The following is a 113,551-nucleotide window of genomic DNA, read 5'->3' on the forward strand; positions in this document are numbered from 1 at the left end:
GTTGCGCAGCGTGCGGATCTTGATGCCGAGTGTGTTGGCGGCATGGGTCCGGTTGCCGAGCGTGTGGCCGAGCGTGTCGAGGATCAGATCGCGCTCGACATCGGCGACGGTGCGGCCGACGAGGCCGCGCGTCACTGCCTCGGCCGCAATGGCCGCCTGCGCCGCCACCTGATCGGGCCCGCGGCGCTCGTCGAGGCGCGCACCATCCGGCGTGCGGATGGCGTCGGTGCCGATCTCCGGACCCGATGAGAGCAGCACCGCCCGGTGCAGCGTGTTCTCCAGTTCCCGCACATTGCCCGGCCAGCGGGCAACGGTCAGCTGGCGCCGCGCTTCGGCGGAAAGCGGCTTCACCGCCACGCCGTTGGCCTCGGCATATTTCCTGGCGAAATGGCCCGCCAGTTCCAGAATGTCGGCCGGGCGCTCGCGCAGCGGCGGCAGCTTCAGGTTCACAACGTTCAGGCGATAGAGCAGGTCCTCTCGGAACGTGCCCTTGCGCACCTCATCCGCCAGCGCGCGGTTGGAGGTCGCAAGGATGCGGATATCGACGGGCACGGGGCGCGTGCCGCCGACCCGGTCGATGACCCGCTCCTGGATGGCGCGCAAGAGCTTGGACTGCAGACGGATGTCCATCTCGGAAATCTCGTCGAGCAGCAGCGTGCCGCCATTGGCCTCCTCGAACTTGCCGATGCGCCGGGCCACCGCGCCGGTGAAGGCGCCCTTCTCGTGGCCGAACAGCTCGCTTTCCAGCAGGTTGTCGGGGATGGCCGCGCAGTTCACGGCCACGAACGGCGCCTTCGCGCGGTTCGACTTGGCATGCACATAGCGCGCGAGAACCTCCTTGCCGGTGCCGCTCTCGCCGGTGATCAGGATCGAGGCATCAGAGCCGGCGACCTGGTTGGCCAGCTGGACGACACGCGCCATGGCCTCGTCGCGGTAGATGAGCTGCCGGGCATCGTTGGCGACGGCCGCGAGCACCGCCGCGATCAGTTCCGGATCCGGCGGCAGCGGGATGTATTCCTTGGCACCCGCGTGGATCGCCGCAACGGCGGCGCGGGCATCGTTCGAGGTGCCGCAAGCGACCACCGGCACCGCGATCATCTCGTCGGAGAAGGCCTTGACGAGCGCCCGCACGTCGAGCGCCACGTCGATCATGACGAGGTCGGCGCCCTTGGCGCGCATGACGCGCAGGGCGGTCTCGATGTCCTCGGCGCTGGTGACGGCAGCCCCCTTGTCCACAGCCATCTTGGTGGCGATGGAGAGCTGGCCTTTGAGGGTTCCGACGATCAGGAGGCGCATGGTTGTCGGTCCTTCACCGGTCGGCCTTGATGATTTCAGTCATGGTCACGCCGAGCTTGTCCTCGACGAGCACCACCTCGCCGCGCGCGACGAGGCGGTTGTTCACATAGATGTCGATGGCCTCGCCCACCTTGCGATCGAGTTCGAGCACGGCGCCCGGCCCGAGCTTCAGCAGGTCGCCGACATCCATGTGCGTGCGGCCAAGCACGGCCGAGACGTTCACCGGCACGTCGAAGACGGCCTCGAGCTCGGCGGCGCCATGCGGCCCCCCGCTCTCGTCGGCGGCCATGGAGGGGAAGCCGGCACCCTGTCCGGGCACCAGGTCGGCCTCGGGCACGGAGTCCAGGTCCGGCAGCGGCATGCCGTTTTCGGGCGTGTCGATCATGACGTCCTCTCAGACGCGGAGGAGTGGGAGGCAAGGTAGCGGTCCACGGCCTCGGCAATGCGCGCCGTGATCTCGTCGCGGTCGAGCATGATGCCGCCCGTGGACCATTCGATGCGGCAGTCGCCGGGCGCGATGACCGGTTCGGCGAGGATGACCAGCCGGCCCTCGAAGCCGCGTTCCGCGGCAAGACGGGTCAGTTCCTCGCGGGCGCGTTCCAGCAGGTCGTCATGGACGCGGATCACCAGATGCGGCACGCCGCGCAGATTGGCGAAGCACTCTCCGACGAGCCGGCGGATCTCCTCCAGCGGCTGGCGCGCGATGAGGCCCGCGGCAAGCTTGCCGGCCACGGCAACGGCGATGTCGATGGCCTCCTGCTCCAGCCGGCCTTCCAGGGCATCCAGCGCCGCGGCGGCGGCGGCCAGCCGCTGGCCGACCGCATCGAAGGCGATGGCCTGCTGCCGCTGGATGGACCGCTGCGCCTCGCCCTCGCCATCGACGAAGCCGCTCGCATAGCCCTCCTGCCTGGCCAGCGCCAGAAGCTGCTGGTGCTCGGCAAGCGTCACCTTGGGCTCGGCCGCCTTGCGCGCCTCTGCCACGAATTCGGTGTCGAACAGGAACTTGACCGGTCTTGTCATGGGGGCGCCCTCAGAAGACCAGTTCATCGTCGGCACGGTTCTTGGAGATCATGATCTCGCCCTTGGCCGCGAGGTCCTTGGCGAGATTGACGAGGATCGCCTGGGCCTCGTCGACATCCTTCAGGCGCATGGGGCCGAGTGCCTGCATGTCGTCCTGCATCATCTTGGCCGCGCGCGTGGACATCTGGCCGAGGAAGAAGTCGCGCATGGTCTGGTTGGCGCCCTTCAGGGCAATCGCCAGCTTGTCCTTGTTGATGTTGCGGACGAGCGTCTGGGCGGAGCCCGCATCGAGCTTGGCGAGATCGTCGAAGGTGAACATCAGGTTCTTGATCCGCTCGGCCGAGTCGCGGCTCTGCTCCTCGAGGGCGGTCAGGAAGCGTGTTTCGGTCTGGCGGTCGAAGGAGTTGAAGATCTCCGCCATCGCCTCGTGGGAATCGCGGCGCTGGGTCTGCGACAGGTTGGACATGAACTCGGTCCGCAGCGTCTGCTCGATACGCTCGAGAACGTCCTTCTGCACGGCCTCCATCTTGAGCATGCGGCCGACCACGTCGAGCGCGAACTCCTCGGGCAGGATGGCCAGAACGCGGCCGGCATGTTCCGGCTTGATCTTGGACAGCACCACCGCGACCGTCTGCGGATATTCGTTCTTCAGATAGTTGGCGAGCACCTGCTCCTGAACGTTGGAGAGCTTCTCCCACATGTTCCGGCCGGCCGGCCCGCGGATTTCCTCCATCAGCATGGCGACCCGCTCGGTCGGCATGAACTGCGACAGCAGCCGTTCGGTGGCGTCGAAATTGCCCATCAGCCCGCCCGATGCCGACAGCCGCCCGACAAACTCCAGGAGCAGGCTCTCGACAATCTCCGGCCCGACGGTGCCCAGCTGCGACATGGCGACCGACAGGATGCGGATCTCGTCATCGTCGAGCAGCTTCCAGATGCGGGCCGAGACCTTGTCGCCGAGCGTCAGCATGAGGATCGCCGCCCGCTGCTGGCCGTTCAGGCCCCTGGCCGCCTCGGTGTCGATGCGCCCGGCATCGGCAAGCGCCGCCAGGGCCTGGCCAAACTCGGCATCGCGCTGGATCTGGGCGATCGTCACTTCGCATCCCCGTCATTCAGCCACTGGCGGATGATGGACACGGTCTCGTGCGGGTTCTTGTCAACCAGTTCGCCCACCTTGGCGAGCGAGGCCTGATGCACCTCGCCCTGCAGCTTGGCGATCTCGATCATCTTCAGCGTTGCGTTCTCCATGCCCGGTGCGATCGATGGCGAGGTGATCGTCGAACGCTCCGCCTCCTCGCTTCTGCCGGCGTCGCCGCCGAGCGAGCCGCCTCCGGGCAGTGCCAGCGGTGCCGGGGGCTCCGGCGTGAGGATGCGGCGCATCAGCGGGCGAACCACGAACAACAGAACCAGCAGCGAGACGACCAGCAGCACCAGCAGTTCGATGGCATAGCGGATGTCCTCCTTGGTCAGGTCGTAGACCATCCACCAGGGCCTCGGCGCCTCGGTCGGGGCAAGCTGCGGCGCTTCGGCAAAGCGCAGGTTGACGATCTCGACCTGGTCGCCGCGGCGCTGGTCGAAGCCGATCGCCGAGCGCACGAGCGCACCGATCCGCTCCAGTTCCTCCTGCGGACGGGGCTGGTAGTTGACGTTGCCCTCGCCGTCGCGGGCATAGATGCCGTCGACCAGCACGGCGACCGAGACGCGCTTGACGCGGCCGCCCTCGATCACCTCGGTGCGCTGGGTGCGCGCGATCTCGTAATTGACCGTCTCCTCTGACTTCCGGCTGGCCTCGCGATTGGCCTGCTGCTGCGCACCGCCCTGGTTCGCACCCGGCAGTTCGTTACCGACCGTTACCTGTCCGTCGCCGCCGCCATTGGAGTTCGACTGCTCCTCGCGCGTCTGGGTCGAGCGCACCACGCGCCGCTCGGGATCGAAATCATCGGTCGTCTGGGTGATGCGGTTGAAGTCCATGTCGGCGGCGATCTGGACACGGGTCCGTCCGGGGCCGACGACGGAGGCGATGATGCTCTCGACCTGCTCGCGCAGCCGCCGCTCGTAGCCGATGCGGCGCTCGTCGGTGGTCGCGCCCATCATGCCATTGGCGTCGCCCGCACCATCGGCCAGAAGCCGGCCGCCTTCATCGACGATGGAGACGCGCTGCGGCGACAGGCCCCGGACCGCCGAGGCGACGAGATGGCGGACGGCCCGGATCTGCTGGGGCTCGAGCCCGCCGCGCACCCTCAGCACGATGGAGGCGGTGGGCTCGACCCGCTCGCGCGAGAACAGGGGGCGGTCGGGCAGGACGAGATGGACGCGGGCGGACTGGACGCGCTCGATGCCCCGGATCGTGCGGGCGAGTTCGCCCTCCATGGCCCTGAGGTGATTGATGTTCTGGACGAAGGAGGTCGATGACAGGGCATCGCCCTTGTCGAACAGCTCGTAGCCGACGCCGCCGCCGCGCGGCAGGCCGCCTTCGGCCAACTGCATGCGCACGCGGGCCACCTGGTCCTGGGTGACGAAGATCTGCCCGCCGTCGCCGCGCAACTGGAACCGCACCTGCCGCCGTTCAAGCTCCTTCACCACCTGCGCCGAATCCTCGAGCGTCAGGTCGGAGAACAGCAGCGCCATCTGCGGCTGGCTCATGCGCAGGATGATGTAGACGAAGAATCCGACGAGCCCGAGCGCGACGGCGCCCATGGCCGCGACCCGGGGCGCGCCGAGATTCTTCAGAAACTCCAGGATGCCGTTCAAGACGCCACCAGCCCTCTGCCCGAAGCAGCGCAGCCCTGGGCCGCGTCCGCTGGGCAAGATTTGCCGGGTGGGTGGTTACCGACTGGTTAACGCGCCGGTGCGATCCGGATCAGGTGTCGCTTTTTCATCGCAGAGAGCGCAGCACGAGCCCGATTCCGCCAGCCGTCAGCCCCAGCATCATCAGCGTGTTGAACAGGCTCGTCGGCACGAAATAGATGGTCAGGTTGGTCAGGATGCCCGCCGCGATGATCACCACTCCTGCGAAAAGCAGCAGGAAACCGAGGCGCGAGCGCCCGTCGAAGAACAGCATGCCGATGCCGAACAGGATCGGCACCAGCGACAGGCCGAAGGCCGAATAGCCGCCCAGCGTCCAGGACCCGCCATGGACCGACACCTGGTTGGTGACCAGCCAGGCTCCGGCAATGGTCATGCCCAGCCCGACGAAGAAGGCGATCAGCCCTCCCGGCGTGCCGCCGGCGCCATAGGAACGGAAATCGGTCATGGTCGGATCCTGTATCGGCAAGATGGCCATCGGAGATGTGGCATCCGCCGCCGCCGCCGACAAGCGGTCGTGCTTCTGCCCGGCTGTAACCTCCCGTTAACCATCCGCCCGGCATTTCTTGCCCACTATCGTTCACGATTGGCCGGACGCGCGACCGGCCGGGGAAGCGCATGACCGACGTCACGGTTGCACCCGCCCGGACCGGGGCCTCGCCGGCCAGTTCCTTCCTCGGGGAGGTTGGCGGCTGGTGGCGCCGGCCGGACCTGTGGATGGCGACCGGCGTCATCGGGATCCTCGTGATCCTGATCTTCCCGATGCCGCCGATCCTGCTGGACCTGATCCTGGCGGTGTCGATCATCTCCTCGGTCATGATCCTGATGACCGCGCTGTTCATCCACCGTCCGCTGGAGTTCTCCTCCTTCCCGACGGTGCTGCTGATCGCGACGATGCTGCGCCTGTCGCTCAATCTCGCCTCCACCCGCCTCATTCTGTCGAACGGACACGAGGGCACGGCAGCAGCCGGCTATGTCATCGAGGCCTTCGGCAATTTCGTGATGGGCGGCTCGTTCATCATCGGCATCATCGTCTTCGCGATCCTGGTGATCGTGAATTTCATCGTCATCACCAAGGGCTCCGGCCGCATCGCGGAGGTGGCGGCCCGCTTCTCCCTCGACGCCATGCCGGGCAAGCAGATGGCGATCGACGCGGACCTCTCCGCCGGCCTCATCGACGAGCAGACCGCCAAGCGGCGGCGCAAGGACCTGGAGGACGAAAGCGCCTTCTACGGCGCCATGGACGGTGCCTCGAAATTCGTGAAGGGCGATGCCATTGCCGGCCTGCTCATCACCTTCATCAACGTCATCGCCGGCCTGATCATCGGTGTCGCCCAGCAGGGCATGCCGTTCGGCGAGGCCGCGCGCACCTACACGATCCTGACAGTGGGCGATGGCCTGGTGAGCCAAGTGCCGGCGCTGATCATCTCGACTGCGGCCGGCCTCCTGGTCTCCAAGGCCGGCGTGACCGGCTCGGCCGACCAGGCTGTCATCCGCCAGCTCACCGGCTATCCCAAGGCGCTGGGCCTCTCGGCGGCGGTCATGGGCGCCATGGCCCTGCTGCCCGGCATCCCCTTCCTGCCGTTCGCCGGCCTGGCGGCGCTTGCCGGCTATGCCGCACACACCCTCAGCCGCGAGGCGCGCCGCGTGGCCGATACGGCCGCCATCCAGCAGGCCGCGGAACAGGCCGCCGCCGCCGCGCCGCCGGCGGAGGAACCGATCGGCTCCATCCTCAAGATCGACGACCTGAAGATCGAGCTGGGCTACGGGCTGCTGCCGCTGGTCCAGTCCGAGGGCGGCTCGGACCGGCTGACCGACCAGATCAAGGCCCTGAGGCGCCAGTTTGCCTCCGACATGGGCTTCATCATGCCGTCGGTCCGCATCCTCGACAATGTCCAGCTCTCGCCCAACCAGTACATCATCCGCGTCAAGGAGGTGGAGGCAGGTCAGGGCCAGATCTGGCCGCAGCATTTCATGGTCATGGATCCGGCCGGCGGGCAGGTCGACCTGCCAGGCGTTCACACGACCGAGCCGACCTTCGGCCTCCCCGCATCCTGGGTGGATGCCGCACTGAAGGAGGAGGCGAGCGTGCGCGGCTATACCGTGGTGGACGCCGCCACCGTGCTGTCCACCCACCTGACCGAGATCATCAAGGCCAATGTGGCCGATCTCCTGAGCTATTCCGAGGTGCAGAAGCTTCTGAAGGAGGTGCCGAAGGAGCAGGCCGAGCTGATGAAGGACCTGGTGCCGAACCAGATCACGGTGTCCGGCATCCAGCGTGTGCTGCAACTCCTGCTTGCCGAGCGCGTGTCGATCCGCGACCTGCCGACCATCCTGGAGGGGATCGCCGAGGCGGTGGCGTTCACGCGCTCGCCCTCCCAGATCGCCGAGCATGTCCGTGCCCGGCTCGCCCGCCAGATCTGCGCGCAATATGCCGGGTTCGATGGCGCGCTCGCCCTCGTTGCCCTGTCGCCGGCATGGGAGCAGGCCTTCGCCGACTCGATCATCGGCCAGGGCGACGACCGCCAGCTGGCCATGCAGCCGTCCAAGCTATCCGAGTTCATCATGCTGGTCCGCGATGCCTTCGAGGATGCCGCGCGCATGGGCGAGGCGCCGGTCCTGCTGACCTCGCCCGGCATCCGGCCCTTCGTGCGCTCCATCGTCGAGCGCTTCCGCGCACAGACGCCGGTGCTCAGCCAGGCCGAGATCCACCCGCGCGTGCGCCTGAAGACGGTGGCGGGCGTCTGACCGCTCCGGAGCGGGACGGCGCGTTAACCTTCGATTCAACTTCTGGTCGACCCGGGCATGCGCCTCGGCGAAGCTTCTCACGGGGATGGGTGCTCCTGACAGGAGGCCCGAGACCATGAGGTTCCGCATGTCGCCGGCTCAGGCCGTGGCTGTCACCGTCACGGCCAATTTCATCGTCTGGTCGCTCATCATCGCGGCAGGCGTCCACTATCTGATCTGACAGGACCGGACACCACCGGTGTTTCCAGGGCCCCGCGGTCGCCGCGGGGCCTTTTTCCTGTCGCCGCGACCGGCTCAGCCGTCCTGCCGGCGGGCGGCTTTGATGCGCCGCGAATGCTCGGTCTCCCCGCCTCCGGCCAGGATCCGCGCCTCGCCGGACCAGTTGTCGCGAACTGCGCGCCCGGGAGCCCCGACATAGGCCGAGATATAGCCGAGTTCGGCCTCGCTGAGTGCCGCGATCTGGTCGAAGTGCCACAGGCCGAGACCATAGAGCTTGCCCTCGATCTCCTTGCCGACACCGCGAATCAGTTCGAGATCGTCGGCGACACCCCCGCGCGGTCCGACAAGGCCCTGCGGCCGCGCCCGGTCGTCGGCATGACCGAGATCGCCCACTCCCGTTCGAGAGGTCGCAACCTCGCCGCGGCCGGCGCGTTCCGAGAACGCAGTGGTTCCACCAGCGGCCAGGGTCGCCGCCTGCCCGACCCAGTCCTCGCGCTCGATCCGTCCGGGGAAGGCCAGATAGCCGCCGACCCACATGGTTTCCTTGGCCGTCCAGGCCGCGATCTGGTCGAAGTGCCAGATGCCGAGGGCGTTGAGGCGCGCTTCGTTCTGCGGGCCGATGCCGCGGACGAGTTTCAGGTCGTCGGGCCGGGATTCGCGCGGCGCATCGATGCCCTGCGGCTTGTCCCCCTGTGCCATCGCCTCGGCCGCGGCGGCGGCACCCGACAACTGCACCGGCGGGAGAGGCTCGGCCATCGCCGCGGCAGGACCCGCGCCCGCGCCCGCGACCGCCAGGTCGCTCGGCCGGCCGCCCAGCCCATGGGCAAGGCCCCCCACGACGCATCCGATCAGATAGGCACCGGAGAACAGCACGAAGGTATCGAGCCACAGGCCCGGCCGGCCCGGCAGCCACTTGAGCGCCGAGGCCACCACCATGGCCGCGAACAGGGTGATCGCCAGCGCCGCCCAGCCGCTGCGGCCACGGTCTTCCTTGACCGCCGCCACCCAGCCGAAGACGAGCCCGAGCACCAGCGTGGCGATGAGCGGAACAGCGAAGGTCTGAACCAGATACACCATTGACCCGCTCCTCAGCGCCGCGGCTGCACGTGGAACTCCACGCGCCGGTTCAGCGCGCGGTTGTCCTCGGTGTCGTTGGGGACGACGGGCCGGGTCTCGGCATAGCCCACCACCACCAGCATGTCGGCCGGCACGCCGCGACGGACCAGTTCGTCGCGCATCAGCCCCGCCCGCTCCTCCGAGAGCTTCTGGTTCTGGTTGGTCCGGTTGTGGATATCGGCATGGCCGGCCACCTCGATCCGCTCCTGCGGCTCGCAGCGACGGATGCCGGCGGCAAGCCGGTCGAGCACGGCCTCATGCTCCGCGCGCTTCTCCGCCTTCCAGTAGTCGAACAGGATGCGGTCGCCCTCCAGCGCCGTCTGGATGATCACCGAACAATCGGGACCAGGCAGCATGACCGGCGCAGGAGCCGGCGGCGGGGGGATCTCGCCGGGAGGACGGGCGGGCGCGGCAGCAGCCGGCGGTGCGGCAGCCGGCGGCGCAGGCGGCGCAGGCGGCTGAAGCTCGCTGGCCGACAACTCGACCGTGGGCGGCATGTCCGGAAGCGGCAGGATGACGAGAGGCTGCGGCGGCGCGGGCGGCTGAAGCTCGCTGGCCGGCAGTTCGACCGCTGGAGGCATGGCCGGCAGCGGCAGGATCACGAGAGGTGGCGCCGGGGCGGCGGCTTGCGGCGCGGGCGCCAGCTCGCGGGCCGACAGCTCCACCGCAGGGGGCATGTCCGGCGGCGGCAGGATCACCAGCGGCGGCGGGGAGGCAGGGGCAGGCGGAGTCAGCGGCGATGGCGCCTGCGCTGCAGGTGCGACACTCGCTGCCGCTCGCTGCGCTGGGAGTGCCGTTGAAGGGGGCGTCGTTGTAGCGGGCGCCGTTGCAGGCGTCGGCGATGCAGGTGTTGGCGTTGCAGGGGCTGGCGGTGTCGGCGGCGGGAGCGGCGCCACCAGATCGGGCGAGAGGTCGGGAACCGCAGGCGGCGGCGGAATCTCGGCCGGCGGAAGCGTGATGTCGACCGTGGCGGTCACCGGCGCTCCGAGAGCCGCCATGGCCTGGCGGATGCCCAGGGCCGTCGGGAAGTCGGGCACGCGGCCGGTCAGCGTCAGCCGGGCGTTGGAGAGCTGCACGGCCCCTTCCGCGAGGCGGCCGAGCTGGGCGAGGGCCGCGCGGGTGACCACGGTGAAGTCGACCCCCTGCGGCAGTCCGCTGGCCAGGCGCATCTCGTCGACGACCGGCGCCCCTCCGGCAATCGCGCGCGCGGCCTCGACGACGGCGCTGCGCTCTGCCTCGGAGGGCACGTTGCCGGACAGCGTCAGCGCATTGCCGGCCCGACGCGCGCGCCAGGTGAACGGATCGGCCAGCGGCGGCGCGATCGCCAGTTCGCCGGCCGTCAGCCCACCCTCGCCCCGCCCGGCAAGCGCCGAGAGCGCCTGCAGCGCTTCGGCATTCTCGGCCGTGCCCCGCACCGACAGGGCCGAGCCCGAGATGGCAACCGTACCGGATGCCAGCCGGCGCAGGTGGCCGAGCGCCGAAAGGGCCTGGGCCTCGACGGCCTCGGGCAGGCCCTCCACCAGTGTCATGGCATCGACCACCGGCCCGGTGGTGGCCGCCATGGCCGCCTCGAGCAGGCGCGCGCGAATGGCCTCGGAGCCGACCATGCCCGACAAGGTCAGGATGCCGTCCGTGCCGCGGCTGGCGGACCACTGAACCACATCGGGCGGTGGCGGCACGGGCAGGGCGGCGCTGAACGGGCCGGGATCGCTCATGGCGGGCGATTCACCGTCTGGCCGGGCGATCGCGAGATTGATGCCGCGCCGCTCGATCCCCTGTGGCAGCGTCGACAGCGCATGGGCGATCGCAGCGCGCGTGGCTGCGTCGGCTGCGGTGCCGGTAAAGGTGAAGGCCGAGCCTGTCAGGGTGGCAGAACCGCTGGTCACGCGGGCGAGTTGCTGAAGGCCCAGAAGGCCCGCGCCAAGAGCCGTCGATGGCCCGCCGCGCACGACCTCCATCAGGTCGGTCACCTCGACATCCGGCATGAGGCGGCGTGCGGCCTCCAGAAGCTGGGCACGCGAGCCGTCGGGCGCCACATGGCCCGAAAGGGTCAGCGCATTGCCCTCGCGCCGCGCCGACCAGCCGAATGTCTCCACCTGCCGCAGCAGCGCTGCCGGCCGGGCATCCGCGCGCCGGACACCCGACTGCGCCTCGGCGGTGTCCTCGGCCGCCCCGAGGGCCTCCCCGGACGGACCGGTGCCGGCGATCACGACATCGCGGCCGCGCACCACGATCTCGGCCCAGGGCTTGCCATCGACTGTCGAGGAACGGGAGATCGCCTGCTGCGCGCGGCTGGCGAGATCGGCCTCGATATCCGCCTGCTTCCACCAGAGCGAGCCGCCGGCGGCCAGCGCCATCGGCAGCAGCCCCCAGAGCCATCGACGCGGCTGCAACAACATGGACGAGCCCCTCACACGCAATACCGGGCCGGCACGACCCTTGCCCCGCGTCGATCGCGCGAGCAGACACCACATTCGTGAACCGGCTCAACGGGAGTCAAGATCGGCTTAAGCGAATCGGTCATCATCCTGAAGACACACTCCCACCAAACCAGGGGAGATGCCCACGTGAGCATGGAACGCGTCCTGCCCGTGCTGGCAAGTCAGGTCAACGACGAAGGACGCATGCGCGCGTTCGTGACCGAACTCGGCCTGAAGCCGGGGCAAACGGTCGAAGCCAAAGTGGTCGCCATGCTGTCCGACGGGCTGGCGCGCCTGCTCATTGCCGATCGCCCTCTCGAGGTGCGTACGCCCCAGCCCCTGCCCGTCGGCCAGACCCTGACGCTGACCGTCGAGCGTCAGGGGCAGGCGGTCCGGCTGATTCTCGGTGCCCTGCCGCCCGGCGAGGCGGCACGGCCGGCCGCGACCCTACCTGCCGCAATGGCAAATGCTCGCGGCAGCCTGCCCTCTGCGGCCGCCGCATCAACGACGGCGTTGCAGGTGCTGATGGCGCAGGCCGGCCCCGCCCCGGCCTCAACGGGGATGGCGGCGGTCCCGCCGGACGCACCGCAGGGCCAGGGTGCCACGGCTGCGTCCATGGTGCAGGGCCCGGCTGCTGCACCATCCGCCGCGTCGGCCGCCGCGCCGAAAGGTCCAGCGGCTCCGGTTCCCACAGCTCAGGTGCCCATAGGTCAGGGTTCCGCCACGGCTGCGCCCGCGCCCCCGGTGCTGGCAGGAACGGCGGCCATACCGGCGGCAGGCATCTTGCCCCAGGCGATGTCTGCGGCAGGGGCAGCAACCGTCCTCGCAACGCCAGCATTGCCCGCTCAGGCAGCGCCGGCAGTCATCGCCGCATCAACGCGGGAGCTGGCGGCAGGCGCGTCAGGGCCGGCCCATCCGGCAGGCGCCACCGCGGCAAGCAGGGGGCCTGGCCAGACCCTGCCGGGCACCGCTCCCCTCGTCCCACCGGCAACGGTTGCAGGACCGGCAGGGGCCGTCGCGGCGCTGGTGGCCATGGCCGCCCGCGATGCCGGCAACCTCCGCGCCGGCATGGACGGCGCACAGATCGCCACCGCCGCCCGCGGCGCGCCTGATGCCGGCCGCCTCGCCGGCGCTCGCGATGGCCCCGGCGAAGCAGCCGGCCGGCCGGAGGCCGGGCCGCGCGCCACCCTGACAGCCGCCGTCCGGCAGGCTGCGGGCCGGCAGGAAAGCCTTGCACCGCTGTTCGCCGATCTCGCAGCCATTGCCGGCGGCAAGGCACCGGAGGCCCTGCGGGCCATGCCGGAGCCGGTGATGCGCGCCATGGCGGCCGTACTCGGCTTCCGGATGCCGGTCGAGGCGGCCGCCTCGCCTCAGGCGCTGGCACGGGCCGTGGCCGGGTCCGGCACCTTCCTGGAGGCGCGCCTCGCCGCCCTGCCGCCCGGAATGGTGCCTCCGCCCGACCTCAAGGCGGCACTTGCGGGCCTGCGCGATGCGCTGGCGGACTGGCGGACGACCCTCCCTGGTTTGCCTGACGGCGACGCGCCCGATGCCGGCCAGGACCTTCGTCAGGCCGCGCACGCGCGCCCGCCCCTGCGCGGCGGACTGCCGGAGGGCCAGATGCCGGTCGCTCCCTCCATCGGCGCCTTCGCGACGCCCTCGGAGGTCGCCCTGATCCTGGCCGACCGCACCGAATCGGCGCTCGCCCGCATCCTGCTCCTGCAGGCCGCCTCGCTTCCCGATGGTCGGGACGCGGCACGCGCCGATGCGCCGGTCCAGACCAGCGTCGAGGTGCCGCTGCGTCTCGGCGCCGAGACCGCCATGATGCAGATGCTCATCGTCCGCGACGACGGCGAAGGCAATGCGGAAGGACGGGAAGTCGCCGGGCGCAGCTGGACCTTGCGCTTCTCCATGGACGCCGAGCCGCTCGGCCCGATCCACGCCTGCGTGAGGTGGCAGGCGGGCCATGTCGGCGTCCAGCTCTGGGCCGAGCGCGACGGCACCGCGGACAGGCTTGCCGCCGCCCGGAGCGCCCTGTCGGAGGCTCTGGAGGCCTCGGCATTCGCCATTGACGACCTGACGATCGCCGCTGGCCGCCCGACCGAGTCCGCCCGGCGCGCCACGGACCGCCGTTCCCTGCCCGCGCGCCTGGACCGCCTGTCATGACCGGCGATCCGGACACGCCGCCGCCGGGACTTGCCGTCGCTCTCGAATATGAGCACGGCCGCGATCATGCCCCGCGGGTGACGGCCAGCGGACGCGGCGCTGTCGCCGAGAAGATCGTCGAGGTTGCCCGCGAGCATGGCATCGCCATCGAGGGCAATCCGGCGCTGGCCGAGGCGCTGGCCGGTGTCGCGGTGGATGAGGAGGTACCCGAGGAGCTGTATCGCGCCGTGGCCGAAGTCATCGGTTTCGTGCTGCGCGCGGCTGGAAAGCTGCGTTAAGACCACTCATGGAACCGGTTCGGGGGCGTGGCGCTTGCCGTGGCCGTCCATTTCGGGCTGGATAGACAAAACATTTCCCGGGAGGACCGCATGACCGAAGTTGCCGATACCCCCACCAGGCCCTGGACGCAGTTCTACCCCGTCGGCGTTCGCCACACGATCGATGAGGCGCCCCATCCGAACCTGGCCGCCATGGTCCGGTCCATCGCCCGCACCTATGCGGACAACACCGCCTTCTCGCTATGCCTGCCCAACGGCATGGGCGGCAGCCTGACCTATGCCGAGGTCGACCGCTGGTCGGACGCCTTCGCCACCTATCTGCGCGAGGACCTGAAGCTCAAGCCGGGCTCGCGCGTCGCGCTGCAGATGCCCAATGCGCTGGCCTTCCCGATCGTCGCCTATGGCGTGTTCAAGGCCGGCTGCGTCCTCATCAACATCAATCCGCTCTACACCGCCGAGGAGATGGGCAAGGTCTTCGCCGATGGCGAGCCGGACCTGCTGGTCGTCATCGACATGTTCGCGGACAAGCTGCCGGCCGCCTTCGCCATCCACAAGGTGCCGAACGTCTGTGTCCTCCGCATCACCGAGTTCATGCCCTGGCTCCAGGGCACGCTGGTCGGCCTCGTGCAGAAATACAAGGACAAGTCGGTCAAGCCGGTGACGGTGGCGCACACCACCTTCCAGGCGGCCCTTGCCTCGGGCGAGGGGCGCAAGGAATCCTCGAAGATCGCGGCCTACACGGACGGCGTCGGCCTCGATACGCTGGCCGTGCTGCAATATACCGGCGGAACGACGGGCGTCTCGAAGGGCGCCATGCTGACGCATGGCAACCTGATCATGAACATGGCCCAGGCGCTGGAGATGGTCGCCTCCAACCTCGAGAAGGGCAAGGAGACGATCCTCACGGCGCTGCCGCTCTACCATATCTTCGCCTTCACGGTGAACATGCTGGGGTTCTGGTATCTGGGCGCCCACAACGTGCTGACCCCCAATCCGCGGCCGCTGACCAACCTTCAGAAAGCCTTCGAGAAATATCCGATCACCACGCTGACCGGCGTGAACACCCTGTTCAACGGCCTGAACAACGACCCCTGGTTCCGCGACAACCCGCCCAAGACGCTGAAGACCGCCTCGGCCGGCGGCATGGCGCTTCAGGACGCCGTGGCGAAGCGCTGGCAGGAGGTGACCGGCACGCCGGTCATCGAGGGCTACGGGCTGACCGAGTCCTCGCCGGTTCTGTCGTTCAACCCCTTCGGCAATGTCCGCGAGGGCACGATCGGCATTCCGGTGCCCTCCACCGACATCAAATGCGTCGACGACGAGGGCAAGGAGGTGCCGCTCGGCCAGCCGGGCGAACTGATCGCGCGCGGCCCGCAGATCATGGCCGGCTACTGGAGGAAGCCCGAGGAGACGGCAAAAACCATCCGCGACGGCTGGCTCTATACCGGCGACATCGCCACGCAGGACGCGGACGGGTTCTTCCGCATCGTCGATCGCAAGAAGGACATGGTGCTGGTCTCCGGCTTCAACGTCTTCCCCAACGAGGTGGAGGACACGCTGGCCAAGCATCCCGCCGTGCTCGAGGTGGCCGTCATCGGTGTTCCGGACGGCGCGGCGGGCGAAGCGGTGAAGGCCTTCATCGTCACCAAGCCCGACACGCAGGCCTCGGTCGATCAGCTCCGCGACTTCTGCCGCGAGCACCTGACCGCCTACAAGGTGCCGAAATTCATCGAGTTCCGCACCGATCTGCCCAAGACCAATGTCGGCAAGATCCTGCGCAAGGATCTGAGGGCCGAGGAACTGGCCAGGCTCGCCAAGAGCTGAAGACCGGCCCGCCAGCATTCATCCCCTCGCGGGGGTGTCAGGGGTCGCTCCTTCCGGGAGCGGCCCTTTGCCGTTTCAGGTCCCCTCCATCATCCGCAACCGGCTGCAACCCGCTGCAATTCAGCCGCGCAAGGGTCCGGCCTACTCATGGTGCCCAAGGAAGCCGGACGGGCCGGCCTCCAGTGAAACAGGAGCAGGACCATGACCAAGTTCGCCACCATCGCTTTCGCCGCGGCCATGGCCGCTGTCACCCTCGGCGCGACCGGCGCCAAGGCCTCCCCCTACGAGCAGGACCACCTGATCCAGGGCATCGCCAACAACCAGATCGAGCAGGCCTTCGGCCACCAGGACCAGGCCGTTCTCGACCGCCGCGTCGCCTATCTCGCCGGCTTCACCCAGTGGTACGACGCGCGCTGCGACTTTCTGGCCATGCCCATCTTCGAGGGTGTCCGCAACGCCGTGACCAACCTGAACAATGCCGGCCACGGCGAGATCACCCAGATCGGCATGCGCGATGCCCGCACCTTCCTCGGCGAGGAGGGCTGCGCCACCCGCACCGCCCAGGCCGCCCGTGCCTCTCTGACGGCCTTCTGGGAAGGAGCGATCCGCCAGCACCAGCGGCCGCAGAACCCCGGCCAGGGCGCTGGCCAGCCGGGTGGCCGCCAGCCGGGCGCTGTCCAGCCGGGCCGCGGCCCGCAGGGCCTGGAGCGTCAGGCCCGCTACTGAGACCTGAGGTCACCATCATGCGAGGGGCGCGGGAGGACCACTCCCGTGCCCTTTCGCTGCTGCCATGCGGGCCACGGCTTTTCTCGGCACGGCGAGCGGGCTAGCGTTCCGCACCCGCCGGGAGTGCAGCGATGGCCGACCCTCACGATCACGACGACCACCACGACCACGACCATCATCACCACGACCATTCCGAACTCGCCGAAATGGACGCGCGCGTGCGCGCGCTCGAGACGATCCTGACCGAAAAGGGCTATGTCGATCCGGCCGCCCTCGACCAGGTGATCGAGACCTACGAGACGCGGGTCGGCCCGCACAATGGCGCCCGCGTCGTGGCAAGGGCCTGGGCCGACCCCGCCTATCGCGAGCGGCTGCAGAAGGATGCTACCGCCGCCATCGCCGAACTCGGCTTCACCGGTCGTCAGGGCGAGCACATGGTGGCGGTGGAGAACACCGCCGACACCCACAACATGGTCGTCTGCACCCTGTGTTCCTGCTATCCGTGGCCGGTGCTCGGCCTGCCGCCGGTCTGGTACAAGTCTGCGCCCTACCGGGCCAAGGCGGTGCGCGACCCGCGCGGCGTGCTGGCCGATTTCGGCGTGACCCTGCCCTCAGACAAGCAGATCAAGGTCTGGGATTCGACCGCCGAGGTCCGCTACCTCGTGCTGCCCGAACGCCCGGCCGGAACCGAGACCTGGGACGAGGAGCGGCTCGCCCGGCTTGTCACCCGGGATTCCATGATCGGCACGGGGCTCGCCCTGCCGGCGGAGGACGCCGCATGAGCCCGAACGGCCAGACCTATGTGACCCATGCCGATCTTGGCGGTCGCACCGGCTTCGGCCCGGTGGTCCCGGAGCAGGACGAGCCGTGGTTCCACGCCGACTGGGAAAAGCGGGCGCTGGCCCTCACCCTCGCCATGGGCGCGACCGGGTCGTGGACCATCGACCAGTCGCGCGCCGCCCGCGAACAGCAGCCGGGCTATCTCGGCATGAGCTACTACAAGGTCTGGACCGGCGGTCTGGAGCGCCTTCTCGTCGAGCGGAGCCTGGTGACGGAGGCCGAGCTTGCCGCCGGCCGCGCCCTCGATGCGCCCCTGCCGGTGAAGCGCCGGCTGGCCGCGGCGGACGTTGCGGCAACGCTTGCCCGCGGCGGACCAACGGAGCGCCACAGCGACGTGCCCGCCCGCTTCGCGGTCGGCGACCGCGTGACGACGCGGGATGTCCCGCATCCGGTCGGCCATACCCGCCTGCCGCGCTACGTCCAGGGCCGGACCGGCACCGTGACCCACCTTCACGGCATCCACGTCTTTGCCGATGCCAGCGCCGCAGGCGCCGGCGAGGCGCCCGAATGGCTCTACACGGTGCGCTTTGCCAGCACCGACCTGTTCCGCCCGGACGCCGACCCGACCGCTTCGGTCTCGGTCGATGCCTGGGACAGCTATCTGGAGCCGGCCGCATGACGGCTTCCCCTGGGCCCGATCTCGCGGCCCTGCCCCACATTCCCTGCGATGCCGGCGGCCCCGTGTTTCGCGAGCCCTGGGAGGCGCATGCCTTCGCTCTGGCCGTGACACTGCACGGCAAGGGCCTGTTCATCTGGCCGGAATGGGCCGAGACGCTGTCCGCCGAGATCCGGTCGGCGCAGGCAGCCGGCGACCCCGATGCGGGCGACACCTATTACCAGCACTGGCTGAAGGCGCTTGAACGGCTGGTGGTGGCCAAGGGGGTCACCGATGCCGCCGCCATCGAGGCGGCGACCGCGGCCTGGCACGCCGCCGCCGAGGCAACCCCGCACGGCGAGCCGATCGTGCTCGGCCGCATGGACTAGGCCACCGGCGCGCGCCCGCGGCGGATTGACGCAGGCTCGGGGCTGTGGCGAATCTGCCAGCGGCACCGACCCGATTCAACCTGATCCGCCCCTCATGACCCGGCGCCTGCGGATCGATCACGAGACATGCACCGCCATGCGCGCGCTTCTCTTCGCGGCCTTCGCCGCGCTCTCCCTCATGACCGCTGCCGAAGCCCAGGCCCAGTCCCAGCAGGACTTCCAGTTGGTCAACCGAACCGGCTACACGATCGAGGAGGTCTATGTCAGCGCGGCCTCGCAGGACTCATGGGGCGACGACCTCATGGGCGACAACAGCCTCGAGGAGGGCCAGGTCCTCAATGTCCGCTTTCCCGGCGGATCCAATGAATGCGCGTTCGACATCAAGGTCGTCTATGACGACCGGGAGACCGCAGAGTTCCGCGGCGTGAACCTGTGCCAGGTGTCGCGCGTGACGATCTTCTACAACCGTTCGGCCGGCACGACGCGCTTCACCACCGAGTGAGGTGCGGGGGCGGGTCTCAGGCCCGCCCCCTCCCGGCCTATTTCACCGAGGAGAAGGCCGTCGGGGCCAGGAACGAACTCGCCACATTGGCGATGATCGGCCCGTCCTTCTCGCTGTCGTTGCGGGCGGCGATCCAGTCCGGGTCGGCCATGAAGGTTGCCCATTTCTTCTCGCGCTCGGCCATGCTCTCCCATGCCAGCATGTAGGTCAGGTCGTTGTTGGACGGGCCGATGGCCGTGGTCCAGAAGCCGGCCTGCCGGATGCCGTGGCGCTCCCACAGCGCCAGCGTGTGGTCGTTGAAGCGCGTCAGCAGCTTCGGCAGGCGGCCGGGCAGGCAATTGTAGATGCGCAGTTCGTAGATCATCAGCCGACGGTCTCCTTGCCGAGTTCCTCGCAGACCATGCGGGCCCCGGCCGAGAGCGCCGCGAGCTTCGCATAGGCAATGTCACGCCCCATCGGGGCCATGCCGCAATTGGTGCAGGGATAGAGCTTCTCCGGCGCGACGAATTTCAGCGCCTCGCGGATGGTGGCGGCCACCTGCTCGGGGCTTTCCACCGAGTCGGACGCCACATCGATGCAGCCGACCAGCACGTCCTTGCCGTCGAGCAGGCGGATCAGGTCGATCGGCACCTTCGAATTGGCACATTCGAGGCTGACCTGGTCGATCTTCGAGGCGGCGATCACCGGGAAGGTCTCCTCGTACTGCCGCCACTGGCCGCCGAGCGTCGCCTTCCAGTCGATATTGGCCTTGATGCCGTAGCCGTAGCAGATGTGGACGGCGGTGGTGCATGTCAGGCCCTCGGCGGCGCGCTCCAGCGTCGCCATGCCCCATTCGCGCACCTGCGGCATGTAGACGTTGAAGGCCGGCTCGTCGAACTGCACGACATCGACGCCGACGGCCTCCAGTTCGCGCGCCTCCTCGTTCAGCACCGCCGCGAAGGCCATGGCAAGGTCCTCACGCCGGCCGTAATGCTCGTCGGCGATCGTGTCGACAATGGTCATCGGCCCCGGCAGGGTGAATTTCAGCTTGCGGCCGGTATGGGCGCGCGCCGCCCTCGCCTCCCGGTCGTGGACCGGCCCCTTGCGACGGATCGGCCCGGTGACGGTCGGCACCTCCGCGTCATAGCGGTTGTTGCGGATGCCCATGATCGTCTTCTTGTCGAAGTCGATGCCGTCGAGATTGGCGAGGAAGCCGTGGACGAAATGGACGCGCGCCTGCTCGCCGTCGCCGACAATGTCGATGCCAGCATCCTCCTGAAGCTTGACCGCAAGAACCGTCGCATCGAGCTTGGCCTCGTCGAGACGTGCGCCCTCGATCTGCCAGGGCGCCCAGAGCCGCCCCGGCTCGGCCAGCCATGACGGCTTCGGCAGCGAACCGGCAATCGTGGTCTTCAGCATAAAGTCTCTCCCGGAGGCCGTTGCAATGGCAGCCACCGCCTCGTGGCGGGCGATTGGCCGGGATCATGGCGCGCCCGGGCGGGAAAGGCGAGTGGCCACAGGCGAGGCCAGCCCTGCCCGGCCTTCAGCAACGAACGAAGCGCCCGTTATCCTCCACGGCGACCTGTCCCGCAGCGATGAGCTCGTCGAGATGCCGGCGGATCGTCAGCGCCTCGACATCGTCGACCCAGGGCTCGGCATGGTCCGGCGGATAGAGCAGGCGGGTGGCGACCAGATCGCCGAGCGAGCGGGGGCCCTCGCCCAGCATGGCAAGCAGCCGGTCCGATCGCTCGTCAAGCTTCGCCGCATAGGCGGCAAGGTCGGCGAGCAGCTTCGTCCGGTCGGTATAGACCCCGCGATGGTGGAAGGTGACCCAGACGCTGGCGGGAATGTCGGCCACCCGCGCCAGCGTGCGGCGGAAGTCGGCAAGGCTCGACGAGGCATCGCCGTAATAGGGCCCGAAGCCGCCCAGATCGATGTCGCCGAGGCAGGCAATGCCCTCCGGCTCGATCAGCAGCACCGAATGTCCCGCGGTGTGCCCGGGCATGTGGATGGCCGTGACACGCGTGCCGCCGAGGTCCCAGACGGCTCCGTCGGCATAGGGGATGGCGTCCGGGCGCGGGGCATAGAAGAAATCGCGGCGGAACTTGTCCAGCATGGCCGGCAGGCGATCCTCGCGCGTGCCATAGGCGGCGGCGAGGCCCTCCCAGCTGCGCGCTGCGGCCAGATCGGCCTCCGGTACATGGACCGCTGCGCCGGGCAGGCGGTGCAGGCCGGCCATATGGTCCTCATGGACATGGCCGAGAATGGCCAGGTCCGCCGTGTCGAAGTCCGCGCCGATGCGGTTGGCGGAAATCGGCGTGTCGAACACCGCCCGCGTGTCGGCGCCCGTGACAATCACCTGATTGCCGTCGGGATATTTGCCGTTCTTGTCGCCAAGGAAGACCGAGACACGGCCGAAATCGAGGCGCGAGGCCGAAGAACTGGTCATGTCGCGCCTTCCACTTCTGCGATCACTGCTCCCGAGTCGATACCGGCCGGTCCAGGGGCGGACAAGCCGGACCAATGGCCGGCAGCCGTCATGCCTGCCCTGCGGGCTCATCGCCCATGGGCGGTTTGCCCTGCCCGATCCGGAAGGCCCGTCCCGTCAGGCGTCCACCGTCGCGCTCAGCGCATTCTCCTGGATGAACTCGCGCCGCGGCTCCACCACGTCGCCCATCAGCTTGACGAAGATGTCGTCGGCCTCGTCGACCTCCTTGATCTTCACCTGCAGCAGCGAGCGGGCATTGCGGTCGAGGGTCGTCTCCCAGAGCTGCTCGGCATTCATCTCGCCGAGGCCCTTGTAGCGCTGCAGCTTGATGCCGCTGGCGCCCGCTTCCTTGACCGTCTCGAACAGCGCGACCGGGCCGGGGACCGGGGTCTCGCCGCTCTTGCGCCGGAAGATGGCCGGCTTGTCATAGACCACCCCGAGGCGGGCGGAATGCTCGTCCAGCTTGCGCGCCTCCAGCGAGGCAAGCAGCGCCCCATCCAGCACCGAGACTTCCTTCACGCCGCGCACGGTGCGCGAGAACAGGTAGCGCTCGCCATCGAACGTGCCCTCCCAGCCGCGCTCGATCTCGTCGGAAATGGCATCCAGACGGCGCGCGATAAGGACCGCCAGTTCCTGCGCCCGCTCCGGATCCTTCGCAAGCTCGGCATTCAGCGCGCCGGCAATGGCCGCCTGCTCGACCACAACCCGGTTGTAACGGGAATGGACGGCATTGATCAGGTTCTTCACCTGCCGCGCCTCCTCGACGATGGCCGCCAGATCCTGGCCGGCACAGATCTCGCCCGTGCCGAGCACGAGCAGGCTGTCGTCCAGCCCGCCACTGATCAGGTAATCGTCCAGCGCGCGGTCGTTCTTGATGTAGGTCTCGCTCTTGCCGCGGCTCACCTTGTAGAGCGGCGGCTGGGCGATGAAGATATGGCCGCGCTCGATGATCTCCGGCATCTGCCGGAAGAAGAAGGTCAGCAGCAGCGTCCGGATGTGCGAGCCGTCGACGTCGGCATCGGTCATCAGGATGATCTTGTGATAGCGCAGCTTGTCGATGTTGAACTCGTCGCGGCCGATGCCGGTGCCGAGCGCCATGATCAGCGTGCCGATCATCTCGGACGACAGCATCTTGTCGAAGCGGGCGCGCTCGACGTTGAGGATCTTGCCCCGAAGCGGCAGCACGGCCTGGAAGGCGCGGTCGCGGCCCTGCTTGGCCGAGCCGCCGGCCGAGTCACCCTCGACGATGAACAGTTCGGACTTGGCCGGGTCGCGCTCCTGGCAGTCGGCAAGCTTGCCGGGCAGCGAGGCGACATCCAGCGCGGTCTTGCGGCGGGTCAGTTCGCGCGCCTTGCGGGCCGCCTCGCGGGCGGCGGCGGCTTCCGCCACCTTCTGCACGATGGCCTTCGCCTCGGCCGGATGCTCCTCGAACCAGGTGCCGAGGCCCTCGTTGATGATGCTCTCGACCACGGGCCGGACCTCCGAGGAGACCAGCTTGTCCTTGGTCTGGGAGGAGAATTTCGGGTCCGGCACCTTGACCGAGACGACCGCGGTGAGGCCTTCCCGGCAATCGTCGCCGGTCAGGTCGACCTTTTCCTTCTTCGTCACGCCGGACTTGTCCGCATAGCCGGTGACCTGCCGGGTCAGCGCGCCGCGGAAACCGGCCAGATGCGTGCCGCCGTCGCGCTGCGGGATGTTGTTGGTGAAGCAGAGCACGTTCTCGTGGTAGCTGTCGTTCCACCACAGGGCGACTTCCACGGTGATGCCGTCCCGCTCCGCCTTGAGCATGATCGGCGAGGGCACGAGCGCTGTCTTGTTGCGGTCGAGATAGCGCACGAAGGCCTCGACACCGCCCTCATAATACAGCTCGACGCGCTTTTCCTCGGCGTGACGCGCATCGGTCAGCAGGATGCGCACGCCGGAATTGAGGAAGGCGAGTTCGCGCAGCCGGTGCTCCAGCGTCGGGAAATCGAACTCCACCATGGTGAAGGTCTCGGTCGCGGGCAGGAACGAGACCTCCGTGCCGCGACGCCCCCCGGCATCGCCGACGACCGCAAGCGGCGCCACCGGGTCGCCATGGCGGAACTCCATCGCATGGTGCTTGCCGCCGCGCCAGATCGACAGCTTCAGCCAGGATGACAGGGCATTGACCACCGATACGCCGACACCGTGCAGGCCGCCCGAAACCTTGTAGGAGTTCTGGTCGAACTTACCCCCGGCATGCAGCTGGGTCATGATGACCTCGGCCGCCGAAACACCCTCGCTCGGGTGCAGGTCGGTGGGGATGCCACGGCCATTGTCGGTCACCGTCACCGAGCCGTCGGCATTGAGCGTCGCGGTCACCTCGGTCGCATGACCTGCCAGCGCCTCGTCGATGGCATTGTCCACAACCTCGTAGACCATGTGGTGCAGGCCGGACCCGTCGTCGGTGTCGCCGATATACATGCCGGGGCGCTTGCGGACGGCGTCGAGGCCCTTGAGGACCTTGATGCTGTCGGCGCCATATTCAGCCTCGGGGGCATCCTTGCGGGCGGGTTCGGCCATGAGCCTGCGTCTCTCCATCGGGCAAAGCCCTGCCGGCCGGGCGACCCGGCACAGCGTGCGATTCGATCCGGCAGCATAGCTGGAACGGGGCTGGGTGTCTCACGCGCGCACGTACGCGGACGCGCGGCGAACCCGTCTCCAGATAGTCACGAACGCGTCGGAAGGGAAGTGGCCTGCCTGTCGCGGCGGCGCTGGCAGCGGTTGTCCGGCACCATCGGCGAGGCCTGCAGGCGGCAAGGCATCCCGCATGGCGCAGGACTTGCCTAGCGATGGGCGCGGCCTTCGGCCTGTCCCGCTATCGAACACCGACGAGGAGGATGCGATCATCGCGAACCGGCCTGACCATCCAGCGGCAACGCACCAGACCGGCAAGGCGTCATCCCATGGGCCGCCCCTGCAGCGGCTCGCCTCGATCCAGTCCCTCCGTGCCGCCGCGGCCCTGTCCGTCGTCGCCTATCACGTGGCGGGAGAGCCGCTTGTCATCGGCGCGGCAGGCGTGGACGTGTTCTTCGTCATCAGCGGCTTCGTCATCGGCCTCATCACCGTCGCCAAGCCTCCCGCACCGGTTGCCTTCGCCTATGACCGGGCGACGCGGGTCCTGCCGCTCTACTGGTTCTTCACGGCCCTGCTGGTGGCCACCAAGCTGCTGGCACCCGATCTCCTGCCCAATATCCCCCGCGACGCCGGCTGGTTCGCGCAGTCGTTCCTGCTCATTCCAGCTGCCATTCCGGGGTCGACGACCGCTTTTCCCGTCCTCCATCAGGGATGGACGCTGTGGTACGAGGCGCTCTTCTACGCTCTTGCGGTGGCTGCCATCGTCCTCGCCCCGCGCAGGCAGGCGATGGCGCTGACGGCCATGATCCTCGCGCTGGTCGCGGCCGGCATGGCCCTGAGCCCCGAGGGCGCGATTGCCGCAACCTACACCAGCCCGCTTCTCGTCGAGTTCCTCGCCGGCTACTGGTTCGCCATCTGGCGCGCCAGGGGCGGACGCCCCGGCACGGGGCTGGCCGTCAACCTGATCGCGGGTGCCGTGATGGGACTGACGCTCGCGGCCGTCCATGCCGGGTCACCCGAGGGCTGGCTGCGGCTGATGGTCTGGGGCGTGCCGGCCATCGCGCTGGTCATCGGCGCCGTCGCCCTTGAGGACAGCGGGCAGTTCGCCGAGCGGCGCCTGCTGAACCATCTTGGCGATGCGTCCTATGCCATTTACCTGAGCCACGGCATTGCCATCTCCGTCCTAACGCTGGTCTTGAGGCGGCTGGACACCCCCCTGGAGAGTGCCATCGACCAGCCGATGCTCGGGATTCTGGTCGTGGTTCTCTCCGTGCTGGCCGGTCTTGCCGTCCACGCCCTGATCGAGCGCCCGATGATGGACGGCTTCAGGCGCCTGCGCTCGCGGCTGTTTGTCCCTCCCGTGCGGGCGCGGGCGGCTGTGCCGTACCGACGGCCCGTGCGGCAGACCTGACCCGGTCGTCCGCGCCGGACGGCTGGCGGTTTGGGACACCCGGCTGACCCATCGCAGGCCAATGGCCCGCCGCCATATCTTCGCTATGTGCCCCTGTGGGCGAAAGAGGCTGCAGCCGGGCCGAATGTCCACACATTGACGGTCCCTTCGTGGTGGACCATCAGGGCAAACGCCCGCGTCCGGCTGACAATGATCGCGTCATCGAAGCCGCCCTCGGCATTCGCTCGCAGATGCGGGACCGCTGCGGCGATTGCTGCCGCGTCGACCGAGACCGCAACATCGTGCTGGCCAAGGCCGCTCATCATGTCGACCCAGCCGGACAGTTCATGCAGCGCGACCATATTGGCGAGCACCGCAGCAAGATCGCTGTCCGGGCCGTCGCGAAAGGCTCGCTGGTCGGCATAGGGACCATGCAGCGGCAGGTTCGCATGGATCCACGACCTCAGTTCCGTCTCGACGTCGTCGTTCCAGTGAATGGCAAACCGGTCTGCGACGCCCGCGACCAACGGACCGAGCGAAGCGATTTGGTGGGCTGTGGCGGCCCGCTTCCGCCGCTGTGCGTTCGCGGCGAGCCGCGCCTGGAGCTTCAAGCCATCACCCATCGGGGTCTCCCCTGGCGCTGATCCTTTCGCGCAACGTCGCGAAGATCAACCGAGGCGCCATCTTTGGACCTATAATTCAAACCAGATTCACGAGATTCGCTGGCTGCCAGCCCAATGGAGAAAGCCATCATGACGCTGTTGACGCGCCGCACCGCTCTTGTCGGTGCCGCCACCCTTGCCGCCCCCGGCCTGCTCATCGGGGAAGCAGAGGCCCAGTCGACCTTCGCCGGCTTCGTCGCAACCCTCTGGCCGGCGGCCTCCTCGGCCGGCGTGTCGCGGGCCGTGTTCGACAGGGCCTTTGCGGGCATCTCGCCCAATCCGCGGGTCATCGAACTGTCGCTGCGCCAGCCCGAGTTCCGGCGCACGCTTGGGGATTATGTCGATGTGCGCGCCTCCAACAAGCGCGTCACCAACGGCCGGGCAAGCTTCGCCCAGCACAGGGCAATCTTCGCCGCCGCCGAGCGCCGTTTCGGCGTACCCGGCCAGGTGATCTGCTCGATCTGGGGCAACGAGACCTCCTACGGCACGTCACGCGGCGACCACTACGTGATCCAGGCCATGGCCACGCTCGCCCATGCCGGCCGGCGCGCCGACTTCTTCCGGCGCGAACTGATCGCCGCCCTGCGCATCCTGCAGTCCGGCGACACGACGCCGCAGAACATGATCGGGTCCTGGGCCGGCGCCATGGGCCACGTCCAGTTCATGCCGACCAGCTTCCACGCCTTTGCGGTCGACTTCACCGGCGACGGCAAGCGGGATATCTGGACCTCCATTCCGGACGCCATGGGCTCGGCCGCCAATTACCTGCGCCGCAACGGCTGGGGGCCGGGCCTGCCCTGGGGCTTCGAGGTCCATGCCCCCCGCCTGCCCGGCAACCGCGCCCAGCGGCGCTCGTTCGACGCATGGTCCGCTGCCGGCGTGCGCCGGATCGGCGCGGGCAGCCTTGCCGGAACCGGCCAGGCCAGCCTGTGGAAACCAGCGGGCGAGACCGGCCCACACCTGCTGGTCACCAACAATTTCAACGTCATCAAGCGCTACAACAATGCTGATTCCTATGCCCTGGCGGTCGGCCACCTGTCGGACCGGATCGCCGGCGCGGAACGGTTCTCGAAGCCCTGGCCGCCCGGCGAGGGCGGGCTCACCCATGCCGACCGCGAGGAAATCCAGCGGCGGCTGAACGCGCTCGGCTTCGATCTCGGCGACGTCGACGGCATTCTGGGCGAAAAGTCGCGGGCCGCCATCAGCACCATGCAGGGCCGCTTCGGAATGCCGGCCAACGGCAATGCCGACCAGGCGTTCCTCGCGCGGCTGCGGCGCGGCTGATCAGCGCGCCTGCGCCGGGTTGAGCCTCTTTAAGTCTTCGTTCACCATGGCCGGTGTTCCACTTGGCATTCGACGAGCCCGCAAGGACCGGAGGCCCGGCATGGATCGAAGCGGACAGGGTCGCGCGGCGCTGGCGACCACCCTCGCAGGGGCGCTCGCGCTGGCCGGATCATGGCTGGTGGCGGCTCCCGCACAGGCCCAGGACGGCTTTGCCGCCTGCATTGGCGGCCTGACGGGCGAAGCCGTGCAGCGCGGCGTGCGCGCGGACATCGTCCGGCAGGCTACCGCCGGGCTGACGCCCAATACCGGCCTCCTGCGCCTGCTCGACCAGCAGCCCGAATTTTCCCGCCAGCCGTGGGAGTACATCAACAGCGCGGTGACCGCCTCGCGCGTCGCCGAGGGGCGGCGCATGTTGCAGACCCACCGCGCCGCCTTCGATCGTGCCGAACGGGAAACCGGGGTCGACCGCCACGTCATCGCGGCCATCTGGGGCATGGAGACCAGCTATGGCCGGGCCAAGGGCACGTCCAGCGTCATCCGCTCCACTGCGACGCTCGCCTGCTACGGCCGGCGGCAGGACTTTTTCCGTGGCGAGTTCATCGCCGCACTGCAGGTCGTCGGGGCAGGCCATGTGGCGCCCGACCGCTTCGTCGGTTCCTGGGCCGGCGCCTTCGGCCACACCCAGTTCATGCCCTCCACCTTCCTGCGCGCCGCGCGTTCGGGGTCGGGCGGCCCGCGCATCGACCTGATGAACTCGGCCGCCGATGCCATCATGTCGACCGGCAACCTGCTGCGCCTCGAGGGCTGGCGGGCCGGCGAGGGCTGGGGCTACGAGGTGACGACACCGCAGGGCTTCGACTTCCGGCTGGCCGGCCGCGACCGGCCGCTGACGATCGCCGACTGGCAGCGCCGCGGCATCGCAAGGATCGGTGGCAGGCCGTTCCCTCGCACCAGCGACCAGGCCTTCCTGCACCTGCCTGCGGGAGCCCGCGGGCCAGCCTTCCTGATGCTTCCGAACTTCCGGACCATCATGAAGTACAACAACTCCGAAAACTACGCGATGGCAGTCGGCCATCTCGCCGACCGGCTGCGCGGCTTCGGCGCCTTCACCCGGCCCTGGCCGACATCGGAGCGCGCCCTGTCGAGGGACGAGCGGTTCGAACTGCAGCGCCGGCTCCAGCAGGTCGGTTTCTATTCGGGAACGGTGGACGGCAAGCTCGGCGCGGGCACGCGCGAGGCGCTCCAGCGGTTCCAGGCCAGCGCCGGCCTTGCCGCCGACGGCTTCGCCACCTCCGCGGTTCTGAGGCGGCTGCGCGGCGGCGGCTGACGCGGACGGTGATCCATCGGGCAGGCCGTGCTAGAAGCGTCGGGGCGTCCCGGGGGCCGGGAGCGCGCGGGGCCTGATCCGGATCGATGCGACTGAAGCCGTTCCTGTCCATGTCATGTCTGCTGCTGGCCGTGCTCATCCTGGCCGGGATGGTCGGCACGGGCGGCGAGAGCCGCGCGCAGGGCGCCTATACGGACGACCGCTTTCCGCATCTGTTCGCGCCCCGCGACCAGCGGCCGCGCATCATCTCCATCCCCCAGCGCACCCGCCCGGCAGCTCGCGCTCCGGCGGCCGCCGAACCCGTTCGCCCGACCCGCAGAGAGCCACCGGCGGCCACGAGTGCGACCGCCGACGCCGAGGTGCCGCGCCCCCCGCCCACCACCTTCGTCCTTGTCCTCGGCGACAATCTCGCAGAATGGCTGGCCCACGGCATCGAGGAGGCCTTCGAGGACGTCCCGGAACTCGGCGTGAAGGACCGCACCCGGCTCGGCTCGGGCCTCGCCCGGCCCGACACCTATGACTGGCCGGCCGAGATCCGGCGAATCCTGTCCGAAGACCGGCAGGTGAGCTTCATCGTGATGATGGTCGGTGCCCATGACCGGCATCCCATCCGCAATGGCGAGGAGGTGGCCGAGTTCGGCTCGGATCGCTGGCGCGAGCTCTACGGGCAGCGCGTCGAGGCCGCCATGCAGGCCATGAAGGCGCGCGGCGTCCCGGTCTATTGGGTCGGCAGCCCGCCCCTGCGTGGCCAGCGCATCTCGGCGGACATGGTCCGTCTCAACGAGATCTACAAGGAACGCGCGCAGAAGCTCTCCATCCCCTTCATCGATGTGTGGAACGGCTTCGTCGACGAGCGCGGCAATTACACGCAGTTCGGCCCCGACTTTGCCGGCCAGACGCGGCGGTTGCGGACCTCCGACGGGGTTCACTTCACGGCACCCGGCGCGCGCAAGCTGGCGCTGTTCCTCGAACAGGAATTGCGCCGCGACCTCGTCGGCCGGATCGAGCCCGCCTCCCCCGCCGATCCGGCCCCGGGCCTGCCGGTGCCCGAGGCCGCCGTGCCCGGCCTGCTTCCCCAAGGCATCGCGCCGGTGGCGCCGCGCCCGCTCGCAGGACCGGTCCTGCCGCTCGCCGGCAATCCCTCGATCCCCCGCCCGGAGGACCGGGCCGTCCCCGACGGAGCCCAGGCTCCGCCGCCGGGCCGGCTCGCGGGCGACTCGGCCGCGCCGGTCCGCTCGGGCCTTGCCGAAACGGTGCTGGTCCGTGGCGCCCCGCCGCCGGTGGTCCCCGGCCGGGCCGACGATTTCCGCTGGCCGCGCGCTTCCGCCACAGCGACGCCCGCCGGTTCCACCGGGGAGACGGCGCGAAATCCGCCCTGACCGGCACGAGCGGGCCGGGACCGCCCGCCGCAACTTCGTTTCGTTTCGCGCGCCGGTCCTTTAGGATTGCGGCTGGCTGATCGGGCCGGCGGCAATAAACTTCGCCTGCGATTGAAACCGCGGCCGATTGGCGCTTGTGTCGCTGTTTGAAATCTGTCAAATAACGGCTTCAGAAAGGTCAGCATAGCTGCCCTATCAAGCAAGACCTCCGGGAGGAGGCGTCGGAGGGCCGACAGGCCCTGAACTTGCATGCCGGCCGGTATCGGGCTTAACCCCATGCCGCAGCCGGCTTGATGCGTCACGAAAGGTGGCACCCAACCGCAACCGCAAGGTTGCAGAAGCGAGGTCGAGATGAGCACGCAGCGGATTGATGCGGCGACGGCAAAGGGGTTCGGGGCGCAGGCGAACAGCGCCACGAAAGCCAATCTGCCCGCCCGCGTCAAAAACCGCACGCGCGCCGTGATCGACCCTGGTCTGCCTGCCGCGCAGGGCCTCTACGACCCGCGGTTCGAGAAGGATTCCTGCGGCGTCGGCTTCATCGCCGACATGAAGGGCCGCAAATCCCACAAGATCGTCCAGGACGCGATCCAGATCCTCCTGAACCTCGAGCATCGCGGCGCGGTCGGCGCGGACCCGCGGGCCGGTGACGGCGCCGGCATGCTCGTCCAGATGCCAGATGCCTTCTTCCGCAAGGAGGCCGCGGCGCTTGGCTTCGAACTGCCCGAGCCTGGCCATTACGCGGTCGGCTATTTCTTCTTCCCGCCCGACCCGGAAGGTCAGGCCATCGTTCGCGAGACCATCGAGAAGGTGGTGGCCGACGAGGGCCAGTCCCTGCTCGGCTGGCGCGACGTGCCGACGGACAACGCGTCCCTCGGCGAGAGCGTCAAGCCGACCGAGCCGCTGCACCGGCAGATCTTCGTCGCCCGCGGCCCCGATGTCGCTTCCGAGGACGAGTTCGAGCGGCGCCTGTTCGTGCTCCGCAAGGTGATCTCCAACCTTGTCTATGACCGCAACGACCCGCGCACCCGGGGCTATTACCCCGTCTCGCTGTCGTGCCGGACCATCGTCTACAAGGGCATGTTCCTCGCCGACCAGCTCGGCGCCTACTATCCGGACCTCCACGACCCGACCTTCGAGAGCGCGCTGGCCCTCGTTCACCAGCGCTTCTCGACCAACACCTTTCCCGCCTGGTCGCTGGCCCATCCCTACCGGATGGTGGCTCATAACGGCGAGATCAACACGCTGCGCGGCAACGTCAACTGGATGGCCGCGCGCCAGGCGAGCGTCGACAGCGAGTTGTTCGGCAACGACATCTCCAAGCTCTGGCCGATCTCCTACGAGGGCCAGTCGGACACGGCCTGCTTCGACAACGCGCTCGAGTTCCTCGTCCAGGGCGGCTATTCGCTGGCCCATGCGGTGATGATGCTCGTGCCCGAAGCCTGGGCCGGCAACAAGCTGATGGATGAGCAGCGCCGCGCCTTCTACGAGTATCACGCCGCCATCATGGAGCCGTGGGACGGCCCGGCCTCCATCGCCTTCACCGACGGCCGGCAGATCGGCGCCACCCTCGACCGCAACGGCCTGAGGCCGGCGCGCTGGTTCGTCACCAAGGACGACCGCATCATCATGGCCTCGGAAATGGGCGTCCTGCCGGTTCCCGAGGACCAGATCGTCAAGAAGTGGCGCCTGCAGCCCGGCAAGATGCTGCTGGTCGACCTCGCCGAGGGCCGCATCATCTCGGACAGCGAGATCAAGGCTCAGCTGTCCGCCTCGCAGCCCTATCGCGAATGGCTGGACCGTTCGCAGCTGATCCTGGAAGACCTGCCGCCGGTCGAGCCGCGCGCCTCCCGCACCGATGTGCCTCTGCTCGATAAGCAGCAGGCCTTCGGCTACACGCAGGAGGACACCAAGATCCTGATGTCCCCCATGGCCATGACCGGCCAGGAGGCGGTCGGCTCCATGGGCACCGACACGCCGATCTCGGCGCTCTCGTCGAAGTCCAAGCTGCTCTACACCTACTTCAAGCAGAACTTCGCCCAGGTGACGAACCCGCCGATCGATCCGATCCGCGAGGAACTCGTCATGAGCCTCGTCTCGTTCATCGGGCCCCGGCCGAACCTGTTCGACATCGACGGCAATGCCCGGCGCAAGCGGCTGGAGGTGCGCCAGCCGATCCTCACGAACGAGGATCTGGAGAAGATCCGCTGCATCGGCCATCGCGAGGATTCGTTCGACACCAAGACCCTCGACATCACCTATCCCGCCTCCAAGGGCGCGGCCGGCATGGCCGAGGCGCTGCAGCTTCTCTGCGACCGTGCGGAAGCCGCCGTCCATGGCCGCTACAACATCATCATCCTGTCCGACCGCATGGTCGGTCCGGACCGCATCCCGATCCCCGCCCTGCTCGCGGTGGCGGCCGTCCACCATCACCTCATCCGCAAGGGCCTGAGGACGGCGGCCGGCCTGGTCATCGAGACCGGCGAGGCCCGCGAGGTCCATCACTTCTGCTGCCTGGCCGGCTACGGCGCCGAGGCGATCAACCCCTACCTCGCCTTCGAGACCATGGAGGAGATCCACGACAAGGGCGAACTGCCGCCCGAGGTGGATGCCGACGAAGTGGTCAAGCGCTACATCAAGTCCGTCGGCAAGGGCATCCTCAAGGTGATGTCCAAGATGGGCATCTCCACCTACCAGTCCTATTGCGGCGCCCAGATCTTCGACGCGGTCGGCCTGTGTGACGATTTCGTCGCCAAATACTTCACCGGCACCGCCACGCGCATCGGCGGCGTCGGCCTCGCCGAGGTCGCCGAGGAGACGGTGCAGCGTCACACGCTGGCCTTCTCGGACGACCCGACGCTGCGCACCAACCTGGACGTGGGCGGGGAATATGCCTACCGCATCCGCGGCGAGGACCATGTCTGGTCGCCCGACACGGTGGCGGCGCTCCAGCATGCGGTGCGCGGCAACAGCCTGGACCGCTACCGCGAGTTCTCGCGGCTGATCAACGACCAGGCCAGCCGCCTGCAGACCATCCGCGGCCTGTTCCGCATCAGGACCGCCGAAGAGACCGGCCGCATGCCGGTCCCGCTCGACGAGGTGGAACCGGCAGCCTCCATCGTGAAGCGCTTCGCGACCGGCGCGATGAGCTATGGCTCGATCTCGCGCGAGGCGCATACCAACCTGGCGCTCGCCATGAACGCCATCGGCGGCAAGTCCAACACCGGCGAGGGTGGCGAGGAGCCGGAGCGCTTCCAGCCGCTTCCCGATGGCCGCTCCATGCGCTCGGCCATCAAGCAGGTGGCGTCCGGCCGGTTCGGCGTGACGACCGAGTATCTGGTCAATTCCGACATGATCCAGATCAAGATGGCGCAGGGTGCCAAGCCCGGCGAGGGCGGCCAGCTGCCTGGCCACAAGGTCGATGCGGTCATCGCCAAGGTGCGCCATTCGACCCCCGGCGTCGGCCTGATCTCGCCGCCGCCGCACCACGACATCTATTCCATCGAGGATCTGGCGCAGCTCATCTACGACCTCAAGAACGTCAACCCGCGGGCCGACATCTCGGTCAAGCTGGTCTCCGAGGTGGGCGTCGGCACGGTTGCGGCAGGTGTCGCCAAGGCGCGCGCCGACCATGTCACGATCTCCGGCTTCGAGGGTGGCACGGGCGCCTCGCCGCTGACCTCCATCAAACATGCCGGCTCGCCCTGGGAGATCGGCCTTGCCGAGACCCAGCAGACCCTCGTGCTGAACCGCCTGCGCTCGCGCATCTCGGTTCAGGTCGATGGTGGACTGCGCACCGGCCGCGATGTGGTCGTCGGGGCCCTGCTGGGCGCCGACGAGTTCGGCTTCGCCACGGCGCCGCTGATCGCGTCGGGCTGCATCATGATGCGCAAGTGCCACCTCAACACCTGTCCGGTCGGCGTTGCCACCCAGGACCCGGTGCTGCGCAAGCGCTTCAAGGGCCAGCCCGAGCACGTCATCAACTACTTCTTCTTCGTCGCCGAAGAGGTGCGCGAGTTGATGGCCGCCATGGGCTACCGCACCTTCGACGAGATGGTCGGCCAGATGCAGATGCTCGACCGCCGCGAGGCGGTGGAGCACTGGAAGGCCTGCGGGCTCGACTTCTCGCGCCTGTTCCACAAGCCGGACGTGCCGGCCGAGGTCGGCATCCGCCGGTCCGAGGACCAGAGCCACCACCTCGAGGCCGTGCTTGACCGTCGTCTGATCGAGGCGGCAAAGGACGCCTTCGAGACCGGCACGCCGGTGAAGATCGACATGCCCATCGCCAGCGTGAACCGCGCCACGGGCGCCATGCTGTCGGGCGCGCTGATCGAGCGCCTCGGCCATGCCGGCCTGCCCGACGACACGATCCACGTGAAGCTGAAGGGCACGGCCGGGCAGAGCTTCGGCGCCTGGCTTGCGCGCGGCGTGACGATGGAACTTGAAGGCGAGGCCAACGACTATGTCGGCAAGGGCCTGTCGGGCGGACGGATCATCGTCTATCCGGCGGCCGAGGCCACCAGCCTCGACGTCGAGAACTCGATCATCGTCGGCAACACCGTGCTTTACGGGGCCGTCGAGGGCGAATGCTACTTCCGCGGCATCGCCGGCGAGCGCTTCGCCGTCCGCAACTCGGGCGCCATCGCGGTGGTCGAGGGCACGGGCGACCACGGCTGCGAGTACATGACCGGCGGAATCGTCGTCGTGCTCGGCCAGACCGGCCGGAACTTCGCGGCCGGCATGTCCGGCGGCATCGCCTATGTGCTGGACGAGGAGGGCGATTTCGCCCGCCGCTGCAACCTCGCCATGGTCGAGCTGGAGCCGGTACCCGAGGAGGACGACCTGCTCTCGCGCCACTATCACCAGACCGGCGGGCTCGACAGCCACGGCCGCGTGGACGTGATGAGCGACATGAGCCGGTTCGACGCCGAGCGTCTGCACCAGCTCATCGCCAACCATGCCCGCTATACGGGCTCGCGCCGGGCGCAGGACATCCTCGACCGCTGGTCGGACATGCTGCCCAAGTTCCGCAAGGTCATGCCGGTCGAGTACCGCCGCGCCCTGCAGGAAATGGAACAGGCCCAGCAGCGCCCGTTCGCGCTGGCAGGAGAGTAAACGATGGGCAAGGTCACGGGCTTTCTGGAGATCGACCGCCAGGACCGGCGCTACGCGCCGGCGGGCGACCGCATCCGCCATTACCGCGAATTCGTCATCCCTCTGAGCGAGGAAAGCACGCGCAACCAGGCTGCGCGCTGCATGAACTGCGGGATTCCGTTCTGCCACACCGGTTGTCCGGTCAACAACCAGATCCCGGACTGGAACGACCTCGTCTACAACGGCGCCTGGGAAGAGGCCGCCGTCAACCTGCACTCGACCAACAATTTCCCGGAATTCACCGGTCGGGTCTGCCCCGCGCCCTGCGAGGCGTCCTGCACGCTGAACATCGAGGATGTGCCGGTCACCATCAAGACGATCGAATGCGCCATCGTCGACCGGGCCTGGAGTGCCGGCTGGGTGCGGCCCGAACTGCCGAAGACCAGGACCGGCAAGAAGGTCGCGATCATCGGCTCGGGGCCTGCCGGCCTTGCCGCCGCCCAGCAATTGGCCCGTGCCGGCCACGAGGTGCATGTCTACGAGAAGTTCGCCAAGGCCGGCGGCCTGCTGCGCTACGGCATCCCGGACTTCAAGATGGAGAAGCGGCTGATCGACCGGCGCATCCACCAGATGGAGGCCGAGGGCGTCACCTTCCACTACAACGAGCATGTCGGCGTCACCCGGCCGGCGGCCGAACTGGTCGATGGCCATCACGCTGTCCTGCTCGCGGGCGGTGCCGAAAAGCCGCGCGACCTGCCGATCACCGGCCGCGACCTGGAGGGCGTCCATTTCGCCATGGACTTCCTGCCGCAGCAGAACCGGCGTGTATCGGGCGAGCCGATCGGCACCAACGAGCCGATCCTCGCCTCCGGCAAGCGCGTGGTGGTGATCGGCGGCGGCGACACGGGCTCCGACTGCATCGGCACCTCGATCCGCCAGGGCGCGGTCTCGGTCACGCAGCTGGAGATCATGACGAAGCCGCCGGAGAAGGAGAACAAGGACCTCTCCTGGCCGCTCTGGCCGCTCAAGCTGCGCACCTCGTCCAGCCACGAGGAAGGCGCCGAGCGCGACTTCGCCGTGATGACCAGTGCCTTCGTCGGCCATGGCGGCAAGGTGAAGGCGCTGCGCTGCGTGCGCATCGACGCGAAGATGCAGCCCATCCCCGGCACGGAGTTCGAGCTGAAGGCCGACCTCGTCCTGCTCGCCATGGGCTTCGTCAGCCCGGTCGCCGAAGGGATGGTCCAGAGCCTCGGCACCAGCCTCGACCCGCGCAGCAACGTCGCCGCCAACGTCATGGACTACCGGACCTCGGTGCCGAAGGTCTATGCAGCCGGCGACATGCGCCGCGGCCAGAGCCTTGTCGTCTGGGCGATCCGCGAGGGCCGGCAGGCCGCCCATGCCATCGACAAGGACCTGATGGGAGCGACCATCCTGCCGCGCTGATCGGCGGGGCAATGGCTTTGGGCGGTGTCGCGAGGCCCCACCCGCACCCTCCCCGCTGCGCGGAGAGGGAGACCACGGCCTCCCGCCCCGTATTCCGCCCGCGCACCACGCCCGACCCACGGACCGGCCGGGCGAGCAATGGCGACCGAGAGCCGCCCGCGACGTCGAAGTCCCCCTCTCCGCGCAGCGCGGAGGGTGCGGGTGGGGCATTTCACTGCACATGAGCGTAGCAGCCCGCTCGCTCGCACGGTCGGCATCGGTCCGCCTTGCAAGCGTGTCGTGCATCCTTCGAGGCTCGCCATAGCATCGGGCGAACGCGAAAAAGCGTTCGCACCTCGCAACGGCTCGCACCTCAGGATGAGGAGGGGTGGCGGGTTGCAGCCCTCGCTGTCGAAGCGCGACCGGCGAGCCCGATCCGGCGCTGATGCGATCCTCAACCCGCCTCATCCTGAGGTGCGAGCGTCAGCGAGCCTCGAAGGACGCACTGCTTCAATGCAGTCCCGGAGTTCGATTCAGCGCCTGCCATCGGATAGGTTCTCGGGGAGCAAACCTGCCAACCGACCCCAGGAAACGGTGCATGTTCTTCGCCAGCGACAACGGCCTCGGGGCCTCCGACCGCATCATGGCCGCCATTGCGGCCGCCAATGACGGCAGCGCCTGCCTCGCCTATGGCCGCGACGACGGAACGGCGCGCGTCGAGCGCCTGCTGTCCGACCTGTTCGAGCGCGAAGTCGGCGTCTTCATGGTGACGACCGGCACGGCCGCCAACGGCCTGGCGCTCTCCACCCTCACGCCACCCTGGGGAATCGTCCTGTGCCATGACGAAAGCCACGTCATGGAAGACGAGTGCTGCGGTCCGGAATTCTTCACCGGCGGCGCCAAGCTGGTCGGCATCCGCGGCCCCGGCGCCAAGATCACCCCGGAAGCGCTGGAGGCGACCATCGCCTCGCTCGGCCGGCGCGTGCCGCACAACGCCCCCATCCATGCGCTGTCGCTGACCCAGTCGACCGAGCTTGGGCTCGTCTATTCGGTCGCGGAGGTGACGGCGCTGTCTGCCATCGCGAAGGCGAACGGGGCCGGCGTCCACATGGATGGCGCGCGCTTCGCCAATGCGGTCGCGGCGCTTGGCTGCTCGCCCGCCGAGATCACCTGGAAGGCGGGCGTCGACGTGCTCTCCTTCGGCACGACCAAGAACGGCGCGCTGGCCTGCGAGGCGATCGTCTATTTCGACCCCGCGAGAGGCGCCGAGATGGTGCGGCGGCGCATGCGGGCCGGCCACCTGCTCTCCAAGCACCGCTTCCTCGCGGCCCAGATGGAGGCGTTCCTCGCCGATGACCACTGGCTGGATCTTGCCCGCCATGCCAATGCCATGGCCGCGCGCCTGGCCGAGGGGCTCGCCACCGTGCCCGGCGTGCGCCTGCCGATCCAGCCGCAGGCCAATGGCCTGTTCCCGATCATGCCCGATGCCATGGTCGAGGCGCTGAAGGCCGAGGGGGCCGTGTTTTATCCCTGGTCCGACAAGGGCCTGGCGGACGCGGACAAGGCCCGCAAGGGCGAGACGATGATGCGCCTGGTGACATCATTTGCCACGCGCGGGCAGGATGTCGAGCGGTTCGTGGCGGTTGCCAGGGGCGCGGCCTCGGCCGCCTCCGCCGCCTGAGCCACGCGCCCCGCCCTCAAATCGCCGTTCTCCTTTCCGAAACCTTGCCATGGGGCGAGCTGGGGAAGAAGGACGCGATCCGTGCGCCAGAATGTGTATCTTGCGGCTGCTGCCGCCGCCCTCATGGCAGCCGGCCCGGCTGCTGCCATGCCGCTGGGCCCGGCTCCCTCGGAATTACTCCCGGTCCAGCAGGTCCAGTACTGGGGCGGCTGGGATTCGGATGACGACGACGGCCCGTTCTGGCGGCGTCCGTCGGCACCGCCCCGTGTCTATGTGCCGCGCGGCTATGTCGATCCGCGTTTCGAGGAGGACGACGACTCGATCGCGGCGCAGGAGGCGGTGACCATTGCCCGCTCGATGGGCTATCGCGCCGTGGCGGCACCGCGGCGCATCGGTCGCGCCTGGGTGGTCGTCGGCACCGGCCGGGCCGGCGAGCGGGTGCGCGTGTCGATTGATGCCTATACCGGCCGGCCGCTGGCGATCCGCGAGATCGCCGCCGTGCCGCCCCGGCCGCTGCAGCGGCCCGGAGAGCGGATCGCGCCCGATGCCCCGCCCATGCCAATCGACCCGGCCCCGCCGCTGCGCGAGGGACGCGTCGACCCGCTTCCGGATGTCGGCCCTGACCGTCGCACCCGGCCCTCGCCGGCCATCACCGCCCGCGCCGTGCCCGTGCCGCTGCCGCGCCCGGATATCGACGGGCATCGCCCGCAGCAGCCCCCGCCACCGCTCAGCGTGACGCCGGACCGGCCTTTCCAGCCTCCGGCAGCGGCACCCGCTCCCGAGGTTGCGCCGGTACCGCCGGCGCCGCCGACAGCGGCGCTGCCGCAAGCTCCAGCGCGCGAACCGCCCATGACGGCCCCGCCGGCACCCCCGGTCGCGGCGCCGGCTCCCGAGGTCCAGCCCCAGCCGGCCGAACCGCCTGCCGCCGCCCTTCCACCCGCGGCAGAGCCCGCTCCGGCCGAGCCGCCGGCAGCCGTCACCCCGCCGGCACCGGTCGAAGCCCGTCCCGCGCCGGACAGCGAGCCGGCGCCTCAGCCCAGCGCCGCGGTTCCGCCGGCGGTCATCCCCCCGCCGGTCGAGCCGGCGCCGGTGGTGATCCCCGACGTTCCCGCTGTCACGCCGTCGGACCCTGCGGCCGAACCTCCGGCCGCCGATCGGGCCGCCGCACCGACGCAGGCTCCCGCCGAACCGGCGCCCGCCCGGCGCGAGGAGGGCGAGAGCGAGGGCATCATGGTGGACGGCCGGTTCCTCGGTCCGGACGGCCAGCCCCTGCCCGGAAGCCCGGCCCAGCCGGGTGTCCGCCGGATCGATCCGCCATCCCGGAACTGACCCGGAACCGGGGCTTGCGCGGCCTGCTCAAGCGTCGGAATTGCAGACAAACGAACGCCCGGCGGATCACTCCGCCGGGCGTCGTCACTGGAGCGCGCTGACCCGGCCGGGCACGGCCGGGTCGTTGCAGGAGAAGCGTCAGGCCGCCTGACGGGCCTCGCCTTCGATCACGCGCGGGTTCGTGCCGCCGGTGGCCGTGATCTGGATCGTGCGCGGCTTCATGGCCTCGGGAATCTCGCGGACGAGATCCACATGCAGCAGGCCATGATCCAGCGCGGCGCCCTTCACGAACACGTAGTCGGCAAGCTGGAAGCGGCGCTCGAAGGCGCGCGCGGCGATACCCTGGTGCAGGAACTCGGGCTTGGCCTCGCCTTCGCCAGCGACCTTCTCGCCGCGGATGGTGAGGGACTGCTCCTTGACCTCGATCGACAGGTCCCGATCGGCAAAGCCGGCCACCGCAACCGAGATCCGGTAGGCGTTCTCGCCGGTCTTCTCGATATTGTAGGGCGGGTAGGAGGTCGTCGGTCCGTCATGGCCGGACGCCTGGTCGAGCAGCGAGAACAGACGGTCGAAGCCGACGGTCGAGCGATAGAGGGGAGCAAGGTCGAACGTACGCATGGATGTCCTCCTTCAAGCGACACCTGAGAGCCCGCCGGAAAGGCCGGGCCGGTTGATATGCAGCCGTCTCTGGCCTGCACGATCAGGAGGTAGGAAGCCCGTTTCGGCTCCGCAAGACCCCCTTCTGCCAGACCGTCGCGCAGGCCTCTGCGCAAGCCTTGGCGCCAGCCACCCGCCGCCAGTCCGCGGCTCGTCCGGTGATGAAGCGCCGGTGAACGCCGCCTTCCGCGCCTGTTCAGCGCGCAGGCGCCAGGATGTCGCCAGTATCGGAGGACCTGCGCCCGACGCAGGCCCCGGAAAGGCTGACCATGACCCGCCCGCGCATCCATCGCGGCCCCGCCGCAGACCTCGCCCGCCGTCCCTTCGCGCGGGTCGCTTCCGCCCTGTCCGCGCCTGCCCTGACAGCGGTGACGCTCGGCGCGACGCTTGCTCTTGCGCTGTCGATCATTACCTGCGCCGGAACGCTGGCGCGGGCAGATGGCGCCCGTGCCGGCCGGGGGGCCGCCGAGCGCGTCGTGCCGCAGGCCGAGATTGCGGGACGTTTGGCAAGCCGCGGCTATGCGGTGACCGAGCCGGTCGTGCGGCGCGGCTCGGCCTATCTGACGCATGGGCGCGACCGGTTCGGGCAGCGTACCCGGCTGGTGGTGGATGCCCGCAATGCCGAGATCATCGGGTTGAGGGTGGTCGAGCCGGCGGCGGGCGCCGCACGCCCCCTCCCCCGTATCGGTCGCCCGTGACGGTCCGGCTCCCGCGACGCGATCCTTCGGTGACCTGCCGGCCCCGCCATGCTACCGGGGCGCTGGATCAGGATTGATCCGGATGTCCCGCGATTCGTGAGCCGACCAGCCCGATGGATCTCGTCGCCCTGCCCGAACGGCCGATACCGGTCGGCGCCCGCGCCGGAACGCTGCAGACCGACGACCGGATCACCATCCGCTATGCCCGCTGGGAGGCCACTGGCGCGCCCCGTCGCGGCACGGTGGTCATATGCCAGGGCCGGTCGGAATTCATCGAGAAATATGTCGAAGTGATCGGCGAACTGCGCGCCCGCGGCTTCGGCGTGCTCGCCTTCGACTGGCGCGGCCAGGGTGGGTCCGGTCGGCTCCTGTCCGATATCCGCAGGGGCCATGTCCGCCGCTTTACCGACTTCCAGCTCGACCTCGAGGCCGTGATGGACACCGTCGCCCTGCCCGATTGCCGCCCGCCCTTCTTCGCGCTGGGCCACAGCATGGGCGGCGCCATCCTGATCGAGGCCGCACGGGCCGGCCGCACCTGGTTCGACCGCATGGTGCTGTCCGCCCCCATGATCGCGCTCAGGCCCGTGCGCCATCCCGGCTTCACGCTGGCCAGCCTGACGCTCGCCTCGCTCACCGGCCTCGGCAGCCGCCTGGTGCCCGGCGGCTCGCCCGAACCGACCTCCCGCAAACCCTTCGAGGGCAATCCGGTCAGTTCGGACCCGATCCGCTACGCCATTGCCGGCAGCTATGCCGGGATCGACCGCCGTCTCGGCCTTGGCGCGCCGACGGTCGGCTGGCTGCGCGAGGCGATCAAGGTGACGCGGCGCTTCGCCCATCCGCTTTACGCCCAGGGCATCCGCCAGCCCATGCTGCTGGTCGCTGCCGGGCGCGATCCGCTGGTCGATTCCGACGCGGTGGAGGCTTTCGCACGGCGCCTGAAGAACGGCCATGCCGTGGTGCTGCCGGGCTCGCTGCACGAACCGATGATGGAAGCCGACGCCATTCGCGCCGCCTTCTGGGCTGCCTTCGACGCCTTCGTGCCGGGCGAGCAGGCGTTTCTGTAGGCCGGTCCGTTCAGCCGTTGAGGATCGCCAGGGCCTGTTCGTGGACGCGCCGGTCGCCCGCCGCCACGATCCGTCCGCCACCGCCGGCCGGACCGCCGTCCCAGGTGGTCACGACGCCGCCGGCGCCCTCGATGATCGGCACGAGGGCAAGGATGTCATAGGTCTTGAGGCCCGCCTCCACGACCAGATCGACATGGCCCGCCGCCAGCATGCAATAGGCATAGCAGTCGGCGCCATACCGGTAGGTGCGGCACTGCTCCTCAACCGCCCGGTAGCGCGATCCGGTCTCGGCATCGAACAGGCGCGGCGAGGTGGTCATGATGGTCGCCGAGCCCAGCCCCTCGCAGGGCCTGACGAGGAGAGAGCGGCTGCCGGCCGGCCCCTCGTAGCGCGCGCGCGCGCCATCGCCCCAGAACATCTCGCGCATGAACGGCTGGTGCATCATGCCGAAGGCCGGGCTGCGGCCGCGGGCAAGGCCGATCAGCGTGCCCCAGACCGGGATGCCGGCGATGAAGGCCTTGGTGCCGTCGATCGGGTCGAGCACCCAGACATGCTCGGCATCCTCGTTCTCGGCGCCATATTCCTCGCCGATGATGCCATGGCCCGGAAAGGTCGTGCGGATCAGGTGGCGCATCGCCGCCTCGCCGGCCCGGTCGCCCTCGGTGACCGGGTCAAAGCCGCCCGTCCCCGCCTTGTTGTCGATGCCCATCGCGGTGCGGAAGAACGGCAGGATCGCTTCGCCCGACACGCGCGCGAGCTCGCGCACGAAGGCTTCGAAATCGACAGCGGCCACGACCTGCTCCTCCAGCGTTGCTATGCCGAGCTATAGGCAGGCGCGCGGGGGCGGGCAACCGCGCCCATGCAGGGGCGCGACGGCTGGACTGTCCCGGCGCCCTTGCCTGCCGGCACGCCGCACGGCAGGGTCCCGGCCCCGCAACCGGAGGACGCCTGGACCGTGGACCCGATGAAGCCCGAGGCGTCCGCGCATTCGGCCCTGTCGCAAGGGTTCGTCATCGCGCTGGTGGCGACGCTCGCCGCCGCCACGGCCATCAGCCAGTTCTACCGCAATTCGGTCGGCGTCATTGCCACCACGCTGACGGACGACCTGCAACTGACCGCCGACCAGCTCGGCAGCATCGCCTCATCGTTCTTCCTCATCTTCGCGCTGTGCCAGATCCCGGTTGGCATCGCCATCGACCGCTACGGACCGCGCCGCACCATGCTCGGCTCGCTCGCCTTCGTGGTGGCCGGATCGGTGCTGTTTGCGATGGCGACGGGCCCGGCCGGGCTGATCGGCGGCCGGCTGCTGCTCGGCATCGGCTGCTCGACCTTCCTGATGGCACCGCTCGCCATCTATGCCCGCGCCTTTCGCCCCGAGGCTTTCGCGACGCTTGCCGGCGTTCAGGTCGCGATTTCCAACCTGGGAACGCTGGGGGCGACGGCCCCGCTGGCCTGGGCGACCGCCTCCTATGGCTGGCGCCCCGCCTTCCTCGCGGCAGCGCTGTTCGCGCTCGCACTCGCGCTGGCCCTCGCCCTCATGCTGAGGCCGGCCTTTGCCGGACCCGCGGCCGGAGGCGCGAAGGAGAGCCTCGCCGATGCCCTGCGCGGCGTTCGCGAGGTCACGCGGCTGCCCGGCATCTGGCCGCTATTCCTGATGTCCTTCTCGGCCTATTCGAGCTTCGGCCTGATCATCGGCCTGTGGGGCGGCCCCTATCTCGCCCATGTCCACGGCGCCGACCTCGGCCTTCAGGGTCACGCGCTGCTGCTGATGGCGCTGGCGCAGATCGGTGGCTCCCTGATGTGGGGCATGTCGGACCGGCTGATGCGCGCCTACCGGCCCATGGTGGTCATCGCCGTGACACTGAGCCTCGCCCTGATGGCGGTCCTGGTCCTGCTCGGCCATCGCATGCCGACCGGCACCACCATCGGTATCATCGCGGCGCTCGGCTTCACGCTCGCCTTCACGCCCGTGGTCCTCGCCCATGGCCGGGCCCTGCTGCCGGGCCACCTGACCGGCCGGGGCCTTGCCCTGCTCAATCTCGGCACCATGAGCGGCGCCTTCCTGACCCAGTGGATCACCGGCCTTCTGGTGAAGGCCATTGCCGGTCCGGCGTTGGTCTATCCCGTCGCGGCCTTCCAGGCCGCTTTCGCCCTGCAGGCCCTCCTGCTGGCGGTTGCGACCCTTGTCTATGCCACCGCACCCGACCCGCGCCGCCAGGGCGCCAGGGGCGGCTGATCGCGGGCGGGCAGAGCGCCGGCGGGTTGATCCACCTGGCAGGCAGCCACGGCTGCCGCATCCGGTGACCGGTGACCGAATGGCCCGCCCTGCCGGCCGCCCCAAAATAATCGGTCAGCCTTCTTGCCTTTTTCATGGACCGGGAGCATATTGTTGCAGCGCGGTATCGCCCTGCGATGCCTCGCAGCCCTCCTTGGGCGTTTCCTCCCTAGACTTGGGCCGCTCACGAAAGTGAGCGGCCTCTTTCTTTTCCGGAGGCCGATTCAATCGTTTTGAATCAAGCAGTTGCGGCTAAACGGCTCAAGCCGCCCCCTCGTATAAAATCGACGAAACCCGTCCTGCTCGTTGTGCGGTGCAGCGCCAGTGCGGCTTGCACAGCCCTTGGAATCAGGGCCCGAGGCAGGCCCGTCCCGTTAGGCCGTTCCGGCTAGCCATGCAGAAAACAGGGGCCTGATCCGGCTATTCCGCAGCCACGCGGAAGTCACCGCCACGCTCCAGCGGCAGGCGGGCCAGGGCGTCGGCCAGCACCATCAGGTCGTCCCGAAGGCGGGCAAATCCGGCGGTCCGCTCATAGGTCCGCTCGTTCATGTAGATGGCGCGGTTGATCTCGATCTGCACGGCATGGATGCCGCTCTGCGGCTGGCCATAGTGCTCGGTGATGAAACCGCCGGCATAGGGCTTGTTGCGAAGGACGTGATAGCCCTGGCGCCGCAGAACTTCCTCGATCGCGTCCGAAACGGCCGGGGCGCAGCTGGTGCCGTAGCGGTCGCCGATCACGATGTCGGCGCGCGGGCGATCCTCGCGCATCGGCGCCGAGGAGGGCATGGAATGGCAATCGACCAGCAGCGCCTCTCCGAAGGCCCTGTGGCAGCCCGCCACCAGCCGCCTCAACGCCCGGTGATACGGCTTGTAGAAGCTCTCGATGCGCGCCAGCGCCTCGTCGACAGGCAGGCGCCGGCCATAGATCTCCTGCGCCTCGCCAACCACGCGCGGCACCGTGCCGAGGCCGCCGGCGACCCGCATGGACCGGGTGTTGGCGAAGGTCGGCAGCCGACCCTCGAACATCCGGGGGTCGAGTTCATAGGGTTCCCGGTTCGCGTCAACCATGGAACGCGGGAAATGGGCGCAGAGCAGCGGCATGCCGCGCTCGACCACGCCGGCGAACAGCACGTCCACATCGGTATCTTCCGAGCGGCGCAGCGCGGAGAGATCAAGGCGCACCTGCCCCAGGAAGCTCCGCGGATAGATCCGGCCCGAATGCGGCGAATTGAACACAACGGGTGCCGCCGCGACCTCCGGCTCCAGCACCTCGAAGGCCGGGTCGCAGTCGCGGATCAGTGCCTGGCTCATCGCCGCTCCGTGGTCATGCCCGACTTCCAGTCTAGCGCGACGCGGCGCCCTGTGAAGCTGCCTGCCGCAGGGGACCGATGCAGGCCTGCCGGCCCACGCCGCCACTGCGGTTTTCATTGGTTATTTACCATATTGGCGCTTGATGGCTCACGGGCCCGGCCGGCATTCTGTACACCGCCGCTCCGACCCCGCCGCGACCGAAGGACCGAGCTGACCGCATGGGCAAGATTCTGCTGGCCGAAGACGACAATGACATGCGCCGGTTCCTGGTGAAGGCGCTGAACACGGCGGGCTATGATGTCGTCTCGTTCGACAATGGCCTGTCCGCCTATCACCGCCTGCGGGAGGAGCCTTTCGAGCTGCTTCTGACCGATATCGTCATGCCCGAGATGGACGGCATCGAGCTGGCCCGCCGCGCGACCGAGCTCGACCCCGACATCAAGGTCATGTTCATCACCGGCTTCGCCGCCGTCGCCCTCCAGCCTGATTCGATGGCGCCGAAGGAGGCCAAGATCCTGTCCAAGCCGTTCCATCTGCGCGACCTCGTCAACGAGGTGGAGAAGATGCTGAAGCAGGCGGCCTGACGACGGCCCCGCCCGGCCGGCAAGCTGCGCTCCGGACGGTCTTGCACGGCCCGGATTTCCCAATTATACGGTGCGCCTCGCTTCTGCGGCCCCGGCCGCGAAGGGCGCGTAGCTCAGCGGGAGAGCACTACGTTGACATCGTAGGGGTCACTGGTTCGATCCCAGTCGTGCCCACCATTCAGGCCCTGGCGAAGACACCGCTTCGCCGGGGCCTTTGCCTGTCAGGCAAGGTTCCGCCGCACCGTCAGGCCGATACCGGACGCCGCGACCACCACAGCGCCAGTGGGCCGAGAAGGATGCCGAGGCTGAGCACCGCAAAGCCCGCAAGCCATCCGGTCTCCGACATCGGCCCGCCTGCCCCGTCGAGCGCAAGGCCGACGGTCCACCCGCCGACCGCCGACAGGCCGAAACCCACCGTCGAATGCAGCGCCATGGTCGCGCCGCGCGCATGGGGTGCCGCCGCCTGCGCCATGCCGGCGGTCAGCGCGCCGGAATCGGCCGGAATGGTGATCGCGTAGAGGAGGATCAGCACGGCCAGCAGCCAGGGAGGCGCGCCCGCCAGCAGGCCGATGGCAAGGCCGATGACACCTGAGAGCACCTGCACCACGGCGATCGCACGGTGCCGGCCGAAGCGCAGCGCCGCCTCGTTGCCAAGGATGCTGGCCGGCATGGAGACCAGCGAGAACAGCACGCTGATGGTGATGGCATCCACCGGCACGGCACCGGCATGGCGGGCCGTCACATAGGTCCAGAAGGCGACGATCCAGGTGCGCATGCCGTAAAGCTCGAAGCAATGCGCGCCATAGCCCAACACATAGCCGAGCGCCGGCCGGTTGCCGAACACGGCCTTGACGTCGATGGCCGGACCCGTCCGGGGCGCGGGTCGCACCGGCGCCATCAGCAGCGTGGTAACCAGCATGGCCAGCGGCCCGATTCCGGTGACGAGGAAGGCCGCCTGCCAGCCGTACCAGGCGGCCAGGACCTGCGAGACCAGGAACGACAGCGCGACACCCAGGGAAAAGCTCGACGTGTAGAGCGTCACCGAGCGCGAGGCATCGCCCGAATCGAGCCGGTCGGTCAGTGCCTTCAGGCCGGGCATGTAGGCGCCGGCAAAGCCCAGCCCGGCGAGCGCCCACATGGCCGAGGCCGAGACAAGGTCGCGCGCCACGAAGGGAAACGCGAGCGTTGCCACCATGCTCAGGGTCGTCCCCGCGATCAGGATACGGCGAGCATCGATCCGGTCGGTGAGCGAGGCGAGAACCGGCACGGCGACCATGTAGCCGAAGGCATAGGCGCTGGCCATGAAGCCGGCCTGCCCGGCGCTCAGCCCCCAGAGCGGCATGAGATGCTGGGCCATGATCGCCTGCACGACGACATGCGGCAGCAGGTTTCCCACCTGCCCCACGCACATGGCCACGACCAGCGGCCGTCCACGAAGCCCCATCGCTGCCCCCACCCCATCCGGCGCCAAGGTTGAGCCGGCGGGCCCGATCCTGACAAGCCACACGAGCAGCCGGGCGGCTCTGCCATTCCGCATATTGCGAAAAGGCATTTCATTGTGAGAAATACCCTCGCACCGTTACGGGCGGGGCGACAGCGGGGATGGAAGAGCATGGCGGTTCGGATGGCGCAGCCCTTGCGGCCCCGCTTCGGCTGGCGGGTGGTGGCTCGACCGGCGGACGAGCGGCCATGCAGCTGACGCTGGCCCTTCACCGCGCCCGCCGCCTGCATCCGGACAAGCGGGCCGTCGTTTATGCCGATCGCACATGGACATGGGCCGCGTTCGCCGATCGCGTCGCGCGCCTCGCCGGCGTGCTCAAGGGGCTCGGCATCGGCGAGGGCGACCGGGTCGCCATGCTGTCGCATTCGACCGACCGCTATCTCGAGTTCTTCTTCGCCACGCTCTGGGCCGGTGGCATCGCCGTGCCGGTCTCCACCCGCTACGCACAGCCGGAAACGGCCTTCCTGCTGCAGGATTCGGGGGCGAAGGTGCTGCTGGTCGGCGACGAGTTCACCGACATGGCCGCGGCCATTCGCGGCGAGACGCCGGACCTTGCCCATTGCTTCTACACCGGCGAGGGCGAGACACCTGCCGGCATGCTCTCCTATGGCGAGGCGATGGCGAAGGCCGAGCCGGTCGAGGATGCCCGCTGCGCGGGCGAGGACGTGGCCATCCTGTTCTATACCGGCGGCACCACCGGCCGCTCAAAGGGCGTGATGCTGACCCACGTCAACGTCATGTCCAACTCCTTCGGCGGCATCGTCCACACCGGCCTCGGGTCCGATCTGGTGGGTCTCCATGCCGGCCCGCTCTACCATGCCGCCGCCGGCTCGCGCGTCTTCACCAACACGCTGCTGGCCGCCACCCACGTGGTCATCCCGCGCTTCACGGTGAAGGGCGTGCTGGAGGCGATCCAGCGGCACCGCATCACCTTCGTCTCCATGGTGCCGACCATGATGACGATGATCCTCAACGAGCCTGACCTCGACGCCTACGACCTCTCCTCGCTGCAGATGATCGGCTACGGCGGCGCGCCCATGCCGGTGGCCACCCTTGAGGCGCTGATGAAGCGCCTGCCGAAGGTCCGCTTCGCCCAGGCCTATGGCATGACCGAACTGTCGCCGGCCTGCACCTATCTGGAACCCGCCGACCACACGCTGGACCCGGACAAGGTGCATCGCCTCGCCTCGGGCGGACGGGCCATCGTCGGCTGCGACCTGCGCGTCGTGGACCCGGACGACCGCGACGTGCCGGTCGGCACGATCGGCGAGATCGTCGTCGCGGGGCCGACCGTCATGAAGGGGTACTGGAACCTGCCGGAGTTGACGGCAGAGGCCCTGCGCGGCGGCTACATGCACACGGGCGATGCCGGCTATCTCGATGCCGACGGCTATGTCTACGTCTCGGACCGCATCAAGGACATGATCGTGACCGGCGGCGAGAACGTCTATTCGATCGAGGTCGAGAACGCCGTTCTCACCCACCCGGCCATCCGCGAATGCGCGGTGATCGGCGTGCCGCATCCGCTCTGGGGCGAGGCGGTGCACGCCGTCGTCACCTTCAAGGCCGGACAGAGCGCAACCTCCGATACGATCATCGCCCACTGCAAGGCGCGCATCGCCGGTTTCAAATGCCCTCAGACCATCGAGGTCCGCGAGACCATGCCGCTGTCGCAGGCCAACAAGATCCTCAAGACCGAGCTGCGCCAGCCCCATTGGGGTGGCCGGACCCGGCAGGTGAACTGATCCGCCGGGAGAACGCATGTGACCACCCTGTCCACCGGTATCGTGTCGGGCGCCCGTCAACGCAGCTTCGAACAGATCGACGCGCGCCTGCGTCGCATCGCGACCGGGCTGGAGGCGCTGGGCGTCGGGGCCGGTGACTGCGTCGCCATCCTGATGCGCAACGACATCGCGGCGCTGGAGACGACCTGGGCCGCGCAGTGGCTGGGTGCCTATGCCGTGCCGCTCAACTGGCACTTCAAGCCGGACGAGATCGCCTATGTGCTCGCTGATTGCGAGGCGAAGGCGCTGCTGGGCCATGCCGACCTGATCAATGCCTGCGCGGGAAACCTGCCGGCTGGCCTGCCGGTCATCGCGCTGGAGCCGCCGGACGAGGTGCGGACCGCCTATCCCGCCGACCCCGCCCTGCTCGCGCTGCCTCCCGGCAGTCTCGACTACGAGAGCTGGATCGGTGGCCTTGGCCCCCATCCGGGACCGGATAAACCGGCTCCGTCCAGCATGATCTACACGTCCGGCACCACGGGCCGGCCGAAGGGCGTGCGCCGCATGGCGCCAACGCCGGAGGAGGTCGTCGCCTCCGCGGAGATCCGCAAGTTGGTCTATGGGCTGCGACCCGGCGTGCGCACGCTGCTGCCCGGCCCGTTCTACCATTCCGCGCCCAATGCCTTCGCGGTGCGCGCCGGACGCCTTGGCGGCGTGCTGGTGCTGATGCCGAAATTCGACGCCGAGCAGTTCCTGCAACTGATCGAGGAGCATCGGATCGACACCCTGTTCATGGTTCCGACCATGTTCATCCGGCTGCTCAAGCTGCCCGAGGCCGTGCGCCGGCGCTACGACACCTCCTCGCTGCGTTTCGTCATCCATGCCGCGGCGCCCTGCCCGGCCGATGTCAAGCAGGCCATGATCGACTGGTGGGGTCCGGTCATCCACGAGTTCTACGGTGGCACGGAAACCGGCCCCGTCACCTATGCGACGCCGGAGGACGCGATCCGGAAGCCCGGCTCGGTGGGCAGGGCTTCGCCCGGTGCGATCCTGCGGATCGTCGACGAGGAAGGCCGCGACGTGCCGCAGGGCGCGGTCGGCGAGGTCTATGGCCGGATCGCGGGCTATCCCGACTTCACCTATCACAAGGACCCGGCGAAACGCCGCGAGGTGGACCTCGACGGGCTGATCACCTGCGGCGACATTGGCTATCTCGACGCCGACGGCTACCTGTTCCTGTGCGACCGCAAGCGCGACATGGTGATATCCGGCGGGGTCAACATCTATCCCGCCGAGATCGAGGCGGTGCTGCACGGCCTGCCGGGGATCGCCGACTGCGCCGTCTTCGGCATTCCCGACGCGGAGTTCGGCGAGACCCTGATGGCCGTGGTGGAGCCGCTGCCAGGCGCCAGCATCGACATCGAGGCGATCCGGGCCGGGCTGAAGGCCAAGCTCGCCGACTACAAGGTTCCCCGCCGCATCGAGTTACGCACCGGCCTGCCGAGGGAGGATTCCGGCAAGATCTTCAAGCGCAGGCTGCGCGACCCCTACTGGGAGGCGGCCGGGCGGAAGATCTGACCGCTGCGCCCGCAGAAATACGTAGGGGCAGACTCCAGCGTTGACACTTTTGGTTGCATAACTTCATGATGCCCTTATTGGTTGCATCCATGGAGCGCGCGATGTCCCTCAGGATCCTGAACCCGAAGCATGTTCGTACAGAGTCTGCCAAAGGTGGAGACTCGGCGCAGGCGCAGGTCAAGATCGGCGGCTACAGGGAGGATTGCCTGGTACTCCTCTCCGCACAGGGGTCGGCGTCGTACACTGCCGGCGGCGGGGTGACGACCGGAATGATCCTCGCGATCCTCGTTGGCACAGACCGCGTTGCAGAGGATATCTGCGGCGAAGGACAGGCCAGCAGCATGTATTTCCGCTCGTCGGCGTCCCACAATTTCGTGCTGAAGGCCGGAAGCGAAGTGAGCATCGCCGCGCGCGTCGAGCCCTATGGTGCCGGGAATACCATCGACTCAGCTGTCTCCCTGTCCTGCTATGCGCTGGCGCTTGCCCCCGGATATGACGGTCCCTGCGTCTCATAGTCATTGAAGCCGAAAGCGGCACCCCGGGTTGCGCCAGGCTCTTCCGGCCGGCAACACGCCAGATCGGGTTGGGCCGGCGGCTGGAATGCGCCTGGAGCGGGCGGCCAAGTCGGCACGAAAAAAGGAACCCTCCGCCCGGAGGCGCGAGGGTTCCTTGAAGGGACGGAGGAGTCCCGAAGTCCGGTCTCAGCCCTCGTAGCGGCCGACGATCGAGATCGAGCAGACGTTCTGGTGGGGGAAGCCGCCGAGATTGTGGGTCAGTCCCAGCCGCGGCAGGTCCTTGCGCTGGCGCTCGCCGGCCCGGCCCTGCATCTGCAGATACATCTCGTAGATCATCCTCAGGCCCGAGGCGCCGATGGGATGGCCGAAGCACTTGAGGCCCCCGTCGATCTGGCAGGGAATGGTGCCGTCGGCATCGTAGAAGCCATCGAGAATGTCGTGGATGGCCCGGCCCTCGGCCGAGATGTGCAGATCCTCCATGGTGACCAGTTCGGTGACCGAGAAGCAATCATGCACCTCGATCAGGCTGATCTCGTCGCGCGGCTTCTCCACGCCGGCCTCCTGGTAGGCGCGCTTCGCCGCGATCCGGGTCGTTGCGAAATAGCTGCCGTCCCACGAATTGTGCTGGGCCTCGGTGCCGTTCGAGACCGACACCTGCAGCGCCTTGACCGAGATGAGGTCGGTCTTGCCGAGGCTGCGGGCGATCTCCGGCGTGGTGACGATGGCGCAGGCTGCCCCATCCGACACGCCGCAGCAGTCATAGAGGCCGAGCGGCTCGGCGATCATCGGCGAGTTCAGCACGGTGTCGATGGTGATCCTGTTGCGCAGATGGGCCTTCGGGTTGCGCCCGCCATTGTCGTGGCTCTTCACCGAGACATGGGCCATGGCGCGCTTCAGATCCTCCGGCGCCGAGCCGTATTTGGCGCGATAGGCGGCGGCAAGCTGGGCGAAATAGCCGGGCGCCGAGGCGTTCGGCCAGGTCATGTTCGGCACCGTGCCGCGGCCGCGCTGCGGCAGGCCACCATAGCCGGTGTCCTTGAGCTTCTCGACGCCAAGCGCCAGCGCGATGTCGGCGGCGCCTGAAGCCACCGCATAGACCGCCCCGCGAAACGCTTCCGTGCCGGTGGCGCAATAGTTCTCAACCCGCGTCACCGGGATGTAGGGCAGGCGCAGCGCCACCGCGAGCGGCACGGCGGACTTGCCGACGTGCTGCTCCTCGATGGCCGTGCCGAGCCAGGCGGCCTCGATCTGCTTCGTCTCGATGCCGGCGTCGCCGAGCGCCTCCGTATAGGCCTCGACCATCAGGTCCTCGGCGTTCATGTCCCAGCGCTCGCCGAATTTCGAGCAGCCCATGCCGAGAATGGCGACCTTGTCGCGAATGCCCTTGGCCATGGTTCAGGCCCTCCCGGAGGTTTGAGCGGAGCTGACGGCAGGCGCCGCCTTCCAGAAATAGCGACGGAACCCGCGCTGGCCGTCGATGTCCTTGACGCGGAACATCATGCGCATGGGGCTGCCGACGGACAGGTCCTTCTCGTCGACATCGGTGAAGTCCATCATCCAGCGGCCGCCATCCTCGAACTGGATCATGCCGTAGCAGGCCGGCGGGTCAGGCGAATAGGTCAGCCGGTCGGCGGTATAGGAATTGATCTTCCCCGTCTTGCCCGAGAAGGGCTCCTCCACCTGGCTGTCGACGGCGTTGCAGTTGGGGTTGACGCAGATCCGCGTCTTGGGGAACTGCAGCGTGCCGCATTTGGTGCACTTGCCGCCGATGAAGCCGGTGGCGGTGTGGCGGTTGCGCCAGAGCGCGGAGAGCGGCGTCTGCTTGTCGGCCTCGGCGCGCATGCCCCGCTCCAGCTCGATCGTGTCGTTGAAGGCCAGGAACTTGGAATAGTTCGCCTCCTCGCGGCGGCGGGCGAGATGGCCCCTGACCCCGAGCCGGGCCGGCAAGCGGGTGATGGCCTCGGTGACCTCGAACAGCAGGGCATCGGCGCCCTGGCCGAAGCCGACCACCATGATCCTGTCGCCGGGCTTTGCCTGTTCAAGCGCCGCCACCAGCATCACCAGGGGATGGGCAGCGCCCGTCTCTCCGCAGACGGCGTGCAGATTGTCGGCCACCGCCGCCTCGGCGATGCCGGCCGCCTTGGCCACGGAGCTGGATACTCTCGCCAGCACGGCGGGCATGCAGAACTGCGTCACGTCGCCAGCCGCCACGCCGGCCTTCGCAAGGCAGGCCCTGATGACCGGCGGCACCAGCGGAATGTAGCCGGCATCGCGGATCCAGCGCTCCTCCCACTGGTAGTCGAACTCCGATTCCATCGACCGGTAATGGTCGACGAAATCGGCGGTGCGGGTCGCGGCGCCGATCAGTGTCGCCACCGGATCGCCCTCGCCCACCAGCAGCGCGGCGGCACCATCGCCTGCGGTCATCTCGATGGGGCTTGCCGCCTTCACGGGCCGCTTCTCGGCGGCCATCAGCAAGGTAGCCGGCCCGCCGCGCAGCGCCGACATGAGGGCCGAGGTGGCAGCCCGCTGGGTCTGGCCGACATCGCTCGCGGCCAGATTCTGGCCAAGGTTCAGCGCCTCGGCGGCGACGCCGGAATTGAGGCGGTCGAGGAACGGGAAGGTCGTCGAGGCCAGCTGAACCGCCTCCACCTTTCCGGGATCCTGGCCGATCAGGCAGTCGCGGGCCGCCTCCACCGCCATGGTGATGGCATCCTCGTCCCAGTTGGCGATGGCACGCTCGCCCTTGCCCTGCCCCTTCAGCGCGGCGTTGAACCAGCCATGGGCATCGGCAATCGCCTTCCGCTGCAGGCGAAGGCGCGGGATATAGGCGCCGAAGGAGAGAATTCCGAAGGTCATCAGGTCATGTCCCAATCATCAGGGTCTGGTCGGCCTCGCGCTGCACGGCGGGAGTGCGTCGTGCAATCCGCCCTCCTTCGTGATCCCCCATCACACCGGGTCCCATGAGAAGATGTCGGCAGACCGGTCGAGCGGGAAGAACGAGGATTTCAGCGCCGGCATACCGTGGCTGGCCAGGCTCTCGCAGGTCCAGCCGCCATCGCGGTGGATCGAGCGGACCGGCCGCGACTGGCCCATCAGGAAGATCTCGTTCATGCGCGCGGCGAAGATCTGGCCGGAGACCTCCTTTGCGGCATCGGAGACGAGGAAGGCCGACAGCGGCGCGATCTTCTCCGGACCCATGGCCTGGATACGCGCGACACGCGCCTTCTCGGCCTCGGTCTCGGTCGGGATGGTGCCGATCAGGCGGCTCCAGGCGAAGGGCGAGACACAGTTGGAGCGCACGTTGAACCGCGCCATATCGAGGGCGATCGACTTCGACAGGCCGACAATGCCCATCTTGGCGGCGGCATAATTGGCCTGGCCGTAATTGCCGATCAGCCCCGAGGTGGATGTGAAGTGGACGAAGGCGCCGCTGTTCTGCTCGCGGAAGATTCGCGCGGCGGCATGGCTGACGTAGAAGGTGCCCATCAGGTGCACCTTGATGACCAGTTCGAAGTCCGCGACGCTCATCTTGTGGAAGATGGCATCGCGCAGGATGCCGGCATTGTTGACGACACCGTCGAGCGCGCCGAACGCATCGATGGCGGTCTTGACGATGGCATTGGCGGAGGCCGGCTCGGCGACGCTGTCGAAATTCGCGATGGCGGTGCCGCCCCTCTTGCGGATCTCTTCGCAGACCTCCTCGGCGGGCGCGGCACTGGAGCCCGACCCGTCGGCAGACCCGCCAAGGTCATTGACGACGACCTTGGCGCCCTCGGCCGCCGCGGTGAGCGCGATCTCGCGGCCGATGCCGCGCCCTGCGCCCGTCACGATGACGACCTTGCCGTCGAGAACCCCGCCCTGTGCCATTCCTGCTGCCCTCAAAGTCCGGTTGCCATGTCCGCCGGAACGCGGACGCGCCGTGCCGCGGGCACCCGGCCCGTCCTTGGCGACGCTCGCAGCACCATAGCGACTTCGTCAATTGAACGAAATCCCGTTTCATTCGTCGAAACGCCTGTCTTAGGATAGAGGCCAGCGCCGGGCCCCTTGCCCGCGGGACCTCAGGAGACGCGCCATGTCCGCCACCGCCAGCTATTACAAGGAAGAGCACCACCTGTTCCGCGACGCCTGCCGCCGCTTCGTGGCGGAGGAGATCGCCCCCCACCATTCCCGCTGGGAGAAGGAGGGCATGGTGGACCGCGAGGCCTGGCTGAAGGCCGGCAAGGCCGGCATGCTGCTGACCAATATCCCGGTGGAATATGGCGGTGGCGGCGCCGACTTCCTGACCAGCGCCATCTTCATCGAGGAGATGATGGGCCACGTCTTCACCGGCCCCGGCTTTCGCCTGCACTCCGACATCGTCGCGCCCTACATCCTCAACAATGCCTCGGAGGACCTGAAGCGCCACTGGCTACCGAAGATGGCGACCGGCGAGGCCATCGGGGCGCTGGCCATGACCGAACCGGGCGCGGGCTCGGACGTGCAGGGCATCCGCACCACCGCCATCCGCGACGGCAACCACTATGTCATCAACGGCCAGAAGACCTTCATCACCAATGGCCAGCTTGCCGACATCATCATCGTCGCCTGCAAGACCGACCCGAAGGCGGGCGCGAAGGGAGTCAGCCTGATCATCGTCGAGGCGGATCGCGAGGGCTTCAAGCGCGGCCGGAACCTCGAGAAGATCGGCCTGAAGGCGCAGGACACCTCCGAGCTTTTCTTCGACAATGTCCGCGTTCCCGCCACCAACATCATCGGCGATGAGGGGCGCGGCTTCGCCTACATGATGACCGAGTTGCCGCGCGAGCGCCTGCTCGTCTCGATCAGCGCCGTTGCCATCATGGAGGCGGCGCTGCGGTGGACGATCGACTACACGCGCGAGCGCAAGGCCTTCGGCAAGTCGCTTGCCGAGTTCCAGAACACCCGCTTCAAGCTCGCCGAGGTGAAGACCGAGGTGACGATTGCCCGCGTCTTCCTGGACGACTGCGTGACCAAGTTCCTCAACGGCGAGCTCGACGTCGCCACCGCCGCCATGGCCAAGTGGTGGCTCAGCGAGTTGCAGGGCCGGGTCGTCGATACCTGCCTGCAGCTGCATGGCGGCTACGGCTACATGTGGGAATATCCCATCGCCCGCGCCTATGCCGACAGCCGCATCCAGCGCATCTATGCCGGCACCACCGAGATCATGAAGGAGATCGTCGCGCGGTCGCTGTGAGTGGCTGCTGCATTGGGGAAGTGCGTCCTTCGAGGCTCGCCATAGCATCAGGCGAACGCCGGATGCGTTCGCCTCTCGCTATTCTGCTCGCACCTCAGGATGAGGAAGGGCGGAGACCTGCAAGCCGCGCCCGCATCTGATGCCACGCCCCACCTGCCTCATCCTGAGGTGCGAGCCTGAAGGGCGAGCCTCGAAGGACGCACCTGGCCGATGCAGGTCGAACCCCTGCTCTTCTTCAGAGGACACCCCATGCCCATCGACTACAGCAAGTTGAAGAACTGGCACTTTCCCGACCTCGAGCACCGATACGAGGCGAAGGACAGCATCCTCTACGCCCTCGGCGTCGGTTGCGGCGCCGACCCGCTCGACCGCACCGAACTGCCCTTCGTCTACGAGGACGGGCTGAAGGCGCTGCCCACCATGGCAGTGGTTCTGGGCTATCCCGGCTTCTGGCTGAAGGACCCGAACACCGGCATTGACTGGCGCAAGGTTCTGCACGGCGAACAGGGCCTGGTCATCCATCAGCCCCTGCCGGCGACCGGTACGGTGATCGGACGCACCCGTGTTACCGAGATCGTCGACAAGGGGCCGGGCAAGGGCGCGCTGATCCTTTCGGACCGCGACGTCATCGACAAGGCATCAGGCACGCTGCTGGCGACGCTGACCTCGACGACCTTCATCCGTGGCGAGGGCGGTTTCGGCGGCCCCTCCGGCCCGACGCCGGAGCCCCATGCGCTTCCCGACCGCGCGCCCGACGAGGCCGTGGACCTGAAGACCCTGCCGCAGGCCGCGCTCATCTACCGGCTGTCGGGGGACTATAACCCCCTTCACGCCGACCCCGACGTCGCCGCCGGCGCGGGCTTTCCCCAGCCGATCCTGCACGGGCTCTGCACCTATGCGGTGGCTGGCCGCGCCATCCTGAAGGCCTGCTGCGGCAACGACCCGGCGAATTTGCGCCGCCTCGACGTGCGTTTCTCCGCGCCGGTCATGCCGGGCGAGACCATCCGCACGGAAATCTGGAAGGACGGTGCCACCGTCTCGTTCCGCGCCCGGGTCGTCGAGCGCGACATCGTGGTGCTGAACAACGGCCGGGCGCAGGTGGCCTGAGGGCCACCCGCGCATCCGGCAATGTTCAGCCGGGGTTGATGCCGAGCTGACGCGTGGCCTCGACCCATTCCGGCCCTTCCTCGCGATACACCTTCAGGGACTCCTCGCGGCTCATCGCCGGATCGTCGATGCCGAACGTGTCGAGCACCTTGAGGATGGTCTCGCTCTTGCCAGCTTCAACCATGAGAGCGGACAGGCGGCTGGCGATGGCATCGGGCAGCCCCGCCGGTCCGAACAGTCCCACCCAGCTGCGCAACTGGAACACCCGCGCCGTGGTGCCCTGCTCCACGAAGGTCGGCACGTCCGGCAGCTTCTTCATGCGCCGCGTGGTGGGCACCGCAATGGCGCGGCCGGTGCCGGTCTGCAGCGCCGGCGTTGCGGCATTGTAGCTGCCGACCGCCGCCTGAAGCGCGCCGCCGAGAAAGTCGTTCCACATCGGCGCCTCGCCCCGGTAGTGGACCGGAACGATCTTGCGTTCGAGCGCCTTGTTGAACTCGAAGGTGAGGATGTGCGGGAAGGTCCCGGCGCCATAGGTGCCGAGGCTGACATTGTTCGACTTCGCGAAGTCGAGGAACTCCTTCAGATTGGTCACGCCGGTGGACCTGTGGGCGACCAGCGGCAGATGCCCGGCCGGCAGCACCGAGATCATGGTGAAGTCCTTGTCCGGATCGTATTGCAGGTTGCGGATCAGGACCCGGTTGCCGAGGAACGTGGTCGACAGCGAAAGGACGAAGGTCTGGCCGTCGGGCGCGGCCTGCTTGACCGACTGGGCAGCGATGGCGCCACTCGCCCCCGGCCTGTTCTCCACCACGACGGGCACGCCCAGCTGCCTGGAGATGAAATCCCCGTAGGCCCGCGAGAAGATGTCGGTCAGCCCGCCGGCCGCCGTGCCGCAGATGATCTTGATCGGGCCGGAAGGCCAGGCCTGTGCCCGTGCGGGGCCGGGAACGGCGAGGCAAAGCCCCGCCGCCCCCGCAAGCGCCGTGCGCCGCGAGATGGTTGTCGTCGTCATGTCGTCTCCTCTTGCGACCGGACCGCTGGTCCGTCCTGTCAGCTCGGCGTGAGGCCGAGCATGCGGGTGGCTTCGACCCATTCAGGGCCTTCCTCGTCGTAGAGCTTCTGCGATTCCGCGCGGCTCAGCGCGGCCTCGTCGATGCCGAACGTGTCGAGGATCTTGCGGATCCGCTCGGTCTTGCCGCCCGCGACCATGAGGGCCGAAACCCGGTCGGCGATCGCGTCGGGCAAGGCCGCCGGACCGAACAGGCCGACCCAGCCCTTGAGCTGCAGCACGCGGATGTCGATGCCCTGTTCGGCAAAGGTCGGCACGTCGGGGAGCTTGCCCATGCGGCGCATCATCGGCACGGCGATCACCCGCCCGGAATTCGTGTCGCGCGCCGGAGCCGAACCCTGGTAGCTGCCGATGCCGGCCTGCAGCGCGCCGCCGACGAAGTCGTTCCACATCGGCGCTTCGCCGCGATAGTGGACCGGCACGATATTGAGCCCGAAACGCCGGTTCAGCTCGAAGGTCACGGTGTGCGGGAAGCTGCCCGGACCGTAGGTGCCAAGGCTGACCTGATTGGTCTTCGCGTATTCGATGAACTCCTTGACGTTGGTCGCCCGCGTGGACTTGTGGGCGAGCAGCGGCAGATGGCCGGCCGGCATGGCCGAGATGAACTTGAAGTCCTTGTCCGGGTCGTATTGCAGATTGCTGATCAGGACCCGGTTGGCGAAGAACGTCGTTGAGATCGTCAGGATGAAGGTCAGCCCGTCGGGGGCCGCCTGCTTCACCGCCTGGGCGGCGATGGCGCCGCTCGCGCCCGGCCGGTTCTCCACGACGACCGGCACGCCGACCTGGCTGGAGATATATTCGCCATAGGCCCGCGAGAAGATGTCGGTAAGACCTCCCGGCGCCGTACCGCAGATGATCTTGATCGGCCCGGCGGGCCAGGCCTGGGCCCGGGCGATGCCCGGCGCCGCGATCGCAAGGCCGGCGGCGCCGGCAAGCGCCGTGCGGCGTGTGATGAATCTGCTCATGGTCGTTCTCCCGTTGATGGGGTCTGTTGCCCCGTTGCCCCGTTCACCCGTGTCAGCCTGGCGTCAGGCCGAGCTTGCCGACCGCCTCGAGCCAGACCGGCCCCTGGGTGTCGTAGATGTGCTTGAAGGTGGCGTGGTCCTGCGCGGCATCGTCGACCCCGAACGTGTCGGTCAGCTTCTGGATGCGCTCGGATTTGCCGGCCTCGACCATCAGGCTTGAAATGTGCTGGACGATCTCCTGCGGCATGGATGCCTGGCCGAGAAGGCCGGCCCAGCTGAGCAGCTTCAGCGCCGGCAGATCCAGACCCTGCTCCACATAGGTGGCGACGTTCGGCAGCTTCGACATGCGGCGCGTGGTCTGGACCGCGATCGGCACGCCGGTGCCGGTGTCGATGGCACCGCGCGCAGCCTGATAGCTGCCGATGGCGCACTGGCTCGATCCCGACAGGATGTCGTTCCACATCGGCGCCTCGCCGCGATAGTTCACGAGCGTCATGTCGAGGTTATAGGCGCGGTTCAGCTCGTGGCACACGATGTGGGCGAAGGAACCTGCGGCATAGGAGCCGAAGCTGACCCGGTTCTTGCGCGCATAGTCGACGAACTGCGCAAGGTTGGTCGCACCCGTGACCTTGTGGGCGACCAGCGGCAGGTGGCCGGTCGACATCATCGAGATCAGCGCGAAATCCTTGTCCGGATCATAGGGCAGGTTGCGGATCGCGATGCGGTTGCCGAGCAGCGTGGAGGAGATGACCGTCAGCAGCGTGTGATTGTCGGCGGGGGCGGCCTTGAGCGCCTGGCAGGCGACCGATCCGCCGGCGCCGGGCCGGTTCTCTACGATCACCGTCTGCCCGCTCTTCTGCGCGATGTACTCTCCATAGGCGCGGGAATAGAGATCGGTAATCCCCCCCGGCGGGAAGGCGCAGATGATCTTGACCGGCTTGGTCGGCCACACCTGGGCGCGCAGGGTCACCGGCGCAAACACACTGGTGGCGAGGCCTGCGGCAAGCAGCCGCCGGCGCGTGAAGGGATGGGGCATCGGGTTTCCTCTGGCGTCGTTGTCTGGTCATTGGGCTGGCGACCGGGCACCGGGGTCATGCACCGCATGACATGCTCCCGCCCGTCCGGCATCTGCGTGCCGTACTCCACAAGCCGCGCGGATCGTCTCACGGCGGCATTTCAGCGTCAATGAAAGATCATTTCGCCTACTGAAACGCACGGTCCCGAACCCCTCCCCCATTCGGGCAAGCGTCAGGGTGCCGCACCGCGCCGGCAGGATCGGCCCGTCAGGCTCAGTCGGTGCGCGCGCCGCTCGGGGCCCAGAGCGTGGCGCGGAAATTGTCGCCAAGCGAGGAGGCGATGCGTCGCGCCGTGTCCTGCAGCGGGCCGAGGAAGTCCTTGACCGCATCTTCAACCGTCACAACGCCGTTCAGCATCATGATGTTGATGCTGGCATAGACCTTGTCGGCATCGCGCACGGGCACGCCCATCGCCCAGACCCGGCCATCGAAGACGTGCTGGCTGTACTGCTCGTCCATCAGGGCGAAGCCGCGCTGGCGCACTTCGGTCAGCAAGGCGGCAAGCTTCTTCGGCTGGCGGGCCAGTTCGGTGGATTTGCCCGGTATGACCGAGAGCAACGAGATGATCCGTTCCTGCTGCTCCGGCGGGCAATAGGCCAGGAAGGCGCGCCCCATCGAGGTCGCCAGCAGGGGGAAGCGGAATCCCGGCCGTCGTGAGAACAGCATCGAGCCGGGCTCGCGCGTTGTCTGGGCCACGATCATCGAGTCGCGATCGAAGATGGCGATATCCGACGGCCAGCCGATCTGCTTGCGGAACTCATGCATGATCGGTTCGGCCACGCCGCCGATCCACAGGTGCTGGTCGTAGCCGTGGGAGAGCAGGAGGCAGCGTCCGGTCGGCGCATAGACCGCCCGGTCGGCATCGCGGAGCACGTAGCCCTCGTGCTCCAGCGTCTCCAGCATGCGCACGATGGTCGCCTTGTTCAGGCCGGTCGCCTTGTGCAGCGAACCGACCGTGGACTGACGCTCGGCATTGATGATGCGCAGGATTTCCAGGCCTCGCGACAGCGCAATGACGGGTTCGAACGACGGCATGACGGCAACGGGTCCTGATGGTCGGGTAGGGCTAGCATCGCGGCCTGCACCGCGAAATTGGTCGATTGTATCGGTTTGTCACGTCCCGGCGGGCAGGATCGCTCCCGCATGTCTGCTGTTCTCTCTTCCTGTCCGGCCCCCTGCGAACGGCCGATGTCCGGGATTCTTGACGCCCGGGGCTCCCGCAAGAATACTCAATATGAAATCGCATTTCAACAAGTGAAATCTTTCCGGCGGCGTCCGGAACGCGGAAAACGGACAGGATATCATGGACTTCTCGCTTACTTCCGAACAGCGCGAGCTGCAGCGCATCGCCGGCGACTTCGCCGTCAAGGAGCTTTCGGGCATCGCCGGTGACATCGAGGCCACCAACTCGCCGCTTCCGCGCCGCTTCGTCAAGCGCCTCGCGGAAATGGGCTATCTGGGCGTCAATCTCGATCCCGCCTATGGCGGTCACGGCCTCGGCCACCTTGAGGCCGTCCTCGTCCTGGAGGCCGTGGCGCGGGTCTCGCCTGGCGTCGCCTTTCCGATCTTCGAATCCTGCTTCGGCCCGGTGCTGGCCATCCAGCATTTCGCGAACGAGGCCCTGAAGAAACGCATCATCCCGCAGGTCGTTGCGGGCGACATGATCGTCGCCGTCACCATGTCCGAACCCGATGCCGGCAGCGCGCTGACCGACCTCACCACGCGCGGGCGCATCGAGGGCGACAGCGTCGTCATCAACGGCCAGAAGCGCTGGTGCTCGGGCTCCGGCCATTCCGACGCCTATGTCGTCTATTGCCGCCTGTCGGACGCGCCGGGGGCCAAGGGCATCGGTGCCGTGCTGGTGGAGAAGGACGCGCCCGGCCTGACCTTCGGCCCTCAGGAGGAACTGATGGGCTTCCGCGGCGTGCCCAGCGCCGACATGTTCTTCGACAATGTCACGGTGCCGGCGGAAAACATCATCGTGCCGGCCGGCGGCTTCAAGAAGCTGATGGAGGCCTTCGACCTCGAGCGCTGCGGCAATTCCACCATGAGCCTCGCCCTCGCCTCCGCAGCCCTCGACGACGCGCTGGCCTATGTCCAGGAGAGGAAGCAGTTCGGCAAGCCGCTGATCGACTTCCAGGCCGTGCAGATGAAGATCGCCGAGATGGCCATGAAGGTGGAGGCCTCGCGCCTGCTCATCTACCGCGCCGTCACCAATGCCTCGGCGGGCCTGCCCTCCATTGCCGATTCCTCCATCGCCAAATGCTTCGCCAACGAGATGACCCGCGAGGTCTGCGGCGCGGCCATCCAGATCATGGGCGGCTACGGCTATTCGAAAGCCTTCCCGGCGGAGCGGCGCTTCCGCGATTCCTGGGGCTGGGGCATTGCCGGCGGCTCCATCGACATCCAGAAGATCAACATCGCCTCGACCCTGGTCGGCCGGCGCTTCGACCAGCGGCGCTGACGGCGGTCATGGGTGAACCCGTCGCCATCGACCTCGCCCGCTTCATCCGCCCTGGCGACCGCGTCGTCATCGGCCAGGGCACCGCGGAGGCGCTGACCCTGACCGAGGCCCTGGTGGCGCAGCGCGCGGCCATCGGCCCCGTCGAGCTATTTCTCGGCGCACTGTTCTCGTCCACCTTCCGGCCGGAGACATCGGACGGCCTGACCTTCACCGGCTATGGCGCCATCGGCGGCACCGCGCGGCTTGCGAAGGCCGGCCTGTTTGACCCGCTGCCCGCCGCCTACAGCCGGCTGGAGGCCTTCTTCGACGACGGCACGCTGAGCGCCGACGTCGTGTTGCTGCAGATCGCGCCCGGCATGGACGGCGGCCCGCCGAGCCTCGGCAATTGCCATGACTACACGGCCGCCGCCGCCCGCCGCGCCCGCGTCGTCATCGCCGAGGTGAACGACGCCGCGCCCTGGACCCATGGCGGCGAAATCGGCCCCGACATCCGCATCGACCACATGATCCGGACCAGCCGGCCGCCAGCCCCGGCCCCGGCCAGCCGCCCCGGCGCGGTCGAGGAGGCCATTGCCCGGCACATCGCGGCACTCGTTCCGGACGGCGCGACGCTGCAGATGGGCATCGGCTCGATCCCCGAGGCGGTGCTGCCGGCGCTGGCCGGTCACCGCGATCTCGGCGTCCATTCCGGACTGATGGGCGATGCGGCCGTCGACCTGATCGAGAAGGGCGCCATCACCAATGCGCTGAAGGACGAGGATCGCGGCGTCTCGGTCGCCGGCTGCCTGTTCGGTAGCGACAGGCTCATCCGCTTCGCCCATCGCAACCGCGCGGTCAGGATTGCCCCGCCCTCGGTCACGCACGGCGCAGCGGTGCTGGCGGGCCTGCCGCGCTTCACGGCGATCAATTCGGCGGTCGAGGTGGACCTGTTCGGCGCGGTCAATGCGGAGATGGCCGGCGGCACCTATCTCGGCGCTGTGGGCGGCCAGCCGGACTTCGTGCGCGGCGCCCTGAACGCGCAGGGCGGGCGCTCGATCATCGCCCTTCCCGCGACAGCGAAGGACGGTGCGGTCAGCCGCATCGTGCCGGCGCTGTCGGGGCCGGTCACGACCCCGCGCAGCGATGCCGACGTGGTGGTCACCGAGTTCGGCGTTGCGGATCTGCGCGGCTGTTCGCTCAGTGAACGGGCAAGGCGGATGGCCGCCATCGCCGCGCCGGCCTTCCGCGAGGCCCTTGAACACGCGGCCCGGCAGGCCGGCTGATCAGGCCGGTGCGCTCAGCCTGTCCGACAGCCTGAGCGCCCCTGCCCCGGTGAGTTGGGCCACGCGGTCGGCGGCAATGCCCCAATCGGCCAGGGCCTCGGCGCCGCCCTCGCCCGCCACGACCGACGGGCCCTGGATCGCGCCGGGCGTTGCCGAGAAGCGCGGCGCGGGCGCCGGCTGCACCACGCCTCCCACATCGACAAAGGTTTCGCGCGCCGCGTTGTGGGGATGGCGCGGTGCCTCCTCCAGCGACAGGACGGGTGCGAAGCAGGCATCCGAGCCGTCGAAGACCGCCGCCCATTCGTCGCGCGTCTTCTCGGCGATGCGGCGAGCGAAGCGCTCGCGCAGTTCCGGCCAGCGCGCCGTCTCCCACTGGCCGGGCAGGTCCGGCTCGCCGGCGAGACCCAGCTTGTCGACCAGTTCGGCGTAGAACTTCGGCTCGATGGCACCGACAGCGACATGGCGTCCGTCCGCGCAGGTATAGGTGTCGTACCAGGGCGCGCCGGTATCGAGCAGGTTGACGCCGCGCTGGTCGCGCCAGCGGCCCTGCGCCTTCAGCGCATAGAAGGTTGCCATCAGCGACGAGGCCCCGTCCGTCATGGCGGCATCCACCACCTGCCCCTCGCCGGAGCGCTGGGCATGGAACAGGGCGGCGAGCACGCCCATGATCAGGAACATCGAGCCGCCGCCATAGTCGCCGACGAGATTCAGCGGGGGCACCGGCTTCTCGCCGGCCCGCCCGATGGCATGCAGGGCGCCGGTGAGAGCGATGTAGTTGATGTCGTGACCGGCCGTCGGCGCGAAGGGGCCGGACTGGCCCCAGCCGGTCATGCGGCCATAGACCAGCCGCGGATTGGCCTTCAGCAGCACGTCCGGCCCGAGGCCGAGGCGCTCCATCACGCCCGGGCGGAAGCCCTCGACCAGGATATCGGCCTTCGCCGCCATGTCGCGGGCAAGCGCGATCGCCTCGGGGTTCTTCAGGTCGAGCGCGACCGAGCGGCGCCCCCGGCCGATGACGTCGGCCTTCGGGTCGCGGGCAACCCCGAGGCCGGACTCGCCCAGCCGGTCGATGCGCACCACGTCGGCGCCGAGGTCCGAGAGAAGCATGCAGGCGAAGGGGCCGGGCCCGATGCCGGCAAACTCGACGACCTTCACGCCGGTCAGGGGTCCGCTCATGGTTCTGTTCTCCTGCGCCGCGCCGCTCAGACGCTGCGGGCGGCCTTGTCCTTGTCATTGGCCGAGCGGATCTGGTCGCGCATGGCCGCCCATTGCTCGTCCGACATTTCCGACAGCCGATAGAAATTGCCGCCGGTTGCGTTGAACCGGGCGCCATCGATGGCAATGGTCTGTCCGGTCAGGTACTCGCAGCCATCGGCCATCAGGAAGGTGGCGAGGTTCTTCAGTTCCTGCATCTCGCCGTTGCGGCCCATGGGGCTGTCGTCGCGCCCCTTGTCCTCCTCGGCCGATTTGCCCGGATTGAGCCGCTCCCAGGCGCCCTTGGTCGGGAAAGGCCCCGGCGCGATACAGTTGAGGCGGATGCCGTAGCGGCCCCATTCGGCGGCCAGCGACTGGGTCATGACATTGATGCCGGCCTTGGACATGGCCGAGGGCACCGTGAACGGCCCGCCGTTCCACACCCATGTGGTGAGGATCGAGATGACCGAGGCCTTGTGACCGCCCTCGATCCAGCGCTTGCCGCAGGCGAGCGTCACGTAGAACGAGCCGTGGAACACGATGCCGGCAATGGCGTCGAAACCCCGCGGCGAGAGGTCCTTGGTCGGGCTGACGAAATTGCCGGCGGCATTGTTGACCAGGCCGGTGAGCGGCCCGGAGGCCCAGATCTCCTCGATCATCTCCTCCACCGCCTGGGCTACGCGGATATCGACGGAATGGGTGATGACCTGGCCGCCATGGCGGTCCATCAGCTCCTTTGCCGTGTCGTCGAGCACGCCCTTGCGGCGTCCGCAGATATGGACGGTGGCGCCGAGGCGCAGATAGTCCTCGGCCATCTCCCGGCCGAGGCCCGTGCCGCCGCCGGTCACCAGGATGCGCTTGCCTTTGAGAAGCCCGTCGCTGAACACGTTCCGTCTCCCTGGAGATGATTGTCCGTTGCCTGATTGAATGCGCCGCTACCGGCCCCGGAACTCCGGCTTGCGCTTGCCACGGAAGGCCGCGACGCCCTCGGCAAAATCCTCGCTGCCGAAGCAGACGACCTGGGCCATGCCCTCCTCCTCGAGGAAAGCCTCCAGCGACAGGTCATAGGCCCGCCGGAGCAGCCGCTTGGTCATGGCCAACGAGACGGTCGGCCCGCTCGCAAGCGCCTCGGCCACCGCGCGGGCCGTCGCGACGAGGTCCGCCGGCTCGGCCAGGCGCGAGACCATCCCCATGGCAAAGGCCTCTTCCGCCGTCACCTCGCGGTTGGTGAGCAGGATGTCGCTGGCACGCACATGGCCCACGGCACGAGTCAGCGTGTAGGCGAGGCCGAGATCAGCCACCGCGCCAAGCCCCGGAAATCCCGCCTTGAATTTCGCGTCGCGCGCCGCGATCACCACGTCGCCGACCATGGCGAGCGACAGGCCGGCGCCAGCCGCCACGCCGTTGACGGCCGTGACGATCGGCTTGCCGGCATTGAGCAGCGGCGCCAGCCACCGATAGCTGCGCTCCATGCGGTCGCGCACCGACACCGCCGCGCGGTCGTCCATCGCGCGGATGTCGCCGCCGGCACAGAAGGCCCGCCCGCTGCCGGTGATCAGGATGGCCCTGATCGCCGGATCGTGCAGCAGCGACGGCAGGTTTGCCTCGATACCGGCCTTGATGCCGGGCGAAATGGCGTTCAGCGATTTCGGCTCGTTGAGGGTGAGGATCGCCACCCCTCCGGAGCGCTCGACGATCAACGACACGTCCGGCTGAAGCCCGTCCATGATTCCTCTCCCTGACCTGTCGGGCGCGACGCCGGAACCCGGCGGCGACGCCATATCGCGAAGTGTCATTTCAATAGACGAAACCCTGCTTCGCCTGCCAGCCGGCCGTTGGGGGCATGCAGGTGCGTGGCACGGGCATCTGCCGGCCGGTCCATGAGACATGGTGGCACACCCTCGCCCGCGGCGGCCATCGTCCGTTGTGCATGCTTGAACGCGGTCGGAAAGTCCGGTCTACTGGCCCAATGAAACGCCGTTTCGAGCAGCGCCGTCAGAGCGTTGACGCGGCACAAGGGAGGAATTCATGAGCAACCGCATCTGGCGGCCGTCGCGCCGTCTCTTTGTCGCGTCTTCGGCCGGTCTGGTCCTGTCCGGGGCGAGCGCGCCGGCGATCCTGGCTCAGGGACGCTACCCCACCAAGCCCGTCAGCCTCATCGTGCCCTGGCCAGCCGGCGGCTCCACCGACATCCATTTCCGTGCGCTCGCGGAAGCGACATCGAAGCACCTCGGCGAGCGGGTCGTGGTCGAGAACCGCGCCGGTGGCGGCGGCACGCTCGGCCCCGCCCAGATGGCGGCCAATTCGCGACCGGACGGCTACACGGTGGCGCAGATGCCGATCACCATGTTCCGCCTGCCGCACATGCAGCGCGTCGCCTTCAATCCGCTGACCGATTTCAGCTATGTCATCCACGTCGCCGGCTACACGTTCGGCACGACCGTGCGCGCCGACAGCCCGCACAAGTCGATGCGTGACCTGATCGAGTTCGCGCGCGCCAACCCGAACGCCATCAATTACGGCACGCCCGGCGCCGGCACGACGCTGCACATCACCATGATGGACATCGCCAGCCGCCAGAAGGTGCAGTGGACCCATGTGCCGTTCCGCGGCAATTCCGAGACCAACGCGGCCATCCTCGGCGGGCACGTCCAGGTTCAGGCCGACGCGACCGGCTGGGGCCCGCTGGTCAATTCCGGCCAGCTTCGCCTGCTCGCCACCTGGGGCAAGCAGCGCACCCGCTCCTGGCCGAACGTCCCGACGCTGCAGGAACAGGGCATCGACATCGTCTCGGCCTCGCCGTTCGGCATTGCCGGCCCCAAGGGCATGGACCCCGGCATCGTCAAGGTGCTGCACGACGCCTTCAAGAAGGGCATCGAGGACGAGGGCCACATGCGGGTGATGAACCAGCTCGACCAGGACGTCGATTACATGGATACGGCGACCTACAACGACTACGTCAAGAAGCTCAGCGAGGAGATGCGCGAGCAGGTCGAGCGGCTCAGCCTGCGTCGCGCCTGACCCGAGAGGTCCAACACCATCGGGGGCAGGTCGATGCGCATTCCGGACATGGCGGCTGCCGTGGTCGTTGCCGCCATGGGGGGCTGGCTGATCATCGAGGGCCGGGACATGGGGCTCGGCGAGCCCACCGAGCCGGGCTCGGGCTTCATGTTCTGGTGGCTTGGCGTCGCCTTCATCATCGCAGCGGCAGCGCTGGCCAGCCTCGCCGTGGTGGCCCGCGCTCCGGACGGTCCCAAACCGGAGCCGGGCCGATGGCGCATGGTGCTGGTCGCCATCGCAGCCATGATCGCCTACGCCTTCGCGCTTGAACCGGTCGGCTTCATCCCCGCCTCAGCAGTGCTGCTGACCTTCCTGTTCATCGTCGTGGACCGCTATTCCTGGCCGGTTGCCATCGGCCTCGGCGCCGCGGTGTCGGTCGGCGGCTGGTTCCTGTTCGCCAAGCTGCTGTCGAGCAGCCTGCCGGCCGGCCTGCTGGCCGGCACGTTCCTGGGGATTTGAGCGATGGACCTGCTCGCCCAGCTCGGCACCGGCTTCGCGGTCGCGCTCGCCCCGGAGAACCTGTTCTACTGCTTCATCGGCGTCTTCGTCGGAACGCTGGTGGGCGTTCTGCCCGGCATCGGTCCCATCGCGGCCATGTCGCTGCTGCTTCCCGCAACCTTCGCCATCCCGCCGACCGGCGCGGTCATCATGCTCGCCGGCATCTATTACGGCTCGATGTATGGCGGATCCACGACCTCCATCCTCGTGCGCATTCCCGGCGAGGCGGCCTCCGTCGTCACCTGCCTCGACGGCCATGAGATGGCCAAGCAGGGCCGGGCCGGACCGGCGCTGGTCATCGCCGCGCTCGGCTCCTTCTTCGCCGGCACGGTGGCGCTGGTCGGGCTGATCCTGTTCGCGCCCCTGCTCGTGAGGGCGGGTCTTGCCTTCGGACCGGCCGAATATTGCGCGCTCATGCTGCTCGGCCTGTGCCTGATCGCCTATCTCTCCCAGGCCTCGGTTCTGAAATCGCTGATCATGGCCGGCGTCGGCCTGATGCTCGGCCTGGTCGGCATCGATTCGATCAACGCCATGCCGCGCCTGACCTTCGACCGGCTGGAACTGCTCGACGGCGTCGGCCTGGTACCGGTGGTGATGGGTCTGTTCGGCGTCGCCGAGATCCTGAAGAACCTCGAGCATGGCACCGGCAGGTCGGTGATCGCGGCAGGCGTCGGCAAGCTCTGGCTGACCGCGAAGGACTGGGCCGAAAGCAAGTGGGCGGTGGTGCGCGGCACGGCCATCGGCTTCGTGCTCGGCATCCTGCCGGGCGGCGGCGCCGTCATCTCCTCCTTCGTTTCCTATGCGGTGGAAAAGCGCATCTCGGAGACGCCCGAGCGGTTCGGCAAGGGCGCCATCGAGGGCGTGGCCGGCCCGGAGGCGGCCAACAACGCGGCCGCGGGCTCGGCCTTCATTCCGCTGATGACGCTCGGCATCCCGCCCAATGCCGTGCTGGCGCTGCTGCTCGGCGCGCTGATCATCCACAACGTGCCGATCGGCCCGACCATGATCTCGCAGCGGCCGGACCTGTTCTGGGGCGTGGTGGCGTCGATGTATATCGGCAACGTCATGCTGCTGGTGCTGAACCTGCCGCTGATCGGCCTGTGGGTGCGCTGCCTGAGCATCCCCTATGGCATCCTGTTTCCCCTCATCCTCCTCCTGTGCTGCATCGGCGTCTATTCCACCTCGGGGCAGATCTTCGACATCTTCGTCATGATCGCCTTCGGCGTCGTCGGCTGGCTGATCGCGCGCTGGGGCTTCGAGCCGGCGCCTCTGGTGCTCGGCTTCGTGCTGGGTCCGCTCCTCGAGAACAACCTGCGCAAGGCCCTGATCCTGTCGCGGGGCAGCTGGATGACCTTCATCGAACGGCCGATCTCGGCGGTTTTCGTCATCGCCTCGGCCGTCATCCTGGCCACGGCCCTGATCCCCTGGATCAATGCCAAGCGACGCGAGATGGCGGCGGCCGAGGAGGGCTGATGCCCCGGCGGCCCTCCCTGCGGCAAAGCATCTGGTCCGCCGCGCCTGCGCCGTGATAGACCGGCTGCCAATCAGACCGGCAGTCGGGGGGCGTTCAGGGCATGGCGACAATCACCAGCATCGAGGATCTCCGCGTCCTCGCCAAAGCGCGCGTGCCGCGCATGTTCTACGACTATGCCGATTCCGGCTCCTGGACGGAGAGCACCTACCGCGCCAACGAGAGCGACTTCCAGAAGATCAAGCTGCGCCAGCGCGTCGCTGTCGACATGCGCAACCGCACGCTCGCCGCCACCATGGTCGGCCAGCCGGTCTCCATGCCCATGGCGCTCGCTCCCACCGGCCTCACCGGCATGCAGCACGCCGACGGCGAGATCCTCGCCGCGCGGGCCGCCAACAAGGCCGGCATCCCCTTCACGCTGTCGACCATGAGCATCTGCTCGCTGGAGGACATCGCGGAGGCGACGGGCAAGCCGTTCTGGTTCCAGCTCTACGTCATGCGCGACCGCGAGTTCGCGGCGAACCTGATCGACCGCGCCAGAAAGGCCGGCTGCTCGGCGCTGGTGCTGACGCTCGACCTGCAGATCCTCGGCCAGCGCCACAAGGACATCAAGAACGGCCTGTCCGCGCCGCCGAAGCCCACCCTGACCAATCTCATCAATCTGGCCACCAAGTGGCGCTGGTGCCTGGCCATGGCCGGCACGAAGCGGCGCTCCTTCGGCAACATTGTGGGCCACGCCAAGGGCGTGGACGACATGTCCTCGCTGTCGTCATGGACGGCCGAACAGTTCGATCCGGCGCTCAACTGGGACGATGTCCAGTGGATCAAGGACCGCTGGGGCGGCAAGCTGATCCTGAAGGGCATTCTGGATGCCGAGGATGCGGAGCTTGCCGTGAAGTCCGGCGCGGATGCGCTCATCGTCTCCAACCATGGCGGACGCCAGCTGGACGGCGCCATGTCCTCCATCGAGGCCCTGCCCGATATCGCGAAGGCCGTCGGCGACCGGATCGAGGTCCACATGGACGGTGGCATCCGAACCGGCCAGGACATCATCAAGGCGGTGGCGCTGGGCGCGAAGGGCACCTATGTCGGCCGGGCTTTCCTCTACGGCCTCGGCGCCCTTGGCGAGGAGGGTGTGACCATGGCCATCGAGATCATCCGCAAGGAGCTCGACATCACCATGGCGCTGTGTGGCCTGCGCGACATCGCCGCGGTCGACCGCAACATCCTCGTGGGCGGCGGGCCGGCCTGAGCCGGGCTGTCAGACCCGGCTGCGGTTGGCCCCGCGCTCGGGCACGCCCGTGTGCTCGAAGCAGATGCGCGCGAGTTCCGCGATGCCCTCGCGGATGTGCTGGGGGCTCGGCAGGGCGAAGCACAGGCGCATGTGGCTCCTGGCCGATTCCGGGTCGCAGGCCCATTCCGGCCCCGGATTGAACGCCAGTCCCTGATCGAGCGCCGCCTTGGCGAAGGTCCGGACATCGACATGGTCCGGCAGCTTCAGCCACAGGAAGATGCCGCCCTCCGGCACGGAAAGTTCCGCGCTCGTGCCGAATTCCTCGCCGAGCGCCTCGATCAGCACGTCCAGCTTGGCGTGCAGCCCTGCGCGCAGGTCTTCGACATGATCGTCGAAGCGGGTCTCGACATAGTCGGCGACCACCATCTGGGCGAGCGCGCTGGAGCCGGCATCCGACTTGGTGGCGAGGATGCGCCCGAGCACGTCCCAGGCCGCGACGATGTAGCCAAGGCGCAGGGCCGGAGCGAGCGACTTGGAGAACGAACCGATATGGATGACCCGGTCGGGCGCCAGTGCGTAGAGCGCCGGCGGCCGCTCGCCTGACCAGACCAGGTCGGCATAGCACTCGTCCTCGAAGATCGGCACTCCATGGTCGCGCGACAGGGCGATCAGCCGGTGCCGTCGCTCCAGCGAGAGCACCGACCCGGTCGGGTTCTGGACGGTCGGGATCGTGTAGATGAACTTCGGCGTCACGCCCTCGGCCTTCAGCCGGCCGAGGATGGCTGCCAGCGCCTCCATGTCGAGCCCGCCGGCATCGAGCGGTGCCGGCACGATGCGCGCGCCCAGCTTCTGCAGCTTGGTGATCGCCCCGCCATAGGTAAAGGCCTCGACGATCACGGTGTCGCCCGGCGCCACGAACAGGTTGTTGACCAGATCCATGGCCTGCAGCGAGCCGGACGTGATCAGCACATCATCGACCGTGCAGGCGATGCCGCTGCGCTGCGCCAGCTTCCGGGCGACGAAGGCGCGCAGCCGGTCGTGGCCGAGCGGCGCCTGCCCGAGATTGTACATGCCCAGCAGGTGGCCGTTCTGGCTGAGCACGCGGGCCGCCGATTCGGCGAGCGCCTCGGCCGGCACCTGATCGGGATCATTGTGGCCATAGACGAAATTGTACTTCGGCAGACCGGCAAATCGTGGTGCCGGATCCGGCAGTCCGGGCCGGAACATCGTGCCGAGCGAAAAGCTGCCCGCAGGCGTCTGGCCATCCATGATCTGCTCCCTCCCCGGCCGCCGGCGGCGGCATCCGGCCCTCTGCCGGGGCCTCGCCTCCTGTTTGCGGTGAAGCGCGGGCATGGGCAAGGCCCGCGGCGCGGCAGCGGCCGTGCGGGTGGTGCAGACGTGGCTTCAGGCCGGGCCCGGCAGGGTGCCCGCCTCGGGCCAGACGACCGAGACCGGCGGCGCGGCCGACCATCCGTTGTCCTCGAAGGTAACGGCCTCGACCGCCACGCGGCCCGGTTCGATAGTCAGCCGGTTCCAGCTGTTGCGCTGGCCCCGCAACCGGTCCGAACAGGCCGTCCCCGCGTGGACGATCAGCACATCGCCAGGCTTTGCGACAACCTCGTCCGCCACGGTCCGCTCGCCATCGGAAGGGTTCCACAGGCTGACATGGCTGCGATGGCGATGGCCGGCGAGCACGAGGCTGCGCGGCTGGCGGGACAGCGCGGCCAGCACCTCCTCGGCGCGCGTGGCGAGGTGGTAGTCACGGTCGACATCGTTGCCGAATGCCACGGGATGATGCGCCACGATGGCCAGCGAACGGTGATCGGCCCCTGTCACGCCGAGCGACTCGACCTGCGCAGGACTGAACCGTCCGCGCGACCAGTTCAGATAGGGGCCGAACGGCCGGGCCGAGTTGACGCCCTTCAGGAACAGGACCGCGTCCGACCATTCCGGAGCGAGGCCGTCGGTGATCAGGCGTCGCCAGCGCCGGAATGGCCAGAACACCATCTCGAACGGCCGGTGACCGACGATGTCGTGATTGCCCGGCACCACGAGATAGGGCGCGGGCAGGCGATCGAGAAAGGCCCGGGCCTCCCCGAACTCGTGGAGGGTGGCGCGCTGCGTGAGGTCGCCGCTGATCGCGATCACATCGGGGGGCGCAGCCTCGAGGGCCGCGAGCAGCGCCTCGACCACTGCCGGTTGTTCGGTGCCGAAATGCAGGTCGGACAGATGCGCGACAACCGTCATGCGCGCCCGGATGCCGCCGGGGCGATAACCGTGAGCGCAGCCGGCCGGACCTCAAACCGCAGCGGCGTTTCCAGCTGCCGCACTTCCCCGTCGTTGAGCACGACCAGTCGTCGCCTGCGCGTCTCCACGGTCAACTCCGCAGTCTCGTGATAGCCGATGGCATCGTGCCGGCGCGCGCGCCCGGCCACAATGGCCGCGGCCATCCGGAACAGCGGGAAATAGCCGCTCTCGCGGGACGTGTGCACGGCCAGAATCCCGCCGTCGAGCCGCTCGCGCAGCGGCACCCGCGACACCGCTTCGGCGAAGGGATTGACCGAGACGATCACCCCGCGCGTCTCCTGCTGCCAGGATCGGCGGCCGCTCCGCAGCGTCAGCCGGGACGGACGCAGAGTCAGGGCCTTGAGGCCCGTTGTGAAGAAGGAGCCGACGGAGGCGACGAGGCGGCCGCGGGCCTCCTCCCGATAGCGCTGCAGCAGGGCGAGCGGTCCGATCACCGAGGTGCAGAGGAAGGCGCGGCCATTGACCACGCCGACATCGATCTGCCGGGGCGTGCCGGCGGCAAGCGCGGCGACCGCCTGGAGGGGATCGAGCGGAACGCCAAGATCGCGGGCGAGCTGGTTGACGGTTCCGGCGGGCACGACGGCGATGGCCGTCGCCGTGTCGAGAAAGGCCTCCGCCGCAGCGAGCACGGTCCCGTCTCCACCGACGACCACCAGCAGGTCCGGCGCGTCCTGACGACAGGCCTTGAGCGCCTCGGCCAGTCGCCCGCCACCCGCCATGAAAACGCGCGGATAGACGCCCGCTTGCGAGAGAGCCTCCACCGCCGCGTCCACGGCCGGGCTCGGGCCCTCGGTCAGACCCGAGGCCACATTGGCCAGGACCGCCGCCGTCAGGCCCTCGCCGAGGCCGAACAGGCCGGCTCCTGCATCACCGATCTGTTCTGCCATGGGATAGGGTTCCACCGATCAACCGGCCGCCGGAACTGGCGGCACAGCCGTCGTGACCGGAAAAACGGCGCAGCCGCCGGAAGGTTCCCTCTGCCTCAGGCGGGATCCTCCCGCACCGGCCGGTCGTCCGGGAAGAACAGCGCGGCGACGGCAATGATCAGGCAGACGGCCGCCAGCACCTGCAGGGTCAGCGTGAAGCCGCCGGTCCTGTGCAGCGCGGCGACCAGCGCCACCGCCCCCGCGCCGACCGTGAAGGTGATGGTGTAGCGGGCGGCGAAGGCCCGGGCGCGCCACTCGTCGCTGGTATATTTGCCGGTCATGGCGTCGTTGATGGTGACCTGCGCATACATGACCACCACGACCCCGGTCGCCGCCGCGAGCAGCGCCCAGTCACTGGCGTAGGAGGCAAGCAGCAGCAGCGGCGCGATGGCAAAGCCGACGGGCAGCAGGATCATGCGCAGCGAATAGCGGTCGATCAGGTTGCCGACGGTGAACTGCGCGAGCGCCCCGCACAGATAGACGAGAAAGCCGATGGTGCCGATCACCGCCGGCGCCGAGCCGAACATGCCGATCCGTTCCTCGATCAGCTTCGGCAGCGCGACCGTCACCGCGTTGAAGGTGATGCCGAGGGCAAAGGCGACCACCAGCAGGATGACGAAGACGCGCATCATCTCGGCCTTGCCGATGCGCGCCTGGTTGGAGGCCTTGGAGCCCATCCGCCGCTCGTTGCGCACCATCGCCATGAAGACAAGGCCGATACCGACGCTGGCAAGCCCCGGCACGACGAAGGCGGTGCGCCAGCCGAAGGCCTGCGCCAGCGCGCCGGTCAGCAGCGCCGACAGGGCGACGCCCATATTGCCCCAGACGCCGTTGATGCCGATCTCGCGGCCGAGCCGGTCCGCATGGGAGACCAGCATGGCCGTGCCCACCGGGTGATAGATGGCGCCGAAAGCCCCGATCGCGGTGAGGCCGATGGCGATCTCGGTCGGATTACGCGCAAGGCCGGTGGCCGCCACCGCCAGCCCGCCGCCGATGAAGAAGATCGCCATCATGTGGCGCCGGCTCCAGGCATCGCCGAGCCAGCCCGCCGGCAGGGACAGGGCGCCGAAGGCGATGAACCCGCCGAGCGCCAGCGGCAGCAACTCGCCGAAGGGGACGGAAAACTCCACCGCCATGGTGAGCACGGCGGTCGCGAAGATCAGCATGAACAGGTGATCCAGCGCGTGGGCGATGTTGATGAAGGTGATGACGGTCGAGGCGCGGTTCACGTCTGGTCGGCCTTCTGCTCAGGGCGGCGCAGAGTGGGCGATCAGACTGCGGGCGCCAAGCGACGCGCGCGCAGGGGCGGCCTGCATTCCCTCGGCCGGCGAACCCGGGCGGCCAGACCTGCCGAGGGGCCGGAAGACGGCCGCGCCAACGAAAAAGGGCCGCGCGGGCGGCCCTTGATCGAACGGAACGGCAGGCTTGCGGTCAGCGACGGCCGCGGGATGCCGCGCGCTGGCGGGCTGCGGCATAGGCCGCGATCTCGCGGATGATCTGCTGCGGACGGGCGGCCTTGCGGGCCTCCTCTTCCTCGAGGCGCTTCAGTTCGGCCTCTTCGGCCGCGATGCGCTCGGCTTCCTTGCGGGCAGCCTCCTCGATGGCAAGGCGCTCGGCCTCGGCGCGGCGCTCGGCCTCCTTGACGGCTTCGCGAGCGGCACGCGCTTCGGCAACCGCCTGACGCTCCATCATCCGGCGCTGGACTTCGGGATCGTCCGGGCCGGGACGGGTCTTGAACTTCTCCAGGAGAGCCTGCTTCGCCTTCAGGGAGTCTTCACGGCGAGCATTGAAGGTATGTTGCTGGAACGGCGACGGCAACGTGATGCGATCCTTCGGTTGATACCAATAACTGGGGCGGGGGCGGAGCGACCGCAACCTGGATCAAGCCGCGCGCGGCTCAAGACCCGATCTTCGATCACTGCGGAAATACAAAACCACGCCCGCTGCGTCAATGTCCAACCACGTTTGGGTGACAGCATGTTGACGCAGGGCAGCTCTTTCCTGAACTTATCGCAAAGGAAGCCTAACCGGCGCGCCCGAGAACCCGCAGCAGATCCTGCCGGACCTCCTCGATATGGCCGATGAGGAAGCGGCAGCCCTCCTCCACCTTGCCCGCCTTGCACAGCGCGATCAGATGGGCGTGATCCTGCTGGGCCTTGCCCATGGCGGCCGTGCTGGAAAGCTGGACGCGGGTGTAGCGGTCGCTGGTCTGCAGCAGGGCGCTGACGATGGCCCGGGTGCGCGGCTGCACCGCCCTGGCATAGAGCGCCATGTGAAACTCGGCGTTGAGAAGCCCCCACCGGCTGACGTCATTGGCGCGGATGGCGCTGACGAACCGGTTCTGGATGAAGTCGAGCATGGCGAGGTCCTCCGCGCCAAACTGCGTCGCCGAGGCCGCGAACAGGCGCGGCTCCAGGATGGTCCTCAGATCGAAGACGTCGTTGATCTCGTCGATCGACAGTTCGGACACCACCGCGCCCTTGTGCGGCAGGATGCGCACCAGCCCCTCGGCCTCCAATTGGAACAGGGCCTCGCGCACGGGGATGCGGCTCACGCCATAGGTTTCGGCCAGCGCATCCTGGCGCAACTGCGTGCCGGCCGGATGCGAGCCGTCGAGAATCGCCTGCCTGAGACGATCCACGATGGCAGCCGAGAGGGTGCGGTGCTGGAGCTGCGCGGTCATCGATTCGGTACCCTAGGGCAGAAACGGTGAATTCTCTATTGACTCGCATATTGTATAAAATCTACGCTTCTGACCAGCCGCATTGACGCAACCCTCCCCACCGGGAGAACCAATGACTGACCAGGCGACCATCCGACCCGTTCCTGCCGCGCCCTGCCGGGCGGTGATCTGGCTGTCGGAGCGCCTGCTGGGCATCGAGCGCCTGGCCATCATGGGCCTGATGGCCCTCCTGACGACACTGATCCTGCTCAATGTGGGCACGCGCTATGCCGGGCGGCCGATCTACTGGATCGACGAATCGGCGGTCTATGCCGTGGTCTGGCTGACCTTCATCGGCGCCTCGGCCATGACGCGGCTGAGGCTCGACTTCGCCGTCACCATGCTCACCGACAAGCTGTCCGAGGGTCTGCGGCGGCGCGCCAAGGTGGTCGCCACGACCCTCGTCGCGGTCTTCTCCATCTCTCTCTGCGTCATGTGCTGGCTGTGGATGGACCCGGTCGGCATCGCGCGGGCCGGGTTCGATGCCCGGGAGTTCGCGGCTGCGACCTTCAACTTCCTCTACACCGAGCGGACCCAGACGCTGAACTGGCCGACCTGGGTGCTCTACACGATCCTGCCCCTCTTCGCCGTCTCCATGACGATCCATGCGCTGGCCAACCTGCTCGAGGACCTCGGGCTGGTGGCGAAGGTCGAGCATCCGGGCTTCTCGCTCGGTGCGGCCGATGCGGTGAACTGACATGATCACCACCAGCGCCTTCGTCATCCTCATGCTGGTCGGCGTGCCGATCGGCCTGTGCCTGTGCCTTGCCGGCATCGTGTTCATCCTGGCCTCCGGCAATCCGCTCCTCTTCCAGACCTATCCGCTCCAGCTTTTCGGCGGCGTTGACAGCTATGGGCTCATCGCCATCCCGCTGTTCATCCTGATCGGCGAGGTGATGAATGGCGGTGGCATCACCCAGCGCATCGTCCAGATGGCGACCGCCTTTGTCGGCGCACTGCGCGGTGGGCTCGCCTATGTGAACCTGCTCGCCAACATGTTCGTCTCCTCCATCCTCGGCTCGGCCACCGCGCAGGTGGCGATCATGGCGCAGATCATGGTCCCGGAAATGGAGAAGAAGGGCTACGACAAGACCTTCGCCGCGGGGCTGACGGCCTATGGCGGCATGCTCGGGCCGATCATTCCGCCCTCGGTCATGTTCGTCGTCTACAGCGTGCTCGCCCAGGTTTCGGTCAGCGACATGCTGATCGCCGGCATCATCCCCGGACTGCTGCTGACCGGCTTCTTCTTTGCCGTCATCGCCGCCATGGGCTGGGTCTATGCCTACCCGCGCGGCGAGAAGATGAGCCTCGGCCAGCGCGTACGCACCGTCCTCGGCGGCCTCCCGGCGCTCATCATCCCGGTCGTCATTGTCGGGTCCATCCTCAGCGGCTTGGCCAATGCCACCGAGGCGGCGGCCGTAGGCGCGGTCGCGGCGGTCCTGATCGGCCGCTACTGGACCCGGGAGCTCACCTTCTCGCAACTGCCCACCATGCTGCTGCGCGCGGGCGTGTTCGCCGCCATCGTGCTGTTCCTGGTGGCCGCGGCCTCGGTGTTCTCCTGGATCCTGATCTACGGGAAAGTGCCGCAGGAGGCCGCCGCCTGGATCCAGTCGGTCGCCAAGGACCCGGTCAGCTTCATGCTCCTGGTCAACATCATCCTGCTGGTCATCGGCACGGTGATCGACGGGGTGCCCGGCCTGATCATGGCGGTGCCGATCCTGCTGCCCATCGCCACCGAGGTCTATGGCATCGACCCCCGGCATTTCGGCGTGGTTGTGGTGGTCAATCTGGTGCTCGGGCTGCTGTCCCCGCCGGTCGGCCTGTCCTTCTTCGTCGCCGCAGCCGTCACCGGGGCCAAGCCCGGCAAGATGTTCCTCGTCACCCTGCCCTTCTTCATCGTCGCCTGCGTCCTGCTGGTGGTGCTGTCCATCTTCCCGTCGCTGTCGACGGCGCTGATCAAGTGAATGCGCATGCCCCCTGCCAACCGTCCTTCTGTCTCAAGGAGCCTCCCATGACATTCTCCCGCCGCAGCTTCCTCGCCGCCTCCGCCGGTGTTGCCATGCCGCTGGGCGCGCCCTCGCTCGCGCTCGCGCAGGCGCGTGAATTCCGCCTCGGCATCCTCACCCCGCCCGGCCATCCCTGGAACCGCGCGGCGCTGAAGGTCGGCGAGACGCTGAAGGCCGAGACCAACGGCCGCCTGTCGCTTACCGTGTTCCATGCCGGCCAGCTCGGCAACGAGGCTGCCATGCTGCAGCAGATGCAGTCCGGCGCCCTCGACATGGGCTGGATCATGGCGGCCGAGCTCGGCTCGCGCGTGCCCACCATCGCCGCCATCACCGCCCCCTACGTGGTCGATTCCACGCCGAAGATCGCCAAGCTCGTCCGCCATCCGGTGGCGATGAAGCTGTTCGACGTGCTGCCGCGCGAGACCGGCACGGTCGGCCTTGCCTGGGGCATCACCGGCATGCGCGCCATCTTCTCGGCCCGGGACATCTCCAGGCTGGCCGATATCCGCGGCATGAAGCTGCGCATTAACCCCACCCCGGTCTATCGCGACTTCTACCAGTCGCTCGGCGCCGCCCCGACGCCGATCCCGACCCCCGCGGTGTTCGACGCCATGTCCAACGGCCAGGTCGACGGCCTCGAGGCGGATCTCGAGTTCTCCTGGAACCAGCGCTTCGACCGCGTCTCCAAGGTCATCCTGATGATGAACGCCGTGTTCATGCCGGTCATCGCGCTCGTCTCCGGCCGTGTCTGGACGACGCTGCCGGCGGCCGACCGCGAGATCATCACCCGGGCGGTCAAGGCGGCCCTCGACATCCAGATCGACGAGCTGGCCGTCAACGAGCCGAAGCTGGTCGAACAGTTCAAGGCCGGCCCGGCGCAGGTGCGCGTCGCCGACCCGAAGGACGCCGAGGCTGTGGTCGCCGAGTTCGACAAGCTCTGGCTGCCCAAGGCCCCTGTCCTCGCCGAACTGCGCCAGGTCGGCCGCACGCTCTGACAGCCTCGCGCTGCCTCGTCATGCCCGGCCCTGTGCCGGGCATCCACGCATTCTGGCCGCTGCAAGACACGTCGTGGATCCCCGGCCCTGTGCCGGGGATGACGAACCTCGCGCACGGCCTTTCATCCGAACCTGGCTGTTCCCGCACGAAGCTGCCGGCAGCACGATCCCCGACTGGAGTTACCCCATGGCACCCCGCATTTCCTGGGAAGGCGTCTTTCCGGCCGTCACCACCCAGTTCCACGACGACCTCTCGCTGGACATCGACGCCACGGCGAAGGTCATGGACAACCTGATCCGCGACGGCGTCTCCGGCCTCATCGTCTGTGGCTCGGTCGGCGAAAACACCTCGCTCGCGCGATCGGAGAAGATCCAGGTCATGGAGACGGCCCGGTCGGTCGCCGCCGGCCGCGTGCCGGTGCTTTGCGGTATCGCCGAGTTCACCACCGCCTTCGCGGTCGAGACCGCCAAGGAGGCCGCGCGCATCGGCATCGATGGCATCATGGTCATGCCGGCGCTGGTCTATTCGTCGAAGCCGCACGAGACCGCGCAGCATTTCCGCACCGTGGCCACCGCCACCGACCTGCCGGTGATGCTCTACAACAACCCGCCGATCTACAAGAACGACGTCACGCCTGACATTCTGGTCTCGCTGGCCGATGTCGACACCGTCGTCTGCTTCAAGGATTCCTCCGGCGACACGCGCCGCTTCATCGACACCCGCAACATGGTCGGCGACCGCTTCGTGCTGTTCGCGGGCCTCGACGACGTCATCGTCGAGAGCGTCGCCATGGGTGCGGTCGGCTGGGTCTCGGGCATGTCCAATGCCTTCCCGCGCGAGGGCGAGACGCTGTTCCGCCTCGCGCGCGCGGGCCGCTACGCCGAGGCCATGCCGCTCTACGAGTGGTTCATGCCCCTCCTTCATCTCGATGCCCGCCCGGACCTCGTCCAGTGCATCAAGCTCTGCGAGAACATCATGGGCCGCGGCACGGCGCTCACCCGTCCGCCGCGCCTTGCCCTGCTGCCGCATGAGAAGGCCGAGGTCGAGGCGATGATGGCCAAGGCGCTCGCCAATCGGCCGAAGCTGCCGGAAGTCGGCCTGAAGGCTGCCGCCTGACGTGGCAGGTCGCCCCGTTTGCCGGCCGTTAATCACGGCCGGCGACGGGCCATGACGGTTAAGGTCCTGTTGAGACGACCGGCGCATCTGTCCCGCGGAAGCGAGGATCCGATGCCCTGCCCGAACGCCCCGTTCAGCATGCCCACATGGCGCGTGACGCGCTGGCTGACGGACACAGGGCGCGACGTGCCGGACGACATCCGCCGCGCCATGGTCGGCAGCCTGTTCACCTCGCTGCCTGTCTTCATCGCAGGCCTTGTCAATTCGCTCATGGTCGCGGCCATCGTGACCGCCCTGCACCCCCAGCCGGCCTTCATCCTCTGGCTCGCGGCCGAGGCCCTCGTCTGCGGCTGGCGGCTGGCGGTGCTGGTGCGCGCCCACCGTCTTGCCGCCCTCGGCGAGCGGACGCCGACCGACATCTATCTGGTGCTGGCACTCGCCTGGAGCGCAACCATCGGGCTTGGCGCCTTCGTCAGCCTGACGATGGGCAGTTGGCCGGCAGCTGTGCTGGCCTGCATCTCCGTGACCGCCATGATCGGCGGAATGTGCTTCCGCAATTTCGCGGCCCCGCGGCTCACGCTGGCGATGATGGCCCTGTCGCTGATCCCGCTGGCGGCCGGAGCACTGGTCACCGGCCAATGGGTCCTGATCGCCGTCGCCGTGCAGGTCCCGCTCTACCTTGCCGGCATGGGCCAGGCCGCCTACCGGCTGAAGGACATGCTCGTCACCACCATGAAGGCCGAGCGTGACAACCGGTACCTCGCCCGCCACGACGCGCTGACCGGGCTGACCAACCGCACTGGCCTGATCCAGGCGCTGGAGGAACGGCTCGCGGGGCGGCCGGGTGAGCCCGGTGCCCGTCTGGCCGTGCTCTATCTCGATCTCGACGGCTTCAAGCAGGTCAATGACCGGTTCGGCCATGCCGCCGGCGATGCCGTTTTGCGGGTCGTCGCCGAGAGGCTGAACGCGGTCGCGCGCGCGGGCGATGTCACGGCCCGCATCGGCGGCGACGAGTTCGTTCTGATCGCCGACGAGGTCGATGCTGCGGGAGCCCTCGCGATGGGCGAACGCCTGATCGGCAGGATCGCCACCACCTACGCGCTGGGAGGCGGCGCAAGTGCCTCGATCGGCGTCAGCGTCGGCATCGCCTGCGCTCCCGACCATGGAGCCTGCGTGTCGGAACTGCTCGCCCTTGCCGACGCCGCCCTCTATCTGGCCAAGGCCAAGGGCAAGTCGCGCTGCGCCGTGGCCGACGAGGCGGTTCAGGCCGGCCGCACCTTGCATTCGATCCTGGCGGCGGCTGACAATGACACCGCGGCGGGCCGGCGGCAGGCAAGACCGGCCGCCTGACCCGGCCCCTGCCCGTCTGACGAGCCATGCCCCGCTACACCTTTTCCTGCATCGACGGTCACACCTGCGGCAATCCCGTCCGCGTCATCATCGGCGGGTCCGTCCCCCGGCTGGCCGGCGCCACCATGTTCGAGCGCCGGCAGGACTTTCTCGCCCATCACGACTGGATCCGCACCAGCCTGATGTTCGAGCCGCGCGGCCACGACATGATGTCCGGCTCGATCCTCTATCCGCCGGCGCGGCCGGACTGCGATGTGGGCATCCTGTTCATCGAGACCTCCGGCTGCCTGCCCATGTGCGGCCACGGCACCATCGGCACGGTGACCACCATCATCGAGCACGGCCTGGTGACGCCGAGGCAGCCGGGCCTGCTGCGGCTCGACACGCCGGCCGGGCTCGTCGAGGCCCGCTATGTCCAGAACGGCCCCTTCGTGGACAGCGTCAGGATCACCAACGTGCCCTCGTTCCTGCTGGGACGCGGCTACGCGGTCGATGTCGAAGGGCTCGGCCCGCTGACGGTCGATGTCGCCTATGGCGGCAATTTCTACGCCATCGTCGAGCCGCAGACAGGCTACGGCGACCTCGACGACCTGCAACCGTCCGAGGTGATCCGCTTCTCCGGCCTGCTGCGCACGGCCTTCAATGCGCGGCATGCCATCGTTCACCCCGAGAACCCGGCGCTCGACAGGCTGACCCATGTGATGTGGACGGGTGCTCCGCGGAACGGCGGAACGGCCCGCAATGCCGTGTTCTATGGCGACAAGGCCATCGACCGGTCGCCCTGCGGCACGGGCACCTCCGCGCGCATGGCCCAGCTTGCCGCCACCGGCCGGCTGACCGAGGGCGAGGACTTCGTCCACGAATCGATCATCGGCTCGACCTTCACCGGCCGCATCGAGGGGCGTGCGACGGTCGGTGACCGCGAGGCCATCATCCCGTCCATCGAGGGCTGGGCGCGGGTCACCGGCCTGAACACCATCGTCGTCGATGACCGCGACCCCTACTGGCAGGGCTTCCAGCTTGCCGATGGCTAGGAGCAGGCCGGCCGCTCAGTTCGGCGCGAGCACCGCATAGGACGTCGAATAGGGCTCGATGCGCATGATGCCGGCGGCAAAGATGCCGACCTGGGCGACCGGCGCCATGACCAGCGCCCCGTCCGGGCCGCGGCTCACGGCATAACGCCAGACCGTCATCTGACCCTCCGAGGCGACTTTCCTGGAGATGGCCTCGGCATGCGAACCACCGCCGAGCGCCTGCAGTTCGGCCGTCAGGAGGCCGATGAAGATCTCGTCGCGCGGACCGACGACCTTGAACAGGGTCACTGTCGGCAGCGGCACCATGGCCCGCGCCGATCCCGAGAAGAGCGTCGCGGCGGCGAGGGCGCCGAACAGCACGGTGCGGCGGGCGGAAGGGGCGGCGGTCATGACAAGGCTCCTGAGGCGCCGCAGGTCGTGGCTGAACGGTTGCGGACTGATGCCGCCGGCATGTTTCAGCCGGATTGTTCGCCTTCGACCCTGCATTTCCAGCCAGCAATCCGGCTGCAGGGCACGCACCTCCTCTTGCCGCTTGACAGCGCCGGCCTTCGAAACGTTTATGTAATAACATTACATATCATTGGCCTTCGGGCTGGAGTGCCCATGCCCATCCGCCCTGCCCTTGCCTCGGCCGCAAGCCTTGCCGTCCTGATCCTTGCCGCCGGCCCCGTCGCAGCCCAGACGACCCTGCCCGAAATCCTGATCGAAGCGCCCCGGACGGAGGATCGCGGCACGGCCGCTCTGCGTGAGGGCGAGCTTGCGGTGATCGACCGCGCCTTCGTGCCGGTCACGGTGGTCCCCGAGGGCGAGATCCAGCGCAATGGCGGCCGCACGCTCGGCGACCAGCTGTTCGCGCTGCCCGGCATCACTGGCTCGAGCTTTGCGCCGGGCGCAGCCTCACGGCCGGTTATCCGCGGCCTCGACAATGCCAGGGTCCGCGTTCAGGAAAACGGCATCGGCGCGCAGGACGTCTCCGACCTGTCGGAGGACCACGCGGTGCCGCTCGATCCCATGGCGGCCGAGCGCATCGAGGTGATCCGCGGTCCGGCGGCCCTGCGGTTCGGCTCGCAGGCGATCGGCGGCGTGGTCAACATCACCAACGAGCGCATCCCGACGCGCCTTGGCCGCGACGGCGCCTCGGGCATGGCGACCGGCGGCGTCAACTCCGCCGATGGCGGGCTTGAGGGCGCCGCACGGGTGCGCGCGACCTCCGGCAACTGGGCGTTCTCCGGCGACGTGTTCGGCCGCAATGCCGGCGACTACGCCATTCCCGGCGGCCGGCAGGCCAACTCCTTCTCCAATGCCTTCGGCGCCTCGTTCGGCGCCTCCTACTTCTTCGACCGCGGCTATATCGGTGCGGCCATCTCGCATTTCCGCGCGCTCTACGGCATTCCGGGAACGGAATCGGCGCCCGACGGCGTGCGCATCGGCATGCAGCAGACGCGCCTCACCGCCAAGGGCGAGATCCGGTTCGACGGCCATGTGGTCGACACCGTCCGGTTCTGGCTCGGCGGCTCGATCTATCGCCACAACGAGCAGCATCTCGACATGGGTGCCTTCGAGACTGCGGCCACCTTCCGCAACGAGGAGGTCGAGGGCCGCGTCGAGACCGTGTTCCGGCCGCTTGCAACGCCCGTCGGCACGCTGAACTCGGTGTTCGGTGTCCAGTTCGGCGCCGGCAATCTCTCGACCGCGGGCGAGGCCGGCGGACTGATCGCGCCGGCTGCCACGCGCACGGCAGCGGCCTTCCTGTTCAACGAGCTTGCCCTGACGCCGGCCACCCGGGCCCAGGCCTCGCTGCGGATCGAACACGCCCGCATCGCCGGCACGGGAACGATCTTCCCCGGCTTCGACGGCGGCGCGGGCGTGCCGGTGGAATTCGCCGCGGGGCGGTCGTTCACGCCGATGAGCGTCAGCCTCGGCTTGCTGCAGGACCTGCCCTTCGGCATGGTGGCGAGCCTCACCGGCCAGTATGTCGAGCGCGCGCCGCGTGCCCAGGAGCTCTATTCGCGCGGCCCGCACGAGGCCTCCGGCACGTTCGAGATCGGCAATCCGAACCTGACGAAGGAAACCGCCACCTCCATCGAGATCGGGCTGCGGCGCGCGCAGGGGCCGGTCCGCTTCGATGCCACCGCCTATTACGCGCGCTATTCCGGCTTCATCTACAAGCAGCTGACCGGCCTGACCTGCGACGACGACTTCGCCTCCTGCGGCTCGGGCGGCGGCACCGAACTGCGCCAGCTGGCCTTCGCCCAGCAGAACGCGACGTTCTACGGCGCCGAGGTTCGCGGCCAGCTCGACATCGGCGAGGTTGCCGGCGGCACCTTCGGCGTCGAGGGGCGCTACGACTTCGTCCATGCCCGCTTCGCCGACGGCACCAATGCCCCGCGCATCCCGCCCCACCGGCTCGGCGGCGGCCTCTACTGGCGCAACGAGGCCTGGTTCGCCCGCGTGACGCTGCTCCACGCATTCGCCCAGACCCGCATCGCCGCCGATGAGACGCCGACCCCCGGCTACAACCTCCTCAATGCGGAGTTGAGCTACCGCATGGCCCTGCGCCCCGGTGCCGGAGCCCGCAGCGTCACCTTCGGCCTTGTCGGCACCAACCTCCTGGACGAGACCATCCGCAACCATGTCTCGTTCAAGAAGGACGAGGTGGTGATGCCCGGCCGTTCGGTGCGCTTCTTCACGACCGTCAGGTTCTGACCGAGCCGCCGGCCCTCTCCTGCGTCAGGCCTGTCCGGCGCGGACCTCGCGCGGCGTTCGGCCGGCGAAGCGGCGGAAGGCGCGATAGAAGGTCGGAAGGCTCTCGAAGCCGCACGCAAAGGCGAGGTCGGCGATGGATTCGGCCGGCCGCGCCGCGAGCCGCCGGCAGGCCATGTCGATGCGCATGCCGGTAAGCGTGGTCTGGAAGCTGCGACCCGTGGGCTCGAACACGATGTGGAGCTGGCGCAACGAGATGCCGAGGGCGGTCGCGACCGCCTCCGGTGCCAGTCCGGCGCGGTGCAGGTTCCGCCGCATGATCCTGACGGCGGCAAGGTGGTGGCCGGCCCTTAGCGCCTGCCGGCTTTCGCGGGAACCGGCCGGTACGGCACCACGCGCCAGCAGGGCCAGCCGGGCGATGACAGCGACCGAGCCTTCCGCCACCTCGGGGGCGAGGGACGGCGCCTCCTCGATCAGAGCCGAGGCGGCGGCGTCCACCAGCATCGACAGGCGGTCGTCCTGCGCCGGCGCGAAATGCAGCCGCCCCGCCGCCTCCCGCCCCTCGCCGATCCGCCCGAGCGGGATGCGCAGCATGTGGGCATGGAAATCGCCGGTGGTGGCGGGCGTTGCCTGTGACGGCAGGTTCGCATGGCCGATCATCACGGCGCCGACATCGACGAAGGCCTGTCCGGCCAGCGTGTCGCACCAGCCGGGTCCGGCGACCTGCAGGCCGATGATCAGACTGTCGTTCGGCACGCGGGCGATGTCCGCCTCGGTGCGGCTGACCTGGTAGGCCGAAGCGTTCAGCGAGGCGAGCGTCGCACCGCCCACCTCGGTTGCCGAGAAGCGGCCATGGAAGGCCGGGCGGTGCTCCGGCGGCAGTTCGATCGTCACGCCGAACAGCTGCCGGCCGCGCTCCTCGCGCCAGAAATCGAACCGCCTGTGGGGCGGCAGGGAATCGGTCGACCAGGTGAGCATGGAGCAGGAGGCGTCGGGGGATCGGGCGCAGACTTGACCATGCCGGCCTGCACGGTGCAACGCCCTGCGGCGCCGACCCGTGTCGACTCGCATGCCTCTTCGGCGGATGGCTCCGGACGGCATGGCGTGCCAATCTCGGCGACGGATGAAACCGCCCAGCGCCAGCGGAGGGACAACAATGCCCCGCCACGCCCCCTCGACCCGCCTTGTCACCCACGAGGTGACCAACCAGCCGCCGGATTTCGCCGGGCGGAACCTCTACACCTCCGATCCGGTCCTGCGGGACTGGGCCCGCCGCGAGGGCGGCGAATGGGTCGATGCCCCGCTCGCCGCGCTCGGCGCCGATGTCGGCACCGAGGAGGTGCTGCAATGGGGCGAGGAGGCCAACCGTCATCCGCCCGAACTGACCGTGTTCGACCGCTACGGCAGGCGCATCGACGAGGTGCGGTTCCATCCCAGCTACCACCGGCTGATGGACCTGGCGATGGGCCACCGCATCCATTCCATCGCCTGGGCCGAGGACCGGCCGGGCAGCCATGTCGCCCATGCCGCCATGCTCGCCCTGTTCACCGAGGCCGAACAGGGCACGATGTGCCCGATCTCGATGACCTATGCCTCGGTGCCGGCCCTTCGTCACAACCCGGCCGTGGCGGCCGAATGGGTGCCGAAGATCGTCGCCGGCTGCTACGACGCGCCGCTCGCGCCGATCGCGGAAAAACGCGGCGTCACGGTCGGCATGGCCATGACCGAAAAGCAGGGCGGCAGCGACGTGCGCGCCAACACCACCCGGGCCTATCCCGACGGCGACGCCTTCCGACTGGTCGGCCACAAATGGTTCTGCTCGGCGCCGATGTGCGACGGCTTCCTGACCCTCGCCAACACCGGGGCCGGCCTCACCTGTTTCCTGGTTCCGCGCATCCGCCCCGACGGCGAGCGCAACACGCTCCACGTCATGCGGCTGAAGGACAAGCTCGGCAACAGGTCCAACGCATCCTCCGAGATCGAATATCACGACACCCATGCGGTCCTGCTCGGCGCGGAGGGGCGCGGCGTCCAGACCATCATCGAGATGGTCCACCACACCCGGCTCGACACCATTTCCGGGACCATCGGCATCATGCGCATGGCGCTGGCCCAGGCCCACCACCACGTCGCCAACCGCCGCGCCTTCCAGAAGACGCTGATCGACCAGCCGGCCATGCGGGCGGTGATCGCCGACCTTGCGCTGGAATACGAGGCGGCGGTGGCGCTGACCCTGCGGGTGGCGCGCGCCTTTTCGGAAACCGGCGACAGCGAGCGTGCCTTCGCCCGCCTCGCCGTGGCGGCGGCCAAATACTGGCTCACCAAGCGCAACCCGAACTTCGTCTACGAATGCATGGAGTGCCATGGCGGCGCCGGCTATGTGGAGGAGAGCCCGCTGCCGCGCCTGTTCCGGGAATCGCCGCTCAACGCCATCTGGGAGGGGTCGGGCAATGTCATCGCGCTCGACATCCTGAGGACGCTGGGGCGCGAGCCGGCGGCGCGCGATGCCTTCGCCGCGGAAGCGATGGCCGCCCGCGGGCAGAACCCGCTGCTCGACGCCGCCATGGAGGATGTCGCCGCACGGCTGAAGGCGGTGCCGGCAGAGGCCGATGCCCGGCGCATCGCCGAGCGCATGGCGCTGGTGCTGCAGGGCTCGCTGCTGGTGCGCCACGCACCGGCCGCGGTGGCGGACGCCTTCATCGCCACCCGCCTCGGCGATGAGGGGGCGCGCAGCTTCGGCGTCCTGCCGAAGGGCGTGGATCTCGATGCCATCGTGGCGAGGGTTCAGGCCTGACGCTCCCTCGAGCTCGCTGGCTTCAGAATATAATATTTCCTATTATCGGAAAATCATCCTTGACAGCGTGACGCTGGTCAGGCATGATTCCGGCATATTCGAAAGCTGCGCCTTCCGGCCGCAGCACTCTCCCGAAGGACGGGTGGTCACCGACACGATGCCGACATGGCTCGGGTCGACCCTGACCGACACGACGACGGACTGGAGGATGCGATGACGGCAGCGGCACAGACGGCATCCGCCATGATCGGCACGGCGGCGTTCGAGGTGAAGCGCGACGACCTGCGCGACACGCGCCTGGTCGGCGGCAGCATCGATGTGACGGCCGAGACGGCGGCCGGCCGCGCGGTTCTGGCGGTGGACCGCTTCGCGCTGACGGCCAACAACATCACCTATGCCGCCTTCGGCGAACAGATGGCCTACTGGAGCTTCTTCCCGGCTTCCGATGGCTATGGCCGCATCCCGGTCTGGGGCTTCGCGGACGTGGTGGCCTCGGGCGCCGAGGGTCTTGCCGCGGGCGAGCGCATCTTCGGCTACTGGCCGATGGCGACGCATTGCGTGGTGGAGCCCGCCCGCATCTCGGCGCGCCGGTTCGTCGATGCCAGCCCCCACCGGCGCGACCTGCCCCCGGTCTATAACAGCTATGAACGGGTGGCCGCCGACCCGGCCTATGCCAGGGAGCGGGAGGGCCTGCAGATGCTCCTGCGCCCGCTCTTCGCCCTGTCCTTCCTGGCGGCCGATTTCCTCGACGACAACGGCGTCTTCGGCGGCACGCAGGTGCTGGTCTCCTCGGCCTCGTCGAAGACCTCGCTCGGCTTCGGCCATGCGATGCAGCGTCTCGCCCGCCCCGGCATCCGCGTGGTCGGCCTGACCTCGCCGGGCAACCGCGCCTTCGTCGAGGCCTCGGGCGCCTATGACGCGGTGGCGACCTATGACGCGATCGACGGCTTCGATCCCTCGGTGCCGACCGTCTATATCGACATGGCCGGCGGGGCCGCCCTGCTCACCCGCATCCACACCCGGTTCGGCGACAACCTCGTCTATTCCTGCCGGATCGGCGGCACGCAATGGGAGGATCTGGCCGGCCGCATGGACCTGCCGGGCGCCCGGCCGAAATTCTTCTTCGCGCCCGACCAGATGGTGAAGCGCCATGGCGACTGGGGTCCCGGTGGCTTCGACACGCGCTTCGGCGAGGCCTGGCAGAGCGTGCTGCAACCCGCTTCCGGCTGGCTCGCCATCGTCGACGAACGCGGACCGGACGCGGTCGAGCGGCGCTATCGCGAGACGCTGGAGGGCCGGGTTCCGCCGGACCAGGGCCTCGTCCTCTCGCTGGCGGACTGAGCCGGGCCCGCAGCGGCTGTCCGACCCAGCGCGGCCGCTGCGCACGATTTCGGTCACAAAGCCGCAATTTGTGATGATCGCGCCGCCTCGACCGTCTTGACCTTCCGCCGCGCCCGATGCACGCAGTTTGCTGCGACATCACGCCACAGACCGCGCATGCAGGTGCCATGGCGCGCATGCGGGGACCATGGGGATGACCACCGTTCCACAGCCCGTCGAGTTCGACATCGCGCGCGAGGAGACCTTCGTCCCCGCGCTCGGCGAGACCCATTCGGCGCGCGCCAAGGCGATCCTCAAGGCCCATCCGGAGATCCGTGAGCTGATCGGCCGCAACCCGTGGACGGCGGCGCTGACCGCCCTCATCGTCGGCACGCAGTTCGCGGTCGCCATCGGCTTCGGCCTTGCGGGCCTGTCGTGGTGGTGGCTGGCGCTGATCGTCGCCTACGGGTTCGGGGCCTTCCTGACCCATGCCCTCTACGTCGTCATCCACGACGCCACCCACAATCTCATCTTCCGCAACCGCTTCCTGAACAGGGTGGTGATCCTGGCCGCGGACCTGCCCATGGTCCTGCCCGGCGGCATGGGCTTTCGCGCCTGCCATTTGTCCCACCATGCCCATCTCGGCGACTTCGACCGCGACACGGACATCCCCTCCGACTGGGAGGCGCGCATGATCGGCCGTTCGACCTGGCGCAAGGCGTTGTGGTTCTTCTTCTTCCCCGTCTTCCAGGCGCTGCGCGTCGTGCGCGTGCGCGGGGTGGTTCCCACCGACGGCTGGGGGATCGCCAACGTGGTGGTGAACTTCGGCACGGTCGCGCTCGTCTGGTGGCTGGCGGGGCCGGCGGCGGTGCTCTACCTGTTCGCCTCGTTCTGGTTCGGAATCGGCCTGCACCCGCTCGGCGCGCGCTGGGTGCAGGAGCATTTCACCGGTGACGACCAGCACGACACGGCCAATTACTACGGGCCGCTGAACACGATCGCCCTCAATATCGGCTACCACAACGAGCACCACGATTTCCCGTCCATCCCGTGGAACCGGCTGCCGGAGGTGACGCGCATCGCCCCGGACGACTACCTGAACCTGCCCAGCCATTCGTCGTGGACAAGGCTGATGGTCGAGTTCATCACGGACCCGAAATATTCGCTCTGGACGCGGACCGTGCGCCCTGAGCCGGGCGAGGTGCAGCCCGCCGGGGTGTGAGGGGGCGGCCCCGGCCAGGTGGCGCGACCGGGCCGGGTCGGATCGCCGAGGGACTTCCCTGCATAGGGGTTCATGCGTCCTTCGAGGCTCGCCCTTCGGGCTCACACCTCAGGATGAGGAAGTCTGGGGCCTGCATCCAGCAAGCGAAGCTCGGGCGCACTCGCCGATCTGCCCGATGCCATGCACAACCATCCTCATCCTGAGGTGCGAGCGAAGCGAGCCTCGAAGGACGCACCGTCTCTGTGCAGGACTATCCGAGGGGCCAAAATCCCCCCGGCCTACCGGATCGACTGCGTGCCGATCAGCGCGAAGCGCAGGCGCGAGGAGATCTGGTCGATGATGGCAACGGTTGCGAGGATCATCAGGATCAGCGCCGAGACATGCTGGTATTCCAGCACGCGGATCTGCTCGGCCAGATGCAGGCCGATGCCGCCTGCCCCGACAATCCCGATGATCGTCGCCGAGCGGGTGTTGCTCTCGAAGAAATAGAGCACCTGGCTGCCCATCACCGGCAGCACCTGCGGCAGCAGGCCGAAGCGGATGCCGGCGAGATTCGAGCCACCGGTGGAGGCGACGCCCTCCGATGCCTTGCGGTCGGCCGCCTCGATCGCCTCGGAGAACAGCTTGCCGAAAATGCCGAAATTGGAGGTGACGAGCGCGAGCACGCCGGCAAAAGGGCCGAGGCCGACGACGCTCACCCAGATCAGCGCCCAGATCAACTCGTCGACGCCGCGGATCGTGTCCAGGAAGCGCCGCGACAGGAAATGGATGACGACATTCGGGATGACGTTCCGGGCGGCCAGGAAGCCGACCGGAAAGGCCAGGATGGCGGCGGTGAACACGCCGAGGAAGGCGATCGCCACCGTCTCGGCCAGTGCATGCAGATAGACGAGGAGCTTCGACCAGGTGCCGGTGGAGGGCGGGATCATGAACCAGACGAACTCGCCGAGCCGGCCGACCCCGTTCACCAGCCGCACCGGGTCGAGGCCGAGGCTCGCAATGCCATAGGCGAGCACGCCGAGCATGGCCGCGACGATCAGGACCGGCCTGATCCGCTGCGCCGCCGGAGGGCGGAAGATCGCCGCATGGCGGGCTTCCAGCCCTGCCCGGTCGGCCAGCGCCGCCTCGCGCACCGGATGGGTCATCACCGGCCTCCATCCATGCTGATGAACCGGTGGCGGAGCTTCTCGGTCAGAAGATCGATGACCATGACGGTGGCGATGATCAGCACCAGGATGGCCGAGACATCCGAATAGTAGAACTTGCGGATCGCCTCGACGAGGTCCTGGCCGATGCCGCCGGCCCCGACGAAGCCCATGACGGCTGCGCCGCGCACATTGATCTCGAAGCGCAGCAGGGCGTAGCTGACATAGTTGGACAGGACCTGCGGCAGCACGGCGAAGCGCATGCATGCGGTCCAGGTGGCGCCGGTCGCCTTCAGCCCGTCGACCGGCTTCATGTCGACATTCTCGGCAACCTCGGCGAACTGTTTGCCAAGCGCGCCGAAGGTGTGGATGGCGATGGCCAGCACGCCCGGCACCGGACCGAGGCCGAAGGCAACCACGAAGATCAGCGCGAAGACGATCTCCGGCACGGTGCGGCAGAACTCGAGCCAGCGCTTGGCGGCGATCCTGATCCAGGCATCGGGCATCAGGTTGCGCGCCGAGAGGAAGGAGAACAGGAAGCCGCCGGCCGCGCCGATCAGCGTGCCGACATAGGCGATCATCAGCGTCTCGAACAGGAGCTTCGCCCATTTGTCGAAGCCCCACATCCATTCGGTGATGTCGAACAGCACGAACCGGCCGCTGGCCGGGCCCTGCTCCAGCGTGAAGATGCGGGCGATGTAGTCGGTGAACCGCCAGAGATTGGCGAAGAAGGTCTGCGGCCGCACCTCGGCGACGAAGCCGGCGACGATGAAGCAGGCGACGAACAGCACCAGTCCGACGACGAGCATCCGCCGCTTCTCGGCGAGCGCCGAGCCATAGGCCCGTTCGAGCGCCTGAAGCTGGGGCTCGGGCAGACGGGGAACGGCTGTGGACATGGGGGCTGCCGGAAAAGCGGAAGGGATCAGCTGCGCCGGCGGCGCATCTGGTCGATGAAGCGCGTCAGGTCGACCATCACCTGATAATCCTCGGTCTTCACCGGCTCGTAGCGGGTGGCATTGCCGTCGCTGATGCGCAGGAACGCCTCGCGGCCCTTCTCGGCCGCATCCAGGAAGGCCTGGCGCACTGCGGCCCGCATCGGCTCGGGCATGGCGCGCATCATGGTGATCGGCGAGCCGGGGATGAGATCGGAGCGGAACACGATCCGCACGTCCTCGGCCTTCACCATCCCCTTGGCGGCCATGCGCAGGAGGTTCGACTCCCGCTCGGTGTTCCACCAGTTGAAGGCGGCATCGCAGGTGCCCTGCATCAGGCCGACCACGGCGTTCTCGTGGCTGCCGGCATAGACCACCTTGGCAAAATGCGTCTCCGGCACGATGCCGAGCCTGTTCAGCGCAAAGCGCGGCACATTGTTGCCTGAAGCCGAGTTCGGATCGACCAGGCAGAGATTGCGGCCGGCAAGATCCTGCACGGTCCGGGCGCTGTCGCCGGTGCGCACGTAGAGCACGGAATAATAGCCGATAGCGCCTTGCGAATTGGCCATGGTGACCAGCGGCTCGACGGCCCCCTCGGTGACGATGGCGGCCCGCGCATAGGCCGACGGCCCCAGATGCGCGAAATGGACCTGGCCGGTGCGCAGGCCCTCGATCACCGCCGCATAGTCATTGGCGATGCGCAGCGTCACCTTCACGCCGAGTTCGCTGGAGAGATAGGCGACGAAGGGACCGTAGCGGTCCAGCACGCCGCCGGAATTCTCCGAGGGGATGATCGAGAAGACCAGCTCCGGATGGGTCCGGCGCCAGTCATTCGCGAGGACGGGCGCCGCCAGAGCCAGCGTGGCAGCGGCTGCAAGGACGAGGCGGCGCGCGAGCATGGCGGCTCTCCGTCGATCAGGCGGGATCAGGAGCGGGCGCGGCGCATCTGGTCGACGAACTTCTGCAGTTCGACGATGGTCTCGTAATCCTTGTGGGTCACCGGATGAAAGCCGCGATCCTTGCCGTCGGACAGGCGTTCGAAGGCGGCCTTGTCCTTCTGGGGTGCCTCGATGAAGGCCTTCAGGATGGCGGCCTTGGCATCGGCCGGCAGGGCGGTCAGCCAGGCATAGGGCGAACCGGCGATCAGGTCCGACTTGAAGATGATCTTGAAGTCCTCGGGCTTGACCATGCCCTTGTTGACCATGCGCGAGAAGTTGGAGTCCTGTTCGGAGTTCCACCAGTTGAACGCGCCGTCACAGGTGCCCTGCAGGACGGCGGTGATGGCGTTCTCGTGGCTGCCGGCATAGACAACGCGTGCGAAGTGCTGGTCGGGATTGGCGATGCCCATCCGGCTCATGGCGAAACGGGGCACGTTGTTGCCCGACGTCGAATTGGGGTCGACCAGGCAGAGGTTCTTGCCGCGCAGGTCCTGGATCGAGGCGGCGGGATTGTCCGCGCGGGTGTAGAGGACGGAGTAATAGCCGGTCGAACCATCTGAATTGATCGTCGTCACGAAGGGCTCGACGCCGCCATTGGTCACGGTCCGGGCCCGCACATAAGACGACGGGCCGTGGAAGCCGATATGGATGTTGCCGGCCCGGTGACCCTCGATCACCGCCGCATAGTCATTGGCGATGCGCAGCGTCACCTTCACGCCGAGTTCGCGGCCGAGATAGGCGCAGAACGGCTCCATGCGGCCGGTCAGGCCGGAGGCGTTCTCGGCCGGCACGACGGCCATGACCAGTTCGGGAAAGCGGGCCTGCCAGCCCGACTGGGCGGAGGCGCTGCCGGCGGCAAGCGGCAGGCCGGCAAGGCCGGCAACGATCTGGCGGCGATCGAAGGTCATCTGTCTCTCCTGAGACGGGGTGGAAGCGTGAAGGATCAGGCCGGCACGGCGTCGGCGAGCACCGGCCCCGCAGCCGGAACCGGCGTGTGGCTGTCGATGACGTCGCCGGCCTCGATGCCGTAAAGCTCGCGGGCGGCGGCCTCGGTCAGCGTCTGCGGCGCGCCGTCGAACACCACCCGGCCCTGCGCCATGCCGACCAGCCGGTCGCAATAGGATTTGGCGAGGTCGAGCGAGTGCAGGTTGCAGACGACCGTGATGCCGTAATGGCGATTGATCCGCTGCAGCGCGTCCATGACGATGCGCGTGTTGCGCGGGTCGAGCGAGGCGATCGGCTCGTCGGCGAGGATCAACTGCGGCTCCTGGACCAGCGCCCGGGCAATCGCCACGCGCTGCTGCTGGCCGCCGGACAGGCTCTCCGCGCGCTGGGCGGCGAGCGAGGCGATGTCGAACTGCTCCAGCGCGGAGAGCGCGATGGCCTTATCCTCGGCGGTCCACATCTTGAAGAGGGCGCGGGCCTGGCCGACATGGTTCAGCCGGCCCATGAGCACATTGGTCAGCACGTCGAGCCGGCCGACCAGGTTGAACTGCTGGAAGATCATGGCACAGGACTGGCGCCAGTCGCGCAGGGCGGCGCCGGAGAGCTGCGTCACGTCGCGGCCCTCGCAGAGGATGCGGCCCTCGGACGGTTCCTGCAGCCTGTTGATCATGCGCAGGAGGGTCGACTTGCCGGCGCCGGACCGGCCGATAATGCCGATGAAGGCACCGCGCGGCACCTCCAGCGAGACTTCGGAGACGGCCGTCTTGGCTCCGAAACGCCGGGAGATCCGATCGATGGTCAGCATTCCTGGCTCCTGTCAGGGACCAGCCGGCAAAGGTCTAGACCTTCACGGCTGCGTTCCGCTGTAGGCCAGGCCAATTACAGTTTTGTGACGCTTCTTTCCTTCTCAACAGAAGTGATCGACCGGATGATTACTTGGTTCTTGTCATCGAAATGTCATGCCTGTTTCATCTGCACAGACGAGCGCCAGCAACGCTGATTTCATCGCCCAAACTCCCATCCGGATGCCATCCCCATGAGCACGCTCGGTCCCGAACCGTCGATCCATCCCACCGCCCGCGTGAGCAGGTGCCGCTTCGGCGCCTATACCGAGATCGGTCCGCTCTGCGCGCTCTCCGAGGTGACCATGGACGACTATTCCTATGTCGCGCAGGGCGCCCAGTTCGACATGGCGGCCATCGGCAAGTTCGCCTCCATCGCGGCCTTCACCCGCATCAATCCGGGCAACCATCCGATGGAGCGGGCGAGCCAGGCGCATTTCCAGTATCGAGCCTCGAAATACTGGGACGGCGAACCGGACGAGGCGGACTTCTTCCAGTGGCGGCGCGAGCATTCCGTCACCATCGGCCACGACGTGTGGATCGGCCACGGCGCGGTGGTGCTGGCCGGCCGCACGGTCGGCACCGGCGCGGTGATCGCGGCAGGCGCCATCGTGACGAAGGACGTGCCGCCCTATGCCATCGTGGCCGGCAACCCGGCCCGCCTCATCCGCATGCGCTTCCCCGAAGCCATCGGCGCGCGGCTGATGGCCCTTGCCTGGTGGGACTGGGACCACGAACGGCTGCGGCAGGCGCTGCCGGACTTCCGCACCCTGCTGGTGGAGGCCTTTCTGGAGACGCACGGCGGCTGAGGCGAGGTCTCAGGGCCGGTGGCAGAAGAGCCGCTCGTAGAGACCGGCATCCTGCCCCACGGCCTGCCATGCGGCGCGCGCCTCCTCGTCGAGGGGAATGGCAATGTCGGCGGGCCGCGCCGCACGGCGCACCATGTCGGTGGCGGCCTCCCAGGTCCGGCCCTGCCGGACCTGCTCCAGAATCACGGACATGATGTCGAGGCGCCTGCGCTCCACCGCCGTGGCTGGCGCCGGCAGGGCAGGATGGGCCTCGACCATCAGGTGCTCGGGCGCGCGCGCCTGCGTGCCTCCCCGGCTCGCGTCCTGACCTGTGGCGGGCGGCGCCCTCAGGCTGGCAATCGTCTGGGCAAGGCTTGCCGCGCGCAGATAGGCGCGAACCGCAGGATCGGGGTCGAGGCGGCCCGTCGTCGCCGGGTCGCCCGCGACGCGGCCGAGATAGCAGCGCCAGTGCTGTGCCGGGGAGATGATCTGGGCAGTGAAGCCGGACCGAACGCGGCGCAAGACGTCCGGATCGACCTTTACGAAGATGCGGGGCGCGGCGCCGGCCTCCGACCGCAGCCGCATGATGCCGGTGCCTGCCGTGGCCTCGCCCTCGACCTGCCAGCGGGCCCGTGCCGGCAGGATGCGGGCGCGGATATCCCGGTCCGTCTCGGCGCCATCGGCGGTGAGGGACGTGCTGGTCAGGCCGGAGAAGGTCAGCGCGCCGCCCGACACCGCAACGGACCCCTGAACCAGCATCTGGGCGTCGCTGCACAGGCTCCCATCCCGGCACTGGGATGCTTCGGGCGTCGTGAACATCATCATGCGGGACTGGAAGCGCCCCTGCCCGTCGATGATGAGCAGTTCCTCCATCGCCAGGATCATGCCGGCGTCCCACAGCGGCGGGAAGGCGACGGTATCGACAGACAGCCACCAGCCGGCGAGATGGTCCGCGCCGCGGAACTCGGCCCTAGAAGATGCCGATGACAGCAGCAGCCCGACACAGGCGAGCAGGCCGAGAAGGAACTTGGAAACCCGATGCATCAGCAATCTCCGGTGTGGCCTGCCGACAATGCGGTGCCCGCCAGCGGAATCCAACCCCGGACTGCCGATCCGCCTGCGGCCTTGCGGCACGGCGCCGCCCTGATCCAGCGCTATCGGCCCGCCATGGCCTGCCGCTAGATTGGCGCCGCCCTGCTCCCCAGCCGAGAGGCCCTGCGCGTGTCCGTCTATCGTCTCGATCGGTTCTTCGCGCCCCGCTCCGTCGCCATTGTCGGCGCCACCGACCGGCCGCGCTCCATGGGGTCGGCGCTGATGGCCAACATGGCCCGAGCCGGCTTCTCCGGCCCGCTCTGGCCGGTCAATCCCAAGCACGACACGGTGGCGGGCCTGAAGGCCTTCGCCTCGCTCGCCGAACTGCCCTCGGTGCCCGACCTGGTCGTGCTCGCCACCCCCGGCCCGACCATTCCCGGCCTGGTCGAGGAGGCTGCGCTCAAGGGCGTGCCGACGGCCGTGGTCATCTCCGCGCTGGAGCGTGACGGCTACAGGCGTGCCGCCGGCCGGCTCGATGCCTCCGTGCGCGCCACCGGCATCCGCCTCGTCGGGCCGAACTGCTTCGGCGTCATCGCCCCGCACGGCAGGCTGGACGCGAGCTTTTCGTCACGCGCCGCGCGGCCGGGGCACCTCGCCTTCGTCTCGCAGTCGGGAGCCATCGCGGCCGCCCTGCTCGAATGGGCCGACCAGCGCAAGATCGGCTTTTCCGGCGTGGTCACGCTCGGCGACCAGCTCGACGTCGATCTCGGCGACAGCCTGGACTATTTCGCCGGCGACTACCGCACGCGCGCCATCCTCGTCTATGTCGAGGCCGTCACCGACGTGCGCAAGTTCATGGCCTCGGCCCGCGCGGCCGCGCGCTCCAAGCCGGTGGTGGTGCTGAAATCCGGCCGCAGCCAGGCAGCCGCGAAGGCGGCGCGCTCGCATACGGGCGCACTGGCCGGCGCCGACGAGGTCTATGACGCCGCCTTCGCGCGCGCCGGCCTCGTGCGCGTCAACGACCTCGACGAACTGATCGCCGCCGCCGAGACCCTGTCCCGCTATCCGGGCTTTCGCGGCGACCGGCTCGCCATCGTCACCAATGGCGGCGGCCTCGGCGTGCTGGCGGTCGATGCGCTCAGCAGCCAGGGCGGGGCGCTGGCCGACCTGTCGGAGGCCACGCTGAAGCGGCTGGACGGAGCGATGCCCGCCACCTGGTCGCGCGCCAATCCGGTCGACATCATCGGCGATGCCGATGCCGCCCGCTACGAGGCAGCCATGGAGGCGGTGCTCGACGACCCGGCTGCCGATGCCGTCCTCGTCATGAACTGCCCGACCGCTTTGCTGCCGAGCCGCGAGGCGGCCGACCGCGTCGCCGCCGTGGTCGCGGCGCGGCGGCAGCACCGCAAGCCGGTCTTCGCGGTCTGGCTCGGCGACCAGGAGGAGGCGACAGGCACCTTCGCCAAGGTCGGCGTGCCGAGCTATCCGACCGAATCGGAGGCGGTGCGCGGCTTCATGCATCTCGTCCGCTACCGGCGCGGGCAGGACGCGCTGATGGAGACGCCGGAAAGCGCCGAGATCGTTGCGCCGGCCGACCTTGCCAGCCTGCGCGATGCCATCGCCGCCGAGATGAAGGCCGGTCACCGCTGGCTCGGGCCGGTGCTGGTCGACCGCATCCTGACGGCCTATGGCATCCCGACCGTGCCGGTGCGGGCCGCGACGACGCCGCAGGAGGCCGGCGCGGCGGCTGCGCCCTTCCTCGCCGGAGGGGCCGCCTGCGCTGTGAAGATCCTGTCGCCCGATATCGTCCACAAATCAGATGTCGGCGGCGTCAGGCTCGGCCTTGCCACCCGCGAGGCGGTGGAACAGGCGGTCGCCGACATGCTGGCGCGCATCGCGGAGCGCCAGCCGAAGGCCCGGATCGAGGGCGTCATCGTCCAGCCCATGGTGCACCGTCCCGCCGCCATCGAGCTGATCGCCGGGCTTGCCGACGACCCGACCTTCGGCTCGGTCATGCTGTTCGGCCGCGGCGGCAAGGCGGTCGAGCTCATCCGCGACCGGGCGCTGGCGCTGCCGCCTCTCGACCTGCGGATCGCCCGCGACATGATCGCGCGCACCCGCATCTCCCGCCAGATGGCCGGCTATCGCGACGTGCCCCCGGTGGACCAGCAGGCCGTGGCCGGCGTGCTGGTGCGCCTGTCGCAGCTTGCCGCCGACCTGCCGCTCATTGCCGAGATTGACATCAACCCGCTGATCGCCGATGCCACCGGCGTGCTGGCCCTCGACGCGCGCATCGCCATCGGCGCCCCGCGCGCCGAGCGGCTGACCCGCGGCGGCCATCCGCGCTTTGCCATCCGTCCCTATCCGAAGGAATGGGAGCGCGAGGTGACCACCGATGCCGGCTTCACCTTCCGCATCCGCCCGGTGCGGCCGGAGGACGAGGACCTGTTCCGCACCTTCCTCGAACGGGTCGATCCCAACGACGTCCGCCAGCGCTTCTTCGCGCCGGTGAAGGAGTTCTCGCACGCCTTCATCGCCCGCCTGACCCAGATCGACTATGCCCGCTCCATGGTGCTGGCCGCGCTCGACCGGGACACCGGCGAGATGCTCGGCGCGGTGCGCCTGCATGCCGACCCCGACAATGCCGATGCCGAATTCGCCGTCTTCGTCCGCTCCGACCTGCAGGGCCGCGGCCTGGGCCTCACGCTGATGCGGCTCATCATCGACTATGGCCGTGGCCAGGGCATGCGGCGCATCGTCGGGCAGGTGCTCGCCGAAAACACTAGGATGCTGTCGCTTGCCCGCGACCTCGGCTTCCGCGCCTCGACCGACCCCGGCGATCCGGGCCTGCAGAAGGTGGTACTGGACCTGAAGGGCTCTGGACAGGCGGCGTGAGCCATGCCCTGCTTGGGCCGTTCATCCCCCGGAGCCGTCCCATGAGTGCAGAAACCGTCACCGTCACCGACAATCCCGATGCCCAGCGTTTCGAGGCGGTCATCGACGGCCACACGGCATTCGCCGAATACCGGCTGATCAAGGGCGCCATCATGTTCACCCATACCGAGGTGCCGCAGGCGCTCGGCGGACGCGGCATCGGCTCGGCACTGGTGAAGGCGGGGCTGAAGGCGGCGCGCGAGCGCGAGCTCAAGGTCATGCCGGTCTGCCCGTTCTTCTCGGCGTATTTCGGCAAGCACCCGGAGGAGCGCGACCTGCTGCACCCCTCCTACCGGATCGCGCTCGGGCTCTGAGGCTCCGCTTCAGATGCCCAGATAGGCCTCGCGCACCTTCGGGTCGTCGAGCAGCGCCCGGCCCGCACCCTCATGGGTGATGGCGCCGGTCTCGATGACATAGCCACGGTCGGCGATGGCAAGCGCCGAGACCGCGTTCTGCTCGACCAGCAGCACGGTCAGCCCGCGCGCGCGCAGCGCGACGATGGCCGCGAAGACCTGCTCGACAAGGATCGGCGCCAGCCCCATCGAGGGCTCGTCGAGGAGGATCAGCTTCGGCCGCGCCATCAGCGCCCGTCCGATGGCGAGCATCTGCTGCTGGCCGCCCGACAGGCCGCCGGCGGCGAGCGCCCGCTTCTCGCGCAGCACCGGGAAATCGGCATAGACCGTCTCCAGGTCGGCCGCGATATCGCCATCGCGCCGCGACCAGGCGCCGAGCCGCAGATTGTCCTCCACCGACAGCGGCGCGAAGACCTGCCGCCCCTCCGGCACCTGGGCGATGCCGAGCCCGACACGCCGCCAGGCGTCGATGCGCTCGACCGGCTCGCCCCGGAACCGGATGGTGCCGGCACTCACCGGCTGGACGCCGGAAATGGCCCGCAGCAGCGTGGTCTTGCCGGCGCCGTTGCCGCCGACCAGCGTGACGATCTCGCCCTCGGCCACCGTCAGCGAGACACCGTGCAGGGCCTCGATGCGGCCATAGCCGGAGCGCAGGTTGGCGACCTCAAGCATGGTTCGCCTCGCGCGCGCCCTGCCCGCCGAGATAGGCGCGGATCACATCCGGATGGACGCGCACCTCGGCCGGCGTGCCCTCGGCCAGCGGCCGGCCGTGATCGAGCACGAGGATGCGGTCGGAAATCTTCATGACCAGCTTCATGTCGTGCTCGACCAGCACCACGGCGATGCCCTCGCGGGCGATCTGATGGATCACCCGGTCGATCTCCTCGGTCTCCACCGGGTTGCAGCCGGCTGCCGGCTCGTCGAGCAGCAGCGCACGCGGTTCGGTGGCGAGCGCCCGTGCGATCTCGAGGCGCTTGAGCGCCCCGTAGGAGAGCGAGCCGGCCGGCGTATCGGCCTCGGCGGCAAGCCCGACGCGGGCCAGCAGGGCGAGGGCTGCCTCCCGCGTCGCCCGGTTCTGGCGTGCCACGGAGGGCCAGGAGAACAGATGGGCGAGGATGCCGCGCGCCTCGTGCAGGTGCCGCCCCACCATGACGTTCTCTGCCGCCGTCATGCGGAAGAAGATCTGCAGGTTCTGGAAGGTGCGCGACAGGCCGCGCCGCGCGAGCAGGTGCGGCTCCATGGCGGTGACGTCCTCCCCGCCCAGCCGCACGCGCCCGGACTTCGGCAGGTAGAGGCCCGAGACCATGTTGAACAGCGTGGTCTTGCCGGCGCCGTTCGGCCCGATGATGGCGAGGATCTGCCCGGCTTCCACGCGGAACGACACGTCGTCCACCGCCGTCACGCCGCCGAAGGCGATGCCCAGCCCCTCGGCCGCAAGGATAGCGGTCATGGCCACCTCCGGCCGATCAGCGCGACCAGCGTCGGCACGATGCCGGCGCGCAGGAAGATCATGAACACCATGATGAGGGCGCCGACCATGATGTGCTTGTAGTCGGACAGGAAGGTGAGCGTCTGCGGCAGCACCACGATGACCAGCGTGCCGACGACCGAGCCGACGATGGACCCCATGCCGCCGACCACCACCATGGTCACCAGTTCCACCGAGCGGAGGAAGCCGGCGGCATCCGGCGTGATATGGCCGTCGAAGAAGGCCAGCAGGCTGCCGGCGACGGAAGCGAACACCGCCGAGACCACGAAGACGGTCAGCTTGTAGCGGGCGACGTCGACACCGACCACGCGCGCGGCCACTTCCGAATCGTGGATCGCCCTCAGCGCCCGTCCCGTCGGGCTGTCGACCAGGTTGAGCGCGATCCAGGCGGCGAGGATCATCAGGCCGCCGCCGATCCAGTACCAGGTGTCCGAGCCGCGCACCGGCCAGTCGAGGATGACGAGGCGCGGCACGCGCATGCCGTCCGGCCCGCCGGTGAGCCATTGCTCGTTGGTCAGCACCATGGCGATGAGGATGCCGAAGCCGAGCGTGGCGACGGCGAGGTAATGGCCGCGCAGCCGCAGGATCGGCCGGCCGGCCAGCCAGGCGATCAGCGCCGAGGCGCACGCGCCCACCGCCATGGCGGCAAGGCCGTGGAGCCCGTAGCGCGAGGGCAGGATCGCCGCCGCATAGGCGCCGATGCCGATGAAGCCGGCATGGCCGAGGCTGACCTGGCCCGCATAGCCCATCAGCAGGTTGAGGCCGATGGCGGCGATCGACAGGATCCAGACGATCGCGCCGACCCGGTAGTAGAAACCGGAGGGGAAGAACAGCGGCGGCACGGCCACCATCAGCGCCAGCACGAGGAGCGTGACCAGCCTGGCCGGCACGGTGCGGGCGGAACGGCCGCCGGCAGCGGCGGGCGGATCGGAGGCGGCCGGCACCATGGTCACACCCGCTCGATGCGGGTGCGGCCGAACAGGCCGTTGGGCATGATGAACAGCACGGCGAGGATGACCACGAAGGCCACCGCGTCCTTGTATTGCGAGGAGATGTAGCCGGCGCCGAAGGCCTCCAGCAGGCCGACCGCCAGCCCGCCGACCACCGCCCCGACGGGATTGCCCATGCCGCCGAGCATGGCCGCGGCAAAGCCCTTCAGCGCCAGCAGCGTGCCGACATCGAAGCTGGTCAGGGTGATCGGCGTCACCAGCACGCCGGCGACCGCCCCGATGGCCGCCGAGACACCGAAGGAAAAGCCGATCACCAGCCCGGTATTGATGCCGGAGAGCTGGGCCGCTACCCGGTTGGCGGCGGTGGCGATCACCGCCTTGCCGAACAGCGTGCGCTCGATGAAGGCCCACATGAGCACGACGATGACCACGGCACCCGCGAGCACGACGAGGCTCTGCGGCAGCACCGAGGCGCCGGCGATCTGGATCGGGTCGGACCCGAACCAGTGCGGCAGCTGGTGGAAGCGCTTGTCGAAGACCACCGAGGCGACCCCGCGCAGGAAGATCGAGGCGCCGATGGTGATGATGATGAGGGTGACCGCCGAGGCGCCGCGCGCCGGGTCGATGGCCAGCCTGTAGAGCGCCAGCCCCACCAGCGTGGTCGTGGCGATGGCGATGAGCGCGGCAAGCGGGACCGGCACCCCCGCAAGGCCGAGGAAGACCGTGGTCATGCCGCCCAGCATGACGAATTCGCCCTGCGCGAAATTGACCACGTCCGAGGCGTTGTAGATCAGCGTGAAGCCCAGCGCGACCAGCGCATAGACGGCGCCGACGGTCAGGCCGGAAAAGGCGAACTGGAGGAATTCGGCCATCAGCGCTCAGGGGGCCTGTCAGGGGGTGGATTCATTGACGGGACGGGCATCGGTGGTGCGTCCTTCGAGGCATGACCGGGTCAATCGGGCATCGTCCTGGCCATGGAGTGGCACGACGGCTGGATCCCCTTCCCTCGCCCTTGGGGCTCGCCGGGGATGACGGTGCAAACCTGTCCGTCATCCCCGGCCGAGCGAAGCGAGGGGAAGGGGATCGAGCCCATCCTGCAGGGCACCCCCTCATCCTGAGGTGCGAGGCGGTAGCCAAGCCTCGAAGGACGCAAGGCCCCGGATTGCAGGACGGGCACCACGGCCGGCCACCCGGCCATGGCGCCAGTGGCGCTCAGCTGCCGCCGGCTGGCACGATGGTCCAGTCGCGGTTGCGGATCTCCAGCATCCGGAAGGCCGTCAGGTCGAGGCCCATATGGTCGGTCGGGCTCATGTTGACCACGCCCGCCGTGCCCATGAAGCCGCGCGTGCCCTCGATCGCGTCGCGGATCTTGCGGGGATCGATGGAGCCGGCCCGCTTGATCGAGTCCACCAGGATCATCAGCCCGTCATAGGCATGGCCGCCGAAGGTGGAGACCGGCTGGCCGGTCTTCTGTTCGAAGGTGCGGGCATAGTTGAGGACGACCTGCTTCTGCGGGTCGCTGTCGGGCAGGACGCTGGCCACCAGCAGCGCCGAGGCCGGCAGGCGCACGCCATTGGCGGCATCCCCCGCCAGGTCGATGAACTGCTTCGAGGCCACGCCATGGCTCTGGTAGAGCGGATGCGGCACCTGGAGCTGGCGATAGTTGCGGGTCACGATGGCCGGACCCTGTCCGAAGCCGGCATTGACCACCGCCTGGACGCCCGCCTTGTTGCGGATATTGGTGAGCTGCGGGGTCATGTCGGAATCGCGTGGGCCGTAGCGCTCGACATGGCCGACCGTGATGCCGTAGCGCGGCGCCACCGCCAGGCACTGCTCGTGCATGGAGGCGCCGAAACCGTCCGTGCCGGAGATCATCGCGACCGTGGTGAGGTTCCGCCGCTTGAGATCCTCGAAGATCTTCTCGCAGGCCATCCGGTCGGTATGCGGCGTCTTGAACACATAGGACCTGACCGGATCGATGATCTGGATGGCCCCGGCGAGCGAGATGAACGGGATACGCGCCTCCTCGAACAGCGGGATCATCGCCATGGTGGTGCCGGTGGTGGAGCCACCGACCATGGCCACGATCTTGTCGTCCTCGATCAGGCGGGTGGCGAAGGTGCGCGCCTGATTGGCGTCGCCGCCGTCGTCATAGACGATCAGCTGCAGGCGCTGGCCATTGACGCCGCCGGCCGCGTTGATCTGCTCGACATAGATTTCGAGCGTCTTCTTCGACGGATCGCCGAGGAAGGAAGCCGGTCCCGTGACCGAGAGCACGGCGCCGATCCTGATCTGGGCCTGGGCAGCGGCCGGTGCGAAGGCGATGAGCGCTAAGGCCGCGGCGCCTGCGAAGACACGTCGGGTCCAACCCGCCATGGCAGTTCTCCCTGGGTTCGTCGTTTCCTGACCGCGGGCTTCGGGAGCTCCTGTGCCGGCCCCGATTGACACCGCGCGTCTGCCCCGTATTTAATTAACCAACCGCCCGGTCAGTCAAGTGGCCCAACGGCGGATCGCAACAAGACGGACGGCCGGCGCCATCGCGACGGGCCGCCACGACAGGGAAACGCTGGAGGCGCCGATGGACGGCACGGATGTGCGCGTCGAGATCGCGGACGGCTATCGCGTCCTCACCCTGAACCGGCCGGACAAGCTGAACGCCTTCACCGGCGCCATGCACCGCCAGCTGAAAGCCGCCCTCGACACGGCCGATCACGACAGGGCCTGCAGGGCCCTGCTGATCACCGGCGAGGGTCGCGGCTTCTGCGCCGGGCAGGACCTCGCCGATCCGGACATCCAGCCGCTGCCCGGCGACCCGCCCGATCTCGGCGAGACGCTGGAGAAGAACTACAACCCGCTGATCCGCCGGCTGCGCAGCCTGCCGATCCCCGTGGTCTGCGCGGTCAACGGCATCGCCGCCGGGGCCGGCGTGTCGCTGGCCCTTGCCGCCGACGTGACGCTGGCGGCCCGCTCGGCGAGCTTCGGACAGGCCTTCGTGAAGATCGGCCTCATCCCGGATTCGGGCGCGACCGCCCTGCTGCCGCACCTCATCGGCCCGGCGCGGGCCAGGGCCTGGGCGATGACCGGCGAGACCATCAGGGCGGAGACGGCGGAGGCCTGGGGCCTCGTCTGGAAGGTCACCGACGATGCCGACCTGATGACCGAGGCGCGCGCGCTCTGCGCCCGCTTCGCATCCGGCTCCGCCTCCGGCCTCGACGGCATCAAGCGCGCCTTCGAACATGCGGCCCGGGCGAGCCTCGACGCCCAGCTCGACTACGAGCGCGACGAGCAGCGCCGGCTCGGCCGCAGCCGCGACTATCAGGAGGGCGTGGCCGCCTTCATGGAGAAGCGCCGGCCCGTCTTCGGGGGCCGGTCGTGACCGACGCACCGGACGGCGCGGCGGTGGACCGGGACGCGCTGGCGCGCGAGGCCTCGGCCGCCATGTGGGCCGAGGACAATGCCAGCCGCGCGCTCGGCATGACGCTGGTGGAGGCCGGCCCCGGCCGCGCGGTGCTGACCATGGCGGTGACCGCCGCGATGACCAACGGCCACGGCATGTGCCATGGCGGCTATATCTTCACCCTCGCCGACAGCGCCTTCGCCTTCGCCTGCAACAGCCACAACACCCGCACCGTGGCGCAGCACTGTGCGGTGACCTTCCTTGCCCCCGGCAGGCTCGGCGACATGCTGACCGCCACCGCCCGCGAGATCAGCCGGCAGGGCCGCTCCGGCATCACCGACGTGACCGTGACCAATGGCAAGGGCGAGACCATCGCCGTGTTCCGCGGCCATTCCCGTTCCCTCGGCGGGGCGATCGCCACCGCCCTGCCCGCGCTCTGACCGACCGGAGGCCCCATGCTGGACCGGACGCGCTATCAGCCCCTCGTCGATCCCATCGAGGTCGCCTCGCGCGACGAGATCGCCGCCCTGCAGACCGAGCGGCTGAGATGGTCGCTCGCCCACGCCTACGACAACGTGCCGGCCTACCGGGCGAAATTCGAGGCGGCCGGCGTCCATCCCTCCGACTTCCGGCGGCTGGAGGATCTGGCCAGGTTCCCCTTCACCACCAAGGCGGACCTGCGCGACAACTACCCCTTCGGCCTGTTCGCCGTGCCGCAGGACCGCGTCGTGCGCGTCCATGCCTCCTCAGGCACGACCGGCAAGCCGACCGTGGTCGGCTATACGCAGAAGGACGTCGACACCTGGGCCGAGGTGGTCGCCCGCTCCATCCGCGCCTCCGGCGGGCGGCCGGGCATGAAGGTCCATGTCTCCTACGGCTACGGACTGTTCACCGGAGGGCTGGGCGCCCATTACGGCGCGGAGAAGCTCGGCTGCATGGTCATCCCCGTGTCGGGCGGCATGACCGAGAGGCAGGTCCAGCTGATCCAGGATTTCGCCCCCGAGATCATCATGGTGACGCCGAGCTACATGCTGGCCATCCTCGACGAGTTCCGCCGCATCGGCGCCGATCCGCGCGCCACCTCGCTGAAGGTCGGCATTTTCGGGGCCGAGCCCTGGACCAATGCCATGCGCCACGAGATCGAGGGAGCCTTCGCCATGGACGCTGTCGACATCTACGGCCTGTCCGAGGTGATCGGGCCGGGTGTCGCCAACGAATGCGTGGAGACCAAGGACGGCCTGCATATCTGGGAGGACCATTTCTATCCGGAGGTGATAGACCCCGTGACCGGGCGCGTTCTTCCCGACGGCGAGACGGGCGAGCTCGTCTTCACCTCGCTGACCAAGGAAGCCATGCCGATCATCCGCTACCGCACGCGCGACCTGACCCGGCTGCTGCCCGGCACGGCGCGGTCGATGCGGCGGATGGAGAAGGTGACCGGCCGGTCCGACGACATGATGATCGTGCGCGGCGTCAACGTCTTCCCCAGCCAGATCGAGGAGAAGATCCTCACGCTGCCGGAACTCTCCGCCCACTATCTTGTCGTGCTGACGCGGGACGGCCGGATGGACGAGATGGACATCCATGTCGAGGCCCGGCCGGAGATCGGCGACCATGACGCGCGCGAGCGGGCGGGCGCCCGCCTCGCCCAGTCGGTCAAGGACACGATCGGCATCTCGGCGGCGGTCACGGTCGTCGCGCCCGGCACGCTGGAGCGATCCGGCGGCAAGGCGAGGCGGGTCCTCGACAAGCGCCCGAAGGACTGAAGCCTTGGCCAGACCCCGTGCCGCCGACTATGACGACAAGCGCCGGCAGCTCCTTCACGCCTGCGCCGACCTGTTCGCGCGCCAGGGCTACGACCGCACCTCGATCAACGACATCGCGGCCGCCTGCGGGGTCTCCAAGGCCCTGATCTATCATTACTATCCGAACAAGGAGCAATTGCTCGTCGACATCATCCGCCGGCATCTGCGGCATCTGCTCGGCTCCGTCGAGGCAGCGGCCGCCGGCGCCACCGACCGGGACCGGCTGTCCGCCATCGTCGCCGCCCTGCTCGAGGCCTACCGGGACGCCGATGCCCTGCACAAGATCCAGGTCAACGAGCTCGCGCGCCTGCCGGCAGGCCCCCAGGAGGAACTGAAGGCGGTCGAGCGGCAGCTCGTCGCCATCTTCTCCGACGCCCTCGTCCATGCCGTGCCGGCGCTGGCCGGCTCGGCCCTGCTCAAGCCGGTGACCATGTCGCTGTTCGGCATGCTCAACTGGCACTACATGTGGTTCCGCCCCGACGGCCCGATGAGCCGGGAGGCCTATGCCGATCTCGCCACCCGGCTGATCCTTGCAGGCGCCCGCGACCTGGTCGAGACCGGGCGGCGCGTGGCGGCCGAATAGCGCCACCGCCGACCTTGCCGGCCTCTCGCGGACGCGCGACAGTCTCGCCATGGCGACCTATGCGACATCGCTGACCCGGCCGGGCCTGCGCGGCATCCTGACGGGCACGCTGGCGGTGCTCATCGCCGCGCTGATCCTGTCGGTGACGGCGGTCGTGGTCTGGACCACCACCCGCGAGGCGCAGCAGTCCATCGGGCGCTCGCTGGGCGACCTGGCCGCCTTCATGCGCGAGGCGCTGGAAAGCGATGTCTATGAGCGCTGGCGCTCCATGCGCACGTTCGCGACCCTGCCCGCCTTCACCCGTCCGGAGGGGTCCTATCAGGGCCGCCGCGTCATCCTCGACCGGGTCAAGTCGAATGTCGACGAGATCCTCTGGATCGGCTTCGCCGATCTCGACGGCCGCGTCACCACCGCATCGGGCGGTGTCGGCGAGGGAACCGACGTCTCGGCGCGCCGCTGGTTCCGGGTCGCCCGAGACCTTGCCGCGCCGGCCAGCGGAGAGGTCCAGCGCCCGACCATCCAGACCACCCCCGGCGAGCGGGTGGTCGAGATCGGCGTCCATGTCCGCGATGCCTCCGGCCAGTCCGCCGGCATTCTGGGCATGCTGGTCAGCTGGGACTGGCTCGGCCACCTGCGACGGTCGCTGATCGAGCGCTCCAGGGACCGGCAGTCGGACCTTGAGGTCATCGTGCTCGATCAGGAAGGCCGCGTCGTTGTCGGCGACCAGAACCATCTCGGGGCCGACCTTGCCCGCCGTGTTGCCGAGCGCGCCGATGGCTTCGAGGTCGATACCCTGCCCGATGGGCGGGTCATGGTGGTCGGCACCAGCAGGGCGGCCGGAGGGCGCGGCATCGACGGGCTCGGCTGGCAGATCGTCGTCACCTCCTCGGCAACCGTCGCCTTCGCACCCGTCAACACGTTGCGCTGGCAGATCGTCGCGGCCGGCGGCACCGTCGGGCTCATGGTGCTGATCGCCGGCTGGTGGGTCGCCGGCCGCATCGCCAGCCCGATCCAGGCGATTGCGGCCCGCGCCGACCGTGTCGGCCTCGCCGGGGCGCTCGACGGGGTGACCATCGAGGTGCCCGATTCCTCGTCGAAGGAGGTGGTCTCCCTCGCCGCCTCCCTGCAGGGGATGATCGACCGCCTGGCGGACAACGAGGAGGCGCTGCGCCATCTCGCCAGCACGCTCGAGAACCGCGTGGCCGACCGCACGGCGGAACTGGAAACCGCCAATCACGAACTGGCGCGGGCGCGCGACGAGGCGGTGGCCGCCACCACGGCCAAGTCGCGGTTCCTGGCCGCGGCCAGCCATGACCTGCGCCAGCCCCTGCACGCGCTTTCCCTCTTCGCCGGTGCCCTTTCGCGCCGCGTCCACGCCGAGGAGCCGCGCCGCATCCTCGCCGACATGGAAACCGCGCTCGGCTCCCTGCAGGCGATGTTCGCGGCCCTGCTCGACGTCTCGCGCCTCGATGCCGGCATCGTCCAGGCCGAAACGCGCGTCTTCGTGCTGGGCGACCTGCTGGAGCGCGCCAGCGCGGATTTCCGCGCCCAGGCTGCGGCCCTCGGGCTCTCCTTCCGTCTGGTCTCGACCCGCGGGGCGGTGCTCAGCGACCCGGTCCTTCTGGAGACCGTGCTGCGCAATCTCGTCGGCAATGCGCTGAAGTTCACGCCGACCGGCAGCGTTCTGGTCGGTGTCCGGCAGCGGGGCGACCATCTGGTTCTGGAGGTCCACGACACCGGCCCCGGCGTCGCGGAGCCGGACCGCCAGCGCATCTTCGAGGAGTTCGAGCGCTCGCGGCAGTCGGCCCACGGCCAGAACGACGGCCTCGGACTTGGCCTGTCCATCGTCCGCCGGCTCTGCGACCTGCTCGGCCACCGCGTTTCGGTGGGTGGGCGCCCTGGCCGCGGGACCGTCTTCCGGGTGGAGCTTCCCCGCGCCGTCGTGCCGGCGGCGACGCCGACGCCCGGCCACCGGCCGTCGGTCTCGCTGATCGGCCGCAACATTCTCATCCTCGACGACGAGCCGATGATCGTGGAGGCGCTCCGGCGGACGCTCGCCGACGACGGCGCGAAGGTCATCGCCGCCCACTCGGCGGAGGAGGCAACGGCCGCCTTGTCGGGGCCTGGCAGTGTCGATCTTGCCGTCATCGACCTTCATCTGGAGCGCGGCATTGACGGCCTGGACCTCGTCCGCTCCTGGCTGAGCGGCCCCGCCGGCCCTTTCCCCGCCCTCATCGTGACCGGCGCCACCGACCCGGCGACCCTTGCCCGACTGCAGGCCAGCGGCTTCGCCTGGATGACCAAGCCGGTCGCGGCGCCCGCCCTGCGCGAGAAGATTGCCGAACTAGTGGCAGCCTGATCCGCTCAGCCCCGGGCGAGCAGCGGTGCTGCGACGGCAACGGCCGCCGCGCGGTTGTTGACGCCGAGATGGCGGAACAGCGCGGCCAGATGAATCTTCACCGTGCCGTGGCCGAGATCGAGCGCCCGCGCGATCTCCTTGTTGGAATGGCCCTGCATCAGCAGGTCGAGCACGTCCCGCTGGCGTGGCGTGAAGCGGGCAAGGTCCGGTGCCTCGGGCGGGCGCGCCGGCTCGTCACGGCTGCGGGCGGCGGCGCTCGCCAGCGTCGGCGGCACGAAGATGGCGCCCTCCATGATCGAGCGCAGCGCGGCAACGAGATCGTCGTCGCGGAGGTGCTTGGGCACATAGCCGTTGACGCCGGCCGCGAGCGCCTCCAGCACGTCGCCGCGCGCGTCGGACCCGCTGACGACGGCGATCGGCAGGCCGGGATGGCATTCGCGCACGGCGGCAAGACTTGCAGCGCCGCGCAT

At 68.7% G+C, this 113,551-nt stretch carries 97 protein-coding genes and 1 tRNA gene (1 of these 98 cut by a window edge); 51 read left to right on the plus strand and 47 right to left on the minus strand.

From position 1 onward, the window contains the following. From flbD to ACTIFS_RS13460, 6 genes are all read right to left on the minus strand, one after another. Positions 1–1,296, minus strand: a 1,296-nt coding sequence (gene flbD, locus ACTIFS_RS13435; protein WP_439574621.1) for a sigma-54-dependent transcriptional regulator FlbD, incomplete at its 3' end; no start/stop codon positions are given. Between the two features lie 13 nt (positions 1,297–1,309). Then, positions 1,310–1,681, minus strand: coding sequence for a flagellar motor switch protein FliN (gene fliN, locus ACTIFS_RS13440; protein WP_439574622.1), 372 nt, complete (start codon positions 1,679–1,681; stop codon positions 1,310–1,312). Then, positions 1,678–2,316 carry a FliH/SctL family protein gene (locus ACTIFS_RS13445; RefSeq protein WP_439574623.1) on the minus strand — a complete coding sequence of 213 codons (639 nt, stop codon included), beginning with the start codon at positions 2,314–2,316 and terminating at the stop codon, positions 1,678–1,680. Before ACTIFS_RS13445 ends, fliN begins: the two co-directional genes overlap by 4 nt. A gap of 10 nt (positions 2,317–2,326) precedes the next feature. Beyond that, positions 2,327–3,367 (minus strand): flagellar motor switch protein FliG, encoded by a 1,041-nt coding sequence (gene fliG, locus ACTIFS_RS13450; RefSeq protein WP_439574818.1) that lies wholly within the window; start codon positions 3,365–3,367, stop codon positions 2,327–2,329. Positions 3,368–3,408: 41 nt separating this feature from the next. Next, positions 3,409–5,067 carry a flagellar basal-body MS-ring/collar protein FliF gene (gene fliF, locus ACTIFS_RS13455; RefSeq protein WP_439574624.1) on the minus strand — a complete coding sequence of 553 codons (1,659 nt, stop codon included), beginning with the start codon at positions 5,065–5,067 and terminating at the stop codon, positions 3,409–3,411. Between the two features lie 124 nt (positions 5,068–5,191). Continuing rightward, complete coding sequence (locus ACTIFS_RS13460; protein ID WP_439574625.1) at positions 5,192–5,569, minus strand: hypothetical protein; 378 nt, start codon at positions 5,567–5,569, stop codon at positions 5,192–5,194. Positions 5,570–5,739: 170 nt separating this feature from the next. Here ACTIFS_RS13460 and flhA point away from each other — a divergent pair, with 170 nt between their 5' ends. Beyond that, complete coding sequence (gene flhA, locus ACTIFS_RS13465) at positions 5,740–7,869, plus strand: flagellar biosynthesis protein FlhA (protein ID WP_439574626.1); 2,130 nt, start codon at positions 5,740–5,742, stop codon at positions 7,867–7,869. Positions 7,870–8,163: 294 nt separating this feature from the next. Here flhA and ACTIFS_RS13470 read toward each other — a convergent pair whose 3' ends face one another. Then, positions 8,164–9,165, minus strand: coding sequence for a hypothetical protein (locus ACTIFS_RS13470; protein ID WP_439574627.1), 1,002 nt, complete (start codon positions 9,163–9,165; stop codon positions 8,164–8,166). An 11-nt stretch (positions 9,166–9,176) separates the two neighbouring features. Beyond that, complete coding sequence (locus tag ACTIFS_RS13475) at positions 9,177–11,603, minus strand: OmpA family protein (RefSeq protein ID WP_439574628.1); 2,427 nt, start codon at positions 11,601–11,603, stop codon at positions 9,177–9,179. 174 nt (positions 11,604–11,777) lie between these two features. Here ACTIFS_RS13475 and ACTIFS_RS13480 point away from each other — a divergent pair, with 174 nt between their 5' ends. The 8 genes from ACTIFS_RS13480 (at position 11,778) to ACTIFS_RS13515 (ending at position 18,941) form a co-directional block, all read left to right on the plus strand. Further along, entirely contained in the window at positions 11,778–13,787 is a 2,010-nt protein-coding gene (locus ACTIFS_RS13480; RefSeq protein ID WP_439574819.1) for a flagellar hook-length control protein FliK, read from the plus strand. Then, positions 13,784–14,065, plus strand: coding sequence for an EscU/YscU/HrcU family type III secretion system export apparatus switch protein (locus ACTIFS_RS13485; protein ID WP_439574629.1), 282 nt, complete (start codon positions 13,784–13,786; stop codon positions 14,063–14,065). The genes ACTIFS_RS13480 and ACTIFS_RS13485 overlap by 4 nt, the downstream gene beginning before the upstream one ends. A 90-nt stretch (positions 14,066–14,155) precedes the next feature. Beyond that, positions 14,156–15,889, plus strand: coding sequence for an AMP-binding protein (locus tag ACTIFS_RS13490; RefSeq protein WP_439574630.1), 1,734 nt, complete (start codon positions 14,156–14,158; stop codon positions 15,887–15,889). 201 nt (positions 15,890–16,090) lie between these two features. Next, positions 16,091–16,615, plus strand: a complete 525-nt coding sequence (locus ACTIFS_RS13495) for a hypothetical protein (protein WP_439574631.1) — start codon at positions 16,091–16,093, stop codon at positions 16,613–16,615. Between the two features lie 131 nt (positions 16,616–16,746). Beyond that, complete coding sequence (gene nthA, locus ACTIFS_RS13500; protein WP_439574632.1) at positions 16,747–17,397, plus strand: nitrile hydratase subunit alpha; 651 nt, start codon at positions 16,747–16,749, stop codon at positions 17,395–17,397. Next, complete coding sequence (gene nthB, locus ACTIFS_RS13505; protein ID WP_439574633.1) at positions 17,394–18,074, plus strand: nitrile hydratase subunit beta; 681 nt, start codon at positions 17,394–17,396, stop codon at positions 18,072–18,074. The genes nthA and nthB overlap by 4 nt, the downstream gene beginning before the upstream one ends. Next, the gene (locus ACTIFS_RS13510) at positions 18,071–18,439 is read left to right on the plus strand and encodes a nitrile hydratase accessory protein (protein WP_439574634.1); all 369 of its coding nucleotides are present in this window, start codon (positions 18,071–18,073) and stop codon (positions 18,437–18,439) included. The genes nthB and ACTIFS_RS13510 overlap by 4 nt, the downstream gene beginning before the upstream one ends. A 94-nt stretch (positions 18,440–18,533) precedes the next feature. Next, positions 18,534–18,941, plus strand: a complete 408-nt coding sequence (locus tag ACTIFS_RS13515; protein ID WP_439574635.1) for a hypothetical protein — start codon at positions 18,534–18,536, stop codon at positions 18,939–18,941. A 37-nt stretch (positions 18,942–18,978) separates the two neighbouring features. Here ACTIFS_RS13515 and ACTIFS_RS13520 read toward each other — a convergent pair whose 3' ends face one another. The 4 genes from ACTIFS_RS13520 to gyrB all read right to left on the minus strand — a co-directional run bounded on the left by ACTIFS_RS13520 (position 18,979) and on the right by gyrB (position 23,952). Then, on the minus strand, positions 18,979–19,305 hold the full coding sequence (locus tag ACTIFS_RS13520) for an NIPSNAP family protein (RefSeq protein WP_439574636.1): 327 nt from the start codon (positions 19,303–19,305) through the stop codon (positions 18,979–18,981). Next, positions 19,305–20,339, minus strand: a complete 1,035-nt coding sequence (locus tag ACTIFS_RS13525) for a methionine synthase (protein WP_439574637.1) — start codon at positions 20,337–20,339, stop codon at positions 19,305–19,307. Before ACTIFS_RS13525 ends, ACTIFS_RS13520 begins: the two co-directional genes overlap by 1 nt. A 124-nt stretch (positions 20,340–20,463) precedes the next feature. Next, positions 20,464–21,369: an MBL fold metallo-hydrolase gene (locus tag ACTIFS_RS13530; RefSeq protein WP_439574638.1), complete on the minus strand. Its 906-nt coding sequence runs from the start codon at positions 21,367–21,369 to the stop codon at positions 20,464–20,466. A gap of 156 nt (positions 21,370–21,525) precedes the next feature. Continuing rightward, entirely contained in the window at positions 21,526–23,952 is a 2,427-nt protein-coding gene (gene gyrB, locus ACTIFS_RS13535) for a DNA topoisomerase (ATP-hydrolyzing) subunit B (RefSeq protein ID WP_439574639.1), read from the minus strand. Between the two features lie 247 nt (positions 23,953–24,199). Between gyrB and ACTIFS_RS13540 the strand changes: the two genes are divergently transcribed. After that, complete coding sequence (locus ACTIFS_RS13540) at positions 24,200–25,417, plus strand: acyltransferase family protein (protein WP_439574640.1); 1,218 nt, start codon at positions 24,200–24,202, stop codon at positions 25,415–25,417. 83 nt (positions 25,418–25,500) lie between these two features. On the opposite strand, the gene ACTIFS_RS13545 is transcribed toward ACTIFS_RS13540, so the two are convergent. Beyond that, complete coding sequence (locus ACTIFS_RS13545) at positions 25,501–26,007, minus strand: hypothetical protein (RefSeq protein WP_439574641.1); 507 nt, start codon at positions 26,005–26,007, stop codon at positions 25,501–25,503. A gap of 141 nt (positions 26,008–26,148) precedes the next feature. Between ACTIFS_RS13545 and ACTIFS_RS13550 the strand changes: the two genes are divergently transcribed. The 7 genes from ACTIFS_RS13550 (at position 26,149) to ACTIFS_RS13580 (ending at position 39,571) form a co-directional block, all read left to right on the plus strand. After that, positions 26,149–27,342, plus strand: a complete 1,194-nt coding sequence (locus ACTIFS_RS13550) for a lytic murein transglycosylase (RefSeq protein ID WP_439574642.1) — start codon at positions 26,149–26,151, stop codon at positions 27,340–27,342. Between the two features lie 100 nt (positions 27,343–27,442). Then, on the plus strand, positions 27,443–28,669 hold the full coding sequence (locus ACTIFS_RS13555) for a lytic murein transglycosylase (protein WP_439574643.1): 1,227 nt from the start codon (positions 27,443–27,445) through the stop codon (positions 28,667–28,669). 86 nt (positions 28,670–28,755) lie between these two features. Then, a complete protein-coding gene (locus tag ACTIFS_RS13560) occupies positions 28,756–30,048 on the plus strand; it encodes an SGNH/GDSL hydrolase family protein (RefSeq protein ID WP_439574644.1) in 1,293 nt (430 codons plus the stop codon). Positions 30,049–30,399: 351 nt separating this feature from the next. After that, positions 30,400–35,160 (plus strand): glutamate synthase large subunit, encoded by a 4,761-nt coding sequence (gene gltB / locus ACTIFS_RS13565; RefSeq protein ID WP_439574645.1) that lies wholly within the window; start codon positions 30,400–30,402, stop codon positions 35,158–35,160. A gap of 3 nt (positions 35,161–35,163) precedes the next feature. After that, a complete protein-coding gene (locus ACTIFS_RS13570) occupies positions 35,164–36,582 on the plus strand; it encodes a glutamate synthase subunit beta (RefSeq protein ID WP_439574646.1) in 1,419 nt (472 codons plus the stop codon). A 577-nt stretch (positions 36,583–37,159) separates the two neighbouring features. Then, complete coding sequence (locus tag ACTIFS_RS13575) at positions 37,160–38,242, plus strand: threonine aldolase family protein (protein ID WP_439574647.1); 1,083 nt, start codon at positions 37,160–37,162, stop codon at positions 38,240–38,242. A gap of 81 nt (positions 38,243–38,323) precedes the next feature. Next, positions 38,324–39,571, plus strand: coding sequence for a hypothetical protein (locus ACTIFS_RS13580; protein WP_439574648.1), 1,248 nt, complete (start codon positions 38,324–38,326; stop codon positions 39,569–39,571). 138 nt (positions 39,572–39,709) lie between these two features. Here ACTIFS_RS13580 and ACTIFS_RS13585 read toward each other — a convergent pair whose 3' ends face one another. Continuing rightward, positions 39,710–40,189, minus strand: coding sequence for an Hsp20 family protein (locus tag ACTIFS_RS13585; RefSeq protein ID WP_439574649.1), 480 nt, complete (start codon positions 40,187–40,189; stop codon positions 39,710–39,712). A 308-nt stretch (positions 40,190–40,497) separates the two neighbouring features. Between ACTIFS_RS13585 and ACTIFS_RS13590 the strand changes: the two genes are divergently transcribed. Together ACTIFS_RS13590 and ACTIFS_RS13595 are read left to right on the plus strand one after the other, a co-directional pair. Further along, on the plus strand, positions 40,498–40,926 hold the full coding sequence (locus ACTIFS_RS13590) for a hypothetical protein (protein ID WP_439574650.1): 429 nt from the start codon (positions 40,498–40,500) through the stop codon (positions 40,924–40,926). Between the two features lie 113 nt (positions 40,927–41,039). Then, positions 41,040–41,990: an alpha/beta fold hydrolase gene (locus ACTIFS_RS13595; protein WP_439574651.1), complete on the plus strand. Its 951-nt coding sequence runs from the start codon at positions 41,040–41,042 to the stop codon at positions 41,988–41,990. A 10-nt stretch (positions 41,991–42,000) separates the two neighbouring features. Here the strand turns inward: ACTIFS_RS13595 and hisN are convergent, their stop codons facing one another. Then, positions 42,001–42,783, minus strand: a complete 783-nt coding sequence (hisN, locus tag ACTIFS_RS13600) for a histidinol-phosphatase (RefSeq protein WP_439574652.1) — start codon at positions 42,781–42,783, stop codon at positions 42,001–42,003. A 171-nt stretch (positions 42,784–42,954) separates the two neighbouring features. On the opposite strand from hisN, the gene ACTIFS_RS13605 reads away from it, so the two are divergent. Next, positions 42,955–44,226, plus strand: coding sequence for an MFS transporter (locus ACTIFS_RS13605; protein WP_439574820.1), 1,272 nt, complete (start codon positions 42,955–42,957; stop codon positions 44,224–44,226). Positions 44,227–44,685: 459 nt separating this feature from the next. On the opposite strand, the gene ACTIFS_RS13610 is transcribed toward ACTIFS_RS13605, so the two are convergent. Beyond that, a complete protein-coding gene (locus ACTIFS_RS13610) occupies positions 44,686–45,576 on the minus strand; it encodes an N-formylglutamate amidohydrolase (RefSeq protein ID WP_439574653.1) in 891 nt (296 codons plus the stop codon). Between the two features lie 218 nt (positions 45,577–45,794). Between ACTIFS_RS13610 and cpdR the strand changes: the two genes are divergently transcribed. Together cpdR and ACTIFS_RS13620 are read left to right on the plus strand one after the other, a co-directional pair. Further along, positions 45,795–46,160, plus strand: a complete 366-nt coding sequence (gene cpdR, locus ACTIFS_RS13615; protein WP_439574654.1) for a cell cycle two-component system response regulator CpdR — start codon at positions 45,795–45,797, stop codon at positions 46,158–46,160. Between the two features lie 102 nt (positions 46,161–46,262). Next, positions 46,263–46,337: transfer RNA gene (locus tag ACTIFS_RS13620), tRNA-Val, on the plus strand. 67 nt (positions 46,338–46,404) lie between these two features. Here ACTIFS_RS13620 and ACTIFS_RS13625 read toward each other — a convergent pair. Continuing rightward, complete coding sequence (locus tag ACTIFS_RS13625; protein ID WP_439574655.1) at positions 46,405–47,604, minus strand: MFS transporter; 1,200 nt, start codon at positions 47,602–47,604, stop codon at positions 46,405–46,407. Between the two features lie 245 nt (positions 47,605–47,849). Between ACTIFS_RS13625 and ACTIFS_RS13630 the strand changes: the two genes are divergently transcribed. From ACTIFS_RS13630 to ACTIFS_RS13640, 3 genes are all read left to right on the plus strand, one after another. Then, positions 47,850–49,406, plus strand: coding sequence for an acyl-CoA synthetase (locus ACTIFS_RS13630; RefSeq protein WP_439574656.1), 1,557 nt, complete (start codon positions 47,850–47,852; stop codon positions 49,404–49,406). Positions 49,407–49,424: 18 nt separating this feature from the next. Then, positions 49,425–50,963, plus strand: a complete 1,539-nt coding sequence (locus ACTIFS_RS13635; protein ID WP_439574657.1) for an acyl-CoA synthetase — start codon at positions 49,425–49,427, stop codon at positions 50,961–50,963. Between the two features lie 101 nt (positions 50,964–51,064). After that, the gene (locus ACTIFS_RS13640; protein ID WP_439574658.1) at positions 51,065–51,478 is read left to right on the plus strand and encodes a hypothetical protein; all 414 of its coding nucleotides are present in this window, start codon (positions 51,065–51,067) and stop codon (positions 51,476–51,478) included. Positions 51,479–51,664: 186 nt separating this feature from the next. On the opposite strand, the gene ACTIFS_RS13645 is transcribed toward ACTIFS_RS13640, so the two are convergent. The 3 genes from ACTIFS_RS13645 to ACTIFS_RS13655 form a co-directional block, all read right to left on the minus strand. Next, the gene (locus ACTIFS_RS13645) at positions 51,665–52,870 is read right to left on the minus strand and encodes an acetyl-CoA acetyltransferase (protein WP_439574659.1); all 1,206 of its coding nucleotides are present in this window, start codon (positions 52,868–52,870) and stop codon (positions 51,665–51,667) included. A 3-nt stretch (positions 52,871–52,873) separates the two neighbouring features. After that, on the minus strand, positions 52,874–54,337 hold the full coding sequence (locus tag ACTIFS_RS13650; RefSeq protein WP_439574660.1) for a hydroxymethylglutaryl-CoA synthase family protein: 1,464 nt from the start codon (positions 54,335–54,337) through the stop codon (positions 52,874–52,876). Between the two features lie 90 nt (positions 54,338–54,427). Further along, positions 54,428–55,348 (minus strand): SDR family NAD(P)-dependent oxidoreductase, encoded by a 921-nt coding sequence (locus ACTIFS_RS13655; protein WP_439574661.1) that lies wholly within the window; start codon positions 55,346–55,348, stop codon positions 54,428–54,430. A 205-nt stretch (positions 55,349–55,553) separates the two neighbouring features. On the opposite strand from ACTIFS_RS13655, the gene ACTIFS_RS13660 reads away from it, so the two are divergent. Together ACTIFS_RS13660 and ACTIFS_RS13665 are read left to right on the plus strand one after the other, a co-directional pair. Beyond that, on the plus strand, positions 55,554–56,693 hold the full coding sequence (locus tag ACTIFS_RS13660; RefSeq protein ID WP_439574662.1) for an acyl-CoA dehydrogenase family protein: 1,140 nt from the start codon (positions 55,554–55,556) through the stop codon (positions 56,691–56,693). 249 nt (positions 56,694–56,942) lie between these two features. Further along, a complete protein-coding gene (locus ACTIFS_RS13665) occupies positions 56,943–57,800 on the plus strand; it encodes a MaoC/PaaZ C-terminal domain-containing protein (RefSeq protein WP_439574663.1) in 858 nt (285 codons plus the stop codon). A 25-nt stretch (positions 57,801–57,825) separates the two neighbouring features. Here ACTIFS_RS13665 and ACTIFS_RS13670 read toward each other — a convergent pair whose 3' ends face one another. The 4 genes from ACTIFS_RS13670 to ACTIFS_RS13685 form a co-directional block, all read right to left on the minus strand. Next, positions 57,826–58,812, minus strand: a complete 987-nt coding sequence (locus ACTIFS_RS13670) for a Bug family tripartite tricarboxylate transporter substrate binding protein (RefSeq protein ID WP_439574664.1) — start codon at positions 58,810–58,812, stop codon at positions 57,826–57,828. Between the two features lie 38 nt (positions 58,813–58,850). Further along, entirely contained in the window at positions 58,851–59,834 is a 984-nt protein-coding gene (locus ACTIFS_RS13675; protein ID WP_439574665.1) for a Bug family tripartite tricarboxylate transporter substrate binding protein, read from the minus strand. Positions 59,835–59,886: 52 nt separating this feature from the next. Continuing rightward, positions 59,887–60,870: a Bug family tripartite tricarboxylate transporter substrate binding protein gene (locus tag ACTIFS_RS13680; RefSeq protein ID WP_439574666.1), complete on the minus strand. Its 984-nt coding sequence runs from the start codon at positions 60,868–60,870 to the stop codon at positions 59,887–59,889. 253 nt (positions 60,871–61,123) lie between these two features. Further along, positions 61,124–61,945 carry an IclR family transcriptional regulator domain-containing protein gene (locus ACTIFS_RS13685; protein ID WP_439574667.1) on the minus strand — a complete coding sequence of 274 codons (822 nt, stop codon included), beginning with the start codon at positions 61,943–61,945 and terminating at the stop codon, positions 61,124–61,126. 268 nt (positions 61,946–62,213) lie between these two features. Between ACTIFS_RS13685 and ACTIFS_RS13690 the strand changes: the two genes are divergently transcribed. Further along, positions 62,214–63,374 (plus strand): acyl-CoA dehydrogenase family protein, encoded by a 1,161-nt coding sequence (locus ACTIFS_RS13690; RefSeq protein WP_439574668.1) that lies wholly within the window; start codon positions 62,214–62,216, stop codon positions 63,372–63,374. Between the two features lie 8 nt (positions 63,375–63,382). Next, on the plus strand, positions 63,383–64,636 hold the full coding sequence (locus tag ACTIFS_RS13695; RefSeq protein ID WP_439574669.1) for an acetyl-CoA hydrolase/transferase family protein: 1,254 nt from the start codon (positions 63,383–63,385) through the stop codon (positions 64,634–64,636). Here the strand turns inward: ACTIFS_RS13695 and ACTIFS_RS13700 are convergent, their stop codons facing one another. Genes ACTIFS_RS13700 through ACTIFS_RS13710 form a run of 3 tightly spaced genes read right to left on the minus strand, consistent with a single transcriptional unit; the run spans position 64,637 to position 67,557 of the window. After that, positions 64,637–65,812 (minus strand): CaiB/BaiF CoA transferase family protein, encoded by a 1,176-nt coding sequence (locus tag ACTIFS_RS13700; protein ID WP_439574670.1) that lies wholly within the window; start codon positions 65,810–65,812, stop codon positions 64,637–64,639. A gap of 26 nt (positions 65,813–65,838) precedes the next feature. Further along, positions 65,839–66,717, minus strand: a complete 879-nt coding sequence (locus ACTIFS_RS13705; RefSeq protein WP_439574671.1) for an SDR family oxidoreductase — start codon at positions 66,715–66,717, stop codon at positions 65,839–65,841. A 48-nt stretch (positions 66,718–66,765) separates the two neighbouring features. Beyond that, positions 66,766–67,557 (minus strand): enoyl-CoA hydratase/isomerase family protein, encoded by a 792-nt coding sequence (locus ACTIFS_RS13710; protein WP_439574672.1) that lies wholly within the window; start codon positions 67,555–67,557, stop codon positions 66,766–66,768. Positions 67,558–67,858: 301 nt separating this feature from the next. Between ACTIFS_RS13710 and ACTIFS_RS13715 the strand changes: the two genes are divergently transcribed. The 4 genes from ACTIFS_RS13715 to ACTIFS_RS13730 all read left to right on the plus strand — a co-directional run bounded on the left by ACTIFS_RS13715 (position 67,859) and on the right by ACTIFS_RS13730 (position 72,111). Continuing rightward, positions 67,859–68,851 (plus strand): tripartite tricarboxylate transporter substrate binding protein, encoded by a 993-nt coding sequence (locus ACTIFS_RS13715; RefSeq protein ID WP_439574673.1) that lies wholly within the window; start codon positions 67,859–67,861, stop codon positions 68,849–68,851. Between the two features lie 33 nt (positions 68,852–68,884). Further along, on the plus strand, positions 68,885–69,349 hold the full coding sequence (locus ACTIFS_RS13720; RefSeq protein WP_439574674.1) for a tripartite tricarboxylate transporter TctB family protein: 465 nt from the start codon (positions 68,885–68,887) through the stop codon (positions 69,347–69,349). Positions 69,350–69,352: 3 nt separating this feature from the next. Next, positions 69,353–70,861: a tripartite tricarboxylate transporter permease gene (locus ACTIFS_RS13725; RefSeq protein WP_439574675.1), complete on the plus strand. Its 1,509-nt coding sequence runs from the start codon at positions 69,353–69,355 to the stop codon at positions 70,859–70,861. A 101-nt stretch (positions 70,862–70,962) separates the two neighbouring features. Continuing rightward, entirely contained in the window at positions 70,963–72,111 is a 1,149-nt protein-coding gene (locus ACTIFS_RS13730; RefSeq protein ID WP_439574676.1) for an alpha-hydroxy acid oxidase, read from the plus strand. A 9-nt stretch (positions 72,112–72,120) separates the two neighbouring features. Here ACTIFS_RS13730 and ACTIFS_RS13735 read toward each other — a convergent pair whose 3' ends face one another. The 6 genes from ACTIFS_RS13735 to ACTIFS_RS13760 form a co-directional block, all read right to left on the minus strand. Further along, complete coding sequence (locus tag ACTIFS_RS13735) at positions 72,121–73,362, minus strand: PLP-dependent aminotransferase family protein (protein WP_439574677.1); 1,242 nt, start codon at positions 73,360–73,362, stop codon at positions 72,121–72,123. 135 nt (positions 73,363–73,497) lie between these two features. Continuing rightward, on the minus strand, positions 73,498–74,340 hold the full coding sequence (locus ACTIFS_RS13740) for a metallophosphoesterase family protein (RefSeq protein WP_439574678.1): 843 nt from the start codon (positions 74,338–74,340) through the stop codon (positions 73,498–73,500). Further along, on the minus strand, positions 74,337–75,287 hold the full coding sequence (locus ACTIFS_RS13745) for a diacylglycerol/lipid kinase family protein (protein ID WP_439574679.1): 951 nt from the start codon (positions 75,285–75,287) through the stop codon (positions 74,337–74,339). The genes ACTIFS_RS13740 and ACTIFS_RS13745 overlap by 4 nt, the downstream gene beginning before the upstream one ends. A gap of 95 nt (positions 75,288–75,382) precedes the next feature. Then, positions 75,383–76,555, minus strand: a complete 1,173-nt coding sequence (locus ACTIFS_RS13750) for an MFS transporter (protein ID WP_439574680.1) — start codon at positions 76,553–76,555, stop codon at positions 75,383–75,385. Positions 76,556–76,757: 202 nt separating this feature from the next. Further along, complete coding sequence (locus tag ACTIFS_RS13755) at positions 76,758–77,144, minus strand: DUF6481 family protein (protein WP_439574681.1); 387 nt, start codon at positions 77,142–77,144, stop codon at positions 76,758–76,760. 205 nt (positions 77,145–77,349) lie between these two features. Beyond that, the gene (locus ACTIFS_RS13760; protein ID WP_439574682.1) at positions 77,350–78,009 is read right to left on the minus strand and encodes a GntR family transcriptional regulator; all 660 of its coding nucleotides are present in this window, start codon (positions 78,007–78,009) and stop codon (positions 77,350–77,352) included. 112 nt (positions 78,010–78,121) lie between these two features. Here ACTIFS_RS13760 and ACTIFS_RS13765 point away from each other — a divergent pair, with 112 nt between their 5' ends. From ACTIFS_RS13765 to ACTIFS_RS13790, 6 genes are all read left to right on the plus strand, one after another. Further along, positions 78,122–78,745, plus strand: a complete 624-nt coding sequence (locus ACTIFS_RS13765) for a TRAP transporter small permease (protein WP_439574683.1) — start codon at positions 78,122–78,124, stop codon at positions 78,743–78,745. 1 nt (position 78,746) lies between these two features. After that, a complete protein-coding gene (locus ACTIFS_RS13770; protein WP_439574684.1) occupies positions 78,747–80,012 on the plus strand; it encodes a TRAP transporter large permease in 1,266 nt (421 codons plus the stop codon). A 47-nt stretch (positions 80,013–80,059) separates the two neighbouring features. Beyond that, a complete protein-coding gene (locus ACTIFS_RS13775; protein ID WP_439574685.1) occupies positions 80,060–81,049 on the plus strand; it encodes a TRAP transporter substrate-binding protein in 990 nt (329 codons plus the stop codon). 187 nt (positions 81,050–81,236) lie between these two features. Next, positions 81,237–82,166, plus strand: coding sequence for a dihydrodipicolinate synthase family protein (locus tag ACTIFS_RS13780; protein ID WP_439574686.1), 930 nt, complete (start codon positions 81,237–81,239; stop codon positions 82,164–82,166). A 138-nt stretch (positions 82,167–82,304) separates the two neighbouring features. Further along, on the plus strand, positions 82,305–83,516 hold the full coding sequence (locus ACTIFS_RS13785; RefSeq protein WP_439574687.1) for a diguanylate cyclase: 1,212 nt from the start codon (positions 82,305–82,307) through the stop codon (positions 83,514–83,516). A 26-nt stretch (positions 83,517–83,542) separates the two neighbouring features. Further along, positions 83,543–84,550 (plus strand): 4-hydroxyproline epimerase, encoded by a 1,008-nt coding sequence (locus ACTIFS_RS13790; protein WP_439574688.1) that lies wholly within the window; start codon positions 83,543–83,545, stop codon positions 84,548–84,550. Positions 84,551–84,565: 15 nt separating this feature from the next. Here ACTIFS_RS13790 and ACTIFS_RS13795 read toward each other — a convergent pair whose 3' ends face one another. Then, complete coding sequence (locus tag ACTIFS_RS13795; RefSeq protein WP_439574689.1) at positions 84,566–84,940, minus strand: hypothetical protein; 375 nt, start codon at positions 84,938–84,940, stop codon at positions 84,566–84,568. Between the two features lie 213 nt (positions 84,941–85,153). Here ACTIFS_RS13795 and ACTIFS_RS13800 point away from each other — a divergent pair, with 213 nt between their 5' ends. Further along, positions 85,154–87,256 (plus strand): TonB-dependent receptor, encoded by a 2,103-nt coding sequence (locus tag ACTIFS_RS13800; protein ID WP_439574690.1) that lies wholly within the window; start codon positions 85,154–85,156, stop codon positions 87,254–87,256. A 24-nt stretch (positions 87,257–87,280) separates the two neighbouring features. Here ACTIFS_RS13800 and ACTIFS_RS13805 read toward each other — a convergent pair whose 3' ends face one another. Continuing rightward, a complete protein-coding gene (locus ACTIFS_RS13805) occupies positions 87,281–88,231 on the minus strand; it encodes a helix-turn-helix domain-containing protein (RefSeq protein ID WP_439574691.1) in 951 nt (316 codons plus the stop codon). A 178-nt stretch (positions 88,232–88,409) separates the two neighbouring features. Between ACTIFS_RS13805 and ACTIFS_RS13810 the strand changes: the two genes are divergently transcribed. The 3 genes from ACTIFS_RS13810 to ACTIFS_RS13820 all read left to right on the plus strand — a co-directional run bounded on the left by ACTIFS_RS13810 (position 88,410) and on the right by ACTIFS_RS13820 (position 92,589). Further along, positions 88,410–90,047, plus strand: a complete 1,638-nt coding sequence (locus ACTIFS_RS13810; RefSeq protein ID WP_439574692.1) for an acyl-CoA dehydrogenase family protein — start codon at positions 88,410–88,412, stop codon at positions 90,045–90,047. Positions 90,048–90,212: 165 nt separating this feature from the next. Next, on the plus strand, positions 90,213–91,388 hold the full coding sequence (locus ACTIFS_RS13815) for a DUF2855 family protein (RefSeq protein WP_439574693.1): 1,176 nt from the start codon (positions 90,213–90,215) through the stop codon (positions 91,386–91,388). 193 nt (positions 91,389–91,581) lie between these two features. Next, positions 91,582–92,589, plus strand: a complete 1,008-nt coding sequence (locus tag ACTIFS_RS13820; RefSeq protein ID WP_439574694.1) for a fatty acid desaturase — start codon at positions 91,582–91,584, stop codon at positions 92,587–92,589. A 278-nt stretch (positions 92,590–92,867) separates the two neighbouring features. Here ACTIFS_RS13820 and phnE (ACTIFS_RS13825) read toward each other — a convergent pair whose 3' ends face one another. From phnE (ACTIFS_RS13825) to phnC, 5 genes are read right to left on the minus strand one after another with little or no spacing between them, the layout of a single operon-like run. Then, positions 92,868–93,734, minus strand: coding sequence for a phosphonate ABC transporter, permease protein PhnE (gene phnE, locus ACTIFS_RS13825; protein WP_439574695.1), 867 nt, complete (start codon positions 93,732–93,734; stop codon positions 92,868–92,870). After that, entirely contained in the window at positions 93,734–94,630 is an 897-nt protein-coding gene (gene phnE, locus ACTIFS_RS13830) for a phosphonate ABC transporter, permease protein PhnE (protein ID WP_439574696.1), read from the minus strand. Before phnE (ACTIFS_RS13830) ends, phnE (ACTIFS_RS13825) begins: the two co-directional genes overlap by 1 nt. A 26-nt stretch (positions 94,631–94,656) precedes the next feature. Further along, on the minus strand, positions 94,657–95,565 hold the full coding sequence (gene phnD / locus ACTIFS_RS13835; RefSeq protein WP_439574697.1) for a phosphonate ABC transporter substrate-binding protein: 909 nt from the start codon (positions 95,563–95,565) through the stop codon (positions 94,657–94,659). 26 nt (positions 95,566–95,591) lie between these two features. Then, positions 95,592–96,512 (minus strand): phosphonate ABC transporter substrate-binding protein, encoded by a 921-nt coding sequence (gene phnD, locus ACTIFS_RS13840; RefSeq protein WP_439574698.1) that lies wholly within the window; start codon positions 96,510–96,512, stop codon positions 95,592–95,594. Between the two features lie 35 nt (positions 96,513–96,547). Continuing rightward, a complete protein-coding gene (phnC, locus tag ACTIFS_RS13845; protein WP_439574699.1) occupies positions 96,548–97,354 on the minus strand; it encodes a phosphonate ABC transporter ATP-binding protein in 807 nt (268 codons plus the stop codon). A 231-nt stretch (positions 97,355–97,585) separates the two neighbouring features. On the opposite strand from phnC, the gene ACTIFS_RS13850 reads away from it, so the two are divergent. Next, positions 97,586–98,200, plus strand: coding sequence for a chloramphenicol acetyltransferase (locus ACTIFS_RS13850; RefSeq protein WP_439574700.1), 615 nt, complete (start codon positions 97,586–97,588; stop codon positions 98,198–98,200). Between the two features lie 9 nt (positions 98,201–98,209). On the opposite strand, the gene ACTIFS_RS13855 is transcribed toward ACTIFS_RS13850, so the two are convergent. Then, positions 98,210–99,223, minus strand: coding sequence for a hypothetical protein (locus tag ACTIFS_RS13855; RefSeq protein WP_439574701.1), 1,014 nt, complete (start codon positions 99,221–99,223; stop codon positions 98,210–98,212). A gap of 177 nt (positions 99,224–99,400) precedes the next feature. Here ACTIFS_RS13855 and ACTIFS_RS13860 point away from each other — a divergent pair, with 177 nt between their 5' ends. Together ACTIFS_RS13860 and ACTIFS_RS13865 are read left to right on the plus strand one after the other, a co-directional pair. Next, positions 99,401–102,106 carry a bifunctional acetate--CoA ligase family protein/GNAT family N-acetyltransferase gene (locus tag ACTIFS_RS13860; RefSeq protein ID WP_439574702.1) on the plus strand — a complete coding sequence of 902 codons (2,706 nt, stop codon included), beginning with the start codon at positions 99,401–99,403 and terminating at the stop codon, positions 102,104–102,106. 41 nt (positions 102,107–102,147) lie between these two features. Then, complete coding sequence (locus ACTIFS_RS13865) at positions 102,148–102,459, plus strand: GNAT family N-acetyltransferase (protein ID WP_439574703.1); 312 nt, start codon at positions 102,148–102,150, stop codon at positions 102,457–102,459. Positions 102,460–102,468: 9 nt separating this feature from the next. Here the strand turns inward: ACTIFS_RS13865 and ACTIFS_RS13870 are convergent, their stop codons facing one another. From ACTIFS_RS13870 to ACTIFS_RS13890, 5 genes are all read right to left on the minus strand, one after another. After that, a complete protein-coding gene (locus ACTIFS_RS13870) occupies positions 102,469–103,170 on the minus strand; it encodes an ABC transporter ATP-binding protein (RefSeq protein WP_439574704.1) in 702 nt (233 codons plus the stop codon). Then, positions 103,163–103,948, minus strand: coding sequence for an ABC transporter ATP-binding protein (locus ACTIFS_RS13875; protein WP_439574705.1), 786 nt, complete (start codon positions 103,946–103,948; stop codon positions 103,163–103,165). Before ACTIFS_RS13875 ends, ACTIFS_RS13870 begins: the two co-directional genes overlap by 8 nt. Further along, on the minus strand, positions 103,945–104,838 hold the full coding sequence (locus ACTIFS_RS13880) for a branched-chain amino acid ABC transporter permease (RefSeq protein WP_439574821.1): 894 nt from the start codon (positions 104,836–104,838) through the stop codon (positions 103,945–103,947). Before ACTIFS_RS13880 ends, ACTIFS_RS13875 begins: the two co-directional genes overlap by 4 nt. A gap of 98 nt (positions 104,839–104,936) precedes the next feature. Further along, positions 104,937–105,809, minus strand: coding sequence for a branched-chain amino acid ABC transporter permease (locus tag ACTIFS_RS13885; protein WP_439574706.1), 873 nt, complete (start codon positions 105,807–105,809; stop codon positions 104,937–104,939). A gap of 340 nt (positions 105,810–106,149) precedes the next feature. Next, positions 106,150–107,313: an ABC transporter substrate-binding protein gene (locus tag ACTIFS_RS13890; protein WP_439574707.1), complete on the minus strand. Its 1,164-nt coding sequence runs from the start codon at positions 107,311–107,313 to the stop codon at positions 106,150–106,152. Between the two features lie 202 nt (positions 107,314–107,515). Between ACTIFS_RS13890 and paaG the strand changes: the two genes are divergently transcribed. The 5 genes from paaG (at position 107,516) to ACTIFS_RS13915 (ending at position 113,081) form a co-directional block, all read left to right on the plus strand. Next, entirely contained in the window at positions 107,516–108,313 is a 798-nt protein-coding gene (gene paaG / locus ACTIFS_RS13895; RefSeq protein WP_439574708.1) for a 2-(1,2-epoxy-1,2-dihydrophenyl)acetyl-CoA isomerase PaaG, read from the plus strand. Positions 108,314–108,375: 62 nt separating this feature from the next. Further along, positions 108,376–108,774 (plus strand): hydroxyphenylacetyl-CoA thioesterase PaaI, encoded by a 399-nt coding sequence (paaI, locus tag ACTIFS_RS13900; RefSeq protein WP_439574822.1) that lies wholly within the window; start codon positions 108,376–108,378, stop codon positions 108,772–108,774. Positions 108,775–108,789: 15 nt separating this feature from the next. Beyond that, positions 108,790–110,100 (plus strand): phenylacetate--CoA ligase PaaK, encoded by a 1,311-nt coding sequence (gene paaK / locus ACTIFS_RS13905; protein WP_439574709.1) that lies wholly within the window; start codon positions 108,790–108,792, stop codon positions 110,098–110,100. A gap of 4 nt (positions 110,101–110,104) precedes the next feature. Next, entirely contained in the window at positions 110,105–110,722 is a 618-nt protein-coding gene (locus tag ACTIFS_RS13910) for a TetR/AcrR family transcriptional regulator (protein WP_439574710.1), read from the plus strand. Beyond that, a complete protein-coding gene (locus ACTIFS_RS13915) occupies positions 110,670–113,081 on the plus strand; it encodes a hybrid sensor histidine kinase/response regulator (RefSeq protein WP_439574711.1) in 2,412 nt (803 codons plus the stop codon). Before ACTIFS_RS13910 ends, ACTIFS_RS13915 begins: the two co-directional genes overlap by 53 nt. A gap of 5 nt (positions 113,082–113,086) precedes the next feature. On the opposite strand, the gene ACTIFS_RS13920 is transcribed toward ACTIFS_RS13915, so the two are convergent. Next, a protein-coding gene (locus tag ACTIFS_RS13920) for a response regulator (RefSeq protein ID WP_439574712.1) crosses the window boundary here: on the minus strand, positions 113,087–113,551 show its 3' portion. 186 nt of this gene lie beyond the right edge of the window; 465 of the gene's 651 nt are visible here — the last part of the coding sequence; its start codon lies off the right edge, out of view — the gene reads right to left on this strand; it ends in the stop codon at positions 113,087–113,089.

The organism is Phreatobacter sp. (genome assembly GCF_051860605.1).
Taxonomy (GTDB): domain Bacteria; phylum Pseudomonadota; class Alphaproteobacteria; order Rhizobiales; family Phreatobacteraceae; genus Phreatobacter.

Bases quoted from the DNA above. Each gene is read 5' to 3' on its own strand.
- ACTIFS_RS13765 (WP_439574683.1), top strand. From the start codon at position 78,122: ATGACTGACCAGGCGACCATCCGACCCGTTCCTGCCGCGCCCTGCCGG.
- ACTIFS_RS13885 (WP_439574706.1), bottom strand. From the start codon at position 105,809: ATGGCCGAATTCCTCCAGTTCGCCTTTTCCGGCCTGACCGTCGGCGCC.
- ACTIFS_RS13605 (WP_439574820.1), top strand. From the start codon at position 42,955: ATGAAGCCCGAGGCGTCCGCGCATTCGGCCCTGTCGCAAGGGTTCGTC.
- ACTIFS_RS13590 (WP_439574650.1), top strand. From the start codon at position 40,498: ATGACCCGCCCGCGCATCCATCGCGGCCCCGCCGCAGACCTCGCCCGC.
- ACTIFS_RS13555 (WP_439574643.1), top strand. From the start codon at position 27,443: ATGGATCGAAGCGGACAGGGTCGCGCGGCGCTGGCGACCACCCTCGCA.
- ACTIFS_RS13690 (WP_439574668.1), top strand. From the start codon at position 62,214: ATGGACTTCTCGCTTACTTCCGAACAGCGCGAGCTGCAGCGCATCGCC.
- ACTIFS_RS13790 (WP_439574688.1), top strand. From the start codon at position 83,543: ATGCCCCGCTACACCTTTTCCTGCATCGACGGTCACACCTGCGGCAAT.
- ACTIFS_RS13630 (WP_439574656.1), top strand. From the start codon at position 47,850: ATGCAGCTGACGCTGGCCCTTCACCGCGCCCGCCGCCTGCATCCGGAC.
- ACTIFS_RS13475 (WP_439574628.1), bottom strand. From the start codon at position 11,603: ATGTTGTTGCAGCCGCGTCGATGGCTCTGGGGGCTGCTGCCGATGGCG.
- ACTIFS_RS13495 (WP_439574631.1), top strand. From the start codon at position 16,091: ATGACCAAGTTCGCCACCATCGCTTTCGCCGCGGCCATGGCCGCTGTC.
- ACTIFS_RS13520 (WP_439574636.1), bottom strand. From the start codon at position 19,305: ATGATCTACGAACTGCGCATCTACAATTGCCTGCCCGGCCGCCTGCCG.
- ACTIFS_RS13700 (WP_439574670.1), bottom strand. From the start codon at position 65,812: ATGAGCGGACCCCTGACCGGCGTGAAGGTCGTCGAGTTTGCCGGCATC.
- ACTIFS_RS13720 (WP_439574674.1), top strand. From the start codon at position 68,885: ATGCGCATTCCGGACATGGCGGCTGCCGTGGTCGTTGCCGCCATGGGG.
- ACTIFS_RS13510 (WP_439574634.1), top strand. From the start codon at position 18,071: ATGACGGCTTCCCCTGGGCCCGATCTCGCGGCCCTGCCCCACATTCCC.
- flhA (WP_439574626.1), top strand. From the start codon at position 5,740: ATGACCGACGTCACGGTTGCACCCGCCCGGACCGGGGCCTCGCCGGCC.
- ACTIFS_RS13710 (WP_439574672.1), bottom strand. From the start codon at position 67,557: ATGGACGGGCTTCAGCCGGACGTGTCGTTGATCGTCGAGCGCTCCGGA.
- ACTIFS_RS13760 (WP_439574682.1), bottom strand. From the start codon at position 78,009: ATGACCGCGCAGCTCCAGCACCGCACCCTCTCGGCTGCCATCGTGGAT.
- phnE (WP_439574695.1), bottom strand. From the start codon at position 93,734: ATGACCCATCCGGTGCGCGAGGCGGCGCTGGCCGACCGGGCAGGGCTG.
- ACTIFS_RS13470 (WP_439574627.1), bottom strand. From the start codon at position 9,165: ATGGTGTATCTGGTTCAGACCTTCGCTGTTCCGCTCATCGCCACGCTG.
- ACTIFS_RS13540 (WP_439574640.1), top strand. From the start codon at position 24,200: ATGGCGCAGGACTTGCCTAGCGATGGGCGCGGCCTTCGGCCTGTCCCG.
- ACTIFS_RS13645 (WP_439574659.1), bottom strand. From the start codon at position 52,870: ATGGCCAAGGGCATTCGCGACAAGGTCGCCATTCTCGGCATGGGCTGC.
- ACTIFS_RS13780 (WP_439574686.1), top strand. From the start codon at position 81,237: ATGGCACCCCGCATTTCCTGGGAAGGCGTCTTTCCGGCCGTCACCACC.
- ACTIFS_RS13730 (WP_439574676.1), top strand. From the start codon at position 70,963: ATGGCGACAATCACCAGCATCGAGGATCTCCGCGTCCTCGCCAAAGCG.
- ACTIFS_RS13745 (WP_439574679.1), bottom strand. From the start codon at position 75,287: ATGGCAGAACAGATCGGTGATGCAGGAGCCGGCCTGTTCGGCCTCGGC.
- ACTIFS_RS13820 (WP_439574694.1), top strand. From the start codon at position 91,582: ATGACCACCGTTCCACAGCCCGTCGAGTTCGACATCGCGCGCGAGGAG.
- ACTIFS_RS13715 (WP_439574673.1), top strand. From the start codon at position 67,859: ATGAGCAACCGCATCTGGCGGCCGTCGCGCCGTCTCTTTGTCGCGTCT.
- ACTIFS_RS13570 (WP_439574646.1), top strand. From the start codon at position 35,164: ATGGGCAAGGTCACGGGCTTTCTGGAGATCGACCGCCAGGACCGGCGC.
- ACTIFS_RS13525 (WP_439574637.1), bottom strand. From the start codon at position 20,339: ATGCTGAAGACCACGATTGCCGGTTCGCTGCCGAAGCCGTCATGGCTG.
- ACTIFS_RS13575 (WP_439574647.1), top strand. From the start codon at position 37,160: ATGTTCTTCGCCAGCGACAACGGCCTCGGGGCCTCCGACCGCATCATG.
- paaI (WP_439574822.1), top strand. From the start codon at position 108,376: ATGTGGGCCGAGGACAATGCCAGCCGCGCGCTCGGCATGACGCTGGTG.
- nthB (WP_439574633.1), top strand. From the start codon at position 17,394: ATGAGCCCGAACGGCCAGACCTATGTGACCCATGCCGATCTTGGCGGT.
- fliN (WP_439574622.1), bottom strand. From the start codon at position 1,681: ATGATCGACACGCCCGAAAACGGCATGCCGCTGCCGGACCTGGACTCC.
- ACTIFS_RS13460 (WP_439574625.1), bottom strand. From the start codon at position 5,569: ATGACCGATTTCCGTTCCTATGGCGCCGGCGGCACGCCGGGAGGGCTG.
- ACTIFS_RS13550 (WP_439574642.1), top strand. From the start codon at position 26,149: ATGACGCTGTTGACGCGCCGCACCGCTCTTGTCGGTGCCGCCACCCTT.
- ACTIFS_RS13665 (WP_439574663.1), top strand. From the start codon at position 56,943: ATGCCCATCGACTACAGCAAGTTGAAGAACTGGCACTTTCCCGACCTC.
- ACTIFS_RS13855 (WP_439574701.1), bottom strand. From the start codon at position 99,223: ATGCATCGGGTTTCCAAGTTCCTTCTCGGCCTGCTCGCCTGTGTCGGG.
- ACTIFS_RS13530 (WP_439574638.1), bottom strand. From the start codon at position 21,369: ATGACCAGTTCTTCGGCCTCGCGCCTCGATTTCGGCCGTGTCTCGGTC.
- ACTIFS_RS13810 (WP_439574692.1), top strand. From the start codon at position 88,410: ATGCCCCGCCACGCCCCCTCGACCCGCCTTGTCACCCACGAGGTGACC.
- ACTIFS_RS13850 (WP_439574700.1), top strand. From the start codon at position 97,586: ATGAGCACGCTCGGTCCCGAACCGTCGATCCATCCCACCGCCCGCGTG.
- ACTIFS_RS13515 (WP_439574635.1), top strand. From the start codon at position 18,534: ATGACCCGGCGCCTGCGGATCGATCACGAGACATGCACCGCCATGCGC.
- phnE (WP_439574696.1), bottom strand. From the start codon at position 94,630: ATGTCCACAGCCGTTCCCCGTCTGCCCGAGCCCCAGCTTCAGGCGCTC.
- ACTIFS_RS13775 (WP_439574685.1), top strand. From the start codon at position 80,060: ATGACATTCTCCCGCCGCAGCTTCCTCGCCGCCTCCGCCGGTGTTGCC.
- ACTIFS_RS13890 (WP_439574707.1), bottom strand. From the start codon at position 107,313: ATGGCGGGTTGGACCCGACGTGTCTTCGCAGGCGCCGCGGCCTTAGCG.
- ACTIFS_RS13800 (WP_439574690.1), top strand. From the start codon at position 85,154: ATGCCCATCCGCCCTGCCCTTGCCTCGGCCGCAAGCCTTGCCGTCCTG.
- ACTIFS_RS13685 (WP_439574667.1), bottom strand. From the start codon at position 61,945: ATGCCGTCGTTCGAACCCGTCATTGCGCTGTCGCGAGGCCTGGAAATC.
- ACTIFS_RS13815 (WP_439574693.1), top strand. From the start codon at position 90,213: ATGGCTCGGGTCGACCCTGACCGACACGACGACGGACTGGAGGATGCG.
- phnD (WP_439574698.1), bottom strand. From the start codon at position 96,512: ATGACCTTCGATCGCCGCCAGATCGTTGCCGGCCTTGCCGGCCTGCCG.
- ACTIFS_RS13875 (WP_439574705.1), bottom strand. From the start codon at position 103,948: ATGACCGCTATCCTTGCGGCCGAGGGGCTGGGCATCGCCTTCGGCGGC.
- ACTIFS_RS13770 (WP_439574684.1), top strand. From the start codon at position 78,747: ATGATCACCACCAGCGCCTTCGTCATCCTCATGCTGGTCGGCGTGCCG.
- ACTIFS_RS13595 (WP_439574651.1), top strand. From the start codon at position 41,040: ATGGATCTCGTCGCCCTGCCCGAACGGCCGATACCGGTCGGCGCCCGC.
- ACTIFS_RS13610 (WP_439574653.1), bottom strand. From the start codon at position 45,576: ATGAGCCAGGCACTGATCCGCGACTGCGACCCGGCCTTCGAGGTGCTG.
- ACTIFS_RS13625 (WP_439574655.1), bottom strand. From the start codon at position 47,604: ATGGGGCTTCGTGGACGGCCGCTGGTCGTGGCCATGTGCGTGGGGCAG.
- phnC (WP_439574699.1), bottom strand. From the start codon at position 97,354: ATGCTGACCATCGATCGGATCTCCCGGCGTTTCGGAGCCAAGACGGCC.
- ACTIFS_RS13655 (WP_439574661.1), bottom strand. From the start codon at position 55,348: ATGGCACAGGGCGGGGTTCTCGACGGCAAGGTCGTCATCGTGACGGGC.
- ACTIFS_RS13695 (WP_439574669.1), top strand. From the start codon at position 63,383: ATGGGTGAACCCGTCGCCATCGACCTCGCCCGCTTCATCCGCCCTGGC.
- ACTIFS_RS13660 (WP_439574662.1), top strand. From the start codon at position 55,554: ATGTCCGCCACCGCCAGCTATTACAAGGAAGAGCACCACCTGTTCCGC.
- paaK (WP_439574709.1), top strand. From the start codon at position 108,790: ATGCTGGACCGGACGCGCTATCAGCCCCTCGTCGATCCCATCGAGGTC.
- phnD (WP_439574697.1), bottom strand. From the start codon at position 95,565: ATGCTCGCGCGCCGCCTCGTCCTTGCAGCCGCTGCCACGCTGGCTCTG.
- ACTIFS_RS13740 (WP_439574678.1), bottom strand. From the start codon at position 74,340: ATGACGGTTGTCGCGCATCTGTCCGACCTGCATTTCGGCACCGAACAA.
- ACTIFS_RS13680 (WP_439574666.1), bottom strand. From the start codon at position 60,870: ATGCCCCATCCCTTCACGCGCCGGCGGCTGCTTGCCGCAGGCCTCGCC.
- cpdR (WP_439574654.1), top strand. From the start codon at position 45,795: ATGGGCAAGATTCTGCTGGCCGAAGACGACAATGACATGCGCCGGTTC.
- paaG (WP_439574708.1), top strand. From the start codon at position 107,516: ATGGACGGCACGGATGTGCGCGTCGAGATCGCGGACGGCTATCGCGTC.
- gyrB (WP_439574639.1), bottom strand. From the start codon at position 23,952: ATGGCCGAACCCGCCCGCAAGGATGCCCCCGAGGCTGAATATGGCGCC.
- ACTIFS_RS13880 (WP_439574821.1), bottom strand. From the start codon at position 104,838: ATGGTGGCCGTGCCGCCGCTGTTCTTCCCCTCCGGTTTCTACTACCGG.
- ACTIFS_RS13735 (WP_439574677.1), bottom strand. From the start codon at position 73,362: ATGGATGGCCAGACGCCTGCGGGCAGCTTTTCGCTCGGCACGATGTTC.
- ACTIFS_RS13560 (WP_439574644.1), top strand. From the start codon at position 28,756: ATGCGACTGAAGCCGTTCCTGTCCATGTCATGTCTGCTGCTGGCCGTG.
- ACTIFS_RS13795 (WP_439574689.1), bottom strand. From the start codon at position 84,940: ATGACCGCCGCCCCTTCCGCCCGCCGCACCGTGCTGTTCGGCGCCCTC.
- ACTIFS_RS13480 (WP_439574819.1), top strand. From the start codon at position 11,778: ATGGAACGCGTCCTGCCCGTGCTGGCAAGTCAGGTCAACGACGAAGGA.
- ACTIFS_RS13785 (WP_439574687.1), top strand. From the start codon at position 82,305: ATGCCCACATGGCGCGTGACGCGCTGGCTGACGGACACAGGGCGCGAC.
- ACTIFS_RS13675 (WP_439574665.1), bottom strand. From the start codon at position 59,834: ATGAGCAGATTCATCACACGCCGCACGGCGCTTGCCGGCGCCGCCGGC.
- gltB (WP_439574645.1), top strand. From the start codon at position 30,400: ATGAGCACGCAGCGGATTGATGCGGCGACGGCAAAGGGGTTCGGGGCG.
- ACTIFS_RS13870 (WP_439574704.1), bottom strand. From the start codon at position 103,170: ATGCTTGAGGTCGCCAACCTGCGCTCCGGCTATGGCCGCATCGAGGCC.
- nthA (WP_439574632.1), top strand. From the start codon at position 16,747: ATGGCCGACCCTCACGATCACGACGACCACCACGACCACGACCATCAT.
- ACTIFS_RS13725 (WP_439574675.1), top strand. From the start codon at position 69,353: ATGGACCTGCTCGCCCAGCTCGGCACCGGCTTCGCGGTCGCGCTCGCC.
- ACTIFS_RS13485 (WP_439574629.1), top strand. From the start codon at position 13,784: ATGACCGGCGATCCGGACACGCCGCCGCCGGGACTTGCCGTCGCTCTC.
- ACTIFS_RS13445 (WP_439574623.1), bottom strand. From the start codon at position 2,316: ATGACAAGACCGGTCAAGTTCCTGTTCGACACCGAATTCGTGGCAGAG.
- ACTIFS_RS13865 (WP_439574703.1), top strand. From the start codon at position 102,148: ATGAGTGCAGAAACCGTCACCGTCACCGACAATCCCGATGCCCAGCGT.
- ACTIFS_RS13650 (WP_439574660.1), bottom strand. From the start codon at position 54,337: ATGACCTTCGGAATTCTCTCCTTCGGCGCCTATATCCCGCGCCTTCGC.
- ACTIFS_RS13585 (WP_439574649.1), bottom strand. From the start codon at position 40,189: ATGCGTACGTTCGACCTTGCTCCCCTCTATCGCTCGACCGTCGGCTTC.
- ACTIFS_RS13805 (WP_439574691.1), bottom strand. From the start codon at position 88,231: ATGCTCACCTGGTCGACCGATTCCCTGCCGCCCCACAGGCGGTTCGAT.
- ACTIFS_RS13640 (WP_439574658.1), top strand. From the start codon at position 51,065: ATGTCCCTCAGGATCCTGAACCCGAAGCATGTTCGTACAGAGTCTGCC.
- ACTIFS_RS13490 (WP_439574630.1), top strand. From the start codon at position 14,156: ATGACCGAAGTTGCCGATACCCCCACCAGGCCCTGGACGCAGTTCTAC.
- ACTIFS_RS13670 (WP_439574664.1), bottom strand. From the start codon at position 58,812: ATGACGACGACAACCATCTCGCGGCGCACGGCGCTTGCGGGGGCGGCG.